The sequence below is a fragment of the Burkholderia multivorans ATCC BAA-247 genome, from assembly GCF_000959525.1.
In the GTDB taxonomy this organism is placed as follows: domain Bacteria; phylum Pseudomonadota; class Gammaproteobacteria; order Burkholderiales; family Burkholderiaceae; genus Burkholderia; species Burkholderia multivorans.
In genome coordinates, this window is sequence record NZ_CP009831.1 from 1,085,219 (window position 1) to 1,200,561 (window position 115,343).

Here is a 115,343-nt window from a genome sequence, read left to right on the forward strand (position 1 = left end):
TCGCCGGCATTCGCGAGGACGGACTGCTGATTCCGTCGGCGTCGGTCGGCAACAACAAGACGTGGCTCGAACAGGCGAAGCACGTGATTCTCGAGGTCAACGCACGTCAGCCGCTCGGCCTCGACGGGATGCACGACATCTATTACGGCACCGCGTTGCCGCCGAACCGCAAGCCGATTCCGCTGACGAAAAGCGACGACCGCATCGGCGAGCCGTATCTGCGCTGCCCGGCCGAGAAGATCGTCGCGATCGTCGAGACCGACGCGCCCGACCGCAGCAACGCGTTCTCCGCGCCGGACGACACGTCGAAGCAGATCGCCACGCGCCTGATCGACTTCCTGCGCCACGAAGTGAAGCGCGGGCGTCTGCCCGCGAATCTGCTGCCGCTGCAGTCCGGCGTCGGCAACATCACGAACGCGGTGCTCGCCGAACTGAGCTCGGCCGGCTTCTCCGATCTGACCGCGTACACGGAAGTGATCCAGGACGGCATGCTCGACCTGCTCGCCGACGGCACGCTGCGTTTCGCATCGGCGACCGCGCTATCGTTGAGCCCGCCCGCCGTGCAACGCTTCGCCGACCAGATCGCGATGTTCCGCGAGAAGATCCTGCTGCGGCCGCAGGAGATCAGCAACCATCCGGAGCTCGTGCGCCGGCTCGGCTGCATCGCGATGAACGGCATGATCGAGGCCGACATCTACGGCAACGTGAACTCGACGCACGTGATGGGCACGAAGATCCAGAACGGCATCGGCGGCTCGGGCGACTTCGCGCGCAACGGCTATCTGTCGTGCTTCATGTCGGCGAGCACCGCGAAGGGCGGCGCGATTTCGCGGATCGTGCCGATGGCAAGCCATGTCGACCATACCGAGCACGACGTCGCCGTGGTCGTCACCGAGCAGGGGCTCGCCGATCTGCGCGGGCTCTCGCCGAAGCAGCGCGCACGCAAGATCATCGCGACCTGCGCGCATCCGGATTACCGGCCGATGCTCGAGGACTACTTCGAGCGCGCGTCGCACGAGAGCTTCGGCAAGCACACGCCGCATCTGCTCGCCGAAGCGCTGTCGTGGCACGAGCGCTTCGTGCGTACCGGCACGATGAAGGCCTGATCGCGCCGCACCCGGCGCGCACGCGGCGTCAGTCCATCGCCGCGTGCGCGACGTCGACGTCCGCGCCCTTGCGCGGCGGGCGGATTGGCAGCAGCAACGGAATCATCGGCAGCGTCGCGACGAACATCAGCTTGAAATCGTTGAGGTACGCGATCATCGCGGCCTGCTGGTTGATCGTGCGGTCGAGCAGCGCTATGTCGAGGTCATGGCCTGCACGAGCGCGATACGCTGGTCCGGCTGCTCGGCCGTGTGCGGCACAACCTGATCGACTCCGGCGGCGACCGAGTGCCGTCCCCGACTTCCGCCTGCTAGGCGGCGAGCGCGAGCGCCGCGAGATAGAGCCCGACACCATACGACAGATGCGCGACGAGGCTGCGCCGCCGTGCGACGGCCGGCTGCGGCGTGCGTGATGCCGCGATGCCGAACCCGAGCGCCGGCTGCATCACGAGAAACGGTGCGGCGACGCTGACGAGTCCGGCCGCGAGTGCGGGCGCGAGCGTCGGCGTGTCGACCCAGTGCGGTCCGGCGAGCGCGATCGGCAATCCCGCGAACGCGATGCCGGTCGCGTAATGCGCGGCCCAGCCGAGCGCGCGCTCGCCGCGCAGCGGCGCGGCGGCCGCGATCGACGCGTGCCGGAAGCGTCCGTGCGCCATATGGCCGAGCCAGCGGCCGACCAGCGCGAGATCCAGCGACGGCACGCCGAACACGTGCCGACACAACAGCGCCCACAGATCCATCACCAGCGTCGCACCGACACCGATTGCCGCGATGTGCAGCAGCAGGGCGGGCGCGCTCATCGTGCATCTCGTCCGGATCGAGCGAGGCGGGCGGCGCGGCATCGCGCACGCGTCGGCGCGCAGTTGCGGCGCGCGGCAGGCAGCGGGCAGGCGGGCTTCATCGGTGGTCGGGCTTGTCGTCGTGGATCGCGGCGGCTATCTTGCAACTTCAAGCTCACTTGAGGTCAAGCATGGGACGACTGGATATCGCCGAGGTCGCGCGGCGCACGGGGCTGCCCGCGTCGACGCTGCGTTTTTACGAGGAAAAGGGGCTGATCGAGCCGACCGGGCGCGCCGGCCTACGGCGCCAGTACGACGAGTCGGTGCTCGAGCGGCTCGCATTGATCGCGCTCGGCCGCGAGGCCGGTTTTTCGCTCGACGAGATCGTCGCGATGTTCGGCGCGGACGGCCGCCCCGCGATCGACCGCGAGAAGCTCGAGGAGAAGGCCGATGCGATCGATCGGACGATCCGTCGGCTCGCGGCCGTGCGCGACGCATTGCGCTACGCGGCGTCGTGTCCGGCGCCGAGCCATCTCGAGTGTCCGTCGTTCCGGCAGTTGATGCGCGTCGCCGCGCACCGGCATCCTGCGCATCGCGCGAAGACCGAGCGCGCTTAGTGCGGGTGGGGCGTGTGGGCGTGTGCGGGTCAGCGCGTGTAATACGCGCGGCACTCCATCTCGCGTCCGCGCACGATGCGTTTGCCGACGAGCGCACCGAGCGTTTCGGTGACGACGATGCGCTGATGTTCGCGCTGCAGCGCGTCGTAGAAGTAGAGCGCGACCCAGTTGATCGTGCGGCCCGACGCGCATGCGGGCGCGCCGGACGCACAGAGCGCGGTGAAGTGCCAGCCGCCTTTCGTCATGTGCATCACCGGCGAGCGTACGTCGCTGTCCAGGTGCGCGCGCGTCGATGCGAGTGCCGGCAGCGTGCCGGCTGCCGCCTGACGGCGATACAGACGGTCGACGTACAGCAGCAATTCGACGGGTGGCTCCGCGCCGAGGCCGGCATCGTCGAGGCGGCCCTGCCAGCGGCGGCGGCGCGTGAGCACGTCGTCGAGCGCCGCGCGGATGCCGGCCGCCCGACGCGGGCCGACGCCCGCGATCGTTTCGAGCCGGCCGCTGCGCGCGGCGCTTTCGAGTGCCTCGAGCGTATCGATATGCAACACGTCGTGAATCCGCAGCGCGAGCGAGCGGCCGATGCCGGGCACCGCTTCGAACGCGGACGCGCGTTCCGGATCGCCGCGCAGGCGTTCGAGCTGACGCCAGCGTCCGGTGACGAGCCACTCCGCGATCGCCTGCGCGACGCCCGCGCCGATTTCGGGTATCGCGGCCAGCGCCTCGACGCCGCCCGCGTCGAACAGCGTGCGCGCACCGCCATCGAGCGCATCGACCGCGTCGGCCGCCGCACCATACGCGGCGACGCGGTACGGATTGGCCCCCTGATCGGCGAGCCGCAGCGCCGCCTCGCGCAGGCAAGCCGCGATCTGCCGGTTTTCGTCGTGCGTCGGGTTGCTGCGCGTCGACATCGCGAGTGACCTCGGAAGGCACCAACGGAGGCGGGCGCGCGGCCGCGCGCCCGGTCCTTCGACGATTGTCGCGGTGCGTGTCGAACGGCGATTGACGTGCATCAATGGCAAACGTTGCACGTTGCCGGACGCGCGCCGCGTACGACGATTATGCGTCCAGAAACGCGTGCGCGCCTTCGGCTTCGGCGGCCGTGCGCAGCGCGGCGAGCGCGCGCTTCTCGATCTGGCGCACGCGCTCGCGAGACATCCCGGCATCCTTCGCGATCGCGTCGTAGGTGTCCGGCTCGGTGCCGCCGAGACCGAAGCGCCGGCGCAGCACGTCGGCCTCGGCCGGCGTGACCGAACGCAGCAGCGATCGCACGCATTCGCGCATGCGCGCGCCGGCCAGCTGTTCGAACGGGCTCGCGGATGTTTCGTCCTCGATCAGGTCGACGAGGCCGGTGTCGGCGTCCGGCAGCGGCGTGTCGAGCGAGACCGGCTCGGCCGGCAGCGCGAGAATCGCGCGCAGCTTGTCCTCCGCCAGGCCGGTTTCGGCCGCGAGTTCGGCCGGCGTCGGCTGACGGCCCGTGCGCTGACGGAAGCGCAGCGCTTGCCGCCGCACGCGCTGATGCTGATCGCCGACGTGGACGGGCACGCGGATCGTCCGCGCGCGGTCCGCGACCGCACGTGCGATCGCCTGCCGGATCCACCAGGTCGCATACGTCGAAAACTTGAATCCGCGCCGGTATTCGAACTTCTCGATCGCGCGCATCAGCCCGATGCAGCCGTCCTGCACGAGGTCGGACAGATCGACGCCGCGGTTCAGGTACTTGCGCGCGATCGACAGCACGAGCCGCAGATTTGCCTCGAGCATCGCGCGCGTCGCGTCGCGCACCTTCTGCTGCCCGTCGTTCAGCGCCGCGACCAGTGCGCGGCGCGCAACGGCGTCGAAGCACGCGGCGTCCGCGCCGGCGATCGCGCGCGCCGCGTCGTCGCGCGACGCGGCCGCAAGCGCGCGTACGACGCGGCTTGCGTCGTCGACGGCCGATGTGACCCAGGTCAGCGCGCCGAGCTCGGCCGCGAGACGATCGCGGGCGTCGCGATAGGCGCTCGATCGGCAGCCGTGCGCATGCAGCGCGCGCCGCACGTCGGCGAGGGCATCGCGTACCGCGTCGAAGCGGGCGGCTGCCGGTGCGTCGGCGCTGTCGTTCGCGTCGTCGGCGTCGCCGTCGCTGCGGTCGGGCGCGCTCGCCGCCGTCGTGCCGATGCGCGCCAGCAGCGCGTCGACCGCCGGCGGACAACCGGCGAGCGCATGCAGCATCTGGTGGCGCCCGGTTTCGAGCTCGCGCGCAAGCGCGATTTCGTCTTCGCGCGTGAGCAGCGGCACTGCGTGCATGCGACGCATGTACAGCGCGAGCGGATCGGTCGACGCGCTCGCGCCGCGCGCGAGATCGCCGAGCAGCGCGCGACCCTCTTCGAGCGCGTCGCGATCGACGTCGACCGCGGGCGCGGCCGCGAACGGCGGCGGCGCGGCCGGCTCGTCGAGCACGGTGATCCCGATGTCCGCGAGCGCGGCGCGCACGACATCGAGCGCATCGGGGCTGTCGCTTTCGGGCGGCAGCGCGTCGACGAGATCGGCGTGCGTCAGATAACCCTGCTCGCTGGCCAGCGCGAGCAGCTGGATGATCGGATCGAGGGGCGTGTCCGCCCGGGACGTGGGGCGTGGCGTAGTCATGTCGATGGCGGCGCGGGCCGCGTTCCTTGTGAGGCGGACCGAGGCCCGCCGGTTGGGGGCCGCCGGGTGTTCGCGAACGCCTGTTCGTTCACGCCGGCCGGCCCGACTGTATTCAACGTGAGGGCATTCGCCTGGACTTCAACGTCGGCCCGGCACACGCGCGAGCACGCGCCGTACCCGCGGCGCGCGCTACTGCCGGCGACGGGGCGCAATCCGCGTGCGGCCGCGCCACGCGGGGCGCGCCGCGCGGCGCCGTGAAACAAACAGTAACGGATCATACCCGCGGAAATCTGCAGGGGACGTAAGCTAGAGTCAGGCGCGCCGCCGATGCGGCGCACGAATGGATGCCGGAGTACCCGATGAGTCGCCTTTCCGCCGCAAGGCCGGGCGTCGTCGCGCTGGTCGCGCTGACGCTCGGCGGCTGCTACTACACCAGTCCCTACGGCTATGCGCCGTATTACACGCCGGTGCCGGCCGTGGCATCGCAGCGCGAAGTGCCGGTTGCGCCGGCGGCTTCCGCTGCTGCTGCGCCGCCGCCCGCGTCGTCGTCCGATGCCGCGGGCGCCGCCACGTACGACACCGCTGTCGTGCCGGCACCCGTCTACGTCGCGCCGGCCTACGTGCCGTACCCGTATTACTACCCTGCGTACTATCCGGCCTGGTACGGGCCGCCGGTCGCGATCGGCTTCGGGTTCTGGGGACACTGGGGCGGCGGCCATTGGCGCGGCGGCGGCGGTCACTGGGGCCGCCCGTGGGGCGGCGGACACGGGGGCGGCCATCGGCACTGACGCGCGGCCGCGCCGCGGGAGAGCAACATGAAAAAGACGATTGTCGGCAGCCTGTCCGCCATTGCGTTTGCGCTGGCTGCCGTACCGGGCGTCGCGCATGCGCAGGGCGATGCCTATACGAACGCGCCGGCCGAGCTGTTCGCCGGGCCGGCGCCCGACTATCCGGTCGTCGCGGAGCTGCCGCCCGGCACCGCGCTCGACGTGTTCGGCTGTCTGAGCGACTACACGTGGTGCGACGTCGCGCTGCCGGGCGTCCGCGGATGGATCGACGCGCAACTGCTCGACTATCCGTACCAGGGCAGCTACGTGCCGATGCTCGAGTACGGCGCGATGATCGGCGTGCCGATTACGGGCTTCGCGATCGGCGCGTACTGGGATCGCTATTACCGCAACCGGCCGTGGTATCACGACCGCGATCGCTGGATGCATCGTCCGGAACCGAGGGTCGGCCCGGGCGGCTTCCCGCCCGCGCGCGGGCGCCCCGAGCCAGGCGGGCCCGTGTTGCAGCCGCCGGCGCCCGGCGCGGCGCCGCACGATGCGCGTCCGTCGGCGACGCGCGGCGGCTGGAACGGTGCGGTGCGTGGGCCGGCGCCTGCGCCTGCGCAGCATCAGGCTCCCGCGCAGGGGCTTCCGCCGGTTCTGCGTCCAGCGCCGGCACCCGCGCCTTCACCTGCACCGGCGCCCGCACCGAACATGTCAGGCAACGGCCGCGCACCGGGGTTGCCGCCCGTTCTTCGGCCGCCGGGCGCGCCGGGCGGCGGCGCACCCGCGATGCAGCCGCGTCAGGGCGGCGGTGGCGGTCATCAGCAGGGCGGCGGCGGGAACGCGGGCGGCGGTCGTGGCGGGGGCGGGGACGAGTTCCGTCATTGAGCGCGTGCGGCAGCGTGCGCGAATGGCCGAGGGCGGTGAAAAGCGGGGACGTCGGCGGATTACGTGGACACCGCTTGCTCGCTCGTTGCGGCGCGTCATCCCGAGGCAACATTTAAGCGTGCCTTGGACGGACAACACTCGCTCGCTTCCACAGATCCGAATGCTTCCCCTCCCGTCGGAAAGCGTGTCCTTCGATTGAAGCGGTGACAACAAGCGGTGCCCGGGGCGCCGCTTGCCCGCCCGCACACGGATCGCGCATCCGGCATCGCTGGGAGCCTAAAGCACACGCGACGCTCAAAGATCCCCGCGCACTTCACCGGTTCCCAGCGCATTGCGCTGTCGATTGACTTCCGCCCACAGCGCATCGCTGTCGTCGTTGCGCAGCACGATCATGCAGTCCAGCTGATCGTCGGTCACGCCGAAGTAGTCGAGGATTTCGCGGCGCATCGCATCGATGAACGCCGCGTATTCCGGCGTTGCCTGCGCTTGCGCGTGCAATGCGTCGTATTCCGCATCGTCCGCGCCGCCGCCGTGCTCGTCGATATAGCGCGAGATCCACTCGTCCCGCTCGCGGTCGTAATCGGCCTCGGCGCGCATCGCCTGCACGGCCGTGTAGAAATCCAGTTGCGCAAAAGCCGCGATCGCTGCCGTGGTCGCGTCGTCGAATGTCGTCGTCATGCCATCGATCAAGTGGGTCGTCGACCGTCGATTTTAGCGCGTGCGATCGCTTCGAGACGCTTTAGCGCTGCGGCGCATCGAACAGCTTGTCGAACGGATCGACCTGGGCCATCAGGCCTTCCTCGAGTCCGTCGATGGCATGTTGAAGATCGCTTCCCAGCGCGTCGACCGACGCGTAGCGGTAGGCGTCGTCGGACTGCTTCCAGTTGACGTGTTGGCTCAGAATCGCCTCGTAGGTGTCGCTCTTGAACATCACGATGTTGCCGATCGCTCTGCGCGTGTAGGCGTGATAGCGACCGGGCGATACGTAGCCTGTTCCGACGCGAACGAACAGAACCGCATCGCTTCCCTGATAGGGCGCGCCGCTTGCGTGCAACGAGAAATGCTCGTCCGGCTTGATCGTCGGGAGACCCGGCGCAGACGCATCGACTTCCCTGACGGTGAAGCCATGGTTGCGCAGGACCGTCTCGATGCGGTCGGTGAAGCGCCGGTTCAGCCCCGTATCGCCGAATCGGGCGGTGACCAGATCGTTCAGCAAGGTGGGCGAATGATCGTCGCTCTTGCCGAGTTCGGCGTTGACCGCGCCGGCCGCGGCGCCTGCTGCCAGCGCGCCGACCACGCCCGCACCCGGAAGCGGAATGGGGATGTGAACGGGGCCGGACGGCCCGAACGCGATATACACCGGCTTACCGGGATAGACGACCGTCACGGATTTGACGGCCGCCAGTTGTTCGCGATTGACCTCGGAGGTCGTATCGCTGGCATGGCTCGAGATCGAAATCACGAGCATCAACGCGGCGAAGCGCTGCTTGTTGAATAACATGTGCGTCCAATCTCCGTGCCTGTTCGTTGGCTGAAGGTTATGAGACGCACGCGTTAACGGATCGTCCGCGAAAAGCTTGAGCGCGTGCCGGCGGACGACGTGCGGGGGGCGCAGAAGCCTGTCGACGCCGAGCCGATCTTCACGGTGCTGCGACGGCGTTCCCTTGCTATCGGCGACGACGCAAAAAAGCCGCTCCGTGGAGCGGCTTCGCAGACCCGCGGGCAGACGCCCGCGAGCCGGCATCAGTCGTCGAGCAGCGAGAGGTCGCGCACGGCGCCCTTGTCGGCCGACATCACGAGCTTCGCGTACGCCTTCAGCGCCGCGGACACCTTGCGCGGCCGCGGCTTCGCCGGCTTCCAGCCCTTTGCGTTCTGCTCCTCGCGACGGCGCGCCAGTTCCTCGTCCGACACCAGCACGTCGATCGTGCGGTTCGGGATGTCGATGCGGATCTTGTCGCCGTCGCGCACGAGACCGATCGCGCCGCCGGCCGCCGCTTCGGGCGAGCAGTGGCCGATCGACAGACCGGACGTGCCACCCGAGAAGCGGCCGTCCGTCAGCAGCGCGCACGCCTTGCCGAGACCCTTCGACTTGATGTAGCTGGTCGGGTACAGCATTTCCTGCATCCCCGGGCCGCCCTTCGGGCCTTCGTAGCGGACGATCACGACGTCGCCGGCCTTCACCTTGTCGTTCAGGATGTGCTCGACCGCTTCGTCCTGCGATTCGGTCACGTGCGCGGTGCCTTCGAAGACGAGGATGCTCTCGTCGACGCCGGCCGTCTTCACCACGCAGCCGTCGAGCGCGATGTTGCCGGTCAGCACCGCGAGCCCGCCTTCCTTCGAGAACGCGTGCTCGTACGAGCGGATGCAACCTTCGGCGCGATCGAGGTCGAGGCTCGGCCAGCGCGTGTCCTGGCTGAACGCGACCTGCGTCGGGATGCCGGCCGGGCCGGCCAGATAGAACTTGCGGACCGCCTCGTCCTGCGTACGGACGATGTCCCACTGATCGAGCGCGTCCTTCAGCGTCGGTGCGTGCACGGTCGGCACGTCGGTGTGCAGCTTGCCGGCGCGATCGAGTTCGCCGAGGATCGCCATGATCCCGCCGGCGCGATGCACGTCTTCGATGTGGTACTTGTTCGTGTTCGGTGCGACCTTGCAAAGCTGCGGAACGACGCGCGACAGGCGATCGATGTCCTTCATCGTGAACGCGATCCCTGCTTCCTGCGCGACCGCGAGCAGGTGCAGGATCGTGTTGGTCGAGCCGCCCATCGCGATGTCGAGCGTCATCGCGTTCTCGAACGCCTTGAAGCCGACCGAGCGCGGCAGCACGCGCTCGTCGTCCTGCTCGTAGTACTGGCGCGTCAGTTCGACGATGCGGCGGCCGGCGCGCTTGAACAGCTGTTCGCGATCGGCGTGCGTCGCGACGACCGTGCCGTTGCCCGGCAGCGACAGGCCGAGTGCTTCGGTCAGGCAGTTCATCGAGTTCGCGGTGAACATCCCCGAGCACGAGCCGCAGGTCGGGCAGGCGGAGCGTTCGACTTCGGCGACGTCGGCATCGGAGTAGGACTGGTCGGCTGCGATCACCATCGCGTCGACGAGGTCGAGCTTCTTCAGCTCGACGGTCTTCGTGACGGGGTTCGCGAGGCGCGTCTTGCCGGCCTCCATCGGGCCGCCCGACACGAAGATCACCGGAATGTTCAGGCGCATCGCGGCCATCAGCATGCCCGGCGTGATCTTGTCGCAGTTCGAGATGCAGACCATCGCGTCCGCGCAGTGCGCGTTGACCATGTATTCGACCGAGTCGGCGATGATGTCGCGGCTCGGCAGCGAATAGAGCATCCCGTCGTGACCCATCGCGATGCCGTCGTCGACGGCGATCGTGTTGAATTCCTTCGCGACGCCGCCGGCGGCTTCGATCTCGCGCGCGACGAGCTGGCCGAGATCCTTCAGGTGCACGTGCCCGGGCACGAACTGCGTGAACGAGTTGACGACGGCGATGATCGGTTTCTGGAAATCGTCGTCTTTCATGCCGGTGGCGCGCCACAGCGAGCGCGCGCCCGCCATGTTGCGGCCGGCGGTGGAGGTTTTGGAACGGTATGTGGGCATTGTGGTTGCTGAAGAAAGATCGCGGAAAAGGGTGGGGGCACGGGATTGAGGCCCCTCGCGCGCCCGTGCGAACAACCTCTTGAGCTGCGCCCTGGGCAAACCCGGCGATTATCCCACAGGCGCCGCGCGGGTGGGGGCGGCGGCCCGCGCCAGCCCGCCCGCGCCGCCGCCAGCCGCCAGCCGTTCAGTCGAGCAGCGCGACGATTTCGTCGTACAGCGCGCGCGGGATGCGCACGCCGTTCGCGATGCTGCGTGCGCGCGCATCGAAGCGCCGCTGCGACGGCAGCCGCGCACCCTGCGCGACGATCGAGTCGAACATCCGCTCGCCGCGCGCGAGGCCGGCGTCGAGATCGTCGCCGAGGAACACCTTCGGATCGAACGCGATCACGAGCTCGCCATGGCACGGCGTCGCGCCGACGCCTTCGTCGAAGTCCATCGATTCGCGGCTCGTCAGGTCGCCGATCAACGCGCCGCCGAGCAGCTCGACCATCGCCGCGAGCGCCGATCCCTTGTGGCCGCCGAACGTGCGCATCGCGCCCTGCAGCGCGGCTCGCGGATCGGTGGTCGGCCGGCCTTGCGCGTCGATCGCCCATTCGGGCGGGATCGGCTTGCCTTGCTTCGCGTGCAGCTCGATGTCGCCGCGCGCGATCGCACTGGTCGCGAAATCGAACACGAACGGCATGCCGCTCGGCCGCGGCCACGCGAACGCGATCGGGTTCGTGCCGAATACCGGCTCCTTGCCGCCTTCCGGCGCGACCCAGCTGTGACTCGGATTCATCGCGATGCCGACGAGCCCTTCCGCCGCGATGGCCTCGACCTCAGGCCAGAGCGCGGAGAAGTGATAGCAGCGGTTGATCACCATCGCGGCGATCCCGTGCTGCTTCGTCATCTGGACGAGCACGGGCAGGCCCGTCTCGAAGCTCAGCAGCGAGAAGCCGCGATGGGCGTCGACGGCGACGATCGACGACGAGAGCCGCCGCAGCGTCGGCACCGCCTGCGGATCGACCTTGCCCTTGCGCAGCGAGCGCACGCAGACGAGCAGCCGGTAGACGCCGTGCGAGTGGCACTCGTCGCGCTGGCCTTGCGTGATGACGTTCGCGATCGCGCGCGCATGCGCGTCCGACAGCCCGTGATGCGTGAGCACGCGCAGCGCGAGCGCGTGCACTTCATCGAGCGACAGGACGACGGCGTCGATCGGCTCAGCCATTGCGCGCCTCGCGCGGCATCGGCACGCCATCGATGCGTTGCGGCACGTTCAGCGGATTCGCATCGCGGATCGCGTCGGGCAGCAGCGCGTCCGGCACGTCCTGGTACGAGACGGGGCGCAGAAAGCGCTCGATCGCGCGTGCGCCGACCGACGTCGTGCGCGTGTCGGACGTCGCCGGGAACGGACCGCCGTGCACCATCGCGTGCCCGACTTCGACGCCGGTGCCGAAACCGTTGACGAGTATGCGCCCGGCCTTGCGCTCGAGCGTCGCGCGCAGCGCGGCGAACAGCGGCGCGTCGCCGTCGGCGAGGTGCGCGGCGATCGTCAGCTGGCCTTCGAGCGACTTGAGCACGCGATGCAGCGTTTCGGCGTCCGGGCAGCGGACGATCAGCGACGCGGGGCCGAACACCTCGTCGCGCAGCGCGCGGTGTGCCATGAACGCGTCGGCCGACGTGGCGAACAATGCGGCGCGCGCCTGATGACGGCCGCCTTCGGCGCCTTGCGCGAGCGATTCGACCGCTTCGTGGTCGCTCAGCGCGGCGACGCCGCGCGCGTAGCTCGCGTGGATGTGCGGCGTCAGCATCGTCTGCGCGGCGGCCGCGCGAACGGCGCTCGCGGCGGCCGCTTCGAATGCCCGCAGCGCGGGGCCGTCGACCGCGAGCACGAGGCCCGGATTTGTGCAGAACTGACCGGCGCCGAGCGTCAGCGACGCGACGAACTGCTGCGCGATCGCATCGTGTCGCGCATCGAGCGCGGCCGGCAACAGCAGCACCGGATTGATCGAGCTCATTTCCGCGTAGACGGGGATCGGCTCGTGGCGCGCGGCCGCGATATGCATCAGCGCGACGCCGCCGCCGCGCGAGCCGGTGAAGCCGACGGCCTTGATGCGCGGATCGGCGACGAGCGCCTGACCGATTTCGCGCGACGCGTCGAACAGCAGCGAGAACACGCCGGCCGGCAGACCGCATTCCTGCACGGCTTGCTGGATCGCACGGCCGACCAGTTCCGACGTGCCGGGGTGCGCGGAGTGCGCCTTGACGATGACGGGGCAGCCGGCGGCCAGCGCCGATGCGGTATCGCCGCCGGCGACCGAAAACGCGAGCGGGAAGTTCGACGCGCCGAAGACTGCAACCGGCCCGATCGCGACATTGCGCAGGCGCAGATCGACGCGCGGCAGCGGCTTGCGATCGGGGCGCGCGGGATCGATGCGCGCGTCGAGAAAGCCGCCGTCGCGCACGAGCGACGCGAACAGCGCAAGCTGGCCGACCGTGCGGCCGCGTTCGCCCTCGACGCGTGCGCGCGGCAGCCCCGATTCGGCGACGCAGCGTTCGATCAGTGCATCGCCGAGCGCCATGATGTTGCGGCCGATCGCGTCGAGAAACGCGGCGCGCGCGTCGAGGCTCGTTTCGCGATAGAGGTCGAAGGCGTCGTCGGCGAGCGCGCAGGCCGTCTCGAGGTCCTGCAGGCTTGCGCCGCCGAACGCCGGTTCGAGCGGTTCGCCCGTTGCGGCGGCGATCGCGTGGAAGGTGCCGTTCTGTCCGGCGACGGCCGACCGGCCGATCAACAGCTGACCTGTGAGTTGCATGGTTCTCCTCGGAAAAATGCAGGGCCGGGCGCGATCGCCCGGCCGGCGGATGATGGGAAAGGCGCGCGCGTCAGCCTTCGTCGTCCTCGAGCTGCAGCTTCTCGGAACGGACGCCCGTATGCGCTCCCCAGTAGTAGATGACGAGCGCGACCGCGGCGACGACGACCGTGTCGTACGGATGCGCAAGCTGGCCGGTACCGCCGAAGCCGCCGAAATACGACAGCACGATCATGGCCGCGTAGAACGCGATCAGCCACGCAGACGAGCGCACCTGTTCGGCGAGGCTCAGATGCGCGGTGGGCACCCAGCGGCGGCACGCGAGATAGATCGCGAACATCGCGATCTGCAGGCCGAGCAGCCAGGACACCGTGTGCCAGCCCGACCAGTAGACGATCAGCGCGGCGATCACGAACGACGCCGGGCCGGTGATCGCGAACGCGCTCGCGCGGAACGGCCGCGGCAGATCGGGCGCCGTGCGGCGCAGCGCGGCGACCGACACCGGCGCGACCGCGTAGCTGAGCACGAGCGCCGCCGACACGATGTTGATCAGCGCTTCCCACGACGGGAACGGCATCGTCCAGAAGATCGAGAGGCCGAACGTGAGCCACAGGCCCGCGCGCGGAATGCCCGACGCCTCGTCGACGCGCGTGAAGACCTTGAAGAACGTGCCCGTCTTCGCCCAGCCGTACACGACGCGCGGCGTCGCGTTCATGTAGATGTTGCCGCAGCCGCTCGGCGAGATCATCGCGTCGGCGACGACCATCACCGCGAGCCAGCCGACGCCGAGAGCGAGCGCGATGTCGCGGTACGGCAGCGAAAAGGCCTTGCTGACGTCGTGCCAGCCGGCGGCGAGCATGTCGGTCGGAATGCTGCCGATGAACGCGAGCTGCAGCAGCACGTAGATCAGCGTCGACAGCAGGATCGAGAGGATCAGCGCGATCGGAATCGTGCGCTGCGGATTGCGCACTTCGCTCGCGACCGACACGATCGGCGTGAGGCCGAGATACGCGAAGATGATGCCGCCGGCGGACACGGCCATTTCGATGCCCGGCATGCCGAACGGCGCGAAGCCGTGCACGGTAAGGTTGGCGGGCTTGAAGAACGTGAACAGCACCGCGATCACCGCCAGCGGCACGATGAACTTGAAGATGCTGATGATGTTGTTCGCCTTCGCGAACGTCTTCACGCTCGAGTAGTTCAGATAAAAGAAGAAGCAGAGCAGGGCCGCCTGCACGAGCCAGCCGAGCGTCGTCGGATCGCTCGACCCTTCGACGGTGAGCCCCGGAAACCATGCGGCCGCATATTGCCGCGCGGCTACCACCTCGATCGCGATCAGGCTCGAGAACGCGATCAGCGTGATGAAGCCCATCAGATAGCCGAGCAGCGGGCCGTGCGAGAACACCGGATAGCGCACGACGCCGCCCGCGCGCGGCAGCGCGGCGCCGAGCTCGCAGTAGACGATGCCGAGCAGCAGCACCGCGAAGCCGCCGAGCAGCCACGAGAAGATGCCGGCCGGGCCGGCGATCGTCGACACGTGGCTCGCGGCGAACAGCCAGCCGGAACCGAAGATGGCGCCGAGACCGATGAAGGTCAGGTCGGTGAGCGACAGCTGTTTCTTGAATTTGCCGTGGCCCGCGTCGGGGTGCGCGGAACCGGAAAGCGGGACGGACGATTGAGCGTTGCCTTGGCCTGGCATGGGCGTGTCTCCTATGGGAATGTCGGCACAGGCTTCGTGTGCGCCGCGCTCCGACGGAGCAGCGGCGCACGCCTGCCGGTCGGCGTAATCCGGTTCGAGCGACCGGACGGCCCGCGGGCATTCGTGCAGCGCCGGCAGGCGCCGATACGAACGTCCCGCGGGCCTGGCCGGACCGAAGACGACGGCGCGAAGGGGGGAAGACCTGCATGCCGCCGTCGGGGGAACGGAAACCAGTATCGCCGCGCAAACCACTATCGCGCTTGAGCGGTTTACCGGAGCAGAATGACGAAATCGGCACAGCGCTTCGGGTCGCGTACAACGCGCTTGTGCGCTATGCCGATTTCGTCGCCGTCCTCATTGAAAACCCACAAGCGGCCGGACGCGCGACGGAGGAAGCTATGCCCCTTTCCCCACTTTCGGACGACGCATGATGAAGCGCATCCAGATCATCGATTCGCACACGGGCGGCGAACCCACGCGGCTCGTCGTGTCCGGCTTTCCGTCGCTCGGCACCGGCACGATGGCCGAGCGGCGCGACCTGCTCGCGCGCGAGTACGACCGCTATCGCACCGCGTGCATTCTCGAACCGCGCGGCAGCGACGTACTCGTCGGCGCGCTGCTGTGCGAGCCCGTGTCGCCCGACGCCGCGGCCGGCGTGATCTTCTTCAACAACAGCGGTTATCTCGGCATGTGCGGCCACGGCACGATCGGCGTCGTGCGCACGCTGCATCACATGGGCCGCATCGGGCCCGGCGTGCACCGGATCGAAACGCCGGTCGGCACCGTCGAGGCGACGCTGCACGACGATCTGTCGGTCAGCGTGCGCAACGTGCTCGCGTATCGCCACGCGAAGGACGTCGCGCTCGACGTGCCGGGCTACGGCCCGGTGCGCGGCGACATCGCGTGGGGCGGCAACTGGTTCTTCCTGATCAGCGATCACGGGCAGCGCGTCGCCGGCGACAACGTCGCGGCGCTGACGGCGTACGCGAGCGCGGTGCGCGAAGGGCTCGAACGCGCGGGCATCACGGGCGCGAACGGCGGCGAGATCGATCACATCGAACTGTTCGCGGACGATTCCGAACACGACAGCCGCAGCTTCGTGCTGTGCCCCGGTCTCGCCTACGATCGCTCGCCGTGCGGCACCGGCACCAGCGCGAAGCTCGCGTGCCTCGCGGCCGACGGCAAGCTCGCGCCGGGGGCGGTGTGGCGCCAGGCGAGCGTGATCGGCAGCGTGTTCCACGCGAGCTATGTGGAAGCCGACGGCGGCATCGTGCCGACGATTCGCGGCAGCGCGCATCTGAGCGCCGAAGCGACGCTGCTGATCGAGGACGACGATCCGTTCGGCTGGGGCATCGTGTCGTGAGCGAAGCGGCAACCGACGTCGTCGTGATCGGCGCGGGCATCGTCGGCGCCGCGTGCGCGCACGAGCTCGCGCAGCGCGGGCTGCGCGTGATCGTCGTCGACGATGCGAGCGGCGGCGCGACGGGGGCCGGCATGGGGCACCTGGTCGCGATGGACGACAACGCGGCCGAACTCGCGCTCAGCCATTATTCGATCGAACTGTGGCGCGCACTGAGCGGCGACATGCCGGACGGCTGCGCGTATCGCAACTGCGGCACGCTGTGGCTCGCCGCCGATGCGCACGAGATGGATCTCGCGCGCGCGAAGCAGGCGACGCTGGCCGCGCATGGTGTGGCCGGCGAACTGCTCGACGCGGCCGCGCTCGCGCGGCTCGAGCCGATGCTGCGGCCCGGCCTCGGCGGGGCGCTGAAGATTCCCGGCGACGGGATTCTCTACGCGCCGGTGACCGCGAACTGGCTGCTGCAGCGCGGGCCCGGCATCGTGCTGCGGCGCGACCGCGCGGTCGGCGTCGACGGCGCGCGCGTCACGCTGGCGAGCGGCGACGTGCTGCGCGCACAACGCGTCGTCGTCGCGAACGGCGTCGCCGCGCGTACGCTGCTGCCCGAGCTGCCGCTGCGCCCGAAGAAGGGACATCTGCTGATTACCGATCGTTATCCGGGGCGCGTCGCGCACCAGCTCGTCGAGCTCGGCTATGCGGCGAGCGCGCATGCGAGCGACGGCACGTCGGTCGCGTTCAACGTGCAGCCGCGGCCGACGGGCCAACTGCTGATCGGGTCGTCGCGCCAGTTCGACACCGAGGATCCGCGCATCGAGCCGCCGGTGCTCGCGCGGATGCTGCGCCGCGCGGCCGGCTACCTGCCCGATCTCGCCGAGCTGAACGCGATCCGCGCATGGACCGGTTTCCGTGCCGCGAGCCCGGACGGCCTGCCGCTGCTCGGCGAACATCCGGCGCGGCCCGGCGTATGGCTCGCCGTCGGCCACGAAGGGCTCGGCGTGACGACCGCGCCGGGCAGTGCGCGGCTGCTGGCCGCGCAGATGGCGGGCGAGCGGCCCGCGATCGACATCGAACCGTATTTGCCGGGACGTTTTCTGACGACGTCCCCCGTAGCCGGAGCGCTTTCATGATCATTCATCTCGACGGCCGCGCGCTGACGGTGGCGGACGGCGTGACCGTCGCGGCCGCCGTGGCGGCGAGCGGCGACGACACGACGCGCGTGTCGTGCACCGGCGCGCCGCGCGCGCCGTTTTGCGGAATGGGCGTCTGCCAGGAGTGCAGGATGACGATCGACGGCCGTCGGCGGCTCGCGTGCCAGACGCTGTGCCGCGACGGCATGCAGGTGGAGCGCACACGATGAAGCAGGAACGACTGAGCGTCGACATCGCGATCGTCGGCGCGGGCCCGGCCGGGCTGTCGGCCGCGCGCGCCGCGGCCCGCAGCGGCGTGACGATCGCCATCGTCGACGACAATCCGCGTGCAGGCGGCCAGATCTGGCGTCAGCCGGCGGCGGCGACGCCGGTACCGGCGGCCGCCGAGCGGCTTGCCGTGCTGCGGCTGCCGAACGTCAGGCATCTCGCGGCCACGCGCATCGTCGCGGAATCGCAGCCGCATACGCTGCTGCTCGAAGACGACGAACGCGCACTGCTGCTCGAATACCGGGCGCTGATTCTGTGCTGCGGCGCGCGCGAACTGCTGCTGCCGTTCCCCGGCTGGACGCTGCCCGGCGTGACAGGCGCCGGCGGGCTGCAGGCGCTGATCAAGTACGGCCTCGACGTGCGCGGCCGGCACATCGTGATCGCAGGCAGCGGCCCGCTGCTGCTCGCGAGCGCGGCCACCGCGCGCCAGGCCGGCGCGCAGGTGTCGCACGTGCTCGAGCAGGCCGCCTGGCGCGACGTGGCTGCGTTCGGCGCCGGATTGTGGCGCTGGCCGTCAAAGCTCGCGCAGGCCGCGCACCTGTTCACGGCGGCCTATCGGCCCGATGCGCACGTCGTCGCGGCGTTCGGCGACAAACGGCTCGAAGGCGTGCGGATTCGCCGCGGCGACCGCGAATTCGACGTCGAGTGCGACCGGCTCGCGTGCGGCTTCGGCCTCGTGCCGAACACCGTGCTGCCGAGTCATCTCGGATGCCGGGTCGAAAACGGCGCGGTGGCCGTCGACGCGCATCAGCGCACGAGCCGCGACGGACATTTCGCGGCCGGCGAGTGCACGGGCGTCGGCGGCAGCGAGCTCGCGATGGTCGAAGGCGAAATCGCGGGCTGCGCGGCGACCGGGCAGACCGATGTGCTGCCGGCGCTCGTCGCGCGCCGCGCGCAGTGGCAGGCGTTCGCCGACGCGGTGCGCACGCGCTTCGCGATTCGCGAGCCGATTCGCCGGCTCGCGAAGCCCGATACGCTGCTGTGCCGATGCGAGGACGTGCGTTTCGACGCGGTGGCCGCTGCGCCCGGCTGGACGGCCGCGAAGCTGCAGTCGCGCTGCGGAATGGGGGCGTGTCAGGGGCGCGTATGCGGTGCGGCCGCGCAAGCGCTGTTCGGCTGGACGCCGCCCGTGCCGCGCTCGCCGCTCGTGCCGGCCCGAGTCGGCACGTTGATGCTCGACGGCGCCGCCGCCGACGAATGCGCGTGACGCACGGTGGCGCACGCAGCGCGGCGCATGCTGCCTGCCTGCGCCGCCGCTAATCCGCCGTTTCCTTTTCCCATCCACCGATCTGCGGCGCGGCGCATGCGCGCAGGCATTCGATCGCGGCCGCGACGGCCGCGCGGTTCGCGCTGTCCGGGTGCCAGTACATCGCGACCGCGCCCTGGCCTTCGAGCCGCATCGGCAGGATCCGGATCGCATTCAGTTGCTCGAAACGTCGCGCGGCACGTTGCGACGCGACGCCGAGCAGGTCCGTATTGTTCAGCAGCGTCAGATTGAGGAGCGACGAGTTCGATTCGACGCAATGCGGCGGCTGCGTGCGGCCGGCCGCCGATAGCGCCGCCTGCAGCGCATTGTGCACCGGCGTGCCGGCCGGCCACACGATCCACGTGTACGACAGCACCTCGTCCCAGCCGACCGAAGCCGCGCCGGCGAGCGGGTGATCGGGCCGCGCGACGAACACGACCGGATCGACGTACAGCGTTTCGACCTGCAGCAGCGGATCGACCGACGCGGAGCCGGTGCGGCCGACGACGATGTCCAGTTCGCCGCGCGCGAGCTGTGGCATCAGCTGCACCAGCGTGCTTTCGTTGAGCCGCACCTGCGCGCGCGGCATCCGTTTCAGCAATTGCGACACCGCGAGCGGCACCGTGTCGGCGGCCGCGACGCCCGATGTGCCGATCGTCACGAGGCCGCTGCCGCCTTCGCGCAGTGCGGCCATGTCGTCGCGCGCGACGTCGAGTTGCGCCTCCACGCGGCGCGCGTGCTCGATCAGCGCGTCGCCGTACGGCGTCGGCCGCAACCCGCGCGCATGCCGCTCGAAGAGCGGCAGCCCGACGTCCTCTTCGAGTTCCTTCAGCCACTTCGACAACGCCGGCTGCGTGGTCGCGAGCGCCGCCGCCGACTGGCTCAGATTGCCGGTGCTCGCCAGACTCAGGAGCACCTGCAGATGCCGCAGCCGCAGACGGTAAGTCCAGTCCATTGCGTGCCTCGTATCGAGAGATATATCCAGAACCATATGGATTAGATGATTTGATCATTTTACGGGATATGTCTGGTCGCATATAAATCCGTCAACAGGCCGCATCGTGCGGCCGCCGCCCAGAACGAGCGCCGATGCCGCGATCGGCCGATACCAGGAGACACCATGACGACCCGACATCCGGACCCGTCGCGCGCCGCCTATTACGCGCGCATCGCCGAGCAGCGCCTGACGCCGCTGTGGGAGTCGCTGCACAGCCTCGTGCCGAAGACGCCGCAACCGGCCGCCCGGCCCGCGATCTGGAAGTACGCGCAGGTGCGCGATCTGGTGATGCAGGCTGGCGACGTGATCAGCGCCGAAGAGGCCGTGCGCCGCGTGCTGGTGCTGGAGAATCCGGGGCTGCCCGGCCGTTCGAGCATGACGCCGAACCTGTACGCGGGCCTGCAGCTGATCCTGCCCGGCGAGATCGCGCCGAGCCATCGCCATACGCAATCGGCGCTGCGCTTCATCGTCGAAGGGGGCGGCGCGTGGACCGCGGTGAACGGCGAGCGCACGACGATGCATCCGGGCGACTTCATCATCACGCCGTCGTGGACCTGGCACGACCACGGCAATCCGTCCGTGGAAGCGGGCGGCGAGCCGGTCGTGTGGCTCGACGGGCTCGACATCCCGCTCGTCGCGCATCTCGACGCGGGGTTCGCGGAGAACTACCCGGAAGCCGTGCAGCCCGTCAGCCGGCCCGAAGGCGACAGCTTCGCGCGCTACGGCCACAACATGGTGCCGGTGCGGCATCGCGCGACCGATCCGACCTCGCCGATCTTCAGCTACCCGTATGCGCGCAGCCGCGAGGCGCTCGACGCGCTGTACCGGAACGGCGAACTCGACGCTTGGGACGGCGTGAAGCTGCGCTACGTGAACCCGGCGACCGGCGGCTGGCCGATGCCGACGATCGCGACCTTCATGCAGTTCCTGCCGGCCGGCTTCGACGGCCGCACCTATCGCAGCACCGACGCGACGATCTACTGCGTCGTCGAAGGCAGCGGCACCGCGCATATCGGCGGCGACGCGTTCGCGTTCGAGCCGCACGACATCTTCGTCGCGCCGTCGTGGGCGCCGGTGCGGCTGTCGGCATCGTCCGACAGCGTGCTGTTCAGCTATTCCGACCGGCCCGTGCTGTCCGCGCTGAACCTGCTGCGCGAAGCGCGCGACTGACGCCGGCGGCTGTCCACGATCCGTTTTCCGCGCGCCGCCGAAGTCGCGGCGCGCGCCCCTTCATTCATGTCTACGCTGGAGCCGTTCATGACTTTCGTTTTCCCGCCCGAAGCCCCGGTCGCACTTCCTGTCGCCGGCAGCGATGCCCGTTTTCCGGTGCGCCGCGTCTACTGCGTCGGCCGCAACTATGCCGCCCATGCGCGCGAGATGGGCTTCGATCCCGATCGCGAGCCGCCGTTCTTCTTCTGCAAGCCGGCCGACGCCGTCGTGCCGGTCGCATACGGCGAAACGCTCGAACTCGCGTATCCGTCGCAGACGCAGAACTATCACTACGAAGCCGAACTGGTCGCGGTAATCGGCAAGGGCGGGGCCGACATTCCGCTCGACAGCGCGCTCGACCACGTGTGGGGCTATGCGGTCGGCCTCGACATGACGCGCCGCGACCTGCAGATGAAGATGCGCGAGATGGGCCGCCCGTGGGAAATCGGCAAGGCGTTCGACCGCTCGGCGCCGATCGGCCCGGTGCATCGGGCGAGCGCAGTCGGCCATTTCGAGCAGGGCGGCCTGTGGCTGACCGTCAACGGTGCGACGAAGCAGAAGAGCGACGTGTCGCACCTGATCTGGTCGGTCGCGGAGACGGTCGCGGACCTGTCGAAATTCTTCCGCCTCGAACCGGGCGACGTGATCTTTACCGGCACGCCGGAAGGCGTGGGCGCGGTCGTGCGCGGCGACGAGATGAAGGTCGGTGTCGAGCGGCTCGGCGAACTCACCGTGCGCGTCGTCTGACGCCCGTTTTCGAAAGGTCCCATCGTGCAACTGCATAGCTTCTTCAACAGTTCGACGTCCTACCGGGTGCGCATTGCGCTCGCGCTGAAAGGGCTGTCTTACGACACGCTGCCGGTGAACATCCGCATCGGCGCGCATCGCGACGCGCACTACGTCGACGACGTCAATCCCTCCGCGTCGGTGCCCGCGCTCGTCGACGGCGATTTCCGCCTCGGTCAGTCGCTCGCGATCATCGACTATCTCGACGCAACGCATCCGCAGCCGCGGCTGATTCCCGTCGATCCGCGACAGCGTGCGCGCGTGCTCGAGCTTGCGCTGCTGATCGCCTGCGACATCCATCCGGTGAACAACCTGCGCGTGCTGCGCTATCTCGACGGCGAACTCGACGTGACGCCGCAGCAGAAGAGCGCGTGGTACCGGCACTGGATCGCCGAAGGGATGGCGGGCGTCGAGCGCCTGCTCGCGCGCGCCGACACGGGGCCGTGGTGCTTCGGCGATGCGCCGACGCTGGCCGACGTGTGCCTCGTCCCGCAGGTCGCGAACGCGCTGCGGATGGACTGCGATCTGAGCGCGTATCCGCGCAGCCTCGCGGTGTACGAACATGCGCAGCGCGAGCCGGCCTTCTTGGCCGCCCAGCCGCAGCGGCAACCGGATTACGTCGCCTGAGGCGATCGGGGGAGACAGACATGAATCAGGCAGGAGACAAGGGTCGCCGCGTGCTCGTGATCGGCGGCGGCATCGGCGGGCTGGCGACGGCGCTCGCGCTCGCGCGGCAGGGCATCCGCGTGAAGCTGCTCGAGCAGGCCGCGCAGATCGGCGAGATCGGGGCGGGCATCCAGCTCGCCGCGAACGCGTTCAATGCGCTGGACGCGCTCGGCGTCGGCGAGGCGGCGCGCAGCCGCGCGGTGTTTACCGACCGGCTGCAGCTGATGGATGCGGTCGATGCGCACGAAGTCGCGCGCATCGATACCGGCGCCGCGTATCGCGCACGGTTCGGCAATCCGTATGCGGTGATTCATCGCGCGGACATCCATCTGTCGATCTACGAGGCGGTCAGGAATCATCCGCTGATCGAATTTCGCACCAGCACGCAGGTGTGCGGCTTTGAACAGGACGGCAACGGCGTGACCGTGGTCGATCAGCACGGCGAACGCTATCGCGCCGAGGCGGTGATCGGCTGCGACGGCGTGAAATCGGCGATCCGCCACGCGCTGATCGGCGACGCGCATCGCGTGACGGGGCACGTGGTCTACCGCGCGGTCGTCGACGTCGAGAACATGCCGGCCGATCTGCAGATCAATGCGCCCGTCGTATGGGCCGGCCCGCATTGCCATCTCGTCCACTATCCGCTGCGCGGCGGCCGCCAGTACAACCTCGTCGTCACGTTCCACAGCCGCGAGCAGGAAACCTGGGGCGTGCGCGACGGCAGCAAGGAGGAAGTGCTGTCGTATTTCGAGGGCATTCATGCGCTGCCCAGGCAGATGCTCGATCGGCCGACGTCGTGGAAGCGCTGGGCGACGGCCGACCGCGATCCGGTCGAGCGCTGGAGCGCGGGCCGCGCGACGGTGCTCGGCGACGCCGCGCATCCGATGACGCAGTACATCGCGCAGGGCGCCTGTCAGGCGCTCGAGGATGCGGTCACGCTCGGCGCGGCCGTCGCGCAGACCGATGGCGATTTCGAGGCCGCGTTCGCGCTGTACGAACGCGTGCGGATTCCGCGTACCGCGCGCGTGCTGTATTCGGCGCGCGAAATGGGGCGCATCTATCACGCGAAGGGCGTCGAGCGGCAGGTGCGCAATGCGCTGTGGGTCGGACGCACGCAGTCGCAGTTCTACGACGCGCTCGAGTGGCTGCATGGATGGCGCGCCGACGACTGCCTGAAGCCGGTCGCGTAACGCGCACGACGGCCCCCGCGCGCCGGCCGAGCCGCGCGCGTTCCTGGAGGAGACATCATCATGAATACCACGCTGTCCGTCGACGTCAGCGAATGGATCGACCGGCGTCGCGTGTCGCCGTTTCAGATCGCGATCGTCGTGCTGTGCTTTCTCATCGTCGCGATCGACGGGTTCGACACCGCGTCGATCGGATTCGTCGCGCCCGTGATCCGGGCGGAATGGCAACTGTCGCCTGCGCAGCTCGCGCCGGTGTTCGGCGCGGGGCTGGCCGGGCTGATGGCCGGCGCACTGGCGTTCGGGCCGTTCGGCGACCGGTTCGGGCGGAAGCGGCTGCTGCTCGCCTGCGTCGCATGCTTCGGCGTCGCGAGCGCCGCGTCCGCGAGTGCGGGCGGTGTCACGGAACTGATCGCGTGGCGCTTCGTGACAGGGCTCGGGCTTGGCGGTGCAATGCCGAACGCGATCACGCTGACGTCCGAACACTGTCCCGCGCGTCGCCGTTCGCTGCTCGTGACGACGATGTTCTGCGGCTTCACGATCGGCTCGGCGCTCGGCGGCCTCGTCGCCGCATCGCTGATCGAACGCGACGGCTGGCGCGCGGTGCTCGTCGTCGGCGGTGTCGCGCCGCTGCTGTTGCTGCCGGTGCTCGCATGGCGGCTGCCGGAATCGGTGCGCTATCTGGTGAACAGCGGCGCGGCGCGCGAGCGGATCGCGGCGCTGCTGAGCCGCATCGCGCCGGATCCGCATCTCGCGCACGCGTCGTTCGTCGCGCCGCGCGGCAAGCCGGCGGCGTCGCCGCTCGGCCGGCTGTTCGGGCCCGATCTGCTGCGCGGTACGCTGCTGCTGTGGCTCGCATTCTTCATGAGTCTGCTCGTGATCTACCTGCTGTCGAGCTGGCTGCCGACGCTGCTGCGCACGACCGGCGCGACGCTGCAGACCGCCGCGCGCGTGACCGCGATGTTTCAGATCGGCGGTACGCTCGGTGCGATCGTGCTCGGCTGGCTGATGGACCGCTTCGATCCGCATCGCGTGCTGGCCTGCAGCTACGTGGCGGCCGGCGTGTTCGTCGCGGCGATCGGCATCTGCGCGGCATCGCCGTGGGGCGCCGCGCTGGCCGTGTTCGCAGCCGGCTTCTGCGTGTCTGGCTCGCAGGTGGGGGCGAATGCGCTATCGGCGGCGTTCTATCCGACCGACTGCCGGACGACGGGCGTCAGCTGGGCCAACGGGATCGGGCGCGGCGGGTCGGTGGTCGGCTCGATGGCGGGCGGCGCAATGCTCGCGGCGGGGCTGCCGCTGCCGACCGCCTTTGCCGTCGTCGCGGTGCCGTGTGTGGTTGCGGGGCTTGCCGTTCTCGTGCTCGGCGCGGTGCGCGGCGGCACGCGGCGCGAGGCCGGCGCCGACGCGATCGCGGGCGAGAACGTGTGACCGGGCGTCGGGCGATCGCGAGACTGCGTCGACGCGGCGGGACGTTTCGGCATCGGTCGATGCCGGCGTCCCCGGTTATATCGGCGTCATGGCGCAGGCCGCGATCCGGCATAGGGCCAGCCCCGCGGACAGACGACGCACCGTAGCGTCACGACCGCTCGTGCGCGCGCGGCGATGCGGTGAGCCGGGCGGGCAGCCGACTCAACCACGCGTGCAGCCGGTCGCGCCAGCTGTATCGACCGGCGGGCGTGACGATTGTCACGCGTACGTCTGCGCCGGCACCGGCCGCGAGTGCAACGTGACCCGGCGCATCCATCGTCAGACATTCGCCTTCGGTCAGCACGCGACGGACCGTCAGAGGCGCGTCGGGCAGCCAGTCGAGCGTGCGGTCCCGCCACGTGACGGCAAGCGCGCCGTCCAGCACGATCAATCGACAGCCCTTGTCGAGCCACGCAAAGTGGCTTTGCCCGGCGTCGAGCCGGATGTCCTGCGTTTGCATCGCGAATCCTTTCCCGGTAACGCAGCCCCGCGACGGCGAGGCGACAGCGTGCACTCAGGTTAGGGAAACGGGCACAAGCGCAACAGATTCAGCCGACGAGAATCTGTTGCGGTGCAGGCCGCGATTTTTGCGGGCTGTATCGGTCGGTTTGCCTCGAATCTGTATCTGGCGTGCACTGCGCGCGGCCGGCACGATCGCTCGCATGACACCCTTTGCCGAGATCGCCCGAGAAGCCTTGCCGATGGACGGCGAGCCGTTGTACGAACGGCTCGCCGAGCATTACCGCCGCATCATCGCGGCCGGCACACTGTCGCCCGGCGACCGGATGCCGTCCGTGCGCACGTTCATGGCGCAGCACGGCGTGAGCCTGTCGACGGCGATCCAGACGTTCCGGCGGCTCGAGGATGCGGGCTGGTGCGAGGCAAGGCCGCGGTCCGGGTATTTCGTGCGCCGCCGCGCATCGCCGGTGCTCGACGCGCTGCCGGAAGGCGATGCGGCGCCGCTCGCCATCGCGCCGCCGTTCGCGGGGCTGCACGAACGCGTGTCGCGTGTGATCGACCGCGGCCACACGGCGACCGATGCGCTGAACCTCGGCGGCGCGTCCGCCGCCGCGTCGCTGTATCCGACAGAACGTCTGCAGGCGCTCGCGATCCGCCTGCTGCGGCGCAAGCCGACGCTGTTGACCGACGCGGGGCGCATCGACGCCCTGCCGGAGTTCCGCCACGCGATGGCGAAGCGCGCGCTGTCGTACGGCGTAACGGTATCGCCGGACGACGTGATGTCGACGAGCGGCGGCGTCGACGCAGTCAATCTCGCGCTGCGCGCAGTCGCGCAGCCCGGCGACACGATCGCGATCGAATCGCCGGCGTTCTTCGGGCTGCTTCAACTGCTCGAAAGCCTCGGGATGCGCGCGCTCGAAATTCCGGCGAGCCCGACGACGGGGCTGTCGATCGAGGCGCTCGAAGTCGCGCTGAACGCCTATCCGGACATTCGCGCCGTCGTGGTCGTGCCGAACCTGCAGAACCCGCTCGGCAGCGTAATGCCCGACGAACGCAAGGCGGCGCTCGTCGCGCTGTGCGCGAGCCGCGGCGTGGCCGTGATCGAGGACGAGCCGTACCGCGAACTCGTCGACGTGCCGCAGGCGGTGAAGCCCGTGAAGGCATGGGACCGGGACGGCACAGTCATCTATTGCCCGTCGTTCAACAAGGTGCTCGCGCCGGGAATGCGACTCGGCTGGATGAGCGGCGGGCGTTGGCACGCGCGCGTGAAGATGCTGAAGTTCGCGCACAGCCGTCACAACGCGGCGCTGCTCCAGGCAGTGGCAGCCGAATTCGTCGGTTCGGGCGCGTTCGACCGCCATCTGCGCCGATTCCGCGAGCAACTGCGCGTACAGCGCGACGCAACAGCGGATGCGATTGCGCGGCATTTCCCCGCCGGTACACGGATGAACCGGCCGCCGGGCGGAATGCTGCTCTGGATCGCGCTGCCCGACGGCGTCCATTCGGACGCATTGTTCGATGCCGCGCTCGCTCGAGGCATCAGGATCGCGCCCGGTTCGATCTTTTCGAACTCGAATCGCTTCGATGCCTATATCCGGATCGGCTGCACGCGGGCCTTCGACGCGGCACAGGAGGCGGCATTCGACACGCTGGGCCGGCTCGTGCGCGACGCGATCGCGGCGGGCTGAGCGGACGCGATCGCTCGCACGAACGGCGCGCGAGCGGGAGGGCGCGCACGATCAGCGGCCCGCGCTATGTGAGGCGAGGTGTTCGCGAATCAGGGACAGATAGCGATCGCCGACGGAAAAGTCGCGCGCCACGCGCGGCCGATGCGCATGCCGCAGCGTGGCCGGTGCACTCATCCCCAGATACCGGCATACCGCGGACGGGTAAGGCTTGCGCGTATGGCCGAGCTGACGGGCAGCGCGCTCGACGCGCGCATCGCCGACCTGCGCCCGCAGCCATGCCAATACCTGGCGGTCGGTGTCGTTGACGATACGGACCAGATGTTCCATCGCACACCTCCACTGTTCATTGATACAGTACTGTAAATATAAACAGTGTTTGAGGCGACTGCAAGCGAGCACGCACGCTCCTGGCCATCCGGCCAGGGTCAGCGCGCCGGCGCGGCGGCAGCGGCGCGCACGGCCGAGGCAGGCGCCTGCGCGCGCGCCACATTGGCCGCCGTTCCGCCACGCGCCGCAGCGAGCCCCGCATAGCGCGCATCGGTCAGCGTGCCGAGGAACGCGACGATGTCGTCGATTTCGGCGTCGGTCAGTGCGGGCACGGTGCCCGGCCGGCGGTTCATCGGCGTCGAATTGACGTTGATGTTGCCGCGATACGCGGCCGGCACGTCGTCGAACGTCGCCGCGCCGTGATACCAGCGGCGCGGATCGGTCGACCGCGTGTTGTAGAACGCGACCGCGTCGCGCAAGTTGGCGAACACGCCGTTGTGCATGAACGTCTGCTTCACCGCGACGTTGCGCAGCCCCGGCGTGCGCAGATAACCGCACCATTGCGTCGGCTCGGGCCAGCGCAGCCGGCGCGCGGTATCGCACAGCCCGTTGTCGAAGTGCCGCGGGTCGCGATTCGCCGGGAGCGCGCGATTGCGCGGCACCGCGATCGCGTCGTAGCCGAAGTCGGTGAACAGCGAGCGCTCCGGGCGGCTCGACGTTTCCGACAGCGTATGGCAGCTCATGCAGTTGCCCTTGTCGGGATTCCGAAACAGAGCGAGCCCGCGCATCTCGGCCGGCGCGAGGGGCGTGCGCGTGCGCAGATACGCGTCGAAGCGCGACGTGAACGGCGCCATTTCGTCGCTCTGCAAATACGCTTCGACGGCGGTCCCGAGCGCGCGTACGAGCTGCTCGGGGTCGCGCCGCACCGAGATGCCGAAGCGGGCGGCCAGATCGGCACCGAGATCGGTCGCGTCGACCTTGCGCAGCAGCGCGGCCGGCGAACGGTTGTTCATCTCGTTCGGATCGAACAGCGGGCCGCGGATCTGCTCGGCGAGCGTGTCGGCACGGCCGTCGCTGAACAGCCCGCCGAACGGCGACGGCGCGGGTGCATCGTCGTCTTGATAGAAGTGGCGGCGCGGCACATAGCGCACGTACAGCAGCGACGGCGCGTTGCGCGCGCTGAAGCGGCCGGGGCGGCTGCCTTGCGGCACGCCGGGCCCCGCGAGCGAAGCCGCCGACAGCGTCGGCGCGAACGCGCGGCCCGGATCGTGGCACCCCGCGCACGACATGCCGCGCGGCTCGGACAGCCGCGTGTCGAAGAAGATCCGGCGGCCGAGCGCGACGAGCATGGGCTCGGGCGCGAAGCGCGCGGTTGCCGCGTCGATCTTGCCGGCGACCTGCGGTGTGCCGTTGCCGACGACGCCGACCACGCGCGACGGCGGCGCACCGGGCAGCAGGACCGTTTCCGAAGGCGGCGCGGCGCTTGCCGTAAGCGCCAGCCCGGCAAGCGTCGCGACCGCACATGCGAGCAGCATGCGTTTTCGACGGGCGCGCGCGGGAACGGAAGTCGCGCCCGGCGCAGGCGCGGCGGCCCGGCCTGCCGAAGCGGCGGAAGCGGCCGAAGCGGCAGCCGGAGCGGACGTCTCGAACGGAACGGCGTCTGCCATCGCAGCGGAAACTCGCGCCGAATCCGTGAGCGACTTCGTCACGGCGGCGCAGCGATCGCGCAAATGCGCCGGACGACGCGCATATCGAACCTCGTCGATCACGGTGCAATGAATCCCGTCTTGTCGCATGCGAGCGTCGTCCCCGACTGATCGCATGACGCGAGCAGCTTGCCCGCCGCCGAATACGCGTGGAATACCCAGCCGGTCGCCGGCGCCGCGCGCCGCTCCATGATCAGAAAGCCGAAACTGTTGTTGTGCGACAGCCGCTGGATCACCGCGCCGGGCGCGGGCGTCAGGCCGGCCGGGAACGGATCGGGCAGCGCGACGTCGAGGTTGTCGCCGCCGTTGCCGGACACGATCGTCGCCGGATGGCCGGACGAGAAGTCGATCGCCTGGAAGTCGTGCACGTGGCCGTGCAGCGCGACGTGCACGCCGGGCGGATAGTACGCCTGCGCGTTGAGGCTCGACATCACCGACTGCAGCGCGAGGTTGCCGGGTGCGGGCGTGCTGCCTGCGATCGGCGCGAACGCGAGGATCGGATGATGGTTCGTGAAGATCGTCGTCGTCATGCCGGCCTTCGACGCGAGCGCGGCCACCGTCTGGAACTGCTTCTGGTAGATGCGGAACTGCGCGTCGGTCGGCTTCAGCGCGTTGCGGCCCACCTTCGCGCTATCGAACACGATGACCTGCGTACCGCCGCCGAGCGACACCGCGTAAGGCTCCGAATAGTTCGCGTCGTTGTCGTTCGCCGGATCGTCGCACGAGCGGGACGCCGAGTACGGGCGCGGATCGAGGAAGCGGAACCAGCCCTGACCGGCGCGCGCGCATTCCTCGTGGTTGCCGCGCACGACGACCCACGGCGCTTTCGCCATGAGCGGCGCCGCCGGCCGGAACAGATCGGCCTGCCAGGTATCCCAGCCGTAGCCCCACGGGCTGTCCTTGCAGCCCGCGATGTCGGGCGGGCACGCGTTTTCGCGGTAGTGATAGTCGCCGACGTGCAGCACGAGATCCGGCGACAGCTTCGCGACGCTGGCCGCGATCGTGTCGAACGGCCATACCGTCGGGTCGTTGCACGCCTGCCATGCGTTGTCGGCCTTTTTCATCCGGCAGCCGGTGTCGGCGATGATCGCGATGCGCTGCGGCTGCGCTTTCGGCAGCGGCAACGTGCGGCCCGCGACGCTGGCCGTCTGCGCGTCGGCCGGCAGCGTCGCTTCGCAGACGCTGACCGGAAAACTCGACGGCTTCGAATCGGCCGGGTCGCTCGCCGTCGGGCGTTGCGGCACCGTCGCGGCGCCCGCGCGCAGCGTCATCCGCGACAGCTTGCCGTCGACGATCAGCTGCGGACACAGCGGATCGTCGGACGACGCCGGCTGATAGGCCGTGATCGCGCGCGCGATCGCCTGGTTCGCATCGCCGATCTCGACCCACGCGGCCTGCACGTTGATGGCGGCGCTGGCCGGATCGGCGGGCGCATCGATGTGGTTCGAACACGCGGACAGTGACGCGAAGGCCGCAAGGGCCGCGCAGTGCGCGCGCAACGCGCGAGAGAGGAGTCGTCGCATGGGGAGCACCGTACGAAAGCCGCCAACGTTACGCAGCGCAAATGTAAGAAATATGAAAATAAGGCGCAACGCGGGCGTGTCGGGACGCGCCGCGACAGGGTTGACTTCAAGCCGCCTTGAGGCAGCACAGTGTGATGGACGATCGACGAAGCAGACAACGGGAGCCGCGAATGAAACAGAACCACGCCAACGAAGAACAGTCCGCGCTGTGGAACGGCCCGTCGGGACGCGCGTGGGTGGACATCCAGGCGTCGCTCGACCGGCTGTTCGAGCCGTTCGCGACACTGCTCGCGGATGCCGCAGCCGCATCGTCCGCGCGCGCCGTGCTGGATGTCGGCTGCGGGACGGGCGCGGTCACGCTCGACATCGCGCGGCGGCTCGGCGCGGACGCACAGTGCACGGGCGTCGATATTTCGGCGCGGATGATCGACGCGGCGCACGAGCGTGGGAAGCGCAGCGGCCTGCGCGTGCACTTCGTGTGCGCGGATGCGCAGACGCATGCGTTCGTGCCCGCCAGTGTCGATCTGATCGTGTCGCGTTTCGGCGTGATGTTTTTCGACGATCCGGTCCGCGCGTTCGCGAATCTGCGGCGTGCGGCGCGCACCGACGCGGCGTTGCGGTTCGTCGCGTGGCGCAGTGCGGCCGAGAATCCGTTCATGACGACCGCCGAGCGGGCCGCGGCGCCGCTGCTGCCGGACCTGCCGCCGCGACGGCCCGGCGCGCCCGGGCAGTTCGCGTTCGGCGACCGGCAGCGCATTGCAGCGGTGCTGTCCGACAGCGGCTGGGCCGACATCGCGATCGAGCCCGTCGATATCGCATGCGCGCTGCCGGAACCCGCGCTGAACGACTACATCGGGCGGCTGGGGCCGGTCGGCCTGGCGCTGCAGCAGGTGGACGATGCGACGCGGCGCCGCGTGGTCGAAACGATCCGCAACGCGTTCGAACCTTACGTGCAGGGCGCCGACGTGCGGTTCGAGGCGGCGTGCTGGCTGGTCACCGCACGCGCGCCATCGTCGGCCGCGTAAGGCGCGGCGCGGGCAGCCGCGCGCACCATGGGCGCGCCGTTCGTGCGCGATGCCGCGCCGCGCGACCGCGCATGCAGGTCAGCGACGCCGGGCGCGCAGCATCAGCCACGCGCAGCCCATCGCGACGAGCGCGAGTCCGAGCAGGCTCGCCTCGACGCCGAGCGCGAAGCCCGGCGGCATCTCGCCGCTGTTCGGCACGGGCGCGAGGTTGCCGGCGATCGCGACCGCGCCGCCGGCCAGCAGCGCCACGCAGACGATCCAGTAGAGCTTGCCGCGCGGCGCAGCGGCGCGGATGCGCCACAGCGCGACGCCGAAGCCGCCGAGATAGAGCAGGACGAGCGTGCCGAGCGCGACGAAGTCGGCAGTGCGATCGTGCAGGATGCCGCTCATCGCACGGATCCTGCATGCGTCGCGGGCGGGATGGGGCGCGCGTTCATTCCGACTCCGTCGCGTGTCCCGGCGCGCGGCTCAGCAGATGCGTGCGCTTGTCGGCCGCGAGCGACACGTAGCGCTCGTACTGGCGCAGCACGTCGGCGATCACTTCGTCGCCGCGCAGGTATTCGATGTCGTAACCGAGCCGCCCGTCCTCGAAGAACGTGATGATGCCGTACACGTGCGGGCGCGCCGACTGCGGCTCCGCCGCTTCGCGCATCAGGAATGCGGGCGCGGTTTTCGCGGTCACGCGCACGCCGTAGACAAAATCGCGCTGCTCGGCGGTCGGCACCGTGAGCCGCACCGCATCGTCGCCGTCGCGCTGCACGTGCGCCTCGACGCCGCCCGCGCGCAATTCGTCGGCGACCTTGCGCAGCGCGGGCATCACGGTGTCGGCGACGAACTGGCGCGCATCGGCCTCGGTCGTCTGGCGCAGGATGTGCGTCAGACGATGGCGCCAGTGCTGGCCGGTCCAGAAGCTCGTCGCGGGCGCGACGTCCTGCGAGTAGTGCGCGCGATCGGCGGCGAGCCCGCACCAGAGGCCGTAGCACAACGCGAGCATGATGATGGCCACCGGCAACGCGGCCATCAGCGTCATCGCCTGCAGCGCGCCGAGGCCGCCGGCGACGAGCAGCACGGCTGCCGTCACGCCGAGCAGCGCGGCCCAGAACAGCCGTTGCCAGACCGGCGAGCGCGCGGCGCCGCGCGTCGCGATCTGATCGATCACGAACGCGCCGGAATCGGCCGACGTGACGAAGAACACCGCGATCAGCAGGATCGCCACGATCGAAAGCAATTGCGACAGCGGCAGGAAATCGAAGAAGCGGAACAGCAGGGCGTCGACGTTGGTGGCCGTCTGCGCGAGCGCACCGGCCGCGCCGTGCGTGTCGAGCCAGATCGCGCTGTTGCCGAACACGGTCATCCAGACGAGGTTGAACGCGGTCGGCACGAGCAGCACGCCGATCACGAACTGACGGATCGTGCGGCCGCGCGAAATGCGCGCGATGAACATCCCGACGAACGGCGACCACGACACCCACCACGCCCAGTAGAGAATCGTCCAGCCGCCGAACCAGCCTTCGTCGCGCGGCGGCGCATACGCATACGTCCGGAACGACAGGTCGACGAGGCTCGACAGATACTGGCCGATGTTGTCGCTGAGCGCGCGCAACAGGAACGTGGTCGGCCCGGCGATCGCGACGAACGCGAGCAGCAGGAATGCCAGCAGCAGATTCAGCTCGGACAGGCGCCGCACGCCCTTGTCGAGGCCGCTCGCCGCCGACAGGCCCGCGAGGATCACGACCAGCGCGACGAGTCCGACGCGAAACGCGTTGCCGCCCGTATCCCAGCCTGCGACCGTATGCAGCCCGGCGCTGATCTGCATCACGCCGTAGCCGAGCGTCGTCGCAATGCCGGCGACCGTGCCGACCAGCGCGAACGCGTCGACCGCGTGGCCGATCCAGCCGTTCACGCGCTCGCGCAGCACCGGATACAGCCCCGAGCGCAGCGTGAGCGGCAGGTTGTAGCGAAAGCCGAAGTACGCGAGCACGAGGCCCATCAGCCCGTAGATCGCCCACGCATGAAAGCCCCAGTGAAAGAACGTCATCAGCATCGCTTCGCGCGCGGCGCCGGGCGAAGCGGGCTCGACGGTCGGCGGCTTCAGGAAGTGCTGCATCGGCTCGCCGACGCCGAAGTACATCAGGCCGATACCCATGCCGGCCGCGAACAGCATCGCCGTCCAGGACACGAAGCTGAATTCGGGCTCCGCATCGTCGGGGCCGAGCCGGATGTTGCCGAAATCGCTGGCCGCGATCAGCACGAGGAACACGAGAAACGCCGTGACGGCCAGCACATAGAACCAGTCGAAGCGCGCGACGACCCATTGCTGGCCGGCGCTGAACAGCGCGCCGGCCTCGTCGGGCAGCAACGCACAGACGACGAGCAGCGCGCCGATCAGCGCGAGCGACGGCAGTACGACCTGCGGCTTGAACGTGGTATGTGGCGAGGAACGGGAATCGGGCATGGCGGGCATCCAGTAGCGGGTGCAACGAAGCGCGACGCCGCCCCGGCCGCGCATCGCGCGCCGGACCCTGATGCGGCGTGCATCGAATGTACCCCGGTGTCGGGACTGCAGAAAGGGGCGTGCAGCAAAATCGAGCTGACGAATTGTAAGGTATTCGACGAATAAGGGAAAACCCGCATGACGCGCGCGCCGCGTGCGAAGGCGCACACCCGCGTGACAACCCTGATGAAAGTTTATTTTTTCCGCCTTGCGGATTGTGTAAATTGATTTACATCTTCGTTGCGGTCTTCCGTCCATGACGCTTTCCGTTCCTCCCGATGTCGGTGCCGACGAACCCGCGATCGCCGAGCGCATTGCGGCCGCGATGCCGTCGATGACGCCGATCCACCGGCGCATGGGCGAGTTTGTACTCGCGAATCCGTTTCGCGCGGCGACGATGCGGATCGACGAGCTCGCGCTCGCGGTGAACGCGTCGATCGCGACCGCGAACCGCTTCGCGAAGGCGCTCGGCTTCGACGGCTATCCGGCGATGCGCGCGGCGCTCGTGCGCGGTTTCGAGGCGACGCTCGCGCCGGTCGAACGGCTGCGCTCCGCGCAGGAGCAGGAGCCCGGCGTGCGCGGCAGCGCCTGGATCGATACGGTGTTCGATCAGGCGGTCGCGAATATCGAGAACACGCGCGCGCAGCTGAACGCCGCCGACGTCGAAGCCGCCGTCGAGGCGATCGTCGGCGCGCGGCGCGTGCTGATTCTCGGCGCCGGGTCGAGCGCGTTTCTCGCGGGGCTGATGGAGCACGGGCTCTCGGTGTGTCACGACAACGTGCAGTCGCTCGCGCTGCTCGGCGGCCCGTCGCATGCGGCGCGGCGCCTCTACACGGCCGATGCGCGCGACCTCGTGATCGCGCTCGCGTTTCCGCGCTACGTGAAGGACACGGTCGAGCTCGCCACGCGGGCGGCTGCGCGCGGCGCACGCGTGCTCGCGATCACCGACGGCCGTGAATCGCCGCTCGCGCCGATCGCCTCGCTGAGTCTGTACGTGAAGGCCGAGCGGCGCTTCGCGGCGACGTCCGAGGCGGCCGTGCTGGCGACGATCGAAGCGCTGATCGACGCGGTCGCGCTGCGCACGCACCGTTCCGCGAAATCCGCGGCCGAGATGACCGAATTCGTGCTGCCATGGCTCGTGCAGCCGCAAGCGGCCGTTCCCGCTCCGAACCTTTCCTTTCCCCGCCCGGACCCATCATGACTTCACCCGCGATCGTCGCGATTCACGGCGGCGCAGGCACGATCCTGCGCGATGCAATGGACACCGACACCGAACGGCAGTACCGCGCGGAGCTGACCGCGATCCTGCAGGCCGCGCAGGCAGTGCTGGCCGAGGGCGGCAGTGCGCTCGACGCGGTGACGGTCGCCGTGCGCATGCTCGAAGACTGTCCGCTGTTCAATGCCGGCCGCGGTGCGGTCTATACGGCCGAAGGCAAGCACGAACTCGATGCGGCGATCATGGACGGCGCGACGCGAGCGGCCGGTGCGATCTGCTGCGCGACGCGCGTGCGCAACCCGGTGCTCGCCGCGCGGCGCGTCATGGAGGCGAGCGAGCACGTGCTGTTTGCCGGCGCGGGCGCCGATGCGTTCGCGGCCGCGCAAGGGCTCGAACTCGTCGAGCCGGGCTACTTCGATACCGACGCGCGTCATGCGCAGTGGCTCAACGCACGCGCGGCGGCCGGCATGATGCTCGACCACGATGCGGCGACGTTTGCGTTCGGCGCGCCGCGCCGCGCGGAGCCGCTCGATCCGGACCGCAAGCACGGCACGGTCGGCGCGGTCGCGCGCGATCTGCAGGGGCACGTCGCCGCGGCGACCTCGACCGGCGGCATCACGAACAAGCAGCCGGGACGCGTCGGCGACTCGCCGATCATCGGCGCGGGCTGCTACGCGGACGACGCGACCTGCGCGGTGTCGGCCACGGGCACCGGCGAGATGTTCATCCGGCTCGCGGCCGCGCACGACGTGGCGGCGCAGATCGCCTATCGCGGCGCGACGCTCGCGCAGGCCGCCCACGACGTCGTGATGAACCAGCTGCCGCGGCTCGCGGGCCGCGGCGGCATCATCGCGGTCGATGCGTTCGGCAACGTCGCGATGCCGTTCAACACCGAAGGGATGTATCGCGGCCATGCGCGCGTCGGCGCCGCGCCGGTCGTCGGCATCTATCGCGACGACGATGCGAGCTGATGCCGCCGTGTTCGAGGAGACCCGCATGAAACCGAGTCCGTCCGGTCTGATGCTGCCCGAGCAGCGCGTCGTCGCCGTCGACGATCTGTCGGTGATGTTCCGCCGCGAACGCGCGACCTTCGATGCGGTGCGCCACGTGTCGTTTCACGTCGATCGCGGCGAGACGCTCGCGATCGTCGGCGAATCGGGTTCCGGCAAGTCGGTCACGTCGCTTGCGCTGATGCGGCTCGTCGAGCATGGCGGCGGCGAGATCACGAGCGGGCGGATCGCGCTGCGCCGCCGCGGCGGCGCAGTCGTCGATCTCGTGCAGGCGAGCGCCGCGACGATGCGCGGCATTCGCGGCGCGGACGTTGCGATGATCTTCCAGGAGCCGATGACGTCGCTGAACCCGGTCTTCACGGTCGGCGACCAGATCAGCGAGGCGATCGCGCTGCATCAGGCGAAGTCGCCTGCGCAGGCGCGCGCGGAAGCGTTGCGTCTGCTCGACCTCGTGCGCATTCCGGAAGCGCGCCGCGTGTTCGCGCGCTACCCGCATCAGCTTTCGGGCGGGATGCGGCAGCGCGTGATGATCGCGATGGCGCTGTCGTGCCGGCCGGCGCTGCTGATCGCCGACGAGCCGACGACCGCGCTCGACGTGACGATCCAGGCGCAGATCCTGCAATTGATTCGCGGGCTGCAGGACGAGATGAACATGGGCGTGATCTTCATCACGCACGACATGGGCGTGGTGGCCGAAGTGGCCGACCGCGTGCTCGTGATGTATCGCGGCGAAAAGGTCGAGGAGGGCGCGTCGGAGCGCATCTTCGCGACGCCCGCGCATCGCTACACGCGCGCGCTGCTCGCGGCCGTGCCGCGGCTCGGGTCGATGCACGGCACCGACGTGCCGGAGAAATTTCCGCTGCTGAACGCGGAGGCGACCGCGCCCGCTGCCGCATCCGCGACGGCGGCGCCCGCGGCGAACGACGATGCGGACGAGCCACGCGACGCGCGCGCCGGCGCGCCTGCCGACACGCAGCCGCGCGTCGATCCCGCGGCGGCGCCGATCCTGCGCGTGCGCGATCTCGTCACGCGCTTTCCCGTGAAGAGCGGGCTGTTCGGTCGCGTGTCGCAATACGTGCACGCGGTCGAGCGCGTGAGTTTCGAGCTGCGCGCGGGCGAAACGCTCGCGCTCGTCGGCGAATCGGGATGCGGCAAGTCGACGACCGGCCGTTCGCTGCTGCGTCTCGTCGAGTCGCAGAGCGGCGCGATCGAGTTCGACGGCCGCGACATCAGCGCGTTGACCGGGCACGACCTGCAGGCGCTGCGGCGCAACATCCAGTTCATCTTCCAGGACCCGTTCGCCTCGCTGAATCCGCGGCTGACCGTCGGCTTCTCGATCATGGAGCCGCTGCTCGTGCACGGCGTCGCGAGCGGCCGCGACGCGCAGGCGCGCGTCGACTGGCTGCTCGACAAGGTCGGGCTGCCGCGCGACGCCGCACGCCGCTATCCGCACGAATTCTCGGGCGGCCAGCGCCAGCGGATCGCGATCGCGCGGGCGCTCGCGCTGAATCCGAAGGTCGTGATCGCGGACGAGTCGGTGTCGGCGCTCGACGTGTCGGTGCAGGCGCAGATCGTCAATCTGATGCTCGACCTGCAGCGCGAGCTCGGCGTCGCGTATCTCTTCATCTCGCACGACATGGCCGTCGTCGAGCGCATCAGCCATCGCGTCGCGGTGATGTATCTCGGCCAGATCGTCGAGATCGGCCCGCGCCGCGCGGTGTTCGAAGCGCCGCAGCATCCGTATACGAAGAAGCTGATGAGTGCGGTGCCGATCGCCGATCCGGCGCGCCGGCACGCGCCGCGCCAGCTCGCCGCGGACGAGATTCCGAGCCCGATCCGCGCGGTCGGCGACGAGCCGGTCGTCGCGCCGCTCGTCGCCGTCGGGCCCGATCATTACGTCGCGACGCATCGCGTCGGCGGCGCGTACTGACGCCGCGTCGCGCGCGTCTGCGAGGCAGTGTGTTTGTCCGGCGCGGGGCAGTCGCTTCCGCGTCTTCCGTCACGCGTCACAGAACCATGCACAAGGAGCCAGCCCTTATGAACAAGTCGCTTTCGTTGCCGATGTTCCGTCCGCGCGCGCTGCTCGCCGCCGGCGCGAGCGTGTTCGCGCTGACGGCCGCGTTGCCCGCGTTCGCGCAGCAGACCGCGGTGATCGCAGTCGACCAGACGTTTACGACGATGGATCCGTACGACGCGAACGACACGGTGTCGCAGGCGGCCGCGAAGTCGTTCTACGAGGGCTTGTTCGGCTTCGACAAGGACATGAAGGTCGTCAACGTGCTCGCGACCGGCTACGACGCGTCGCCGGACGCGAAGGTCTACACGATCCATCTGCGCAAGGGCGTGAAGTTCCATGACGGCACCGACTTCAACGCGGACGCCGTGAAGGCGAACTTCGACCGCGTGACCGATCCGGCGAACAAGCTGAAGCGCTACAACCTGTTCCGCGTGATCGAGAAGACCGAAGTCGTCGATCCGTACACGGTGAAGCTTACGCTGCGCGAGCCGTTCTCCGCGATCATCAACACGCTCGCGCATCCGTCGGCGGTGATGATTTCGCCGGCCGCGCTGAAGAAGTGGGGGCGCGACGTCGCGCTGCATCCGGTCGGCACCGGGCCGTTCGAGTTCGTCGAATGGAAGCAGACGGACGACCTGAAGGTGAAGAAATTCGCCGGCTACTGGAAGAAGGGCTATCCGAAGATCGACGCGCTCGACTGGAAACCCGTGATCGACAACAACACGCGCGCCGCGCTGATGAAGGCCGGACAGGCCGACATGGCGTTCCGCATTCCGTACGAGCAGGTGCCCGACCTGAAGAGCAATCCGAAGCTCGACATCGTCGAGCGGCCGTCGATCGTCGCGCGCTACGTGTCGCTGAACATGCAGCAAAAGCCGTTCGACAACCTGAAGGTGCGCCAGGCGCTGAACTACGCGATCAACAAGGAGGCGCTCGTGAAGGTCGCGTTCTCGGGCTTCGCGACGCCGTCGACAGGCGTCGTGCCGCCCGGCGTCGAATTCTCGACGAAGACAGGCCCGTGGCCGTACGATCCGGCGAAGGCGCGCGCGCTGCTGAAGGAGGCCGGCTATCCGAACGGCTTCGAGACGGTGCTCTGGTCCGGCTACAACAACACGACGTCGCAGAAGGTGATCCAGTTCCTGCAGCAGCAGCTCGCGCAGGTCGGCGTGAAGGCGCAGGTGCAGGCGCTCGAATCGGGCGAGCGCGTGTCGAAGGTCGAGAGCGCGCCGGATCCCGCCACCGCGCCGGTGCGGATGTTCTATATCGGCTGGTCCGCGTCGACCGGCGAAGCGAACTGGGCGCTCACGCCGCTGCTGGCTTCGGCATCGATGCCGCCGAAGCTGTTCAATACGGCGTACTACCGGAACCCGGCCCTCGACGACGACCTTTCGAAGGCGCTGCAGACCGTCGATCGCGCGAAAAAGGCCGAGCTCTACGGCGATGCGCAGAAGCGGATCTGGGCCGACGCGCCGTGGATCTTCCTCGTGCAGGAGAACATCGTCTATGCGCGCAGCAAGCGGCTGCACGGCATCTACGTGATGCCGGACGGGTCGTTCAATATCGACGAGGTCTCGATGAACTGAGCGCGCTCGCGCGCATCGCGGCTTGCCGGCGCAGTGCGTCGATCGCGCCGGCAAGCGGCCCCTGTTCGGTGTCCCCATGCTGACTTTCATCATCAAACGGCTGTTCGGCCTGCTGCCCACGCTCGCGATCGTCGCGGTGCTCGTGTTCCTGTTCGTGCATCTGCTGCCGGGCGACCCGGCGCGGCTCGCGGCCGGCCCCGAAGCCGACGACGCGACGGTCGCGCTCGTGCGCGCCGATCTCGGCCTCGATCGGCCGCTGCCGACGCAGTTCGCGAATTTCTTCGTGAAGATCGCGCACGGCGATTTCGGCGTATCGACGCGCAGCAAGCGGCCGGTATCGACGGAAATCGGCGAGCGTTTCATGCCGACGCTGATGCTGACGATCGTCAGCATGGCGTGGGCGACGCTGTTCGGGATGGCGATCGGCATCGCGTCGGCCGTATGGCGCAACCGCTGGCCGGACCGCTTCGGCATGACGCTCGCGGTGTCCGGCATCTCGTTTCCGGCGTTCGCGCTCGGCATGCTGCTGATGGAAATCTTTTCGGTGAAGCTCGGCTGGCTGCCCGTCGTGCCGGACGGCACGTGGAAGAGCTACGTGCTGCCGTCGCTCACGCTCGGCGCGGCGGTCGCGGCCGTGATGGCGCGTTTCACGCGCGCGTCGTTCGTCGAGGTGATGAACGAGGACTTCGTGCGCACCGCGCGCGCGAAGGGCGTGCACGAGCCGAAGGTCGTGCTCAAGCACTGCCTGCGCAACGCGATGATTCCGGTCGTCACGATGATGGGGCTGCAGTTCGGCTTCCTGCTCGGCGGATCGATCGTCGTCGAGGCGGTGTTCAACTGGCCGGGGCTCGGCCGGCTGCTCGTCGATTCGGTGACGATGCGCGATTACCCCGTGATCCAGGCGATCGTGCTGCTGTTCTCGCTCGAATTCATCCTGATCAACCTGACCGTCGACGTGCTCTACGCGGTCATCAATCCGACCATCCGGTTCAAGTGAGGTGCGCATGAACGCAACCGTTCCGAGCCCGGCCGCGCCCGCCGAGACCGCGGTGCGCACGCCGTGGCGCGAATTCTGGCGCAAGTTCCGCAAGCAGACGGTCGCGCTCGTCGCCGGCGGATTCGTGCTGATGCTCGTCGTGCTCGCGTTCGTCGGCCCGCACGTCGTGCCGTTCGATCCGGAGAACTACTTCGACTACGACGCGCTGAACGCGGGCCCGTCGGCCGTGCACTGGTTCGGCGTCGATTCGCTCGGCCGCGACATCTTCAGCCGGATCGTCGCGGGCACGCGGATCTCGCTCGCGGCCGGCTTCTTCTCGGTCGCGCTCGGCGCGCTGATCGGCACGCTGTTCGGGCTGCTCGCCGGCTACTACGAAGGCTGGTGGGACCGCATCACGATGCGCATCGCCGACGTGCTGTTCGCGTTTCCCGGCATCCTGCTCGCGATCGGCGTCGTCGCGATTCTCGGCAACGGGATGGTCAACGTGATCTGCGCGGTCGCGATCTTCAGCATCCCGGCGTTCGCGCGGCTCGTGCGCGGCAACACGCTGATGCTCAAGCATATGACCTACGTCGAGGCCGCGCGCAGCATCGGCGCGTCCGACTGGACGATCATCATGCGGCACATCCTGCCGGGCACCGTGTCGTCGGTCGTCGTCTACTTCACGATGCGCATCGGCACCTCGATCATCACGGCCGCGAGCCTGTCGTTCCTCGGGCTCGGCGCGCAGCCGCCGACGCCCGAGTGGGGCGCGATGCTGAACGAAGCGCGTGCGGACATGGTCGCCGCGCCGCACGTCGCGATTTTTCCGAGCCTCGCGATCTTCCTGACCGTGCTCGCGTTCAATCTGCTCGGCGACGGCCTGCGCGACGCGCTCGACCCGAAACTGGAGCGTCGCTGATGCGCACCGTGCCGAGGTGGAACGGCGCGTTGCCCGCCGGCCCGCGCGACTCGATCGCCGACGTGCCGGGCGTGACGGTCGGCCATTGCACGCTCGACGACGGCGCGGTGCAGACGGGCGTCACGGTCGTCAAGCCGCACGCGGGCGATCTGTACCGCAGCAAGGTGCCGGCCGGCGCGGCCGTGATCAACGGCTTCGGCAAGAGCGTCGGGCTCGTGCAGGTCGACGAGCTCGGCACGCTCGACACGCCGATCGCGCTGACGAACACGTTCGGCGTCGGCACGGTCGCGCAGGCGCAGATCCGTGCGGCCGTCGCCGCGAATCCGCAGGTCGGCCGCGACTGGCCGACCGTGAACCCGCTCGTGTTCGAGTGCAACGACGGTTATCTGAACGACCTTCACGCGTTCGCGATCGCGCCCGCGCATTACGACGCCGCCTGCGCGGCCGCGTCGCGCGAGGTCGCGCGCGGCGCGGTCGGCGCGGGGCGCGGGATGTCGTGCTTCGATCTGAAGGGCGGCATCGGCTCCGCATCGCGCGTCGCGATCGCGGCCGAGCGGCCCTATACGGTCGGCGCGCTCGTGCTCGCGAATTTCGGCCGGCTGCCGATGCTGACGCTCGGCGGCGTGCCGGTCGGACGCATCGTCGCCGCGCGGCAGGCGGCGGGCGAGCCGGTCGCGCCGCCGGAGCAGGGCTCGATCATCATGCTCGTCGCGACCGATGCGCCGCTCGACGCACGGCAACTGTCGCGGCTCGCGCGCCGTGCGGCGGCCGGGCTCGCGCGCACCGGCTCGGTGTACGGGCACGGCAGCGGCGACATCGCGCTCGGGTTCTCGACCGCCTATACGATCGCGCACGATGCCGATTACGTCGCGCTGCCGGCGCTCGTCGCCGATGCCGCACTCGACCCGCTGTTCATGGCCGCGGCCGACAGCGTCGAGCACGCGATCGCCGACGCGTTGCTGCAGGCTGTCACGGTCGTCGGCCGCGACGGGCACGTGCGGCGCGCGCTGCGCGACGCGGTGCCCGACCTCGACCGCCTGCTCAACGAAGGACCGACCACCATTCAACGATGAAGATCCTGATCTCGACCGATATCGAAGGCGTCGCCGGCGTGTTTGCCGTCGAGCAGACGCGTGCCGGCAATCCCGAGTACGAACGGGCGCGGCGCTGGATGACCGCCGAAGCGAATGCGGCGATCGAAGGCGCGTTCGCGGGCGGCGCGCAGTCCGTGTGGGTCAACGACTCGCATGGCGGTTTTCGCAACCTGCTGCCGGACGCGCTCGACGCACGCGCGCGCGTCGTGCTCGGCAAGCCGCGCACGCTCGGGATGATGGCGGGCCTAGAACGGCAGCCGGACCTCGTGTTCATGATCGGCTATCACGCGAAGTCGCAGACGCGCGGCGTGCTCGCGCACACGATCAACACCTTCGCCTTTACGCAGGTCTGGCTGAACGGCGTCGAGCTCGGCGAGGCGGGGCTCTATGGCGCGCTCGCGCGCGAATACGGCGCGCACGTCGTGCTCGCGTCCGGCGACGACGTGTTCGCCGAAGAAACGCAGCCGCTGTTTCCCGATGCGCGTTTCGAGACCGTGAAGACGGCCGGCGGTGCATCGAGCGGCGACACGCTGACGCCGGCCGCCGCATGCGCGCGAATTGCGATCGCGGCGCGTGAAACGGTCGCGCGCGCGGTGGCGAGCGGATTGCGCGCCGGCGCGCATCGGCCGGTGCCGGCGCACTGCACGCTGCGTGTACAGACGCCCGCGATCGCCGATCTGTTCTGCGTGCTGCCGTCGCTCGAGCGCGTCGATGCGGTGACGCTGCGTTTCGACGGGCCGTCGGTCGAGCACGTGGTGCGCACGCTGAACAGCTTGTCGGCGATGTCGTTCATGCTGCGCTGAGGCGGCGCCGCCGCGGCGGCAGCGGACAAAAAAACGCGCGTCTGCCGGATTCTGCAGCCGCGCTCAAAGGCACTCGGTCGGCACAGACGCCGGGCGGCATGCGCCGGGCCGCCTGGTCTGCGGGTCACTCGTTCATTGTTTCCTAATACGATTCAATGACGTCGGGTTGCGGTCGATAAGACAGAATAGGATGCGGATCACGCAAGCGAAAACCCGTCGTGCCGATGACGCATGTGCGCGCGCAGCATGCGCGTCGTGTGCGCGGCGTCGCGCGCGCACGGCGGCCCGTCCGGGCACCGTTCCCGCCGCCGCCCGCGGTGCTTGCGCGACGCAGCATCGATTCATCGCGCAAACGATAACGCCGCGTGCCGCGACGCCGGATTCGGCATCGCGACACGCGGCGTCGTGACACGCGAGCCGGCGTCGGCCGGCGCGCGCGTTACACGTCGAAGAACACCGTTTCGTCCGGGCCCTGCATCCGGATGTCGAAGCGATAGACGACCGGCCGGCCCGGCTGTGCGTCGCGCTTCGCGACCAGCGTCGCACGGCGCTCGGCCGGCACCGCGTTCAGCACCGGGTCGTTCGCGTTCGCCGTCGCTTCGTCGTCGAAATACAGGCGTGTGAACGCGTGCGTGAGGATCCCGCGCATCATGACGGTCACGTTCACGTGCGGTGCGTCGTCCGCGCCGATGCGGCCGGGCTTGACCGTCTCGACGACATAGCGATGCTGCGGATCGGTGCCGGTGCCGACGCGTGCGAAGCCCGTGAAGCCGGACTTCGCGATGTCGTCGCGCGATGCCGGATAGCGGCCCGCGCCGTCCACCTGCGTGAACTCGAGGATCGCGTCGCTGACGACGTTGCCGTCGCCGTCGAACACCTGGCCGACCAGCAGCACGTGCTCGCCTTCGGCGTGCGGCGCGGCGAGCGTCGGCGTAAACAGGCTCTTCAGATCGTAGTCGTACTGCTGCGGACACAGGCCGTAGGCGAAGTACGGGCCGACCGTTTGCGAAGGGGTTTGCTTCAGCGTCGTCATGGTTCAGCGCTCCATCGGGGTGGCGTCGCGGCCGCGCAGCACGATGTCGAATTCGTAGCCGAGCGCATAGCCTTCTTCGGTAATGTCCATCGAAAAACGCGAGATCAGCCGCTCGCGCGCGGCTTCCGGCGTGCCCTGGAAGATCGGGTCGTATGCGAGCAGCGGATCGCCGGGGAAGTACATCTGCGTGACGAGACGCGAGCCGAAATAGTCGCCGAACAGCGAGAAGTGGATGTGATTCGGACGCCACGCGTTCGGATGGTTGCCCCACGGGTATGCGCCGGGCTTGATCGTCAGGAAGCGGTAGCGGCCTTCGTCGTCGGTCAGGCAGCGGCCGGCGCCGAGGAAGTTCGGATCGAGCGGCGCGTCGTGCTGATCGACCTTGTGCACGTAGCGGCCGGCCGCGTTCGCCTGCCACACTTCGACGAGCGTGTTGCGCACCGGCTTGCCGCCTTCGTCGAGCACGCGGCCCGTGACGACGATTCGCTCGCCGAGCGGCTCGCCGTTCTTCACGGCGTTTTTCGTCAGATCGTGATCGAGCGGGCCGAGATCCTCGGCGCCGTAGACGGGCGCGTACTGGTCGCGCAGCTTTTCCTTCAGCGGGATCAGCGGCCGCGTCGGGCCGCGTTTGACCGACGAGCGGTACTCGGGATGGACATACGCGGGATGCGACGGCCAGTCGCGCGGCGTGAGGATCGTGGGGGCATCCATCGGGCGTCTCCTGAAGATGTTTCGACAAGTGGATGGCAGGACTTTAGCCAATCCGGAAAGTTATGCAAAATGACCTTTTTTCGCGGATCGCATAACGGACGGTTATGCATTGGCCGAGCGTGCCGATTCGCGTCGTGCCGCGTGCCCGCGGGCGTCGGGCGGGCCGTGAGACACGCCTTCGGCGAGATCTTTCCGCCGCGCTGTCGACCCCGGACCTCGGCTCGCTTCGGTTTTGCCGAAAAGTTATGCAAAATGGCACTTTATCGCCCATCGCATAACGATCTGTTATGAATAATCGAATCGCGGACGGCCGCGTCAAGTTCCGGCATCTGCAGTGCTTTCTCGCGGTCGCGCAGCTGGGCGGCGTGCAGAAGGCCGCGGAAAGCCTGTCGATCACGCAGCCGGCCGTATCGAAGACGATCGCCGAGCTGGAGGGCATTCTCGGCGTGAAGCTGTTCGAGCGCGGCCGCCACGGCGCGCAGCCGACGCGCGAAGCGCAACTCTTCATGCCGCATGCCAACGCGTGCGTGCTCGCATTGCGGCAGGGCGTCGGCTTGCTCGCGCGCGAGGGCGGCGCGGCTGCCGCGACGCTCGAGATCGGCATGCTGCCGACCGTCGCCGCGTCGCTCGCGCCCGCACTGATGAAGGCGCTGGCCGCACGCTGGCCGCGCGTCGTCGTGCGGATCGCGACGGCGGCCAATACGGAACTGCTCGAACGGCTGAAGGCCGGCGCGATCGAATGCGCGATCGGGCGCTTGTCGGAGCCCGAGCGCATGGTCGGGCTTGCGTTCGAGCAGCTGTACAACGAGCCGCTCGTCGCCGTCGTGCGCGCCGGCCATCCGCTGCTCGCAAGCGCCGCGCCGGCCGCCGAGCTCGCGCGCTATCCGGTCGTGCTGCCGCCGTACGGTACGCTGATCCGCCAGTCGGCCGAGCAGCTGCTCGGCGCGTGCGGGGCGCCGCCGCTCGATGCGTTCATCGAGGTGCTGTCGGTGTCGGTTGCGCGTGCGCTCGCGCTCGAGAACGATGCGGTGTGGTTCGTGCCGCTGTATGCGGCCGAGTACGATCTGTCGGCCGGCGCGCTCGCGCGTCTGCCGCTGCCGGCCGCCGGCACCGACGAGCCGGTCGGACTGGTGCTGCGGACCGACGCGCAGCCGACGCCCGTCGCGCGCACGCTGATCGATGCGGTGCGCGATATTGCGCGTGCGCGCTTCGGCGACGCGCGGCCGCGCCGCGCGGCGCGCAAACCGGCGCGTCGCGGCGGCTGACGTGCGAGGGCGTCGCGGTCGAGGTTGAACGCGTGCGCGTCGTCGCGAGCCGCGAGCCGTAAGCCGCAAGCCGCAAGCCGCAGCTGCGAGCGCACGTCGCATCGCATCACCCGCGCCGCACCGTCATCCGCAGATAGAGCAGCGCGCCGCCGGCAAGCAGCAGCGGGCATACGACATACCATCCCGTCGTCACGAACAGCCCGGCGACCGCGATCAGCGAAATCCACGCGCAGCGATATGCGACGCTGCCGCGCGGCAGCAGTTGCAGCGCGGCCGCCGCGCCGAGCCCGTACACCATCACGAAGCAGCCCGACGTGACGAGCACGAGCGGCGTCGGCCCGACCCCCGCGAGCGTCGTCGCGGCGAGCGCGACCGCCGCGAGCAGCGCGATCGCAGCGAGGCTGCGGCGCGGCACGCCGCCGACCTGACTGCCTTGCGCGAGCCAGCCTGGCAGCGCGCCGTCGCGGCCGAGCGCCGCGCCGAGTTTCGCCGCGCCGGCGAAATAGGCGTTCATCGTGCCGAGCGTGAGCAGCAGCGCCGCGGCCGTCGCCAGCACCTGCGCATGGCCGCCGATACCGCCGGCGATCAGTTCGGCGAGCGGGGCGCCCGACGCGCCGGCCGACGGCCCGAGCACCATCACGCTCGCCGCCGCCACGGACAGATAGAGCAGGCCGACGACCACGACCGCAATGCCGGCCGAGCGCGGCATGTCGTGCGCGGGGCGTCGAAATTCGGCCGCCAGATGCGTGATGGCTTCCCATCCGGCGAAGCTCCAGACGAGCAGCGCGGCCGCCTGTCCGACCGCGAGCCAGCCGTGCGGCGCGAACGGATGCAGGTTCGTCGTGCGCGCATGCGGCGCGGACGCGAGCACGGCGGCGAGCAGCAGCGTCACGAGCAGCGCCGACAGCACGAGTTGCATGCGGCCCGACACCGTCACGCCGAACGCGTTCGCGGCCGACACGATCGCGATCAGCGCGGCCGCGGTCGCGATGACGGTCGTCTGTCCGCCGCCGGTCACGGCCGCGACGTACGCGCCGCCGAACATCGCCGCCGCCGGCGCACCGGCCGGCACCGCGAAATAGAAGCACCAGCCGACGACGGCCGCCGCCTTCGGCCCGAACGCGCGTCGCGCATACGTCGATACGCCGCCCGCGTCCGGGTAGCGGGCGCCGAGCGCCGCGAACGTCGCCGCGAGCGGCGCCGACAGCACGACGAGCGCGGCCCACGCAAGCAGCGACGCGGGGCCCGCGACGTCGGCGGCCAGCGCGGGCAACGCAATCACGCCGGTGCCGAGCACCGCGCCGATATACAGCGCGGCGCCCTGGAAAATCGTCAGCGAACCGCCGTGACGAGCGGCGGGCGAATCGGCGTGCGAGCGCATGGGTGACTGTCTCCGGACGGCTTGTCGTACGCGCGGCGTGCCGCGCGGCGAATAATCGTCCGATGCTACCCGAACGGCAGCGGCGCCGCGGCGCGGCGATCAGTAGTCGGCGATGCGCGCGATGTCAGCGGACGTCAGTAGCGGCGTGCGAGGCGAATGCGCGCGTCCTCGCGCTCGGCCGCCGTCAGGTCGGGCGCATAGCGGAATGCGCCGGACACGAGCGACGCGATCGGCACGCCGTCGCGAAACAGCACGCGATTGCCGGCGAGCGCCGGCACCTTGTCGCCGGGCAGCAGCGTGCCGACGAGGTTGAGCGGATCGACGCCGGTCACGCAGACGGTCTGCCCGTCGCCCGGCTGCCGCCGCATTTCGCGCAGGATCGGGATCGCTTCGGGCAACGCGAATTGCTCGCCCGCGAGGCCCGCGACGAAGCGGCCGCCGCGGATTTCGCCGCGCGCTTCGAGGCGCTGCAGCACGCGCACGAGCTCGCGCCAGCTCGGCAGCCAGTCGGCTTCGCGCTCGAGCAGCCGCCAGAACACGACGCCGTAGCGGCGCAGCAATGTCCACACGACGTGTTCGAGCGCGGCCGGATCGGTCGCGGGCGCGTGGCGCTTCGCTGCATCGGTTTGCGCACGCTCGGCCGGGCGCTGTACGAGCGCCCAGCGGCCCGCGTCGTCCATGCCGCCGATCAGTGCGCCGCCGCGCCGCGTGCGCGGCGCATAGGTCGCGCTGCGCTTGACGGCCGGCTTCAGCAGCGCGCGCAGCCCCGCGAAGCTGTCCGCGTTCGCAAGGCCGGCCGAGACGAGTTCGCCGAGCGCCTGTTCGAGTTCGACCGGCAGCATGTGCAGCTCGTCGAGCAGCGCGTCGAAGAACATCGCGCCGTGCGCGGCGAGCGCATCGCGCACCTGTGCGGCGCGCGCCGACAGCGTCGGCTGCGCGTCGGGATCGCGCAGCGCATGCCACGCCGCCAGATGACGGCGCGGCAGCAGCACGATCGGCGTGGTCTTCACGGGCGTGCCGGCCGCGCGCGCGGGCGCGCCGATCCGCGTCCAGACCAGCTTGCCGGAGCGGCACAGCTCGTCGAGTCCGCCCGCCGTGTAGTCGCTGAGCCGCGCCGGCAGCAGCGCGTCTTCCCATGCGCCGGCGGCGGCCTCGTAGCCTTCGAGCTGCTCGACGACGGCCGCGAGCGCGTCGCGGCCTGTGCCGCGTGTGTCGGGTGTCAGATGCTGCCAGTGGAACAGGAAGCGCATGAAGTCCGCACGCTCGACCGGCTCGATTTCGCGGCGCAGCCGCTTCACCGTATAGCGATGAATGCGCGCGAGCAGATGGCGTTCGCACCATTCGTCGACGGTCGTGCCCGGCGTGAAGCGGCCGCGCATCACGTAGCCTTCGCGTTCGAGGGCGGCGAGCGCCGCCGCGGCGGCGGCCGGCGGCAGGCCGAGCGGTCGCGCGATCGCGTCGAGCGGCAGCGGGCCGAAACCGGTCAGCCGCGCGCGGATGAGCTCGACGCATGCGGCGTCGGCTTCCCAGGGCTGCGCGCATGCGGCCGGCACCTTCAGCACCGGCGCCACGCGCGCGTCCGCGTGCACCGCGCGCAAGCAGACGAGCCGTTCGACCGGCACCCACAGCGCGGCGCCATCCGGCGTGACGAGCTTCGTCGCGCGGCGGCTGCCCGCAAGTTCGGCGAGCCACGCAGGCCAGCCTTCGTGTGCGTTCGCTTCGTCTTCGGTGATGCACGCGAGCGTCAGCAGCGCATCGTGCATTTCGTCCGCATCGCGCACGAGCGGCCACGCTTCGTCGCGCACCGCGGCGATCGCATCGGCGTCGAGCGCGCCGAGATCGTCGGCCGATTCCGGATCGCTCCAGCGGCGCGACAGCACCGCCTGCGTGCGGCGCTCCTCGATCGGCGCATCGTCGAGATACGCGTACGGCTTCGCGTTGAGGATCTCGGCGGCGAGCGGCGACGGCGCGGGCAGGTCGCGCGCGATCAGTTCGACCGCGCCGCTTTCGATCCGGCGCAGTAGCGCCAGCCAGCCGTCGGCGTCCATCGCGTCGTGCAGGCAGTCGTCGAGCGTCTGATCGACGAGCGGGTGATGCGGAATCTCGCGTTCGCCGACGACGTTCTCGAGGCACGCGGCCTGATCGGGAAACACGGTCGCGAGCAGATCGTCGCTTTTCATCCGCTGCAGTTGCGGTGCCGTGCGCCGGCCGCCCGTGAAGCGCGGCAGCGCGAGCGACGTCGTCGCGTTCCAGCGCCAGCGCACGCCGAACAGCGGCGCGTCGAGCAGCGCCTGGATCAGCACGTGCTCGGCGCTCGTCGAGCGCAGGTAGCGCCATACGTCCTCGAGCGCGAAGCTGTGCGCGAGCGACAGCGACAGGATGATCGCATCGTCGGTCGCCGCTGCCTGGAGTTCGAAGTTGAAACTGCGGCAGAAGCGCTTGCGCAGCGCGAGCCCCCACGCGCGGTTGATGCGGCTGCCGAACGGCGAGTGGATCACGAGCTGCGTGCCGCCCGATTCGTCGAAGAAGCGCTCCATCACGAGCGTGTCTTGCGTCGGCAGCGCGCCGAGCGCCGCGCGGGCGCGCGCGAGATAGTCGACGATCTGCCGGGCCGCTTCGTCGGACAGCCGCAGCTCGTCGACGAGCCAGCGCAGCGCCGGCGCAAGGCGGCTGTCTGCGAGCGCGACGCCGGTTGCGGGGCCGGCGCCCGTATCGGCATCGGCGTCGGCGCGCTTGCGCGATGCGGCGCGCGCCTGCGTCCGGCGATCGCCTTCGGCAAACAGCGCGTCGAGCTGCGCGCGCAGCCGGCCGACGGCCGCCGACAGCTCGTCGCTGCGTCCCGGCGCTTCGCCGAGCCAGAACGGAATGTTCGGCGACTGGCCTTGTGCATCCTCGACGCGCACGCGCCCCGTTTCGACGCGAATGATCCGGTACGACTGGTTGCCGAGCTGGAACACGTCGCCGGCGAGACTCTCGACCGCGAAGTCCTCGTTGACCGTGCCGACCTGGATGCCTTGCGGCTCGAGCAGCACCGCGTAGTCGGCCATGTCGGGAATCGTGCCGCCGGAGGTCGTCGCCGTCATCATCGCGTTGCGCCGGCCGCGCACGGTGCCGCCGACGACGTCGCGGTGCAGATACGCGCCGCGCACGCCGCGGCGGCTCGTGAAGCCTTCCGCGAGCATCTTCATCACGTCGTCGAAGCGCTCGCGCGACAGGCGCGCATACGGCGCGGCGCGCGTGAAGCTCGCGTACAGCGCGTCCTCGCGCCATTCCGCGCACGCGACTTCGGCGACGATCTGCTGCGCGAGCACGTCGAGCGGCGCTTCCGGAATCCGCAGCGTGTCGAGTTCGCCGCGGCGCACGCAGTCGAGCAGCGCCGCGCATTCGACGAGCTCGTCGCGCGACAGCGGAAACAGCCGGCCCTTCGGCACGCCGCCGACGTGGTGCCCGGAGCGGCCGACGCGCTGCAGGAACGGCGCGATCCCGCGCGGCGAACCGACCTGGCAGACGAGATCGACATCGCCGATGTCGATGCCGAGTTCGAGCGATGCGGTCGCGACGAGCAGCTTCAGTTCGCCGCGCTTGAGCCGCTGCTCCGCATCGAAGCGGTGCTCCTTCGCGAGACTGCCGTGATGTGCGGCGATCGCGTCCTTGCCGAGCCGCTCGGCGAGATGGCGCGCCATGCGCTCGGCCGTGCGCCGCGTGTTGACGAACACGAGCGTCGTGCGATGCGCGGCGGCGAGTGCCGCGATGCGGTCGTACAGCTGTTCCCACACGTCGTTCGCCATCACCGGTTCGAGCGGCACGTTCGGCAGTTCGAGCGCGAGATCGCGTTCGCGCGTGTGGCCCGTATCGACGATCGCGCATTCGCGCGGCGCGTCGGCCGGGCCGCCGACGAGAAAGCGCGCGACCGCATCGATCGGCTTTTGCGTGGCCGACAGCCCGATGCGCGGCAGCGCGCGGCCGACCAGCGCGTCGAGCCGTTCGAGCGACAGCGCGAGATGACTGCCGCGCTTCGACGACGCGAGCGCGTGGATTTCGTCGACGATCACCGATCGAACGGTCGACAGCATCTGCCGGCCCGAGGTCGACGACAGCAGCACGTACAGCGATTCGGGCGTCGTCACGAGGATGTGCGGCGCGCGCTTGCGCAGCGCGCTGCGCTCGGCCTGCGTCGTATCGCCGGTGCGTACCGCGGTGCGGATCGCCGGCACGGGCAGGCCGAGCTGCGCGAGCGATTCGGCGATGCCGGCAAGCGGCGCATCGAGATTCACGTGGATGTCGTTCGACAGCGCCTTCAGCGGCGATACGTAGACGACGAGCGTCGCGTCAGGCAGCGCGCCGTCGTGCGCGAGCGCGTCGCGCACGAGTTCGTCGAGCGCACACAGAAACGCGGTCAGCGTCTTGCCGGAACCGGTCGGCGCGGCGACGAGCGTCGAGCGGCCGGCCTTGATGTGCGGCCACGCGAGCGCCTGCGCGCCGGTCGGTGCGGCGAACGTGCGGCGAAACCATGCGGCGACGGCCGGATGAAACACATCCAGCGCGCGCGTGGCGGGGCGGGTAGCGGTGACGTCCATCGGTTCGGTGAATTGGGGTGCGAGCGCAGGCGCGGCCGTGCGCGCATCGCCAGTGTGCCAGACGTCGCGCGCGCGTGCCGTGCGTGACGGAACGGGGATCCGTCGTCACAGATGGGGGACGCCGCGCGACTTTCAACGTGCGAGCGCGCGTCGCCGCCATGCGCTACACGCGATGCAGCCAGCCGAGCCAGTGCTGCAGCAGCGGCGCGCGCGTCCACGCCGACTGCACGAGCCAGAGCGTGCCGCCCCACGCGGCCGCGACGACGATCAGATCGCAGTGGCCGCTGTTCCAGAGATTCAGCGAATGGCGCCGCCAGATCCATGGCACGCCGAGCGGGTTCGGCCAGTCGGCGAGCAGATGCATCAGGCCGCCGCACGCGAAGCCGAACAGCGGCGCGGCCCAAAGCGGATGCGGATGATGCGTGAGTCCGTGCCAGCCGAGCGCGAGCAGCGCGAGCCAGCCGATGCCCCAGTGCGTGACGGTGCGATGCGCGATCCACAGCCGCCGCTTGCGGCTCCACCACGCGAGTTCGAGCCAGTCGGGCGCCGTGCCGCCCGCGACGCCGGCGATGAATGCGGCGACGAGCGAGGTATGCCACGGCCCGGTGGCGCCCGTTTGCGCGACGAGGGCGGCGGCCGCGACGCCCGCCGCGAAGCCGGACGCATGATGCGCGTTGTGCGATGCCATATGAAACTGAAACGAAAGACGAAGAAGCCTGAACGAACGGGAACGGCGGCGCCGCGCCCGGAAAAGCGGGGCGCTATCTTCTCAGATGCGTGCACGCAGCGGGCGATCGGTTGCAGATTTTTTCGTTTCGGCGCGAGGAGGGAACGGCGCGTGCCGTTCATCGCAGAGCGGCTCGCCGCACACACGCCCATGACGATTCGCGGTGCGGCGCGTGTTCGACCCTTTTTGTCCCCCTATACTACGAAACCGGCATATGGCCGCCGGCGCGCCAGCGGCTATAAACGGATCGGGTGCTTTTCCAGCCTGAAGGAGATCCATATGGGGGACATGCAATGACTACGCTGAATCGCTTCAAATCATCCGCCGTCGTGTTCGCGACGGTGGCCGGCATCGGTTTCCTGCCGAACGCACCCGTCTACGCGAAGGGCCCGCAACCCGCGGTGCTGACGAGCTCGGCCGTCGCGGTCGCCGACAAGTACAGCGCGGATGCCGCCGAGCAGATCTTCAAGGAAGGCGGCAACGCGATCGACGCGGCCGTCGCCATCGCATTCACGCTCGCCGTCACGTATCCGGAGGCCGGCAACATCGGCGGCGGCGGCTTCATGACGATCTACAAGGACGGCAAGCCGTACTTCATCGACTACCGCGAACGCGCGCCGCTCGCGGCGACGAAGGACATGTACCTCGACAAGGACGGCAACGTCGTGAAGGGAATGAGCCTCTACGGTCCGCGCGCGGTCGGCGTGCCGGGCACGGTCGCCGGCATGTGGGAAGCGCAGAAGCGCTTCGGCAAGCTGAAGTGGAAGCAGGTGCTCGCGCCGGCGATCCACTACGCGCGCGATGGCTTCATCGTCGACGAGCAGCTCGCGCAGCGCGGCGTCGATGCATCGAAGGAGTTCGGCGGCAAGACGAACTTCGACAAGTACTTCTCGGGGCTGAAGGCCGGTGCGAACTTCAAGCAGCCCGATCTCGCCGCCGTGCTGACGCGCATCGCGAACCAGGGTGCGGAAGGCTTTTACAAGGGCAAGACGGCCGAACTGATCGCCGCATCGATGAAGAGCGGCGACGGCAACGGCCTGATCACGACCGAGGATCTCGCGCAATACCGCGCGGTGTGGCGCGAGCCCGTGCAGGCCAAGTGGAACGGCTACGACGTGATCACCGCGCCGCCGCCGAGCTCGGGCGGGATCGGCCTCGTGCAGCTGCTGAAGATGAAGGCCGATCTGAAGCAGGATTTCGAGGGCGTGACGCTGAATTCGCCGCAATACATCCATCTCGTCGCCGAAATCGAGAAGCGCGTGTTCGCCGATCGCGCGCAGTATCTCGGCGACCCGGACTTCTACAAGGTGCCGGTCGCGCAGCTGACCGACGACGCCTATATCGCGAAGCGCGCTGCCGAAGTCAACCCGAAGGAGCCGTCCGATACGAAGAGCGTGCAGCCGGGCCTCGGCACGACGATGCCGGAGAAGGCCGAGACGACGCACTTCTCCGTCGTCGACAAGTGGGGCAACGCGGTCTCGAACACGTACACGATCAACGGCTATTTCGGGTCGGGCGTGATTGCCGACGGCACGGGCATCGTGCTCAACGACGAGATGGACGACTTCTCCGCGAAGCCCGGCGTCGCGAACATGTTCGGCGTGGTCGGCAGCGACGCGAACGCGATCGAGCCGAAGAAGCGTCCGCTGTCGTCGATGTCGCCGACGATCCTGACGAAGGACGGCAAGGTGTCGCTCGTGATCGGCACGCCGGGCGGCTCGCGGATCTTCACGTCGATCTTCCAGGTGATCAACAACATCTACGACTTCAAGATGCCGTTGAAGGAGGCCGTCGGCGCGATGCGCTTCCATCACCAGCTGCTGCCGCCGAACACGATCTTCTGGGAGCCGTACCACCCGATCGAGGGTGAGCTCGCGAAGCAGCTCGAGGCGCGCGGCTATACGCTGAAGGGACAGGACTTCAGCGGCGATATCCAGGTGATCAAGGTCGACGGAAAGACGCCGGAAGCGGTGGCCGATCCGCGCGGACGCGGCGTGACGCGCATCATCCGGTAACGCACGCCGTCGCGCGGCCGTGCCGTTCGGCGGCCGCGCGGGCGATCGAGACGCCGGGTTCGCGCCCGGCGTTTTCCGTTGTGGACCGGCGCATGCGGCGCGCTGCCGTGCGTGTCGCGCGCGCCGTGCCGGCGCCGGCACGAAGCCGTTTTTCATCAATTTGACGCGCGACGCTGGGATAATGCGGGAGTTTGGCTGCGACCCGATCGAAGGAGGCCCGATGAACGACAACCGCACCGAAACCGACGACCGCTCCGACACGCAATCGCTCGACGCGCGCCGGCGCCGTTTCGAGGAGGATCTCGTCGACGCCTACGACGAAGAGCTCGAGATGGAGCTCGACGATCGCCGCTTCGACGACGGCGACGAGTTGCTGTTCTCGCAGGAGCGCCGCGAGGCACGCAAGCAGTATTTCCGCGAACTGTTCCGCCTGCAGGGCGAGCTCGTGAAGCTGCAGGACTGGGTCGTGAGCACCGGGCATCGGCTCGTCGTGATCTTCGAGGGCCGCGATGCGGCCGGCAAGGGTGGCGTGATCAAGCGCATCACGCAGCGGCTCAATCCGCGCGTCTGCCGCGTGGCCGCGCTGCCCGCCCCGAACAACCGCGAACGGACGCAATGGTATTTCCAGCGCTACGTCGCGCATCTGCCGGCCGGCGGCGAGATCGTGCTGTTCGACCGCAGCTGGTACAACCGCGCGGGCGTCGAACGCGTGATGAATTTCTGTACCGACGACGAATACGAGGAGTTCTTCCGGTCGGTGCCCGAGTTCGAGAAGATGCTCGTGCGCAGCGGCATCCAGATCGTCAAGTACTGGTTCTCGATCACCGACAGCGAGCAGGAACTGCGTTTCCAGAGCCGGATCGAGGATCCGCTGAAGCAGTGGAAGCTGAGCCCGATGGATCTCGAGAGCCGCCGTCGCTGGGAGGCCTACACGGCCGCGAAGGAGGAGATGCTGCAGCGTACGCATATTCCCGAGGCGCCGTGGTGGGTCGTGCAGGCCGTCGACAAGAAGCGCGCGCGGCTCAACTGCATCCATCATCTGCTGAGCCAGGTGCCGTACCACGAAGTGCCGCGGCCGACGATCGAATTGCCGCAGCGCGAGCATCACGAGGATTACATTCGCCGGCCGGTGCCGGACCACATGATCGTGCCGGAAATCTATTGAGCGGCACGGTGGAGCGGCGCGGGCGACCGGCGCGGGCGACCGGCGCGGGCGCGAGGCGTCGGCCGACCGCCATGCGCGGGCGGCGCGACGTATGCCGCATCACGCGGCAGGAAAGCCCGCGCGGCCTTGCGTCAGATCGAACAGCGCTGTCTTCGCGGCCGCTTCGACGGTCGCGGGCAGCCTGATCACGAGCCTGACGGTCATGCCGTACGTACTGTCTGCCAGTTCGTACCCCGCCTGTTCGATCCAGCGGCGCACGCGCGCTTCGTCGGGATAACCGATTTCGACCGTGAGCCGCGTGTGGCGAATCCGTGCGACGCGTTCCGCATCGAGCAGCGCCCCCGCGATCGCGTCCGTGTAGGCGCGCACGAGGCCGCCCGCACCGAGTTTTACGCCGCCGTAGTAGCGCACCACTGCGCCGAGTACGCCGTCGAGGTCGTGATGGCGCAGCACTTCAAGGATCGGCCTGCCCGCGGTGCCCGACGGTTCGCCGTCGTCCGACATCCCCGACTGGCCGCCCGCGAGCAGCGCCCAGCAGACGTGCGTGGCCGTCGGATGCGCGTCGCGCAGCTGCTGCAGCGCCCGCATGGCGGCCTCGCGGTCTTCGACGGGGATCGCGTGTGCGATGAAGCGGCTTTTGCGGATTTCGAGTTCCCGGGTGGTGGCGGCGGCGAGCGAGTAGGGCATGGTCCGGGCTGATGAAATGCGAGAGGAATCCAGAGGCTGAGGTACTGCCGCCGCGATCGATCGTTCGATGTTGATCGGCGTGCAAGCAAGATGGCGATTTTGCTTCGCGGTACCTGGATGGGTCGGAGCTGCGAGAAAACGAAATTCTACCGTGGTGCGTATCGAGGCATGCCGGCGTCCCGCCGGGAAGACGCGAACGAACTGCTGGATGCCGAGACTTCACGGCTTGCGGCCGCGCATGACATCAGCGTGCGCGTACTTGCTCGAATCGAGACGATTCCGGAAGACGACTCGAACGGCAAAGGGCATACGCCGCCAGTGCAGCTTCGCGCGAAGCCGCGAGGGCCACGGCCGATGCAGCGCTTTGGCGGCAGCCCTGACGGATCGGGCATGCGATCGATTGGCACGGATTTACTGTCGCAGCGCAGGCCTGTATCCGGTCGCGAGCGAATAACTGATTGTGATCGAAGGACAGACTGGCATTCCGCGGTGATTCGCATTGACCAGCGCATTTGCGCCCGGCATCGCCAAACCGTGCGAAACGCGGCTTTGCTCGATCGCCGACGAAGCGAGCACTTTTCGATATGTTGTCAACCGTTAAATATCGAAAGAGTGTTGTGTTACAGCGTTGATCTTTTGTAACAGCCCTGTTACAGTTCCGCCGCACCGAATTGCAGCCTATCCAGTCGCAGCGACTGATAATCCGGGCGCCGGCTTCGCATGGACGCGGATTGGAGCCTTTCCGAGAGACGATCGGAAGCGCGACAAATCGACGATGCGAGTCCGGCGATCAATGCGCGACGGGCAAATTTCATGGAAAGTGGAGCGCAACCGGCCGATATGCGGTGGCGCGATATAACAACACTGAAGAGCAACGATCCCAACGAGAACAACAATGGCCGATTTGCATTGGACCATGCCAATCGCCAGATGGACGTCGATTTCGACCGCAGGGGTACCGGGCGTCGAAGCGCTCGATCCGATGGTGCGACGCCGCTTGAGCAGGCTATCGCGTCTCGCGCTTCAGGCAGCCTACGACTGCGCCCGATCCGAAAATCCGCTGCGCATGGTGTTCGCATCGCGCCACGGCGAGCTGGCGCGCACCACCGGCATTCTGGCCGACATCGGCGCCGCGGAACCGGTGTCGCCGACGGCCTTCAGTCTTTCGGTCCTCAACGCCGTGACCGGCGTGTTCGGCATCGCGCGACGCGACCGCTCGGCCGCGACCGCGATTGCGGCCGGGCATGAAACGCTCGGCTACGCGCTGCTCGAAGCCTATTCCCAATACGAAACGTCGCCGGCCTCGCCGGTGCTGCTCGTCTACGCACACGAGCCGGCCGATGCCGTTTACGGCGATGTCGACGACGACGCGCAAAGCGTCGGACTCGCGATTCTGGTCGGCGCCGGCGAGCCGGACGGGCATCTGAGCTGCGAAATGACCGCGGACGTCGCCGCCGACGCACGGGCTGCCGACGACGCCGACACGCAAAGCGCCGCGGTGCTGCGTTGTCTGTCGGCGCACACGACGGCGTCGTGGCGCGGCGAACACGCGGCCTGGCGATGGAGTTGGCATGATCGCGCGGCTTGACTACGGCTGGCGCCTGTTCGCGACCGGCGCGAGTCTCGCTTTTTTCGCGCTGTGCGGATTCGGGTTCTCGTTGCTCGCGATCGTCGCCGCGGCGCTATGGCCGCATCGCCGCTCGCGCCAGCGCGGCGTGACGCTCGTCATCCATTATTTCTTTCGCGCGCTGGTCGCGCTGCTGCAGCGTATCGGCGTGATGAAGGTCGAGCTGACCGGCGTCGAGCGTCTTGCGCGCGGCGGCCCCGCAATCGTTGTCGCCAATCACCCGACCTGGCTCGACGTGATGGTGCTGCTGTCGCTGACGCCGAAGGCGTGCTGCGTCGTCAAGCGCGGCCATTGGGGCAACCCGTGCTTCTGGGGCATCGTGCGCGCCGCCGAATACGTGAGCAATGCCGATGCGGCCGATCTCGTCGAAGCCGGCGCGCGTCAGCTGGCGGCCGGCTACACGATGATCATCTTTCCGGAAGGCACGCGCAGCCCGGGCGGCAATCGCCTGCATGCGTTCTCGCGCGGCTTCGCGCATATGGCCCTGCAGTCGCGCAGCCGGATTCTGCCGGTATTGATCGATTGCGATCCGCCGGTATTCACCAAAACGTTGCGCTGGTATCACGTGCCGTCTCGTGCGTTTCGCATGCGCGTCAATGTACTCGAGCCGATGGATCTGAACCGGCTGGCGTCGAACGCGACGCCGCCGTCGATAGCCGCTCGCAGCATCGCGCGCGAAGTGGAAGTGCACATTACTCAAAGCCTGTTTCAGCATGGATACTTTAAAACTGCAAATTAAGCAGCTTCTGATCGACATGCTCGATCTGAGCGACATGACGGTCGACGACATCGACGACGACGCGCCGCTGTTCTCGACCGACGGCATCGGGCTGGATTCGGTGGATGCGCTCGAAGTCGGCATCATGCTGCGCAAGAAGTTTCACCTGACGATCGCGGCGAACGACGAGCGCACGAAAGCGCACTTCAGATCGGTCAATACGCTGGCGGCATTCATCGCCGAACAGCAGTCTCATCAGGCATCGCACGAAGCCGTGCTGGAAAAGGGGAGTCAATCGTGACGGACGCAGAAATCCTGGAGCGCATCCGCGCGATCTTTCATGAGAATTTCGGGATCGAGCCGGAGCAGGTGAAGCCGGACACGCACCTGTTCGAAGAGCTCGACCTGGACAGCATCGACGCGGTCGATCTGGCCATCAAGCTTCAGGAAATGACGGGCAAGCGGATCAAGCCCGAAGAGTTCAAGTCCGTGCGGACCGTCGGCGACGTCATCGCCGCGGTTCACGCGTTGCTCGCGCGCGCGTGACGATGGCAGCGGCCGGCATGCGGGCGGCGACGGGTGCGGCATGGCCGCGCCGCGCGGGCGTCGCGGCGAGGGTGGCGCTCGCCGTCGCCTATCCGCTCGTCATCCTGTTTGCGTGGCACGGCATGTCGCCGCGTTATGTTGGCTGCCTGCTGGTCGCGCTGCTGTGGCTGCAGCGCACGCTCGGCAAGGGCGCGCTGACGGCGGCGCTCAAACGGCTCACCACGCTCGACTGGTGCGTGGCCGGTGCATTGACCGCGTTGTCGGCCGCGATTGCCGTGACCGATAGCGAACGGCTGCTTCATTTCTATCCCGCCTGCGTCAGTGCCGGCTTGCTCGCTGCGTTCGGCGCGACGCTGCGGCGCGGCCCGACCATGATCGAAAAATTCGCACGGCTGGCCCATCCCGAGCCGGGCCCCGAGATCGTCCGGTATACGCGGCGCGTCACGCAGCTCTGGTGTGTGTTCTTCATCGCAAACGGCGGCTTTTCCGTCTATACGGCGCTGTACTGGAGCAGTGCGTCGTGGGCCCTTTACAACGGGTTGATCGCGTATCTGCTGATCGGCGCGCTGCTGGTCGGCGAGTGGCTGTGGCGAACCTTCGTCGTCGCGGCGATGCGGAAACGGGCGGGTCTCGCATGATCGCGCTGCACGAGATGCTGTGTGCCGACGCCGACAGCGGCGTGGCAGTCTGTCGTGACGGCAACGAGGTGCTGACGCTCGGCGATCTGCGCTTGTGCGCGGATGCCATCGCGCAGGCGGTGGAGGCGTATGGTGCACGACGCGTCGCGATCTGCACAGACGATCCGTACACGTTCGCCTGTGCGCTGTTCGGCGTCGCGGCGGCGCGCGCGGAGGTCGTGATCCCGGCCAGCCATGCGCCCGGTTATCTCGACGATCTGGCCCACGCATACGATCTGATGCTCGACGCGTCGACGCTCGCTACCTGCATGCGCGACGCGAAACCGGCGGCCGCTGCCGTTGCTCGCCCGATCGAGGCCGGCGCCGCTGTGACGCTTTACACGTCGGGCAGCAGCGGCACGGCGAAGCCCGTACGAAAGTCGCTCGCGCAGCTCGATGCCGAGGTGCGCACGCTGCAACGCGAATGGGCGGACAGCGTAGGGACGGCCGTGACGCTGTCGAGCGTCCCCCATCACCACATCTACGGGCTGCTCTTCAGGATTCTGTGGCCGCTCGCGGCCGGTCGCGCGTTCGACCGGATCTCGGTGCTCGAGCCGTTGCAGTTGCAGCAGCGGCTGGCCGCATACGGCGGCGGTATCGTCGTTTCCACGCCGTCGCAGTTGATGCGTTGGCCGTCGTTGCCCGGTTTTCCGATGCAGGCGCCCGCGCCTTGCGCGTTCTTCTCGTCGGGCGGCCCGCTGCCGGCCGACGCGGCGACGGCCTATTCGAAGGCGTTCGGCGCGGCGCCGCTCGAGATCTTCGGCAGCACCGAAACCGGCGGCATCGCCTGGCGGCGCCAGGACGGCTCGGCGGCATGGCAGCCGCTGACGGGCGTCGAGGTGCGCTGCGACGACGACGGCGCGTTGTGCGTTCGCTCCGCTCATCTCGGTCACGATTGCTGGCATCGCACCGACGACACCGCGCGATTCGACGCGCAGGGGCGCTTCGTGCTCGCGGGACGGCGCGATCGCGTCGTCAAGCTGGACGGCAAGCGCGTGTCGCTGCCGGAACTCGAGGCGCGCCTGCTGACGCACGCCTATGTCGCGCAGGCGGCGGCTGTCGTGATCGACGGTGCGACGCGCGCGCATGTGGGCATCGTCGCCGTATTGACGGCGGCGGGGCGCGACGCGCTCGCCGCAGAGGGACGGCTGGCCGTTGCGACGACCTTGCGCCACGCGCTCGGCGCCTATTTCGACGCGGCCGCGTTGCCGCGCCACTGGCGATTCCTGCATGCGATGCCGTTCGATGCGCGCGGCAAACTGCCGGCCGCCGCACTCGCGGCCGCGTTCAGGGCCGCGCCGGAGGGCTTCGAGCTGCTCGCGTCCTGGCAAGCCGACGACGCGTTGCATTACGAACTACGCGTGCCGGCCGCGCTCGCACATTTCGAAGGACACTTTCCGGGGCTGCCGATCCTGCCGGGCGTCGTGCAAATCGACTGGGCGGCGCGCCTTGCGGCTCGCGAGATGCCTGGCGTGCGCGAAGTGCGCGCCATCGAGCACCTGAAGTTCAAGGCGCCCGTGCTGCCGGGCGCCGTGCTCGCGCTGCGCATCGCGCACGATCCCGTACGCGGCCGCGTGCGTTTCGCGTTCCGCTGCGAGGGGCGCGAGTGCACGTCCGGCGCGCTCGTCTACGGTGCGGCTGCGCAATGAACGGCATCTGCATCGTCATTCCGATCTACAACCACCGCGACGCGATCGGTGGCACGTTGGCGCGCCTCGTCGTGCACGGTCTGCCGATCCTCGTGATCGACGACGGCAGCGACGCGCCGACGCAAGCGGTGCTCGCTGCGCTGGCGGCCCGCTACGCGAGCACCGTGACGGTGCTGCGGCTGCCCGTGAACGGGGGAAAGGGCGCGGCCGTCATGGCCGGGCTGCGTGCCGCCCGCGCGCGCGGTTATCGGCACGCGATCCAGATCGATGCCGATGGCCAGCACGATGCGGCGGACGTGACGAAATTCGTCGCGGCCGCGCAGGCCGAGCCCGACGCGGTGATTCTCGGCCGGCCGCGTTTCGACGACAGCGTGCCGAAGGCGCGCCTGTACGGCCGCTATCTCACGCACGTGTGGGTATGGATCGAAACGCTGTCGCTCGACATTCCCGATGCGATGTGCGGATTTCGCCTTTATCCGGTCGATGCCGTCTGCGACGTGATCGACACGGTGTCGATGCCGACGCGGATGGCGTTCGACAGCGAGATCCTGGTCCGTCTCCACTGGCGCGGCCTCGTGTTCAGGACGATCCCGACGCGCGTCGTCTACCCGGAAGACGGTGTATCGCATTTCGACGTCTGGCGCGACAACCTGCGCATCAGCGCAAGTCATACGCGGCTCGTCGCGGGCATGCTGGTACGCGCACCGATACTCGTTGCCCGTCGTCTCGCCGGGCAGCGCGGCGCGTCGCCGGCCGCACGCACGCGCGCGTGGTGGCGCATTCCCGAACGCGGCAGCCGCGTCGGCATGGCGCTGCTCGCGCTCAGCTGTCGCTGGTTCGGTAAAACCTTCACGTCGCTCTGGCTGCATCCGATCGTCGGCTATTTCGTGCTGACGAATCGCGCCGCGCGTACCGCATCGCATGCGTACATCGCGCGGCTTCGCGACGCAGGCGCGACCGCCGTGCCGAAGCCGGGATGGCGCACCGCGTACCGTCACATGCTCGCGTTCGCGCAGGCGGGGTTCGACAAGTTCGTCGCGTGGTCCGGCCGCCTCGACGAGCTCGACGTGCGTTTCGACGATTCGTCCGCATTCGATGCACTGGCGGCGAGCGGACGCGGTGCACTCGTGATCGGCGCGCATCTCGGCAATCTGGAAATGACGCGCGCGCTCGCGCTGCGCGATGCACACACGAAAGTCACGGCGATCGTCTACACCGAGCATGCGAAGCGCTTCACCGGCGTGCTGGCGGGCGCCAACAGCGACTTCGGCAAGCAGCTCGTCGAAGTGTCGGACTTCGGGCCCGATACGGCGATGATGATGCAGTCGCGTATCGACGCCGGCGAGTTGCTCGTCATCGTCGGCGACCGCGTGCCGCCGCACGATGCCGGCAAGACCGTCGATGCGCGCTTTCTCGATGCGACGGCGCCGTTCGCGCAGGGTCCGTACATCCTCGCTCATGCGCTCGGTTGTCCCGTCTACCTGTTCTTCTGCGTGAAGGAAGCGCGCGGCTACCGGCTCTATTTCGAGCCGTTCGCCGAGCGCATCGACTTGCCGCGCCGGGAACGCGCGACACACGTCGCGACATGGGCGCAGCGCTATGCCGCGCGGCTCGAACACTACTGCCGCAAGGCGCCGTACCAATGGTTCAATTTCTTCGATTTCTGGGCGCGGCCCGATGGAGGTCCGCGTGGCCGAACATGACATGAACGACGTCGCCGCAACCGCGGCCGGGAACGCGACGCGGCCGGCCGTCGTGATCGGCGGCCGGCATCTGACGATCGAGGACGTCGTGGCGATCGCTCGCGACGGTGCGCCGGTCGCGCTGAACGCGGACGGCGAATGGCGCGCGCGAATCGAGCGGGGCGCAGCGTGGCTGCGCGACTATCTCGCGAGCGGCGGCACCGTCTACGGCGTGACGACCGGGTACGGCGATGCGTGCGTGGTCGACGTGCCGCGCGCGCTCGTCGATGCGCTGCCGCTGCAACTGACGCGGTATCACGGCTGCGGGATGGGCGACTGGCTCGATGCGACGCAGACGCTGTCCGTCATCGTGGCGCGGCTCAACTCGCTCGCTTTCGGCTATTCGGCCGTGCGCTTCACGTTGCTGGAGCGGCTGGCCGATCTCGTGAACCATCGCATCCTGCCGCGCATTCCGTCGGAAGGGTCGGTCGGCGCGAGCGGCGACCTGACGCCGCTGTCGTATCTCGCCGCGGCGCTCGTGGGCGAGCGTACGGTCGTCTATGACGGCCGCGAGCGGAACGCGAGCGATGTCTGGCGCGCGCTCGATCGCGCGCCGCTGACGCTCGCGCCGAAGGAAGGGCTGGCGCTGATGAACGGCACCGCCGTCATGACCGGGCTGGCATGCCTCGCGTTCGCGCGCGCCGACTATTTGACGCGCGTGGCCGCGCGGCTGACCGCATTGACGACGGTTGCGCTCGACGGCCGCGCCGGGCACTTCGATGCGCGGCTGTTCGATGCGAAGCCGCACGCGGGGCAGGCCGAAGCGGCGGCGTGGATACGCGCCGATCTGGCCGAGCGCGACGAACTGCCCGGACGTCGTCTGCAGGATCGCTATTCGGTCCGATGCGCGCCGCACGTGATCGGCGTGGCGCGCGACGCGCTGTCGTGGATGCGCCGCGATATCGAGAACGAACTGAACAGCGCGAACGACAACCCGCTCGTCGATCCGGACGACGGTTGCGTGCTGCATGGCGGCAATTTCTACGGCGGCCACATCGCGTTCGCGATGGACGCGCTCAAAACCGCGGTGGCCAATCTCGCGGATCTCATGGACCGGCAACTCGCGCTGCTCGTCGACGACAAGTTCAACAACGGGCTGCCGCGCAACCTGACGGGCGCCGCACCCGAGCGCGCGGCGATCAACCACGGTTTCAAGGCGGTGCAGATCTCGTCGTCGGCGTGGACGGCGGAGGCATTGAAACTGACGATGCCGGCGAGCGTGTTCTCGCGCTCGACCGAGTCGCACAATCAGGACAAGGTCAGCATGGGTACGATCGCCGCACGCGACTGCCTGCGTGTGCTGGCGCTGACCGAGCAAGTGGCCGCGGCACACGTGCTCGCGAGCGTGCAGGCCGCGCGTCTGCGGTTGCGCGACGACCCGGATACACAGCTTTCGCCCGCGCTGCGTGCGTTCATCGACGACGTGAGCAGCCAATCGCCGCTCGTGATCGAGGACCGCCCGCTCGAGGCGGAGTTGCGTGCGTTGACCGCACGCATCGCGGCATGCGAGCCGATCGGCGCATCTCGGCGAGGGGGCGCGGCATGAACGCATCCCGTGCGCCGCTGAGCGCGACCGCGCGCGTCGAAGTGCTGTTCCACGATGTCGATGCGATGAACGTCTGCTGGCATGGCCATTACCTGAAGTACTTCGAAAGCAGCCGCGCCGCGCTGCTGCGGATGATCGACTACGACTATCCGGCGATGCTGGCGTCGGGCTACGTCTGGCCGGTCGTGGAGGCCCATCTGAAGTACGTCCGGTCCGCGCATTACGGCCAGCAGCTGGACGTGCGCGCGACGCTGCTCGAGTTCGAGAACCGGTTGAAGATCGGTTACGAAATCGTCGACGCGGCTTCCGGCGAGCGTTTGACGAAGGGCTATACGGTGCAACTGGCGGTCGATGCGGCGACGCGCGAACTGCAGTTCGTGTCGCCGCCGGCGCTGATCGAAAGGGTGCATGCGCAATGGAACTGAATCGGCGCCGCAGACGGTTTGCGACGACGCTGCTGGTCGCGTGCGCGATGTTGGCGGGCGGCGCGGCGACGGCCGCGCCGACGCCTGCACCGGCCACGGCATCGCGGCCCGCGACGACCGCGCTCGTCTCCGAGATCGCCGCGCGGCTCGCGCGGGTCGGCGCGCTTCGCGCGGACTTTCGGCAGACACAAACCTTGCCCGCGATGAAGCGGCCGCTCGTCAGTACGGGGTCGATGCTGTTCGATCGCCGGTCGGGCGTCGTCTGGCGAATCGACACGCCGTACAAGGCGACTTACGTCATCACCGATAGCGGCGTGCGCGAGGTCGGTGCGGACGGGCGTGTCGTCGCGCCCGGCAACGGCGGTCGCGGCGTCGCGCAGGTGTCGCGCATGATGCGTGACATGCTGGGCGGCGACCTGTCGGCGCTGTATTCGCAGTTCGACGTCGACGCGAGCGGCACGCCGGACCAGTGGCGGATGACGTTGCGGCCGAATCAGCCGCAACTGGCGCAGGCGCTGCGTACGCTCGAAATGCGTGGCGGCGCTTATCTCGACCGGCTCGACATGACGTTTAGCAACGGCAACGTGACCGTGCTCGAATTCGAGCGCGCGACGCCCGTCGCCGCGCCCGCCGCCGCCGAGCGCGCGTGGCTGGAGGCGCGGTAATGGACGTGACGCGCGACGTTGCCGGCACGGCGCGCGAACGCGCGCGGCGGCGCCTGCTGTGCGCCGCGTGGCTGCTCGTCACGCTGGCCGCGGTGCTGTACATCGTGTGGCGTTTCGTCAGCGGCCCTGTGCCGCTGCAGACGAACCTGCTCGCGCTGCTGCCGGCCACCGAAGCGAATCCGGTCGCGGAGCGCGCCGTCGACATGCTCGGCGAGGCGCTCGGCAATCGCACCGTCTACCTCGTGTCCGACGCGGACGCGGCGCGCGCGAAGGCCGCCGCGAAGCGGTTCGGCGAGCGGCTCGGCGCCAGCGCTGCGTTCCGTTCGGTGACGGTCGAGGTACCGCCGTTCGACCTGTCGCAGATCGCGGCCACCTACCTGCCGGCCCGCTTCGGTTTGTTGACGGACGCGGATCGCCGATCGCTCGAGCAGCGCGCTGCGCCGCTTGGCGAGCAGCTCGCGCGGCGGCTTTACGCGCCGCCCGGCGACGGCTTGCAGACCGCGGTGGCCGACGATCCATTCGGCTGGCTGCAGCACTGGCTCGGCAAGTTGCCGCTCGCCGCATCCGACCTGTCGCTCGAGGACGGCATGCTGGTGTCGCATCGCGGCGGCGCGACGGGCGTCCTCGTGATGGCGTCGCTGCCGGGCTCGGCGTACGAATCGAAGATTCAGCACGCGGTGCGGGCCGCGACGGCCGATGCGGAGCACGCGCTCGCTGTCGAATTTCGCGGCGTGCGCGTCGACCGTGCCGGCGCCGTGTTCTATGCGGAAGCCGCGCGTGCGAGTGCCGAGCGCGACGTGCACGTGATCGGCGCGGTGTCGCTCGTCGGCATCGCGCTGCTGATGATGAGCGTGTTCCGCTCGCCGCGGCTGCTGATGCTCGCGTTTGCGTCGACCGCATTCGGCATCGTCTGCGCGCTCGCGGCGACGTTGTTCATCTTCGGCAAGCTGCATCTGCTGACGCTGGTGTTCGGCGTGAGCCTGATCGGCGAGGCCGTCGACTATTCGATCCAGTACTTCGTCGCCTACTTGTCGGCGGGGCGGCAATGGGATGCGCGGCGCGGTGCGGCCGCGGTCCGGCCGGCGCTCGCGGTCGCGCTTGCGACGAGCCTGCTCGGTTACGCGATTCTCGCGTGGGTGCCGTTCCCCGCGCTCAAGCAGATCGCGTGCTTCGCGATCGTCGGGATTCTCGCTGCGTTCGCGGCCGTGACCGGCTTTCTGCCGCTCGTGCTCGTGCGCGGACCGCGCCGCGTGCCGTCGGCTATTTTCTCGCGCGCGGCGCGTCTGCTGGCCGGATGGCAATCGCTGCTGACGGGCCGGCGCGCGGCGATCGCGACGGTGCTGGTCGCGTTGATCGCGATCCCCGGCTGGGCCGCGTTGACGAGCGACGACGACGTTCATCTGCTGATCCAGCGCGATCCCGATCTCGCACGCCAGGAAAACGCGATTCGCGCGGCGATCGGGCTCGCGAATACCGCGCAGTTTTTCGTCGTCGAGGGCGCGTCGCAGGAGGCCGTGCTCCAACGCTCGGAGGCGCTGCTCGCCGCGCTCGATCGACACGAGGCCGGCCTCGTGCAATCGATCGCGACGTTCGTGCCGTCGGCTAAGCGCCAGGCGCTCGATCGGACCGTGCTCGGCACGCACGTATTCGCCGACGCCGCCGCGCTGCGTGCCGCGCTGACGCAAGCAGGGTTTCGCGACGATGTCGCCGATGCATGGATTCACGCGTTTTCGCGCGACGCGTCGACGAGGATGACGGTCGACGCGTGGCTGGGGGCACGCTGGTCGGCACCGTTCCGGCATTTGTGGCTCGGCCGCGTCGAAGGCAGCGGCGGTCCGGTCTTCGCGGCACTGGCGATTCCGGAGCGCGTCGACCCGGCGCGGGCGGCGACGTTCGCGACGCTCGCGCGCGAGCTGCCTGGCGTGTCATGGGTCGACAAGGCCGCGAGCGTGTCGAACCTGTTCGGTGCGTATCGCGTCGACAGCGGCCTCTGGCTGGCCGGCGCACTGGTCGTGATCCTCGCGTTGCTCGCGTGGCGCTATGGTCTGCGCGGCGGTATCGCAACGACGCTGCCGGTCGTGTTCGCGATCGCGCTGACGCTGGCGGCGTTCGGCTACGCGCGGGTGCCGCTTACGCTGTTCAACTGGCTCGCGCTGATGCTGGTGCTCGGCGTCGGCGCGAACTACGCCGTGTTCCTGCGCGAAGGATGCACGCGGGACAAGGCCGGCATCGGCGCGGTATGGACCGGCGTGCTGCTCTCGGCCGCGACGACGCTGTTGTCATTCGGCATGCTCGGCGCGAGCACGATGCCCGCGCTGCGCAGCTTCGGCACGACGCTCGCGCTGGGCATTGTTTTTTCGGTGCTGTTCGCACCGCTCGCTACGCCATCGATGAAGGAGCGCCGCGCATGAATTCGACGCGCACGCCGGTCTACCTGTCCGCGCCCGGCATGATCAACGCGCTCGGCGCAACGACCGAGGACATCGTCGCCGCATTGCGCGCCGGCACCGCGCCGGGCATGGGACCGCGCAGCGATGTCGCGGGCGGCGGCTGGGTCGGCCGCGCGGTTTCGACGCTCGACATCGCGCCGCCCGCAACGCTTGCGCACTTCGACTGCCGGAACAACCGGCTGCTGCTCGCGGCGCTCGCGCAGATCCGGCCCGGCATCGACGCCGCGATCGAGCGCTACGGCGCACGGCGGATCGGCGTCGTGATCGGCACGAGCACGTCCGGCATTCAGGCGGCCGAGCATGCGCTCGCGCAGCGCGCCGCGACCGGCGCGATGCCGCCCGGCTTCGACTATCGCCAGATGGAAATCGGCACGGCCGCGCCGTTCGTGCGCGCGGTGCTCGGCGTGACGGGACCTGCCTACACGCTGTCGACGGCCTGTACGTCGAGTGCGAAGGCCTTCGCGGCCGCGCGGCGGCTGTTGCGATTGAAGCTGTGCGACGCGGTCGTCGTCGGCGGCGCGGATTCGCTGTGCGAGCTGACGTTGCAGGGCTTCGCATCGCTCGAATCGGTCAGCCCGACGCGGACCAATCCGATGAGCCGCAACCGCAACGGCATCAATATCGGTGAGGGCGCCGCGCTGTTCCTGATGGGCCGCGACGAAACCGCGGTTCGTCTGGCCGGCGTCGGCGAATCGAGCGATGCGCATCATATCTCGGCGCCCGATCCGGCCGGCCACGGCGCAGAGGACGCGCTGCGCGCGGCGCTCGCCGACGCGGGCGTCGCGTCGTCCGCGATCGGCTACCTGAACCTGCACGCGACGGCGACGCGGCTGAACGACGAGATGGAAGCGAACGTGACGGCGCGCGTGTTCCCGCACGGCGTGCCGGCAAGCGGCACCAAGCCGCTGACGGGGCACATGCTGGGCGCGGCCGGCGCGACGGAGCTCGGCTTCGCGTGGCTCGTGCTGGCACGCGGCATCCCGCTGCCGCGGCACCACTGGGACGGCGAGCACGACGCGGCGTTGCCGGCGCTCGATCTCGTCGACGGCGATCGCCATTTGGGCGGCGATGCAACGGGACGCTACGCGATGAGCAATTCGTTCGCTTTCGGCGGCAGCAATGCCAGCCTGATTCTGGGGGCGTGAGATGCATGCCGGATCGTTGATCGAGGCGCTGCACGGCGGCGCGGACATCCCTGTCGCGGACGTGCGCGATGTATTGCCGCATCGCGGCACGATGCTGCTGCTCGATGCGATCGAGCGCTGCTCGGAAAACGGTATCGAGACACGCGCCGTCGCGCGCAGCGACGCATGGTATGCCGACGGCGACGGCGCGATGCCGGCCTGGATCGGCATCGAACTGATGGCGCAGGCGATCGCCGCACATGTCGGTCTGCTTGCCGCGCATGCGGGCGGTCGCGCGAAACCGGGCGTGCTGCTCGGTGCGAACCGCTATGTCGCGCATCGCGCGCGGTTCGACGCGCAAACGACGCTGCACATCGTCGCGCGAGAACTGCTGCGCGGCGACGCGGGGCACGGTGCGTATGAATGCGCGATTTATGCGGAAGGCGAGTGTTGCGCGGAAGCCGTCGTCAAGGTGTACCAGCCGGACGATTTTCAATCTTTTATCGAAGGGAGCTTCAATTCATGACTCGGCGAGTTCTCGTGACAGGCGCGAGCCGCGGGATCGGCCGCGCCGTGGCGCTGCGCATCGCATCCGACGGCTTCGCGGTGACGGTGCATTGTCGCAGCGCGCGCGACGAGGCGGACGCGGTCGCCGCGACGATTCGCGCCCAGGGCGGCACCGCGAGCGTGCTGCAGTTCGACGTGCGCGATCGCGCGGCATGCCGGCGTGAACTCGAGGCCGACGTCGAAGCGAACGGCGCGTATTACGGCATCGTCTGCAACGCGGGCGTGACGCGGGACGGCGCGTTTCCGGCGCTCTCGGAGGAGGACTGGGACGTCGTGATCGAAACCGGTCTGGACGGGTTCTACAACGTCGTTCATCCGCTGACGATGCCGATGGTGCGACTGCGCAACGGCGGCCGTATCGTCACGATCGCGTCCGTGTCGGGCGTGACGGGCAATCGCGGCCAGGTCAATTACAGCGCCGCGAAGGCCGGCCTGATCGGTGCAACGAAGGCGCTCGCGGTCGAACTGGCGTCGCGAAAGATCACGGTCAATTGCGTCGCGCCAGGCCTCGTCGATACGGGGATGCTCGACGCCGTGCCGCTCGACCATGCATTGAAGGCGGTGCCGATGGGCCGCGTCGGCGAGCCCGACGAGGTCGCGGCGGTGGTCGGTTTCCTGATGTCGGACGCGGCGAGCTACGTCACGCGGCAGGTGATCGGCGTCAACGGCGGGATGGTGTGATGAAGCGAGTCGTGGTGACGGGGATGGGCGGCGTGACCGCCTTCGGTCAGAGCTGGCCCGAAATCGAGGCGCGTCTGCGCGACGGGCGCAATGCCGTGCGGCGGATGCCGGAATGGGACTGCTACGAAGCGCTGCATACGCGGCTCGCGTGTCCGCTGCCGGGCTTCGAGCTGCCGCACGCGTATCCGCGCAAGAAGACGCGTTCGATGGGGCCGGTGTCGATGTATGCGGTCAGGGCGAGCGAGCTTGCGCTGACGGACGCCGGCTTGATCGACGATCCCTCGATCCGCGACGGGCGCATGGGCGTCGCGTACGGATCGTCGTCGGGCTCCGTCGAACCGATCCGCGCATTCGGCACGATGATCGAGACGGGCTCGATGCGCGACGTCACGTCGAACAGCTACGTGCAGATGATGCCGCATACGACGGCCGTCAACGTCAGCCTGTTCTGGGATCTGAAAGGGCGCATCGTGCCGACGTCGTCGGCGTGCGCGTCCGGCAGTCAGGCGATCGGCTACGCGTACGAAGCGATCGCGACGGGCAAGCAGGCGCTGATGCTCGCAGGCGGGGCGGAAGAGTTGTCGGGGCCCGCGGTGGCCGTGTTCGATACGTTGTACGCGACCAGCACGCGCAACGATACGCCGAATCTGACGCCGCGCCCGTTCGATGCCGATCGCGACGGTCTGGTCGTCGGCGAAGGGGCGGCGACGCTCGTGCTGGAAGACTACGACCACGCGATCGCACGCGGCGCGACGATTCATGCGGAGATCGTCGGCTTCGGCTGCAATTCGGATGGCGCGCACATCACGCAGCCGACCGCCGAAACGATGGCCGTCGCGATGCGCGTCGCACTGAACGACGCGCAGCTCGATGCCGATGCGATCGCGTACGTGAATGCGCACGGCACGTCGACCGATCGCGGCGACGTCGCGGAAAGTCATGCGACCGCGTCGGTGTTCGGCGAACGCATGCCGATCAGCTCGCTGAAGAGCTACGTGGGGCACACGCTCGGCGCATGCGGCGCGCTCGAAGCGTGGTGGACGATCGAGATGATGAAGCGCAACTGGTATGTGCCGACGCTCAATCTCGACACGGTCGATCCGGCGTGCGCGCCGCTCGACTATATCGTCGGCGATGCACGCCGCATCGACGCGGAATTCGTGATGAGCAACAACTTCGCGTTCGGCGGCATCAATACGTCGCTGATCTTCCGGCGGATGGCGGCGTGACGGCGTTCGGCAGCGAAGCGTCTCGCGTCGTCGTCACCGGGCTCGGCATCGTGTCGTGCCTCGGCAACACGCTCGACGACGTCGCGGCCGCGCTGCGCGCCGGGCGCTCGGGCGTGCGTCGTATCGAAACGTGGCGACAGCGCGGTTTTCGCAGCCAGGTCGCCGGTGCGGCGTCCGTCGAGGCGACCGAGCCGTTCTCGCGCAAGCACGAGCGCTTCATGGGCGACACCGCGCGCTTCGCGGCGCATGCGGCGGCGTTCGCGCTCGACGATGCGCGCCTCGATGCCGACGCGCTTCGTTCGCCGCGCGCGGGCGCGATCGTCGGCTCGGGCATCGGATCGATGGCCGAATACGACGACGCGATGGCGATCGCGACCCAGCGCGGCCTCGACAAGACGCCGCCCTATGTCGTTCCGAAGGCGATGAGCAGCACGGCGTCGGCGTGCATCGCGCAGCTGTTCGGCATCGGGGGCGTGTCGTATACGCCGGCTTCCGCTTGCACGAGCGGCGCACTCGCGATCGGCCATGCGGCGCAGTTGATTCGCGCCGGCTGTCAGGACGTCGTCCTTGCGGGCGGAAGCGAGGCACTGCACGACAACATGACGCTGATGTTCGACGCGATGGGCGCGTTGTCGAGCGCGTTCAACGACACGCCGGACTGCGCATCGCGGCCGTATGCGCGCGACCGCGACGGCTTCGTGATTGCTTCGGGCGCGGGCATCCTCGTACTCGAATCGCTCGCGCATGCGCGAGCCCGCGGTGCGCGCATCTACGCGGAGATCGCCGGGTTCGGACAGTGCACGGACGATGCCGGCATGGCGACGCCTCACGCGCCGGGCATTGCGCGCGCGATGCGCATCGCGCTCGATGGCGGCGGCCAACGGCCCGACTACGTCAACACGCACGCACCCTCGACGCCGCTCGGCGACGTCGAGGAACTGAAGGCGCTCGGCGACGTGTTCGGCAGCGACGTGCCGGCGTTTTCGTCGACGAAAGGCATGACCGGTCATCCGCTCGGCGCGAGCGGTGCGCACGAAGCGATCTATACGCTCCTGATGATGCGTGACGGTTTCATCGCCGGTACGGCTGTCGGAAGCGACGCCGATCCGGCCGTCGCCGGCATGCCGCTCGTGCGCGACACGCGCGACGGCACGATCGAACGTGCGCTGTCGATTTCGTTCGGATTCGGCGGCAGCTGTGCAAGTGTGTTGTTGGACGCCTGGAAGGGCGATTGAAGTGAACCGACTGAGCTGAGAGGACGATAACAATGAAACACAAACGACATCTGGCCGGGATGTTGGCTGCGGCAGCGCTGCTGACGGGGTGCGGTACCGTGGTCCGCTCGTTGCCGCTGCCCGCTGCGGCAACGGCGCCCGACGCGAGCGGCGTCGCGGTCTATTTCGGCGCGCAGCCGCATCCGGAGGTCAAGACGAGTATCGGGCCGCGCGCCGAGTCGGTGCGCGTCCAGCGCGGCACGCACGCGGAGCAGCAGACGTGCGAGCAGGCGCTGACCGAAGCGCTGAATCGCCTTCGCACGTATGCGAAGAATCATGGCGGCAATGCGGTCATCAACGTGACGACGCGGTTCCACAGCCAGCGTTCCGATTCGACGACCGAATACACCTGCGGCGTGAGCGGCGGCGCGGGCGCAATTGCCGTGTCGGGCGACGTCGTTCAACTGAACGCGCAATGACGGAGGAACGGATGAAATACGGTATGGCACTGGCGCTGGTCGGCGCGATCCTGACATCTTCGGCGGCCTATGCACGGGACACGATCGACAACTATCCGATCGAGTCCGCGCTGAAGAGCGACGAGGGCAAGCTCGACGATGGCGTCGCGCTCTATTTCGGCGATCAGCCGCACCCGCGTGTGCTCAAGTCGTACGGCACGTTTGCGACCAACAAGAAGACGAACGCGTTCGGCAAGAGCGACGAGGCGGCGTGCCGGCACGTGTTTCTGTCGGCCGTGCTCGAACTCCAGGCGCGTGCGCGCAAGGAGGGCGGCAATGCCGTCGTCGGCATCAAGAGCAACTACCGCAACGTGTTGCGCTCGAGCGAAACCGAATACACGTGCGGCGCCGGCGCCGTCATGGCCGGTGCGGCGCTGACCGGCGAGGTCGTGACGCTGAAACGCTGACCGGCAGCGCGCGGAAGGGGCCGCCGCACGGCGGCCTCGCCCATTCAGGCCGGCTTGCGCGCGGCGACGTTGACCAGCGTCTCGCGCCGCTTGCCGGGCTTCGGCGTATAGAGGCCGATGCGCTCGAGGAGCCCGAAGTCCTTCGCGCGGCTCCACCACAGGTACGGGAACGACACGTTGCGGGATTCGAACGCGAAGCCCGCATGACGCAGCATCGCCAGATAGCCGTCGGCGCTTTTCTGCACTTCCATCGGATGACGGAACAATAGCCTGATCACCCACGACTTGATGTACGCGTCGGTGGACTCCGCGAACAGCAGCAGTCCGCCCGGCTTCAGCACGCGGCGAAACTCGGCCAGCGCGCGGTCCTGATCGACGAGATGGTGGAAGGTCTGATGGCAGAACACGATGTCGACGCTCGAATCGGCGAGCGGAATGCGCGTGCAGTCCGCGTGATGCAGCTCGACCGGCGCAGCGCAACGATGCGCTTCCTGCGATGCATGCGCGAGCGAGTCGGCGTGGCAATCGATCCCGATGATTTTCCTGGGCGAGAACGCTTCGCTCAGCAGACGGAACGACTTGCCCTGACCGCAGCCGGCATCGAGGATCACCGCCGCGGGCGGAGGCGGCGCCGCGATCAGCTGCTTCAGATCGTCGATGGCGACCCTGAGCACATGATGCTCCCAGGTATGCGTGCGGAGAAACCAGACGCCGAAGCGGGTTTCGGGAACATAGGCGGGAGCGTGCGTGCGGTAGGACGTCATGGTCTCTCGTTGGAATGTTGGATTTGTTGAGCGCCTATTGTAGTTTGCAACGCCGGATCGTGGCGTCACAAACATAAGAACACCATCCATGGAAACGAATTGGCAAGCATGAACGAAATGAAATCGAACTCCGTCGACGTCGCGATCATCGGAGCGGGGCCGTCCGGTGCCGTCGCGGCGGCGCTGCTGCGCAAGCGCGGCCGGTCCGTACTGGTGCTCGAGCGCCAGCACTTTCCGCGCTTTTCGATCGGAGAAAGCCTGCTGCCGCAGAGCATGTGCTATCTCGAAGAGGCCGGCATGCTGCAGGCCGTCGTCGAGGCCGGCTTTCAGTTCAAGAACGGCGCGTATTTCGTTCATCGCGACCGGACGTCGTCGTTCGATTTCCGCGAGAAGTTTTCCGACGGCTGGGGTACCGCCTATCAGGTCGAACGCGCGACGTTCGACGATCTGCTGATCCGCTGTGCGGCGAGCCAGGGCGCGGACGTGCGATTCGGGCATACCGTGCGCGCGTTTGAGCCCGGGGACATGCCGCGGCTCGACGTTGTCGACGAAGCGGGAAGCGAATATGCCGTAGAGGCGTCGTTCGTCCTCGATGCGAGCGGGTTCGGCCGCGTGCTGCCGCGGCTGCTCGGACTCGAGGCGCCGACCGGGCTGCCGACGCGCGCGGCTATCTTTTCGCACGTGCAGGACAGCCTGCCGGCCGGATCGACCGATCGCGACAAGATCTGCATTGCCGTGCATCCGGAGCGGCGCGACGTGTGGTTCTGGATGATCCCGCTGACGAACGGCCGCTCGTCGGTCGGTTGCGTGGCTGATGCCGCGTTTCTGGACGTGCCGGAGGCGCAGCAGGAATCGTTGTTGCGCGAACTGCTGCAGAGCGAGCCGACGCTCGCGCGGCTCGTCGGCAGCAAGCCGTTCGTGATGCCCGTGCGCCGTATCGCGGGCTATGCGTCGAACGTCGCGTCGCTGCACGGCCGCGGCTATGCCTTGCTCGGCAACGCAGGCGAATTCCTCGATCCGATTTTCTCGTCGGGCGTGACGATCGCGATGCGTTCGGCCCATCTCGCCGTCGCCGCACTCGAACGGCAACTGCGCGGCGAGACGGTGGACTGGGCACGCGACTACGATCTCGCGTTGCGCAAGGGCATCGATACCTTCCGCGCGTTCGTCGAGCGCTGGTATTCAGGCGTGTTGCAGGACATCGTGTTTCATGAAGACAAGGCGTCCGACGTGAAGCGCATGGTGTGCTCGATTCTGGCCGGCTACGCGTGGGACGAAGCGAATCCGTTCGTGCGTGAACCGGCGCGCGGCCTCGATCTGCTGGCCGAGATCTGTCGTTCGAACGCGGCGCGCTGATTGCTGCGCGTGGTCGCGGTGCCCGTCGGCGGAAAGGGATGTCCTTTCCGCGCGTAGCAAGACGGGCGCCTCATCGCTGCCGTTCGACCGTTCGCTCGATCGCTCGATTACGCTGTCGCGCGGACCGTTGCACGTCGACAGACAACGCGCGCCCGCACCGTATCGAACGACCGCGCGACGCACCTACGGCCGCGCGGCGATTTCGTCGAGATGCCAGAGCAAATCCGCCGGGTCGTCATAGACGCGCAGCGCACCCGCGTCTTGCAGCTCCTCGGTGCCGTAGCCGCCCGAGCGCAGTCCGACGCCTAGCGCGCGACAGCGGCAGGCGGCGAGCATGTCCCAGATGCTGTCGCCGACGACGACCGTGTGCTCGATCGGCACGTTGAGCCGCCGCGCGGCTTCGACGAACAGATCGGGGTCGGGTTTCGCATACTTGACCTGGTCGCGCGTCACGACGACCGCCTTCGACGCGTCGACGCCGAGCGCGTCGAGGTTGACGCTCGCCGTCTCCATCCGGCCGCTGGTGGCGATCGCCCAGCGGATGCCGGCGGCGGAAAGCGAGTTCAGCAGTTCGGTCGCGCCGGGCAGCGGGCGGACCTGCGCGCGCAGCCGCTGGTAGGCGGCCGCATGCAGGCGCGCGAGCCGCTCGATGCGATCGGTGTCGATGTTTTCCGATGTTTCGCGCAGCAGCTGGTTCAGAAAGAGGCCGCCGCTCATGCCGATTTTCCGGTGGATGCGCCACACGGACAGCTCGAGACCTTCGGCATCCAGCGCTTCCTTCCACGCGAGCACGTGCTGATAGACGCTGTCGACCAGCGTACCGTCGAGATCGAACAGAAATGACGTTTCGATGCGCATCTGAATCTCCCTGTTTCGGTTTCGCGCAAGCAAGCCGCGAATGATGGGCCAGATGCCATTGTAGTCGTGCGTTCGGCGCGCCCGCGCGAGCACGCGGGCGCGATGCCGCGGCCGGCGTCGCCGCGCGTACGCGCGTCGCGCATCCGGCCACGAGACGAGGCTCAGCTTCCCTGCAGGCGGATATCGCGCGACGACGCCCCGACATAGACGGTGCCGCCCGGCACATAGCGCCAGCCGTTACGCGCGGTGTCCCACACGCTCTGCATCCGCGGCGACACGGTGATGCGAACGTGCCGCGTCTCGCCCGGATTCAGCCGGATCTTCTCCCAGCCGACCAGCCGTTTCGGCGGTTCGTCCTTGTACGGCACGCCGAGATATACCTGCGGCGTTTCCGCGCCGGCGACACGCCCGTCGTTGCGCACCGTGAAGGCGACGTTCAGCGAACCGTCACGCTGCTTCGACACCGAAAGCCCCGAATACGCGAAGTGCGTATAAGAGAGGCCGTAGCCGAATTCGAACATCGGCTTGATGTTGTGCGCGTCGTACCAGCGATAGCCCATGTTCAGCTTCTCGGCATAGACCGGATCGCTCTCGAACGCGCCGTTTTGCCCCCAGGTCGGCGTGTCCTGATCGCGGGCCGGGAACGTGACGGGCAGCTTGCCGGACGGATTGACCGCGCCGAACAGCACGTTCGCGATCGCCTTGCCGCCGCCTTCGCCCGGATACCATGCCTCGACGATCGCCGACACGCGATCCTTCCACGGCATCAGCACCGGATTGCCGCTCTGCACGACGACGATCGTGTGCGGATTCGCACGCGCGACCGCTTCGACGAGCGCGTCCTGATTCGACGGATTCGCGAGGCTCAGGCTCTGCAGATCGCCGAAGTCTTCGCCGGCCGGCTGCGCGACGACGACGATCGCGACGTCCGAGCGCGCAGCGAGCGCCGCGGCCTGGTCGATTTCCTGCTGCGTGTACGCGCGGAACGGCGATTGCTGATCGCTGTTGCCGGCGAACGTGACCTGTGCGGCCGGCGCGAGCGCGCGAATGGCCGCGACGATCGGCACATCGACCTTCAGCCAGGGATTGCGCCACCAGCTGCAGCCGGTCGACGTGCCGAACGCGAGGCCGCCGCAGCCGGCGAACGAACCGGTGACGGGATCGCGCGTATTGCCCGAGCCGCCGCCGGACATCACGGCAGCGTCGGCGTGTCCGCCGATCACCGCAATGCGCGACAGCGACGACGCGACGAGCGGCAGCTGGTTGCCGTCGTTCTTCAGCAGCACGATCGACTGCTCGGCGACGGATTGCGCGAAGCGGTTCGCGGCGGCGAAGTCGATCGCGCCGCCGGTTTTCGCCGGATCGTCCATCACGCCGACGCGGATCATCACCGCGAGCTTGCGGCGCACCATGTCGTCGAGGCGCGCGGTCGACACCGATCCGTTCGCGATCGCCTGCTTGACGGCAGCCGGCGTCAGATACACGCTCGGGCCGACGTCCTCTTCCTCGTCGAGCCCCGCATTGATCGCGGCGGCGGTGCTATGCGTCGCGCCCCAGTCGGACTGCACCTGGCCTTCGAAGCCCCATTCGTTCTTCAGCACGTCGTTGAGCAAATGGTTGTTCTCGCAAGCATAGGTGCCGTTCAGCCGGTTGTAGCTACACATCACGCTGCCGGGTCGCCCGCGCTTCGCCGCGATCTCGAACGGCAGCAGATAGAGCTCGCGCAGCGTGCGCTCGTCGATCTGGCTGTTGCCGCCCATCCGGCCATGCTCCTGCTCGTTGCCGGCGTAGTGCTTGATGGTCGCGATGACTTTCTGCCGCTGCGTCGCGAGCGTGCGCTCGGCGAGCAGGTCGCCCGCGAGCAGCGGATCCTCGCCGAGATACTCGAACAGGCGGCCGCCGCGCGGCTCGCGCGCGAGGTTCGTGCCGCCGCCGAGGCCCATGCCGAACCCTTGCGCGCGCAACTGAATCGCAACCTGCTTGCCGTAGTCGTACGAGAGGCGACGATCCCAGCTCGCGGCCACCGCGATCGTCGCGGGGAACGTCGTGCTGGCCTGCGACGTGCTGCCGGAACCGGTCGCCGAGTCGACCATGTTGAGATCGGGGATGCCGAGCCGCGGCACGCCCTGGATGTAGCCGGCACCGCCGCCAGGCACCTTCGACATTTCGTACTGGGAATGGATGAACTGCAGCTTCTCGTCGAGCGTCATCTTGCGCACGAGCAGATCGGCACGTCGCTGCGCGGCGCTCGACGCGAAGGCATCGGCGGCATCGGCCGCAGACGAAAAATCGTTCGTGCCCGCATGGACACCGGTGCAGAGGGCCGCCGCCAGGACGGCGGCCGGCCAGAGTTTGTCCCGCATGTTGCTCTCCATGATCGTATTGCGTGTTGTTCGGATGTATCTGGAGCTGCGCGCGTCCGGTGGATTCGCACCGAACGCATTCGGCTGGCGATGCGGGGTGAGGCGGGGCGGCATGCCAGCAGGCGGGGAATCGCGACGGCCGGATCGGCGCGTCCGACGTACGTCGACGAGCGTGTGCAAGCCGCACGACGCCGCGTAATCGGATGTAGCGATTCTCTGCAGCGCCTAATAGTAGGAATGTAGTTTGACTACAGCATCGGTGTTTCTACCGATACATCCGATCTTTGTTCGAGCGCGTTGCCGCACGGGTGAAAAACCGGTCATCGTTCCCGATTGCGGCTGTGCAGCGGAGTAAGAAGTGCCGGTGAAAACGCGGCTCGACGAGCGATGCGCGATGCATGCTGCGCACGATGGTGTAGGTGAGGGGCGGAGGACGGCGGTGTCGTGGCGATCGCGCGGCCAGGACGACGACGCGTTTGCGCCACGTAGATGCAGCGACGCGCGACGATGCGCCACGATGCGCGGACGCGAATGGGCCGGCATCGCCATGCCGGCCCTGCGGATACGAACGACTACTTGGTGACGAGTGCGCCGGTCAGTCCTGCGCTGATCGCCGGGATCAGCAGATTCAGCACGCGGCTTGCGCGGACGAGCCCGGTGTTGTCGACATAGACGACGTCCTTCGACGCGAGCGGGAACTGGTTCGCGAGCAGCATCGACACCGGCGATTTCAGGTCGAGGTGATAGATGACGGGCACGTTGTCGGCCTGCTTGCGCAGCACGAACACCTGTTTCGCATCGGACGTCTGCTGGTTGAGCTGACCGGCCTCGGACAGCGCTTCGCTCAGCGTGAGCGTGCCGTCGCGTTGCGGCGGCACCGAGGCCGGCTTGTTGACTTCGCCCATCACGAACACGGGATTGTCTTCGCGCGCAGCGACGTGCAACAGGTCGCCGGGTTGCAGCATGATCGTGGCCGGGTTCACGCCCGATTTCATCAGTTGTGCGACGTTCACGGGATAGGCCGTGCCGTTGCGCGTGATCGTCACGCGGCTCTGGTCCGCGGTCGGCGCAAAGCCGCCTGCGCGGTTGACCGCTTCGACGAGCGTCATCGGAATGTCGTTGATCGTCTGCGAGCCGGGCGCGCGCACTTCGCCGTCGACGTAGACCTGACCGGCGCGGAACGACGCGACGCGCACCGTGACCTGCGGTTTCACGAAGACCTTCTTCAGCTCGGCTTCGATCTCCTGCTGGACTTGCAACGGTGTCTTCCCGGCCGCGCGAATCGGTCGCGTGATGTACGGGAACTGCACGCTGCCGTCGCTTTCGATCACGAAGCCCGGTGCCGCGTCGGCGGACCGCGTGTTCTGCATGGGCTGGCCCGCGGCGGCCGCGAATTCAGGGTGATTCCACACGGTGATCTGCAGCACGTCGCCCGGACCGAGTTTGTAGCCGCCGGATCTGGCGAACAGGTCGGCCGGAACCGGTGCGGCGGTCACGCTTTTCTGTTCCGCGCGAATCTGATTGACGAGCGCGAGATCGATCTGCTTGACCGGCACCTTCATGTCGCTCGTCACGTCGCCGTTGTCGGACGTGGTGACCGGCAAGGCGGGCGGATCGGCCATGTGCTGGCCTGGTGCAATTCCGCACGCGGACAGCAGCGCACAAATGGCGACGGAGAACGCGGCGCACACGCGACGCACCGCGGGGCGGTTGTTGATCGGCACGGACGTGTCGAATGGCTGGTGGCTGTTCATGTCGTTATTCAGCATCGTTAAACAAAAATATTTCTGTGAAGAACGGGCAGGTTCGCAGCCTTCGGGGCGACCGCGTACCGGCTTCGCCACCGCTGGCTCGCGCGATCCTGGCGCGTCGCGGCCCGCGGCCACTCCACTACGCACACCCGTTGCGCTTATGCCAATCGACGTTGCCGGCCGAAGCGCGCGTCGAATTCACGCTCGCGTTCTCGTCGATGATCCGCGTCCGTTCGAGGGGCCTCGATCGTTTCCGATCGACGGTTTCGCCATGACGGCTCGTGCGTCATGCAACGGTGCGCTAAACGTAGCACGAGATGGATCGGCAAACCCAGTGCTTCGCGTCATCGCTGCTTCTTAATGTAAGGCATCGCACTTAGCATGCCGCCCGTTTATCGCATAGTGGGCTCGGCAAACAGAATCGATTGTCCTGGGGTCAATCATTCGGTGGCGTGCGCATCCAACGACGTCACCGAATGCAGGGCGCGTGCCGGAGCGAAAGGTGCGGCACGAGTGGCGCGACATGCGTGACCAAACGCACGCACTGCAGCGATGAACCTGTCAGGGTGGCACTTTTGGAGCATACGCATGGCACTGGGTAGACCTTCATCGAACGGGTATCGAGACGGGTCGGCAACTGTTTCTCACGATACGTTCAGGTTGACGATGAGCGAATCGCTGCGGAACGTGCTCGATCATCGCCGTCTCTTTCTCGCCGTTTTCCTCGGCTGCCTGTTGTTGGCGACGATCTACGCGATCACGGCAACACCGGTCTATTCGGTCGATACGCTGATCAAGGTCGAGGAAAACAAACACAGCGCGCTCGGCTCGCTTTCCGAGATTTCCAACGCACTCGATATTCAAAGTTCGAGCGTCGTCGGCGAGATCGATATTGCACGTTCGCGCACCGTCGTCACGCGCGCGATGGACGAGACGCTCGCACAAGTCGACGTGTCGGTGCGCAACCCGATTCCGCTGATCGGCGGCTTCGTCGCTTCGCTCCTGCGCAAGGACCGCAACGGTCTCGTCGTGCCGCTGTTCAACACGCCGTTCTGGGCATGGGGCGGAGAACGCGTCGAGTTCAGGAAATTCGACATTCCCGATGCGCAGATCGGCAAGAAGCTCGAGCTCGACTATCTGCCCGGCAACCGCTTCGTGCTGAGGGACAGCCATGGCGACGAAGTGCTGCGCGGCGTGGTGGGCAAGCCGAGCGTCGCGAACGGCTACAACGTCGACGTGGCGCGGATCGTCGCGCGCCCCGGCACCGAGTTTCGCGTACGCCGCGAGTCGACGCAGGTGCGGCTCGATTCGATCCTGACGAAACTGAGCGGCGCGGAGACGAAGCGTCAATCGGGCATCATGCAGCTGAGCCTCGAGGATCACGATCCGGTGTTTGCCGCACGGCTGCTCAACGCGATCGCGGCCGCGTATCTCGACGCGAACGCACGGCGCCGTGCCGAAGACGCCGAGCGCAGCCTGGCATTCCTCGATCGGCAGCTGCCGGTCGTGAAGGCGCGCCTTGAGCAGGCCGAGGAAGCGCTGAACACGTTCCGCAACGCGCAGGGATCGATCGATCCGCAGGGCGACGTGAAGCTGCTGATCGATCAACTGTCGCTCGTCGACAAGGCGCGGCTCGAAGCGAAGCTCGAGTATCAGGATCTGTCGTCGAAGTACGTCGCGGGACAACCGGAGCTCGCCGCGGTCGCGAGCAAGCTGAAGACGCTCGATCAGCAGTCGGCCGATCTGAAGAACAAGGTCGCGCACCTGCCGTCGCAACAGCAGACGTATTTGCGTCTCGCTCGCGAAGTCGAGGTCAACAGCCAGCTCTACGTCGGCCTGCTGAACAACTCGCAGCAGCTGCAGATCGCGAAGGCCGGCACGGTCGGCAATGCGTCGATCATCGACAAGGCCGATGTCAGCGACAAGCCGATCCGGCCGAAGCGCGTGCTCGTGATCGCACTGGGCGCCGCGTTGGGGCTGATTCTCGGTCTCGCCGCGACGCAGGCCAGCGCGTTGTTCTCGCGACGCGTTCGCGATCCGAAGCATCTGGAAGCGGTGGTCGGCGTGCCGATGCTCGGCGTGCTGCCTGCCGCGCCGCGTGCGCTGCAGACCGGCGCAGGCGACCGGCCGCCGTTCGTCGTGGCGCGCGAACACCGCGATACGCCGCTCGGCGAAGCGCTGGAAAATCTCGCGCTGCTGCTCCACTATCGGTTGACTGCGCAGCACGAAAACTCGAAGGCGGTGCTGATGACGTCGCCGGAACCGGGGCAGGGCACGTCGACGATCGCGGCCAATCTCGCCTACCTGTTCGCCGAGAGCGGCTTCAAGACGCTGCTGCTGCGCGCCGATGCGGGCGACGTCGGCACCGGGCGCACGTTGCCGATGAAGTACGAGAAGGGCCTGTCGGATCTGCTGAAAGGCACGCTCGAACTGAAGCGCGCGATCTCCCCGATCAACGATCACCTCGACGTGCTGTCGGCAGGCAAGGGTGTCGAGCCGCTGCGCAACCTGTTCCGTACGGAGCGGCTCGAGGCGCTGATCGCGTCGCTGCGCGACGAATACGACATGATCGTCGTCGATGCACCGTCCGCGCGTGCCGTCGCGAATGTCGCGATGTTGTCGCGGTTCGTCGACGTCACGTTGATGACGGCCCGGCAGGGCGCGGTGACCTACGTCGCCGTCGCGGAAGCGGTCGAGAACCTGAGCAAGGTCGGTGCGCAAGTCGACGGTCTCGTGTTCAACGGCTTCGAATCGCCGTCGCTGAGTCGCGACTCCTACGCGAGCGCGCATCGATCGACGAAGGACAGCCCGCCGCGCGAGGATGCCGGCGAAGCCGGCCCGGGCACGCTGCTGGCACGAACCGGCAGCGATTGAGAACAGCGCCGCTCGGCATGTGCCGGGCGGCGTATGACATGAGCAGCCGGGGCCTCGTCGCGCACCTGCACGGTGTCGACGCGGACGCCGCCGCAGGCAGCGGCGCCCGACTGCAGGATGCGCCGGCTCGCACGGTGCATGACCGATGGACGAATCTCGGGTTGCAGCATGACAGGTAAGACGACGGGGACGATGCGGGTCGACGGCGGATCGATGTCCGCGACGGGCCTGATGATATCGACGCTGTTCGCGATCGCGTTGCTGATCAATGCGGCGATGCCGGCGCTCGGCATGAAAGAGTCGAGCGCGGCATGCACGCTGGTGCTGGCGATGCTGGGCGTCGTCGCGCTCGTTCGAGCGCGTCCGGTGTTCTCGATCTCGATGCTCTACGTGCTCGCGATCGGATTGACTGCGTTCCTCGCAGGCGTCGGACTCGAGAACGGCGGCTATCTGCGCGAAACCGACATCACCGGCGAAGCGACCGGCGCGTTCAGCCGGCTCCTGACGTTCTATCTGATCTTCGTCGCCTGTGCGTTCGTCGCGTTCGAGCGGTTTCTGGACGAGCGCCCGGGGCGCGAGACGATCGTCGCGCGCCTTTCACGGCAGCCGGTCAGCGTGATCGTCGGCTTCGGGCTCGCGTTCGCGGTGATCGTCGTCGGCGTGCTCGCGGGTCTGACGTCCGGCTTCTCGATGTTTACCGGCATCAACCGGTACGCGCTGCGCAACGACGCGTCGAACGGCGCGATGTTCAACCTGTTCCTGAACAACCAGACCTTCGTCGGCCTGCTGCTCGGCACGATCGCGACGAATACCGACAAGCGCATTCGATGGCTGGCGATCGTCACGATGGCGGTCGACCTCGCGCTGAACGTGCTGCATGGCGAGCAGTTCATGGCCGTACTCCACATCGGTCTCTGCACGCTGACGCCGTTCATCGCGCTGCATGCGATGAACGGCAAGCCGGTCGTGCGCTATCTGGGCATCGGCGCGGGACTCGCGCTGCTGCTCGGCACCGTGTCGATCATCTACGCATACCGCGGGCAGGGGCTCGAAGTCGCCGACGTGATCTCGTCGCGCTTCCTGCTGCAGGGCCAGCCGTGGTACGTCGTGGACAGCGATGCCGGGATGTTCTCGCCGCCGATGTACGGCGGTATCGACGCATTCTGGCGTTTCGTGCATTCGCTCGGCTCGTGGACGATGCCGACGTTTTTCAGCGACGCGGAACCGAGCGGCCTGCGCGATCTGATGATGTCGTATACCGAGCCCAAACTGCTGAAGGCATACATCTTCGACGACGTCACGTTCACGATGGGGAACATGGCCATCCCGGTGTACTGGTTCGGCTATGTCGGCGGCGCGCTCTTCGTCGCGATGACGGGCCTCGTCTATGGCGCACTCGGTGCGTTGCAGATCCAGGTCGCGATGCGCGGCGGCGTCGTGATGCTGTGGCTGATGTCGAAGGTGTTTTCGTATGCGACGTTCGCCGTCCAGCAAGGCGAGTACTGGATGATGTTCGGCTCGCGCACCCTCTTTTACGCGGTGCTCGCGCTCCTCTGGTGGTATTGCGTCGACAAGCGAACGGCGAGCTGACTCGACGCATGCACGCGCGCGACGTCGAGCGCGTGCCGGCTACCGTTTTCGTTGTATCGGCCGGAATCGAAGCGCCCCGGATCCGCAGGGACGGCGGATGAAACAAGAGGGACGCGCAGGTGTTTGAAGGCATGGATTTGACTGTATTCGATGGGATTGTCGGCGGCTGCTGCAGCGTCGCCTACCTTCGCGGGTGGGCATCGTCGCGGCGGTTGCGTCCGGGCACTCTGATCCATCTCGCGCGCACGCGGCAGGCACATCGCCTCGCGCGGCGCGTCACCATACAGTCATGTCGAAAACAAACAGCTCCGAACATTTCTACCATGTCGATGCGATGCGCGCCGTTGCCGTGATACTCGTCATATGGACCCACTACGCCGAGCGGTTTGCGTCGCTGGCAGGCTCGCAGCACGCGCTCGATACGCTGCAGCGTTCGCTGAATTTCGGACGAGTGGGTGTCGTGATCTTCTTCGCGATCAGCGGGATGCTGATCCCGACGAGCCTGCACGGGCCCGTGCGCGCCGGCACGAAACGGTTTCTCGTGCGTCGGTTCTTTCGACTCTATCCCGCGTACTGGTTCGCGCTGCCTGCAGGCTATGTCGTCCATTGGTATCTGTTCGGCAGGCAAATGGACATCCGCGGGTTCCTCGCGAACCTGACGATGATGCCAGCCGCGTTCGGCGAAAGCCTGATCCTGCCGCACGGCTGGACACTCGAAACGGAACTGTATTTTTACGGCGCGTGCCTCGTGCTGTTCTGGTGCGGCGCGCTTCATCGGATGCGCGCGCTGTGTCTGGTCAGCATCGGACTGTGTCTGCTGTTCGTCGCGGCGCTGAAGCTGCAACTGATCCCGGCCGACGTGCTGAGCCAGTACAAGACGCTGCCGTACCACCTCGCGATCATGTTCTGGGGCGCGTGCTTTCGGCAGGCGTACGACACGCCGTCGAGATTGCTGCCTATCCGCCTGGCGAAGCGCGGCCCGCTCGCCGATCTGTCGATCACGTATCGCGCAGCAGCGGCGTGGGTGGCCGTGCCGATTGCCGTCATTGCGGTGATGGGGGCCGTCAACGACTGGCATCGCAATCTCGAACATCTGCCGACGTCGCTCGCCTACCTGGCGGGCATCGCGATATTCGCCGCATTGGCGACCGTGCTGAAGCTGCGTATCCGGCTGCTTGCATGGCTCGGCGAGATCAGCTACTCGATCTATCTGCTGCACAGCCTGCCGCTATTCGTCGCGTTCTGGCTGTGTCAGCGCTTTCATATCGTCGGATGGCCGTTGGGGCTGTACATGGTCGTGCCGCTCGTGCCACTGGTCCCGCTCGCGTGGGCAGGCTATCGCGTCTGTGAAGTGCCTTGCGTTCAACTGGCGCGCACCGTGACGGCGCGGCGCAGAAGCGGCGCGCTCGCGTCGGGCGACGCCGACGGCTAAACGGCGAACGTCGACTCGGCTTTCGACAGCAGTAGCCGACGCAGTCGGCAGCAGACGTGCGACCGGTGCCAGTCGCGCGGCCCGCGCCGGCGGCGCGTACCCCGATGCGACGGGTCGGGCGCCGCAGCGTCGGCCGGCGGAGGCGCCACGCCGCGACGCAAATGAGAGGGCCGCCTTGCGCGGCGCGCATCGCCGAGCCGGTTGAGTCACGCGACGACGCACCATCGAGCTCGGTAATCGCGACCACACAAGGATCCGCGGCCAGCATGGATGATTGAGCATCGATGGGCAGTAATCTCTCAGTAATCTCGCAGTAAGTGAAACTACAAAGAGGTTGATCGAGGCGGCGGCGCGTTGGCCGCTCCCAAAACCCGGATTGTTAGCGCAAGGAACCAAACATGACACCGATCCAGTTTGATGGATGCATCGGCTGGTTGCACGAAGGCACGCGCACGCACGGCATCGTGATGTGCGAGCCGTTGGGGCACGAAGCCCTGTGGCTTCACAAGCTCGTCCGCTCGCTCGCCGAGCATCTTTCGGATCGCGGCTTCCCCGTGCTGCGCTTTCACTATCGGGCGAGCGGCGACTCGCTCGGCGACGAACGCGATGAGGGGCGCTTCGACGAGATGATCGACAGCACGCGGCGCGCCGTCCAGGCGCTGCGCGAACGCGTCGCGGTCGACAGCGTGGCGCTCGTCGGCGTGCGCGCGGGCGCCGCCGTCGCGCTGCTCGCGGCGGACGCGATGCCCGAGGTTACGCGGTTCGTCGCGCTGGCGCCCGTCGTGCGTGGGCGCGGCTATCTGCGCGAGCTGTCGGCCGTCGCGCAGCACTGGCTCGAAAACATGCCGCCCGTCGTGCGCAACACGATGCGCGACGAGAAGCCGATGAATGTCCTCGGACATGCCTATCCCGACGATCTCGTCGCGACGCTGCGGCATCTCGATCTGTCGAAGGCGGTCGGCGAATTGGGCACGCTGCCGGCGCGTGCGCTGCTCGTCGACGCACCGTACGGCGACGCCGCGATGCTCGCGGGCGCGTTGCAGGCGCGCGGCGTCGCCGCGCAAGTCCAGCCGTGTGCGGACTGGCCCGTCGCGATGCGCGAGCCTTTGTGGTCGCGATTCCCGGCTGGATTGTTCGATACGGTCGCGGACTGGATCGACGTTGAGGCCGGCGCCGACGCAATCGGTCGCGTATCGCCTCAGTGGCCGGACGCCGACGTCGTGCTCCGGGGCGAAGGCAGTGTCGAACGCGTGATCCGCATCGGCCCCGACAACCTGGTCGGCGTGCTGTGCGAGCCCGACGAGCAGACGATGCGCGCGGCCGCGCCGACGCTGCTGATCACCAATACGGCCGCGAACCCGCGCACCGCGGACGGGCGGCTCGCCGTGCGGCTCGCGCGAGCACTGGCCGCGCGCGGCATCTGCACGCTGCGGTTCGATTCGACCGGCACCGGCGACAGCAGCGAGCGTGCGCGCGACATTCAATCCGACATCCCGTATTCGGACCAGTTGATCGACGACGTGCTGAACGCCGCCAACTGGTTGAAGGCCGAGGGCCATCACAAGATCGTCGCATTCGGGATCTGCTCGGGTGCCTATACGTCGCTGCATGCCGCGGCGACGGGGCAGCTCGCCGGCGCGATCGCGGTCAATCTTCCCGTATTCGTGTGGCCGCGCGGCCAGACGCTCGAGAACGCCGTCAAGAATCAGACGAACTCGATGCGCGGCTATTTCGCGTCGGTCCGCAGTGCGGGCAAGTGGCGACGGCTGTTCGCGCGACGTCGCGATCTGCGACCGGTGCTGCGCGCGCTATGGCGTTTCTCCGCGGATGCGATGTCGGTGCCCTTGATGCGCGTCGCGGAGCGGCTCGGGCGCGGCCCGGGCAAGGACACGCCGCGCGGGTTGCTGCGCGACATGTCGGCGCGCGGCATCCGCACCCATTTGATCTACGGCACCTACGATCCCGGCGTCGATGCGGTCGTGCGCCATTTCGGGCCCGTCTCGCGCGCGTTCGCGCACTTGCCGAACGTTTCGGTCGACGTGCAGGAAACGGTCGACCATTCGCTGCACGGCGAACGCGCCGCGCAATACGTCATCGAGCGCTGTGCGGCGCTGCTCGCATGCTGGTGGGCGCCGGCTGAGCGTACGGCGCTGCTGCCGAAGGCAAGACGCACGATGTCGTGGCATTTGCGCAAGCATCGCACCGAATCGACGCACTGACGCGCAATCGTTGTCGGGGGCGGGACGTGGCGGCACGCATGCCGCCGCGTCGGCCGCGCTTTGCAAATGCCGGCCTAAGTGACCGTGCGTACAGTTTCGCCGTGCCGGACGCCTTATCGTCGCAGTGTCGTCGGGGACCGGCCGCTTCGTGGAAGCGGCGCGGTGTGGCGACGCCGTTCCGAAGGTCGACGAAACGAAATTGCACGCCATGCAAAGATTGAGCCTACTTGATTGCCGACAGGCGGCGCGCGGCATCGTCCGCGGCGCGTCGCGCGACAGCGGCGCGCAGCGCGGCCGCGCGAGGATCGCGGCCACGTCCGGATGCGGCGTCGATATGTCGACGGTCCGCTACATCACGGATCGAGGTCCGTCGTGATGCGCGTGCTGGTCATCAACGACTTCGTCCGCAAGGGCGGCGCGGAAGAGGTCTACCGCGTGTCGGTCGATGTGCTGCGCGCGCGCAACGACGTCGTCGTCGAAACCTTCGACGAAGAGGCGCTGCGCGGCGTCGAGAACAAGCGCAGCACACGTGCATGGTCGCCGGCGGCCGCGCGTGCGCTGGTCGCGCTGCTGGAGCGTTTCCGGCCGCAACGGATTCTCGTCCACAACTATCACAACCTGCTGTCGTGCGCGATCCTGCCGGTACTCGCGCGCTACAAGCGACGCTCGGGATGCGGCCTGTATCTGACCGCGCACGATTATCACCTCGTTTTTTACAATCCGAGCCTGCAGGTCTATTCGGGCGGGCGCGCGCAGCCGTTGTCGCTCGACCGGTTGCGCGGACACCGGCGCTTCGTGTCGGTTGCCAGCCCGCACGGGATCGTGCACGACGTCGTGAAGAAGGTGCATTGGCACGTCGTCAATGCGCTTTTCCATCCGCTCGGCCTGTTCGACGAAATCCTGTGCCCGAGCCCGTTCATGCGCGACCTGATCGCGCGCTTCGCGCGCACGCGCACCACGCTGCTGTCGAATCCGATCGATACGACGCTGATGCCGCGTGCGCCGAAGCCCGCGCAGGGCGAGCGGCTCGATCTCGCCTTTGTCGGCCGCATGCATCCGGACAAAGGGCTCGCGGAGTTTCTCGCGCTGATGGCCGGGCCGGCGGGCGAGGCGATCGCGTCGTTCACGATTTACGGCGACGGGTCCGAGCGCGACGCGCTCGAAACGCGCTATGCGAGCCTCGTCGAAGCGGGCAGGCTGCGCTTCGCGGGCCGGCTCGACCATGCGGCGCTGTTCGCCGCGCTGCCGCAGCACGACGCGCTCGTGCTGCCGTCGATCTGGGTGGAAAATGCGCCGCTCGTGATCGTCGAAGCGGCGATGCTCGGCCTGCCGGTGCTGGTCCACGACATCGGGAGCCTGTCGACGTTCGGCAACGAGATCGGCAACAAGATTCTCTACCGGAACACGCCCGACGACTTTTCGCGCGCGATCGGCGCGCTGCGCGCACACCTCGGCGACGCGAATCGCCGTTACGATTGGTCGCGCTACTCGATCGACTGCTACGCCTCGTCGCTGTACGCGGTACTCGGCATCGACGCATCGGCGCCGCATCCGCACGCCCATTGACAGTCGGCGCACGTTCACTCTCAGCCCAGAAGGCACGATGACCGCCATTCGCAAAAATTTCGCGATGCTGTTCGCGTTGCAAATCTCGACGTATGTCGTGCCGCTCGTCACGCTGCCGCTGCTTACGCGCGCGCTCGGCCCGCAGCAGTATGGACGGCTGTCGTTCGTGCTCGCGGTGACGACGTACTTCATCAATCTGGTCAACTACAGCTTCGACCTGACGGCCACGCCGCGCGTCGCGCTCGCGCGCGACAAGCTCGAGCGTTCGCGAATCTTCTGGACGACCGTCACCGCGCAGTGGCTGATCGCGATCGCGGGGCTCGGCGTGCTGGTCGCGCTGACGCTGGCGATTCCACACTTCGCGGCGGAGCGCACGCCGCTGCTGATCGGGTTCGGCATGGCCGTGGGCGCCGCGCTCACGCCGGGCTGGTATTTTCAGGGGATCCAGAAGCTCAGCGTCTACAGCATGACGGTCGTCGTGTATCGCGCGCTGAGCGTCGTCGCGTTCTTCCTCTGGGTCCACACGCCGGACGACATTCTCCCCGCGATCGCGATCAACGCGGCTGTGCCGCTGCTCTGCGGCGTGACGCTGCTCGCCTATCTGTTCGTCTGCCGCGAGGTCGCGCGCGTGCGCGTGCGGCTCGCCGACATCGTCACCGCCGTGAAAGGCGGCACGCAGGTCTTTCTCGCATCGACGTCGATTTCGTTCTACGCGTCGACCAACACCGTGCTGCTGAGCATGGTGGCCGGCAACGTCGCGGCAGGCTACTTTGCCGCCGGCGACAAGCTGATCCGCGCGGCCGTCGGCATGCTGCAGCCGCTGCGGGCGACGACCTATCCGCACATCACGAACCTGATGCATCACGCGCGCGACGAGGCGTTCGCGTTCCTGCGCAAGCTGATCGTCTGGCAGGGCGTGCTCGTGCTCGCGATGTCGGCGACGATCTACGCATTCGCGCCGATGGCGGTCCGGATTCTTTATGGCGCCTCGTTCGAGCCGACCGTCGCGGTGCTGCGCTGTCTCGCGCTGGTGCCGTTCATGGCCTGCATGACCGACCTGTTCGGCGTTCAGACGATGCTGCCGCTCGGGATGAAGCGCGCATTCAGCACGATCCTGATCTCGTCGGGGCTGCTGAACGTGACGATCCTGCCGCCACTCGCGGCGCTATTCGCGGAACGCGGGGCGGCCATCGCCGTGCTGCTGGTCGAGACGGCCGTGGTGGGGGCGCTCGTGTACGTGCTGTACCGCGAACGCGTCGGCCTGATCGATATGCCGGCGCGCTCACGGTAACGCGATTCGCTGGTCGGCGGTCGTTGCGATCGACGAATCCGCGGGCATGCGAGTCGATGTCTTCGGTGTTGCTTGCGCGGCTTCTGCAAGCGGACGCAACGCCGATATGACACGCGCGCGAATCCTGTCGATCCGCGCGCGAAGACTGCGAGTGGGGAGCAAGAAAGGGCGGCGGCGCGCGTCCTACAGCCGCTCGAATATGGCCTTCATCATTTCGGCGCTGCGGCTCCAGCGATATTTTTCCGCATGCGCGATACCGCGACGTTTGAACTCGTCCCGAAGCTCAGCCGAGTCGAGCAGGCTGCGCAGCTTCGCCGCGATGTCGCCCTCCGAATACGGATCGCAGTACAGCGCGGCGTCGGCGCAGACTTCCGGCAGTGCTGCCGAGTTCCCGACGACGACCGGGCAGCCGTAGCGCATCGCCTCGAGCGGCGGGATGCCAAACCCTTCGTAGATGGACGGATAGAGGAAGCACGCGGCGTTCTGATAGAGCGCCTTCAATTGCGCGTCGCTGATGTAGCCGACGTACTTGATGTTCGGTTCGTCGGCCGTCACGTGATCCTGCTTGCCGAACACCGTCTTGTTCTGCATCCCGACGATCACGAGATCGACCGACGGATCGTCGAGCTGTCGGAATGCCGCGATCAGACGGCCGAAGTTCTTCGTCGGATTCATGCTGCTGACCGCGAGCACGAAGCGGCCCGGCTTGATCGCATGGCGCTCGAGCACGCTCGCGTCGGGCTGCACGGCATCGAGATGGTCGGCGCCGAGCGGCACGACGCGGATCTTGTCGGCCGACACGCGGCAGTGATGCGCGAGCCGGTCGCGCGAGAAATACGAGTTCGTCAGCACGCAGGCGGACGTACGCGCGAGGATCCAGAACATGATCCGATACCAGACGCGAAACGCACGGGAAAAATGCGCCGGCGTGTCGAACACGGCCGCGTCGTGCATGTAGATGACCTGATTGCCGAGAAAGATCGACGCCGAGTTGCTGAGATTGACGATGCGGCCGCGGCGCGCGAACAGCGGAAGAACGAGCTGTTCCCACACGACACCCTTGCCGAAGCCGATCCTCACCGTGTTCGCGCCGCTGACGGCGTCGCTCGGTTGCGGCGGTACCAGCACGGTGACCGGATCGCGCGGATGGATATCGATCAGTGCCGCGATCAGCTCGCGTGCGACGCGCTGCACACCGGTCGTCTTCTGCGTGGTGAAGCGGCCGTTGTAGACGAGAGGTTTCGGATTCTTCAATGTGCTCATGTCGCTTGTCGTCGTTCGAGATCAGGCTTTGACATGATCGGCCGCAACGGGCTCGAAACCGCGCGTATCGACGCGCACGCCGTCGGTCTTGTCGGTGTCCAGGCCGTAGAGCGCATGCCATTGCCGGAATATCTCGCTCATCGAAAAACGCTGCATCGCTAGCGTGCGTGCCGCGGTTCCCATTTGCTCGCGAAGCTGACGATCGTCGCGCAGCTTCGCGACATACGCCGCCATGTCGTCTTCGCTCGACGCGACGTAACCGGTCACGCCGTGAATGACGACGTCGCGATTGCCGATCACGTCGGTCACGACGGCCGGTATGCCGGCGATCTGCGCTTCGATGAGCGCGACCGGCATGCCTTCCCAGCGCGACGTCTGCACGTAGATGCTCATGCCGGACGCGAGATCCAGCGCACGCGCGCGCGTCACCCAGCCGCTGCAGACGACGGCGCGTCGCTCGGCAGGATCGGGAATTTCAGCGGCATTGCCGCCGATCCACAGAAACTCGACGTCGGCGTGCTGCAGCTTCTGCGCGAGCCGCGCGAACGCTTCATGATTTTTCTGGAACGACGCACGGCCGCTCATCCCGACGACGATCTTGCCGTCGTCGCGCGGTCGGCGCTGCGGGATCGCGGTCACGTCGACGCCGTTTTCGACGAGCACGGCCGAACGCGCACGCACGCGCTGCTTGATCTCGCCTAGTTCGCTGGCCGAGCATGCGACGACGGTGCCGCCGATGCGCGCTGCGATCTGCTCGAAGCCGAGATACGCGTACTGCTTCATACGCGACACGTCGCGGCGCAGATACGACAGGCCGTGCGGCGAATAGAACACGGCCGCATGCGGCGTCGCGATGCGCGCGGCAACGCGGCCGAGCACGCCGGCCTTCGACGAATGCAGATGAATCACCTTCGGGTCGTAGCGGCGCAGGTGCGCGACGAGCGCGCGCAAGCTGCGCAGGTCGTGCTTGACGTCGACCTCGCGTGCCATGTCGACGTAGACGAGCTTCACGTCGGGTCTGAACAAGGTCGGAAAGTCGGACGGCGTTTCCGCGCGGATCGCGTGCAGCACGGTCACCTCGATGCCGGCCGCAGCCGCATGGTTGGCAAGCTGGGTCAGCATCGACAGCACGCCGCCACCGAACGCTTCGGCAATGTGAACGATCTTTTCTTGAGTCATCTTCGGGGTCTATCGATTCGATCGTTCGCTGTGTCACGCACGGTGACGGCAGCGGCCGGCGAATCGTCAAATCGACATCGGGCCGCACGTCTCGCAACGCGTCGTTGAACGAATTACGTATTCCTGATTTACCGATGCATGTCCGTCGCGTTCAGCGCATCCGTACTCCGGTTCTCGGTGTCGCGGCCTGTGCGCACGGTTCGGTTTCCGTGCGAGACGCGCGAATCCTGAGGTCCGGATCATTGTGTGCCGCCCATTTGTCGCGCTGGGTGCGATGGCTTACCGATCAGGCGATTCGGCGCAGAAAGTCCGCGCACGGCGACGTTTATTGAACGATGATTCGTTGTTTGGCCGAATTGCGAACGCGCGCGAAAGATTGCCGGCAACAAGCGGCGCCGTCGCGATGCGAAGCGCATGCGATCGGCCAACCGGTCGGTCCGGCAACGCACCGAGAGACGCCGGTTTCGAATGATTCAATCGCACGTATCGCGCGCCGCATCGACGATTCGCCGCGCGCGCACGACGGAAAAGGATTCGATATGCATCGCTCACAACGGCTGCTCGTCAGCTACACCGCCATCGTCGGCATGCTGGCGGCCGGCGGACTGTCATGGCCGCAATACGCGATCGCGGCGACCGGCACGTCGGCAGCGGCCGACGTTCGTCCGAACGTGCCGGACGCGCACGTTCGCCCGGCCGCCGACGGATCGGACCAGGCGGCCGAACTGCAACGCGCGTTCGACATGCTGCGGCCTGGCCAGCGACTGGTGTTCGCGCCGGGCCGCTATGTCGTCGGCCGCTCGCTCACCGTGCGACAGCCGCACGTCGTGCTGCAGGGCAACGGTGCGACGCTCGTCGCGACCTCGCCGAACGACCAGACGCTCGAATTGCGCGGCGACGGTACGGCGCTCGTCGGGTTCCGGTTCAAGGGGACCGGAACGACGCGCCTCGGATCGCGCGAGTCGACGAAGATCCAGGTGACGGGCCACGACGTGCAGGTGCTCGGCAACGTGATCGACGGCGGCGCGAGTGCCGGCATCTTCGTGTTCGGCGGCAGCGCCGTCGCGATTGTCGGCAACGAAGTGCGCGCGACGCTCGCGGACGGCATCCACATCACGCACGGCGCGCGCGACGTGCTGGTTCAGCGCAACGTCGTCGGCGACACCGGCGACGACATGATCGCGGTCGTGAGCTATCAGCAGGACGGCGCGCTGAGCCGCAACGTACTGATTACCGGCAACTCGCTGGAAGGCAATGCGTGGGGCCGCGGCATCACGGTCGTCGGCGGCGCCGACGTGACGATCGCGAACAACGTCGTGCGCAACGTCCAGGTGAGTTCGGGGATTCTCGTCGGGCAGGAAGACAGTTGGCACACGTACGGCGCATCGAACGTGCGCATCGAGAACAACGTGATCTCGGACATTCAGACGAAAGCTGACCGCACCGATCCGCGCCCGGTCACGCAGCAGGGAGCGATCGAAGTCAGCACGTGGTCCGGCAAGATCTCGCGCGTGACGGTGATCGGCAATCGCGTGTCGAATACGCGGTTCGACGCCATTCGTCTGTGGGGCAACGTGTCCGACGTACGGCTCGCGGACAATCAGCTCGCTGGGATCGGCGCGCAACCGGTGCGGGTCGGTTCGTCGAACGGTTGCGCGGCTGGGCGGTTGCCCGGCGTGTCGGCGGCGTCCGCGATGATCGGCACGCTATGCGGCGGTGCGACTCAGGCAATGTCGGCCGCGGCCGATGCCGCGGGGGCCGATCCGTCGTCGCTGCCGCGCGTGCGCGAAGCGCTTCGGCAGACGCGCTGATCGCGATGCGCGATGCTCGGCCGAGCAATCGGTCGATCGCGCATCGCGGGCCGCGACGGCCGGCGTTCGAATGCAACGCGCGGGCGACGGGGTGCCAGGCATGGCTGCGCGGCGGCACGCAACCTCTGCGCATGCGCCGCCGCGAATCGCGCGACTTATCGAACGATGTCGCGCTCGGTCGTTGCCTCGGCCGGTGCCGGCTCGGCCCGCTCGGCAGGTTCGGGCGGCATGATCGAAGCCGGCCGGCGCGGCGCGCCGGCGTCGACCACCGCGCGTCCGTACTGATCGTCGAAGCGCACGATGTCGTCCTCGCCGAGATAGTCGCCCGACTGCACCTCGATGATCTCGAGCGGGATGCGCCCGGGATTCTCGAGCCGGTGAACCTCGCCGACCGCGATATACGTCGATTCGTTCTCGCTGAGCAGGAACGTATCGCTGCCGCGCGTGACGCGCGCGGTGCCGCGCACGACGATCCAGTGCTCGGCGCGGTGATAGTGCATCTGCAGCGACAGCTGCTTGCCGGGTTCGACGACGATCCGCTTCACCTGGAAGCGCTCGCCGAGATCGATCGAATCGTAATGCCCCCACGGCCGCTGCACCTTGCGGTGTTCGCTCACTTGCGGGCGCCGATCCATCTTCAGCCGCGCGACGATGTTCTTCACGCGCTGCCCGTCGTGCTTGTTCGCGACCAGCACCGCATCGGGCGTTTCGATCACGACGACGTCCTTCATGCCGACGCACGCGACGAGGCGTCCTTCGGAGCGCACGAGACTGTCGTGCGTATCCTCGAATACGACCGTGCCGCGCGCGACGTTGCCGTGCGCGTCCTTCGGCATGATTTCCCAGATCGCATCCCACGTGCCGACGTCGGACCAGCCGGCCGCGAGCGGCACCACGATGCCGTCGATGCCGAGCGTCGGGCTGTCCGCGAGACGCTCCATGACCGCGTAGTCGATCGAGTCGGACGGACACGCGTCGAACGCCGCCGCATCGATGCGGAAGAACGGATCGTCGGCGACGCCGGCGCGCCACGCGGCTTCGCACGCCGCATGAATCTCCGGTGCGAGCGCCTCGATCGCCTTCAGCCATACCGACGCGCGCGTGACGAAGATGCCGCTGTTCCACCAGTAGTCGCCCGATTGCAGATAGCGTTCGGCGAGCGTCGCATCGGGCTTCTCGACGAAGCGTCCGATCGCATAGCCGCCCTGACCGCCAAGGCGGCCCGCACGCGGCTCGCCGACCTGGATGTAGCCGTAGCCGGTTTCGGCCCGGCGCGGCAGCACGCCGAGCGTGACGATCGCGCCGTCCTGCGCGTAGCGTGCGGCGCGGCCGACTGCGTCCTGGAAAGCGGCGACGTCGACGATCACATGGTCGGCCGGCATCACGGCCAGCACCGGATCGTCAGCGTCCGCGCATGCGTCGAGCGCGGCGAGCGTCAGCGCCGGCGCAGTGTTGCGTGCGCTCGGCTCGAGCAGGATGCGCGCGGTACCCGCGCCGCGGCCGACGACCTGTGCGGCGCTCATGAAGCGATGCTGCTCGCCGCAGACGAGCAGCAGCCGATCGTCGAGCGATGCGTTGGCGATCCCGTTCAGCCGGCGCGCGGTGGCCGACAGCGGCGACTCGTCCGAGACCAGCTCGATCAGCTGCTTCGGATGCTGTTCGCGCGACAGCGGCCAGAGCCGCGTGCCCGAACCGCCGGCGAGAATGACGGGAAGAATGCGCGGCAGATCGGGCTGCGGCACCGGGCGGAGCGTGCGCGTCATCGATTTGCTCCCGTGTCGGCCGGCAGGCGTTGCGGCGCGCGGCTGCCCGTGCGCGTATCGTCGTCGCCCGGCGTGGCTGCCGACACGACGCGCGACAGCAGCGTGCGCAGCGCGCCCGAGGCGCGGTCGGCCGGCCGCACCATGCCGATGAACGGCGCGCCCTGTTCGAGATACGGGCCGTATGCCTTGCGAAAGCCGAAGCGTTTGTAGAACGCCTGGCGTGCCGCCGGCACGTGGATGCGGATCGCGGTGTCGGGCCACGCGACGTGCGCGGCCGCGAGCGCGCGCTCGACGAGCCGCTCGAGCGTGTCGTCGTCGCGGCACGCTTCGCTCGTCAGTACCTTGTCGATCACGACGTCGGGATCGATGTCGTCGCCGGGCAGGATGCGCGCGTATGCGGCGACTTCGACGCCGTCCTGCGCCGGCACACGCGCATAGACGTGCAGCGCGGCCGTGTCCTTGCCGTCGATGTCGAGATGCGTATGCGCGTCCTCGACGACGAGCACGGCGTTGCGCGCGCGCAGGATCGCATAGAGATCGACGGCGCCCAGGTGTTCGAATTCACAACAATGCCATTCCATGATGCAGTCCTCGCGTGATGCCTTGCGCATGTCGCGGCACGAACGTGCGTCCGTTGCGGCGCGACGATACTGATGATGGGCATGCAATGTCGCGAGGTCTGTTCGAAAGCATACTGACGCAGGCGTTGCGCGCGATTGCCGACGCACCGTCGGCGCGATGCTATGTGCGATAGCACACATCGGCCGTACCGACGCTTTTCGATAATGAACGCATTCAGACGCGCTCGTCGAAGACGCGAGCCGTCGATTTCCAATACGAATTCCACATACCGGGGAAGTCCTTGATGATTGCGATCGTTCAGCGTGAACCGGGCGCGCACGCCGACGCCGTCCGTGCACCGGCGAGTGCGATCGACTGCATGGCGCAGCCGATCGCGTTTCGCGCCGCACGCTTCATCGAACGCACCGCGCGCGTCGGCGACGTCGATCGCCGGCATGCGCATCCCGCCGTCGCGGCGCGACCGTCGCCGCCTGAGCAGAACGCGCCGAACGCAGCTATAGTCGCCCATGCTCCGGACGCGCCGCGGCGCCGTCCGCCTGCGCCTGGCGCATCGCAACGAGGCGCGGCCTCGGCCGCCGCCGCGATGGCCGACGTGCAAGCGGCGGCCGACGGGCGGGCGCGCAGGTCGGCGGCGCCCGCGATGGGTGTGAATGGGAATCGATTCGCTCCGCCGCGTGCGCGCCGGATGCTGCGACGTGACGCGCGGGGCCGGGCGCAGCGAGTTCCGTTCCCGGCGAGCCGCGGACGTTACGACGTTGTAACGGCCGGCCGGTGCACGGCGTGCGTCGGGCGGCAGCGGCGCCCGGACGCCGGCACGATTGTTCGACGATACGAACGGCCGGCGCAACGGCGGCGCGATTCCGGCAACAATCGTCGGCAATCCGCGACGCCGATCGTGGGGAAAAGTAGTATTTGCCACCGATTGACGCGAATGGTCATAGATAATCAAATCTCAGTCGCTAAAGGGCCGTTTCGGCGGGGGACGCGGCGGCGTAATCGAATGATTCGATGTTTAGCGTTTGGTAACAAGACCATCTTGGAACGGGGTGTAAATTCAGGAGCGAACGAAAGGGGGCGGCCATCCCGAAAGCGGGTTGGCTGCCGTCCGGTTCAGCATCGGGCGCGGCTGTCGTGTACGACGCGACGCAAATGCGGACGGAAATCCCGTTTGCCGACGTGCTTGCCTGACGGCACGTCGCATCAAAGCCGGAACATCGTGACGCAAGAGGTCACGCGTTCCCTTCGAGTACGATAACGGGACCGGGAAACATCCGGCTCGACCTCCGGGGGCTCTCGCCGTGCGTGGTTTCGATCTTCGCCAAAGCTGCGGAAACGCAGCGCGGACAGGCGCTCATGCGCCCTCCGCAACGCACGCGAACGGTTTCGGGAGTGGAGAAAGTGACGGTTTGTTATGAATATGCCAATAACGCGCGATAAGAACGCCGGCGGGGAGAGAGACGCGGGGCAGCGCCCGCTGATCTACTGGACGCAAGCGCCATCCGTCATGCTGCGCAAGGAACTGGCGCGCCGCGACTGGAAGGTCTCGATCGTCACGCATGCGAACGAGCTGCGCGACACCGCCGGCGAGATCACCTGCGGCATCCTCGATCTCAGCGGCGGCCACGCCGACGCGATCGGCAGCATCGCATCGACCTGTGCCTCGATGCGCGACGTCGTGTGGGTCGCGCTCGTCGACGCCGGGCAGACGGCCTCGCCGAACGTTCGTGCGTTATTGCGCGATTATTGTTTCGACTACGTCACGCTGCCGGCCTCGCATCAGCGCATCGCCGATACGGTCGGCCACGCGTACGGCATGGAATGCCTGTTCGCGCGCGATCGCGAACGGCTCGAATCCGACGAGCACGGCATCGTCGGCACCTGCAGCGCGATGCTGCGGCTGTTCGATACCGTGCGGCGTTTCGCGCGCACCGACGCGCCCGTGTTCGTGTTCGGTGAAACGGGAACGGGCAAGGAGCTGACGGCCGTCGCGATTCACCGTCATTCGGAACGCCGCAACGGGCCGTTCGTCGCGGTCAACTGCGGCGCGATTCCGCCGCATCTGCTGCAGTCGGAACTGTTCGGCTACGAGCGCGGTGCGTTTACCGGCGCGAACGCGCGCAAGATCGGCTATGTCGAGGCCGCGAACGGCGGCACGCTGCTGCTCGACGAAATCGGCGATCTGCCGCACGAGAGTCAGGCGAGCCTGCTGCGATTCCTGCAGGAGCGCGCGATTCACCGGCTCGGCGGTAGCGATCCGGTGCCGGTCGACGTGCGGATCGTGTCGGCGACGCACGTCGATCTGCGCGACGCGATGGAAGAAGGGCGCTTCCGCGCTGACTTGTTCCATCGGCTCTGCGTGATGCGGATCGACCAGCCGCCGCTGCGGGCGCGTGGCAAGGACATCGAACTGCTCGCGCATCACATGCTCGAACGTTTCCGCGGCGACGCGCGTCATCGCGTGCGCGGCTTCTCGACCGATGCCATCACGGCGCTGTACAAGCACGACTGGCCCGGCAACGTTCGCGAGCTGATCAATCGCGTGCGTCGCGCGGTCGTGATGACCGAAGGGCGCCTGATCACCGCGCGCGATCTCGAGCTCGAATACTGTCTCGATGCCGCATCGCCGTCGGTCGCCGACATGCGCAAGTCGATCGAGCGCGAGGCGATCGAAACCGCGCTGCTGCGCACGCGCGGCCGCGTCGCGGCTTCCGCGCGCGAACTCGGCGTGTCTCGCGCGACGCTGTATCGGTGGATGGAAGCCTACGGTATCGAGCGGCCGCGCGGTACCGGATCGTCCGACTGACCGACCGCCTTCGCCCGCGGCTTGCGCCGCGGACCTTCATCGAACCGATTCGATATGCGCGGCGCAGCGGTGCACCGGTATGCCGGTATGCCGCTGCGCACGCTGCGCGTGCGTCAGCCGGCCTGCGTCGCGCGCACGGTGCGCGCGGCATTCATCGCACGGATCTCGACGACCGGCGCCGTATCGGCCGCCGCGCGTGCCGGATCGCCCTCGAGCGGCACGAGCGCGACGCGCGCGGGTGTGTCGGGCGCGAGATGGAACCAGTCGTCGCGCGGCACGAAGCCGGGCGCGTCGATCTGCACGTGGCGCGCGACGTGGCGCGTGTCGATGTCGACATGCCAGACGTCCCCGGTGCGCGACACGCAGGCCTCGAGGCCGAGCTCGCGACGCGCGAACACGACCGGATGCGTGCGCGACGGGAAGTAGAACGCTTGCGACAGCAGGGTGCCGTCGTCCGCGCGCAGCGTCGCGACCGCGGTGTCGTGCTCGCACGGGCCGAAGCGGTACGCGTAAGTCCAGTCGAAAAACCGGCCGAGCAATTCGGCCGAGCCGAACCGCAGCGTATCGTGCGCGGCGATGCGCACCGGGCAGCCGGCACGCGCGACCGGCGTGCGGCCGTCGCGCAGCGCGACCAGCTCGACGGTCCCGGACAGCGGCGCCGGGCGCTCGTTGAGCACGTGCACGTCCAGGCCGTTCAGCCCTTCGTCGACGAGCAGCACCTGCACCGGCTGCAGCACCTGGCGCAACGCATACCATGCCGATTTCGGCCGATGCGAGGCGTCGATCACGCCCCAGCCGGCGCCCGGCATCACGTCCTGAAACTGCCAGACGAGCGCGCCGGCGCAGCGCGACCCGTTGCGGCGCCATTCGGAATAGGTGTCGCGCATCACGTCGGCGATCACCGCGCGCGACAGCTCGAAGTAGCGTGCCGGATCCTCGCGCCGCAGGCGATCGGGCGTCACGTCGTACAGCGTGCGCAAATAGTGGTCACGCACATCGTCGAAATCCCACGACGTGCCGGGGTCGCGCGGCACCGCCGCCTTCCAGCGCGGCTCGTGCACGCCCGGCCAGCCGAGCTCGTCGAGCATCGCGTTGGACGGCACGTTCGCGAACGCGAGACATTCGCTCGCGAAGCGCACGTCGGCCCGGCGCGCGTCCTCGAGCGGACGCAGATACGCGCCGACGCCGTAGTAGTGCGACACGCGCTCGCGCGGCACGAACGGCAGCACGCCGCCGTCGGGCGAGTCGGAGACGTACACGACGTCCGGCCGCCGCGCGGCCGCGTGGGCGGCCAGCCGCTCGGCCGTCAGCTCGAGAAAGCGCTGTTTCGTGCCGAGCCCCGACATCGCGGCCTGCTGCGCGATCTCGCTGCCGCCGCACAGCACCGCGAGCGACGGGGACGCACGATGACGCAGCAGGAACTGATCGGCTTCGCGATCGACGACCTCGGCGAACGCCGGATCGTCGAGCGCATAGTCGAAGTTTGCAAACATGAAGTCCTGCCAGACGAGCAGCCCGAGCCGGTCGCACCATGCATGGAACGCATCGGCTTCGTAGGTCATCGTGCCGCCGACGCGAATCATGTTGAAGCCGGCGTCGCGCGCATAGCCGAGCAGACGCCGGTAGGTCGCGTCGTCCGCATGCAAGGCGAGCGGCGCGGCGCTGCTCCAGCACGCGCCGCGCGCAAACACCGGCACGCCGTTGACGCGCAGCGCAAAGCCCTTGCCGTCCGCGCCGGCGTCGGCTTCGATCGTACGAAAACCGGTCGTGCCGAGCGGGCGGCGTTCGCCGCCGAGATGCAGCTCGACGTCGTACAGCGCGGGTTCGCCGTGCGTATGCGGCCACCAGCGCCTGACGTTCGGTATGGCGACGCTCCCGCGTACGCGGTCGGGCGCGACGCGTTCGAGCGTCGCGACGTGCTCGCCGCACGCGAGCCGCACGGCATCGTCGTCGGGCAGCGGCGATGCGAAACCGAGCTCCGCGTCGAGCCAGCCGGTGTCGCCGTCGACGCGTGCCTGCAGGTCGCGATGCACGATCACCGGGCCGAGCGTCGGATCGAGCACGTCGACCGGCCGCCACGGGCCGGTCGGCACGTAGGGCGGAAACCAGCCGGGCATGTGCCCGAGCAGCGACGTGCGCACCGCGCGCAGGCCGGCCGGTTCGGCGAGCCGCGTGCGCCAGCGTGCGCGCCGCGCCGCGCGTACCTCGCGCAGATGCGGCGCCAGCGCGCGGAAGCGGACGAAGAGCCGGTGCGCGCCGTCGAGCGAGACGGGAACATCGTGCGAGACGAACATGCTGTACGACTGCAGGATCGGCGTGTCGTCGAGCCATACGTCGGCGAGCGTCGCGAGGCCGTGAAAGCGCAGCACGCGCGGCCCGTGACCGTGCAGTTCCGTCCGGTACCAGTGATCGCGCTCGGCGAGCGACGCGATCTCGTCGGTACGGCCCGCCAGCGCGAGCGCCTGCGCGACCGTACCGGGCACCGGTGCGTCGATCCAGCCTCGTTCGGCCGGCAGTTCGCGCGGTTCGTCCGCGGCGCCCGCGTCGGTCGTCAGCATCGACCACGCGGGCGCGGCGCCGGACCGCGTCATCGGCCGAGCGGCATCGCCGCCGCGTCGTGGCGTATCGGTGCGCGATGCAGCAGCGGCGGCGCGATCTGCCGCGCGCACGCGATCAGATCGTGATACGCGGCTTCGATCGCGTCGAGCGTCGCGTCGCCGCGCTCTTCCTTGCCGCGCGAACAGGCGCGCGCGAGCCGGAACTCGAGCACCATCGCTTCGGACGCGATGCGCTCGCAGGCACTGCGGATGTCGGCGAACGGACCGATGCAGCCGTTCGCCTGCAGCCAGCGCGCGTAATGACCGAACAGCTCGAAGTTCGCGCCGAGCTGCCGGACCGAGTTGAACGAATACGCGTGAAAGCGTTCGATCGGCGCGTCGGCGAGACGCTTCGCTTCGTCGCGCAGCTGATACCGGAACGCCGCGATCGGATCGACGACCGGCAGCCGCCGCAGATGGCGCTGCAGCAGCGCGAGCGACGCTTCGCACAGCGCGCGTTCGTCGAGCGGGGGGAAGCGCCGCTTCGCACACTCGACGTACGGCGGCAGCGTCATCGGCGATGCGTCGCCGACGAGCCCGTCGTAATCGTCGCCCTCGGCCACGTAATAGCCGCTGTTGTGGAAGTAGCCGAGCTGGCGGCGCTCGCGGTCGATCGCATCGATGCCGATCGTCGTCTTCGTGTGCTGCGCGCGATAGCTGATGCCGCGCGTATCGGGCAGGAACCACGCGTCGACTTCGACGATCATCAGATGGCCGCGCGCGACCTGCGTCTCGATGTGGCGGTCGAGCGGCTCGTAGATCGAATGCTCCTGCACGACGATGCCGTACAGCCGTTCGAGTTCGTCGAGCGGAAACTTGAAGAACGTGAACTGATCGCCCTCGAAATCGAGCGCGATCGTAAACGGCAGCGCCGCATACGGGTTCAAGCCCCACCACCGGAGCACCTCGAGCCACATGTCGACGTAGCAGTTGGTCTGCTTCCAGACCATCTCCTGGCCATGCAGCGGATGCGGCAGATAGTGGCGCGCGCGGTGGCGCACCGCGTCGAACGACGCATCCTCGCCGTCGCGGGACACGAATGTCATGGCGTTCCCCACAGTACGTTGCGCACGTCGGCCGGCCATGCTTCGATGTCGAAGCCGTGGTGGCGGAACAGCGCGAGCGTCAGGCGTTCGAGCCCGAAGCCGACGCAGCCGGTGTGCGCGACGTCGTCGGTCGCGGTGCGGATGTTCCACAGCAGGCCGAAGTGGTCCATGTGGTAGTTGAAGCTCAGGCAGGCGGTCTGCCGGCCGTCGTGTTCGATCGGGATCAGCAGCTCGAACTTGAGGTTCTGCTCGCGCTGGCTGTCGGCGACGATCTTGCCGCCGCGTCCGAAGAACGGATCGTTCGCGAGATCGATCCCGTTCGGCAGGCCCAGCGAGTCGATCATCTGCGTGCCGCGTTCGATCCACGTCTGGCGGAACGCGAGAATCTGCTCGGGCGTGCCGATCCGCACGTACTCGCGCATCCGGAACAGCTGCATGCGCGTCGGATCGAGCGACGGCTCGTGACGGAAGCAGTACGAGAACACGTCGAAGATCCGGCCGTCCGGCGGCAGCGCACCTGCACGCGCGACGACCGGGTAAATCGGGTAGCACGCGGCCGGCGTCATCACGACGTAGGTCGGCTTCTGGTTCTCGGTCCAGTCCTCGCCGCGCTCGAGGCATTGCAGCAGCCGCTGATGCTGGTGTTCGTTGCCGCCGAACGAATGCACGCTGCCCGCGAGCTGCGGAAAGCTCTTCATGTATTCGCTGCGCTCGAACTCGAGGCGGCTCATCGCGGGCGGGAAGCGCAGCACTTCCGCATGCTGGTCCGCGCCGAGGCGCGAGACGTACGCGTCGAGCGCTTCGACGACGCGCTCGAACGCTTCGCTGCGGCCGAACAGGCCCTGGATGCCGGTCGAGACCAGCAGGCCGGCATCGATCATTTCGTCGCGCAGCGGGTTCACGCCCGCGCGGTCGAGCGGCGCATCCGCGGGAACGGACGGGGCGGCGGGGGCTACGGAGAGGCGATCGTTCACGTGTGTTTCTCCAGCGTCGCGGGACGCAGCGCGAGCAGCAGGCTCGAAGTGTTGGTGGCGATGCGGTCGTTGTTGATCATCAGCGGCGCCGCATGCAGGTCTCGAATATGACGGCCGACGCTGAAGGGCGTGCCGTGCTTGTAGCCGGCCATCCCGCAGATCATCATCGCTTCGTGTGCGACCTGAAGCGCGGTCGTCGATACGTAGGTCTTCAGCGTGTTGATCTCGGCGGCCCATGCCATGCCGCCCGACCACGAGCGCGGCGCGCCGCTCTCGTACAGGCGCAGCACGTTGTCGACGCGCGCCTGCATTGCCTGCAGCAGCGCGAGCGATTCGGCGAGACGCCGCGACGCGGGCGACGAGGCGCCGTCGGTCTGACGCGCCTGCGCGCGGAAGAACTGGTGCGCGCGGTGGAACGCGTCGCCGGCGACGCCGATCCACACGGCGGCCCAGAGGATGTGCGACACGGGCACCATCGTCTGTTCGGCGATCTGCGCGAACGGCACGGGCAGGCATTGCACGGTCGCGCCGTGCGCATCGAGCATGAAGCCGTTGCTGCAGGTGCCGCGCATGCCGAGCGTGTCCCAGTCGCCGCGGCGCGCGAGCGTATAGCCGTCGCGCAGCAGCGTGACGAGCACCTGCTCCGACGCGGGCGCGTTGGCGTCGCGGCGTGCGGTGGCCAGAATGCCGTCCGCATATTCGCCGTACGAGATCGTCGGCGCGGCCTTGTGCAGCCGGAATTCGCCGCCGTCCGCTTCGAGCGCGCACTGGCTCGCGCGCAGGTTGCCGCCGACGCCGTCTTCCGACGTGGCCGACGCGAGCAGCCACTGATGGCGCACGAGCTGCTGCAGAAACAGCTTGTGCCAGCCGTGGTCGACCGCATGGTCGACGACGCACGCGACCTGGATCTGATGCATCGCGAAGACCATCGCCGACGATGCACATGCGCGACCGAGGATCGTACACGCCGATGCGACCTCCGCGAGCGAGGCGCCGATACCGCCGAGCCGCGTCGGCACGAGCGCGCTCAGCAGGCGGCGCGAGCGCATCGCCTCGATCGCTTCGACGGGACAGCGCGCATCGCGATCGACGGCGTCCGCGTGCTGCGCGGCGATGCGGGCGACGGCGTGCGCGGCTTCGTCGAGCCGGCCCGCGGTGTCGTCCGCTTCGAGTTCGGGAAGGATCGCGTTCATGCCGATTGCTCGGTGCGTTGGAGCGTACCGATCGCGTCGGCCAACGAGTCGATGCTGCGGAACAGATTGCGGTTCAGCATCTCGTCGGGGATTTCGACGTTGAACTGTCGCTCGAGCGCGAGCATCAGCTGGATCGTGTCGAGCGACGACAGGCCCGCTTCGTAAAGATCGTCGGCGTCGCCGATCGAATCGATGGCGGCTTCGAGATGGGCGACTTGCTTGAGAACGGCTCTGATTTCGTTTTTCACGTGCAACTCCGGCGTGCGTGGTGTCGTCCGCACGGGAAGAAGCGGCGCAGCGCGCTGACTCCCCCCCGGCAGTCCTGCGTCAGTAGACCATCCGGGGTCGCCGTGTTCTGTTCGCCAACCTACAGTCGGCAGGCCCGATGTGCGTTCGAGTACCGACGCATGACAACGGTCAAACGCGTGCCGCAGCCGGTACGCCGCTGTCGGCCGACAGGATCCGCTTCATCTCGTCGCGCACGATGGCGCGACAGCCGCACGACATCTTCTCGAGACCCTGCAGATCGGCGAGCACGATCGAGCTGCGGTATTGCCGGATCAGGCCGAGCTTCTGAATCTCGCCGGCCGCATCGGTGACGGTCTCGCGGCGCACGCCGAGCATCTGCGCGAGCATGCTGTGCGTGACCTGAATCTCGATGCTGCGCGAGCGGTCATAGGCCAGCATGAACCATCTGCATAACTGATGTTTCAGCACGTGATGGCGGCTGCAGAACGTGATTTGCGACACCTGCGCCATCAGCAGGCGCACGCTGACGAACACCAGATGACGAATCACCGGCGATGCGTCGAACGCCGCGGCGAATGCCTGCCGGTCGAGCCGGTAGACGAAGCCGTCGCGGCAGGCGACCGCGCGGCACGGCATCGTGCCGCTGCCGCCGATCACGTCGTCGCAGACGATGCTTTCGCTGCCGATCTCGGCGACCTCGAGCGTCATGCCGCCCGACGACACGTACTGCAGCGAGATCGCGGTCGTGACGGGCAGGTAGACGGCGGCCAGCCTGGCGCCGGGCTCGCACAGCACTTGCCCCGATTTCAGATGGACCAGTTGAAGCTGAGGAATCAGCGCTGCGCGTTCGTCGCGGTCGAGCGCGGCGAGAAACCGGTTTGCGTCGAAGCTGTGGGACAGTTCGATCATGCCGCTCGTGCGAGCGGCGCCATCACGGGCCAGATGGGTCACGGGCATCCTCGATATAAGTGGGCGCACGACGTCGCGGCGGATCTCGCGCAAAGCACGTCGTGTTCGTTTAAATGGATAGGCGGATAGCGCACGAAGGCTAGCACGGCACTCAATTCCGCTAAACGCACATTACGTCATTTCACAAACTTTGACGATCCAAAAAGAATGAGAACGTTATATGAAATTCGATCTTGCCTTATTTAAGAATTAATCATCCGGAAATGGAATCGACCGATGTAAACGTATTCTCCTATCACCGGTTGCCAATCGCCAGACATGAAGCATTGTGCCTCGAAAACAGAAAGACAACATCAAACACTATTTGACATTTAATTGGGGAAGGAGATCTTTCCCATTCGAATCAGGGGTTTGCGACGCATTTGTGGGATGGCTAACAAAAGCCCTGATTAGAGCGCCGATTCAAAGATGAGACAGTTCGAAACTGTCGCGCGGGACCGCGTGCGGACGCGCTGAGACAGCGGCCGACGTCGCGGAAACGATTGAAAAACAACTGTAAGTATTTGAACGACAAGCCCGGAGCGCCATTCTGCGCGGGCTTCCGCGGTGCCCGCCTATTGATCAGTCGAATAGCCGCGAGTGTCTAGCGAATGCCCGAGTGTCCGGAAATGAGACGGTTTTCGATCGTTCCGGAGGCCTCCATTCGGGCGTTCTAAACGGTCGTCATTCATATATTAAGGACGGACGGCGATTGGCACGCAAATCGCTTATTACGACTCGCGTGTCGAACGGGGTGATTGACCGACATCGGCGGCGATAAGCCGCCAATGTCCGATCCGTGGTTGTAGGCCGCAACCGCCGATGGCGCCCGACACGCTTGACGAAAACGAATTCCGCCGACCGTCTGCATGCGGCGCGGACAATAAGAGGGATACAGACATGCTTCATCTTCAATCGAGCTATTCGGCGAATGCCATTCTGGACGCACTGCCGGAGGAGAGCATTCGGGCGATCGCACCGCATCTCGAACTGGTCCGGGTCAAGCCCGGCATGCTGGACCGGGTCGGCGAACCGATGCGTCACGTGCATTTCCCGACGACGGCGATGATGTCGGTGCAGCACTTGATGGAAGACGGCGCGATGGTCGAGGTGGCGGTCGTCGGCCGGGAAGGTGTGGTCGGGCTCGCGACGATGGTCGGCGGGGCGGCGGTGTCTAACCGCGTCGAGGTGCGTATCGGCGGGATGGCGTACCGCGTGCCGACCTGCGTGATGCGCACGGAATTCGAACGTTCGCCGGCGACGTACCGGCTGCTCCTCAACTATTGTCAGGCGACGATGGCGCAGATCTCACGCAGTGCACTCTGCAATCGCCATCATTCGGTCAGCGAGCAACTGAGCCGCTGGTTGCTGCTCGCGCACGACCGGATCGAAGGCGACGAGCTCGCCGTCACGCAGCAGACGATCGCAAACATGCTCGGCGTGCGGCGCGAAGGCGTGACGGAAGCGGCCGGCAGCCTGCAGGAGGCCGGACTGATCCGGCAGCGCCGCGGACGCATCACGGTGCTCGATCGCGGCGGTCTCGAGCGTCACGCATGCGAGTGCTACGACATGATCCGCGCCGATTATGATCGGCTGCTCGGCTCGCGCAGCGGCGCGCGCCCGATGTCGGTACGTCCGCGTCTGACGGAGGTGCGCTGCGGCGCGGCGGCACACAGCGCGTGAGGGCGGCGGAGATGAGAGGAACGGGTGTGGCGCGCCGCGCCGGGATCGCGGCGGCCGACGTCGTGCTCGTGCTCGCCGGCGCGCTGGCTGCGCAGGCCGCGGCCGGGCTCGCATGGAGCGATCTGTCCGACGCGCGCCGCGGCGCGATCGTGTTGCTCTGCGTGCTGAGCGTCGCGCTGCTGCCGCGCGCGCTGCGCGAGACGGGCGACGGCGCAAGCGCGCGCGAACGCGAGCAGGCATTGAGCGGCACGATTGCCGCGATCGTGTGCGCGAGCGTACTGACGATCGCGACGGGCGTCTGGATCATGAATCGCGGCGGCACGATCACGATGCAGTGGATCGTCGAAACCGTGCTGGCCGCCGACGCGGCATTGCTGCTCGGCAGGGTCGCGCTGCTCGCGGTCGCGGCCAGGCGTCCCGAGGCACGCGCGCATCGGCGCCGCGTCGCGGTGGTCGGCGCGACCGGATACGGCCGCGTCGCGATCGAGCGCATGCGGCTCGCGACGCAGGGGCCGTACGTGCCCGCGTACGTGTTCGACGACGATGCGCCCGGTGCGGCCGCCGATATCGGCGGCGTGCCGGTGATCGGCGACTGGCACACGCTGCGGCAGCGAATCCACGACGGCGAAATCGACGAGGTGTGGCTCACGCTGCCGATGTCGCACGAATGGCGGATTCAGCGGATCGTCCGCGAACTGCGCGACGAGTTCGTGCAATTGCGCCTGCTGCCCGACGTGCGTCATATGTCGATCGTCGACCGTTCCGCGACCGACGTGCTCGGCATGCCGGCGATCAATCTCGCGACGACGCCGCGCTCCGCGCCGGAGATGTGGGCGAAGTTCGCGTTCGACCGGCTGTTCGCCGCCGCGGTGCTGGTACCGCTGATGCCGCTGATGGCGGCGCTCGCGATCGCCGTCAAGCTGTCGTCGCCGGGTCCGGTGCTGTTCCGGCAGCGCCGCAAGGGGATCGACGGCCGCGAGTTCCATATCCTGAAGTTCAGGACGATGCGCGTGCATCGCGAGCAGCCCGGCGTGCTGCGGCAGGCCTCGCGCAATGACTCGCGCGTGACGCCGGTCGGCGCGTTTCTGCGCCGCACGTCGCTCGACGAGCTGCCGCAATTCTTCAACGTGCTGTTCGGCCAGATGTCGGTCGTCGGCCCGCGGCCGCATGCGATCGAGCACGACGATTTATACCGGCAGCTGATCGACTGCTACATGTACCGCTATCGCGTGCGGCCCGGCATCACCGGATGGGCGCAGGTGAACGGCTATCGCGGCGAGACGCGCAAGGTCGAGGCGATGGCCGCGCGCGTAAAGTTCGACCTGTTCTACATGCAGAACTGGAGCTTCTGGTTCGACATGAAGATCATCCTGATGACGATCGTGCGCGGCTTCATCGGCCGCAATGCGTTCTGATCGATTCATGAAGGGCACGGTCGAGCGCATTGCGTGGAACGTTGCATGCGCAACCAGATTGCGCAACGCGTGCGGTTTGACATCCGGCAATGCGTCGAGCCGCACGATGCCGATGGAGGTCGAAGCAGGGCCGTCCGCCGCGCGTTTCGGCATGCGTGCGCGCTGCGTTTTCGCGTCCGTCCCCGGTTTTTGCGCCGCCCCTGCTCGGGCGGCGCGCGCAGCCCGTTCGGATCAACACGTGCCGCCCGGTTGGGTTTATGCTGCATCGAATGCGCGCGGCGTGCCCTGCACGCGCGGCAGCATCCGATCGCAGCGGCGCGCGTCGTTCGCGTTGGCCGCCGCGCCTCGGCGCGTGCGCGGCAGGCGCACGCGAAATCCGGAACAGGAGACGACGATGGCGCTCGACGAACGGCAACGGCACGCACTGCTGCAGCGGCTCAACGAATGCGAGCAGGCATTGCGCGCGGAGCTTCGCGCGAGCGAAGACCAGCGCGCATCGGAATCGTATGCGGAGCTGGCCGGCGCATCGCCGGACGAAGGCGACGAAGCGAACGCGGATCTTTTCGTCGACGTCGATCACGCGCTGATCGGCATGAAGCTGGCCGAGCTGCGCGCGATTCGGCGTGCGCAGCAGCGCATGGTCGACGGCAGCTACGGCGAGTGCATCGATTGCGACGGCCCGGTCGGCTACGCGCGGCTGCGGGCGCGGCCGACGGCCGAACGATGCACGCAGTGCCAGGCGTTGTACGAACGGCGATACGCGACGGCGCCGCGCGCGTCGCTGTAACGCGGCGTCGCGGTCGGACGACGCGGCACACATCGCGCGGCGGGCGTACGATGGAAGCGCGGGCCCGACGCCGGGCGGCGTCATCTACGTGGAAGGGGGGCCACGCCGATCATGCGGATTCACAATGCCGAATGTGCGGCCGTCTTCGCCGAAATCGCGGACATGCTCGAGATTCAGGGCGCGAATCCGTTCCGGGTCCGCGCGTATCGCAACGCCGCACGCACGATTGCCGACTACGGCCGTGACATTCCGTCGATGCTCGCCGACGGCGGCCAGCTCGTGCGGATTCCGTCGATCGGCCCGGATCTCGCGTCGAAGCTGCGCGAGATTGCGCAGACGGGCACCTGCGATTTGCAGCAGACGCTGCGCCGCGCGCTGCCCGGCGCGATCGTTCAGCTGCTCGACGTGCCGGGGCTCGGTGCGAAACGCGTGAAGGCGCTGCACGATGCCTTGCGAATCGAAACGCTCGAACAGCTGCGCGTCGAAACCAAGAACGGGCACGTGCGTGCGCTGCCCGGTTTCGGCGCGAAAACCGAAGCGCAGCTGCTCGACGCGCTCGACGAACGCTTGCGCCGTACGCCGCGGCGCTGTCTGCTACCGGCCGCGACCGGCGTACTCGCGCCGCTGCTCGAACGGCTGCGCGCGCTGCCGGGCGTAATCGAGGCGGTGGCAGCCGGCAGCGTGCGGCGGCGTCGCGAGACGGTCGGCGATCTCGACATTCTGGTATCGGCGCGCGACGCGGCCGCCGTCGCCGATGCCTTCACGCGCGGCGACGCGGTCGAACGCGTGCTCGCGAAGGGCAAGACGCGCTCGAGCATCGTGCTGGCGTGCGGGCTGCAGGTCGACCTGCGCGTCGTCGATGCGGATGCTTTCGGCGCGGCGCTCGTCTACTTCACCGGTTCGAAAGCGCACAACATCGCGCTGCGCCGGATCGCCCAGGCGGCCGGGCTGAAGATCAACGAGTACGGCGTGTTTCGCGGCGAAGAGCGGATCGCCGGTGCGACGGAAGCGTCGGTCTACGACGCGATCGGCCTGCAGTGGGTGCCGCCCGAGCTGCGCGAAGGGCGCGGCGAGATCGACGCGGCGCGCGCCGGCACGCTGCCGACGCTCGTCGAGCGCAGCGATCTTCATGGCGACTTCCACGTGCATACCGACGCATCCGGCGGTCGCGACAGCCTGCACGCGATCGCTCGGGCCGCGCGTTCGCGCGGGCTCGGCTATCTTGCCGTGACCGATCGCGCACCCGATGCGGGCCGCGGCCGTACGGCGGATTTCACGTGGCTGCTCCGGCAGCTCGACGAGATCGATCGGCTCAACGCATCGTTCGACGACTTCGTGCTGCTGAAAGGCGTCGAGGCCGGCATACGCGACGACGGCAGCCTCGACGTGCCGGCCGATGTGCTCGACCGGCTCGAGATCGTCGTCGGTGCGGTGCGCGACGGCTTCGATCTGCCGCGCGACGCACAGACCGCGCGGATGCTGCGCGCGATCGACGATCCGCATCTGACGATCGTCGCGCATCCTGCCGGCCGCTTGCTCGGCGAGCGCGACGGATGCGACGTCGATCTGCCGCGCGTGATCGCGCACGCGGCGGCGCGCGGCTGCAGCGTCGAACTCGATGCGCAGCCGCAGCGGCTCGACTTGCCGGACGTCTGGT

94 protein-coding genes and 1 pseudogene (2 of these 95 running past the window's edge) are annotated in these 115,343 nt (G+C 68.2%); 58 read left to right on the top strand and 37 right to left on the bottom strand.

Features of this window, described 5'->3' with window-relative positions:
* Window positions 1-1,106, top strand: the 3' portion of a protein-coding gene (locus NP80_RS07110) for a succinyl-CoA:acetate CoA-transferase ScpC (protein WP_006410897.1). Its footprint begins 409 nt before the window's first position; only the last 1,106 of its 1,515 coding nucleotides appear in the window; its start codon lies off the left edge, out of view; the stop codon is at window positions 1,104-1,106.
* Window positions 1,107-1,134: 28 nt separating this feature from the next.
* Here the strand turns inward: NP80_RS07110 and NP80_RS07115 are convergent.
* Both NP80_RS07115 and NP80_RS07120 read right to left on the bottom strand, forming a co-directional pair.
* Window positions 1,135-1,338 (bottom strand): annotated as a pseudogene (locus tag NP80_RS07115) (EmrB/QacA family drug resistance transporter); the annotation flags it as partial.
* A 76-nt stretch (window positions 1,339-1,414) separates the two neighbouring features.
* Entirely contained in the window at window positions 1,415-1,903 is a 489-nt protein-coding gene (locus tag NP80_RS07120) for a DUF2938 domain-containing protein (protein ID WP_006410895.1), read from the bottom strand.
* A 170-nt stretch (window positions 1,904-2,073) separates the two neighbouring features.
* On the opposite strand from NP80_RS07120, the gene NP80_RS07125 reads away from it, so the two are divergent.
* Window positions 2,074-2,499 (top strand): helix-turn-helix domain-containing protein, encoded by a 426-nt coding sequence (locus NP80_RS07125; protein ID WP_006410905.1) that lies wholly within the window; start codon window positions 2,074-2,076, stop codon window positions 2,497-2,499.
* A gap of 29 nt (window positions 2,500-2,528) precedes the next feature.
* Here NP80_RS07125 and NP80_RS07130 read toward each other — a convergent pair whose 3' ends face one another.
* Entirely contained in the window at window positions 2,529-3,407 is an 879-nt protein-coding gene (locus NP80_RS07130; protein WP_006410900.1) for a helix-hairpin-helix domain-containing protein, read from the bottom strand.
* Window positions 3,408-3,555: 148 nt separating this feature from the next.
* Window positions 3,556-5,121 carry a sigma-70 family RNA polymerase sigma factor gene (locus NP80_RS07135; RefSeq protein WP_006410903.1) on the bottom strand — a complete coding sequence of 522 codons (1,566 nt, stop codon included), beginning with the start codon at window positions 5,119-5,121 and terminating at the stop codon, window positions 3,556-3,558.
* A 359-nt stretch (window positions 5,122-5,480) separates the two neighbouring features.
* Between NP80_RS07135 and NP80_RS07140 the strand changes: the two genes are divergently transcribed.
* Together NP80_RS07140 and NP80_RS07145 are read left to right on the top strand one after the other, a co-directional pair.
* A complete protein-coding gene (locus NP80_RS07140) occupies window positions 5,481-5,909 on the top strand; it encodes a hypothetical protein (RefSeq protein ID WP_172488732.1) in 429 nt (142 codons plus the stop codon).
* A gap of 27 nt (window positions 5,910-5,936) precedes the next feature.
* Window positions 5,937-6,779: an SH3 domain-containing protein gene (locus tag NP80_RS07145; RefSeq protein ID WP_045593293.1), complete on the top strand. Its 843-nt coding sequence runs from the start codon at window positions 5,937-5,939 to the stop codon at window positions 6,777-6,779.
* A gap of 294 nt (window positions 6,780-7,073) precedes the next feature.
* Here NP80_RS07145 and NP80_RS07150 read toward each other — a convergent pair whose 3' ends face one another.
* The 6 genes from NP80_RS07150 to NP80_RS07175 all read right to left on the bottom strand — a co-directional run bounded on the left by NP80_RS07150 (window position 7,074) and on the right by NP80_RS07175 (window position 14,870).
* Window positions 7,074-7,457, bottom strand: coding sequence for a hypothetical protein (locus NP80_RS07150; protein ID WP_006399852.1), 384 nt, complete (start codon window positions 7,455-7,457; stop codon window positions 7,074-7,076).
* A gap of 61 nt (window positions 7,458-7,518) precedes the next feature.
* Entirely contained in the window at window positions 7,519-8,280 is a 762-nt protein-coding gene (locus NP80_RS07155) for a hypothetical protein (protein ID WP_006410833.1), read from the bottom strand.
* Window positions 8,281-8,522: 242 nt separating this feature from the next.
* Entirely contained in the window at window positions 8,523-10,382 is a 1,860-nt protein-coding gene (gene ilvD / locus NP80_RS07160) for a dihydroxy-acid dehydratase (protein ID WP_035487788.1), read from the bottom strand.
* A 184-nt stretch (window positions 10,383-10,566) separates the two neighbouring features.
* Window positions 10,567-11,589 carry an Ldh family oxidoreductase gene (locus tag NP80_RS07165; protein ID WP_035948190.1) on the bottom strand — a complete coding sequence of 341 codons (1,023 nt, stop codon included), beginning with the start codon at window positions 11,587-11,589 and terminating at the stop codon, window positions 10,567-10,569.
* A complete protein-coding gene (locus NP80_RS07170) occupies window positions 11,582-13,174 on the bottom strand; it encodes an aldehyde dehydrogenase (NADP(+)) (RefSeq protein ID WP_006411785.1) in 1,593 nt (530 codons plus the stop codon). The genes NP80_RS07165 and NP80_RS07170 overlap by 8 nt, the downstream gene beginning before the upstream one ends.
* A 70-nt stretch (window positions 13,175-13,244) precedes the next feature.
* Complete coding sequence (locus NP80_RS07175; RefSeq protein ID WP_006411781.1) at window positions 13,245-14,870, bottom strand: APC family permease; 1,626 nt, start codon at window positions 14,868-14,870, stop codon at window positions 13,245-13,247.
* Between the two features lie 430 nt (window positions 14,871-15,300).
* Here NP80_RS07175 and NP80_RS07180 point away from each other — a divergent pair, with 430 nt between their 5' ends.
* The 4 genes from NP80_RS07180 to NP80_RS07195 are packed head-to-tail and all read left to right on the top strand — an operon-like array spanning window position 15,301 to window position 18,852.
* Window positions 15,301-16,233, top strand: a complete 933-nt coding sequence (locus NP80_RS07180; RefSeq protein WP_035948195.1) for a 4-hydroxyproline epimerase — start codon at window positions 15,301-15,303, stop codon at window positions 16,231-16,233.
* Entirely contained in the window at window positions 16,230-17,357 is a 1,128-nt protein-coding gene (locus tag NP80_RS07185) for an NAD(P)/FAD-dependent oxidoreductase (protein ID WP_045593294.1), read from the top strand. The genes NP80_RS07180 and NP80_RS07185 overlap by 4 nt, the downstream gene beginning before the upstream one ends.
* On the top strand, window positions 17,354-17,587 hold the full coding sequence (locus NP80_RS07190; RefSeq protein ID WP_006399860.1) for a 2Fe-2S iron-sulfur cluster-binding protein: 234 nt from the start codon (window positions 17,354-17,356) through the stop codon (window positions 17,585-17,587). The genes NP80_RS07185 and NP80_RS07190 overlap by 4 nt, the downstream gene beginning before the upstream one ends.
* Complete coding sequence (locus tag NP80_RS07195; protein WP_006411787.1) at window positions 17,584-18,852, top strand: NAD(P)/FAD-dependent oxidoreductase; 1,269 nt, start codon at window positions 17,584-17,586, stop codon at window positions 18,850-18,852. Before NP80_RS07190 ends, NP80_RS07195 begins: the two co-directional genes overlap by 4 nt.
* Before the next feature lie 49 nt (window positions 18,853-18,901).
* Here NP80_RS07195 and NP80_RS07200 read toward each other — a convergent pair whose 3' ends face one another.
* Window positions 18,902-19,846, bottom strand: coding sequence for a LysR substrate-binding domain-containing protein (locus NP80_RS07200; RefSeq protein WP_006411780.1), 945 nt, complete (start codon window positions 19,844-19,846; stop codon window positions 18,902-18,904).
* A 165-nt stretch (window positions 19,847-20,011) separates the two neighbouring features.
* Between NP80_RS07200 and gtdA the strand changes: the two genes are divergently transcribed.
* From gtdA to NP80_RS07225, 5 genes are all read left to right on the top strand, one after another.
* Window positions 20,012-21,058, top strand: a complete 1,047-nt coding sequence (gene gtdA, locus NP80_RS07205; RefSeq protein WP_006411779.1) for a gentisate 1,2-dioxygenase — start codon at window positions 20,012-20,014, stop codon at window positions 21,056-21,058.
* 87 nt (window positions 21,059-21,145) lie between these two features.
* On the top strand, window positions 21,146-21,844 hold the full coding sequence (locus NP80_RS07210; protein WP_006411788.1) for a fumarylacetoacetate hydrolase family protein: 699 nt from the start codon (window positions 21,146-21,148) through the stop codon (window positions 21,842-21,844).
* A 24-nt stretch (window positions 21,845-21,868) separates the two neighbouring features.
* Window positions 21,869-22,510: a maleylacetoacetate isomerase gene (gene maiA / locus NP80_RS07215; protein ID WP_006411789.1), complete on the top strand. Its 642-nt coding sequence runs from the start codon at window positions 21,869-21,871 to the stop codon at window positions 22,508-22,510.
* 20 nt (window positions 22,511-22,530) lie between these two features.
* Window positions 22,531-23,739, top strand: coding sequence for a 3-hydroxybenzoate 6-monooxygenase (locus NP80_RS07220; RefSeq protein WP_006411790.1), 1,209 nt, complete (start codon window positions 22,531-22,533; stop codon window positions 23,737-23,739).
* 60 nt (window positions 23,740-23,799) lie between these two features.
* Window positions 23,800-25,161: an MFS transporter gene (locus NP80_RS07225; RefSeq protein WP_006411783.1), complete on the top strand. Its 1,362-nt coding sequence runs from the start codon at window positions 23,800-23,802 to the stop codon at window positions 25,159-25,161.
* A gap of 148 nt (window positions 25,162-25,309) precedes the next feature.
* Here the strand turns inward: NP80_RS07225 and NP80_RS07230 are convergent, their stop codons facing one another.
* Window positions 25,310-25,660, bottom strand: a complete 351-nt coding sequence (locus NP80_RS07230; RefSeq protein ID WP_035948193.1) for a hypothetical protein — start codon at window positions 25,658-25,660, stop codon at window positions 25,310-25,312.
* A 202-nt stretch (window positions 25,661-25,862) separates the two neighbouring features.
* Between NP80_RS07230 and NP80_RS07235 the strand changes: the two genes are divergently transcribed.
* Entirely contained in the window at window positions 25,863-27,347 is a 1,485-nt protein-coding gene (locus tag NP80_RS07235; RefSeq protein WP_170933580.1) for an aminotransferase-like domain-containing protein, read from the top strand.
* Between the two features lie 51 nt (window positions 27,348-27,398).
* Here NP80_RS07235 and NP80_RS07240 read toward each other — a convergent pair whose 3' ends face one another.
* The 3 genes from NP80_RS07240 to NP80_RS07250 form a co-directional block, all read right to left on the bottom strand.
* Window positions 27,399-27,674 (bottom strand): CppA family protein, encoded by a 276-nt coding sequence (locus NP80_RS07240; protein ID WP_006403772.1) that lies wholly within the window; start codon window positions 27,672-27,674, stop codon window positions 27,399-27,401.
* Window positions 27,675-27,772: 98 nt separating this feature from the next.
* Complete coding sequence (locus NP80_RS07245) at window positions 27,773-29,149, bottom strand: cytochrome-c peroxidase (RefSeq protein ID WP_045593297.1); 1,377 nt, start codon at window positions 29,147-29,149, stop codon at window positions 27,773-27,775.
* Window positions 29,150-29,379: 230 nt separating this feature from the next.
* A complete protein-coding gene (locus tag NP80_RS07250) occupies window positions 29,380-30,843 on the bottom strand; it encodes a metallophosphoesterase family protein (RefSeq protein WP_035946577.1) in 1,464 nt (487 codons plus the stop codon).
* A gap of 170 nt (window positions 30,844-31,013) precedes the next feature.
* Between NP80_RS07250 and NP80_RS07255 the strand changes: the two genes are divergently transcribed.
* Window positions 31,014-31,868, top strand: coding sequence for a class I SAM-dependent methyltransferase (locus NP80_RS07255; RefSeq protein WP_035946576.1), 855 nt, complete (start codon window positions 31,014-31,016; stop codon window positions 31,866-31,868).
* Between the two features lie 78 nt (window positions 31,869-31,946).
* Here NP80_RS07255 and NP80_RS07260 read toward each other — a convergent pair whose 3' ends face one another.
* Both NP80_RS07260 and NP80_RS07265 read right to left on the bottom strand, forming a co-directional pair.
* Entirely contained in the window at window positions 31,947-32,258 is a 312-nt protein-coding gene (locus tag NP80_RS07260; RefSeq protein WP_006411548.1) for a hypothetical protein, read from the bottom strand.
* Window positions 32,259-32,301: 43 nt separating this feature from the next.
* A complete protein-coding gene (locus NP80_RS07265) occupies window positions 32,302-34,323 on the bottom strand; it encodes a BCCT family transporter (protein WP_035948010.1) in 2,022 nt (673 codons plus the stop codon).
* A 295-nt stretch (window positions 34,324-34,618) separates the two neighbouring features.
* Between NP80_RS07265 and NP80_RS07270 the strand changes: the two genes are divergently transcribed.
* The 8 genes from NP80_RS07270 (at window position 34,619) to NP80_RS07305 (ending at window position 43,983) form a co-directional block, all read left to right on the top strand.
* On the top strand, window positions 34,619-35,563 hold the full coding sequence (locus tag NP80_RS07270) for a MurR/RpiR family transcriptional regulator (RefSeq protein WP_006403766.1): 945 nt from the start codon (window positions 34,619-34,621) through the stop codon (window positions 35,561-35,563).
* Window positions 35,560-36,549: an isoaspartyl peptidase/L-asparaginase family protein gene (locus NP80_RS07275; RefSeq protein ID WP_006403765.1), complete on the top strand. Its 990-nt coding sequence runs from the start codon at window positions 35,560-35,562 to the stop codon at window positions 36,547-36,549. The genes NP80_RS07270 and NP80_RS07275 overlap by 4 nt, the downstream gene beginning before the upstream one ends.
* Window positions 36,550-36,574: 25 nt before the next feature.
* Complete coding sequence (locus NP80_RS07280) at window positions 36,575-38,518, top strand: dipeptide ABC transporter ATP-binding protein (protein WP_006411549.1); 1,944 nt, start codon at window positions 36,575-36,577, stop codon at window positions 38,516-38,518.
* Between the two features lie 107 nt (window positions 38,519-38,625).
* Entirely contained in the window at window positions 38,626-40,188 is a 1,563-nt protein-coding gene (gene gsiB / locus NP80_RS07285) for a glutathione ABC transporter substrate-binding protein GsiB (RefSeq protein WP_006411550.1), read from the top strand.
* A gap of 76 nt (window positions 40,189-40,264) precedes the next feature.
* Complete coding sequence (gsiC, locus tag NP80_RS07290) at window positions 40,265-41,185, top strand: glutathione ABC transporter permease GsiC (RefSeq protein ID WP_006403762.1); 921 nt, start codon at window positions 40,265-40,267, stop codon at window positions 41,183-41,185.
* 7 nt (window positions 41,186-41,192) lie between these two features.
* Entirely contained in the window at window positions 41,193-42,086 is an 894-nt protein-coding gene (gene gsiD / locus NP80_RS07295; RefSeq protein WP_006411554.1) for a glutathione ABC transporter permease GsiD, read from the top strand.
* A complete protein-coding gene (locus NP80_RS07300; RefSeq protein ID WP_006411556.1) occupies window positions 42,086-43,159 on the top strand; it encodes a DmpA family aminopeptidase in 1,074 nt (357 codons plus the stop codon). The genes gsiD and NP80_RS07300 overlap by 1 nt, the downstream gene beginning before the upstream one ends.
* Window positions 43,156-43,983: a M55 family metallopeptidase gene (locus NP80_RS07305; RefSeq protein WP_006411546.1), complete on the top strand. Its 828-nt coding sequence runs from the start codon at window positions 43,156-43,158 to the stop codon at window positions 43,981-43,983. Before NP80_RS07300 ends, NP80_RS07305 begins: the two co-directional genes overlap by 4 nt.
* 439 nt (window positions 43,984-44,422) lie before the next feature.
* On the opposite strand, the gene pcaG is transcribed toward NP80_RS07305, so the two are convergent.
* A complete protein-coding gene (gene pcaG / locus NP80_RS07310) occupies window positions 44,423-45,016 on the bottom strand; it encodes a protocatechuate 3,4-dioxygenase subunit alpha (protein WP_035948007.1) in 594 nt (197 codons plus the stop codon).
* Between the two features lie 3 nt (window positions 45,017-45,019).
* Window positions 45,020-45,727, bottom strand: a complete 708-nt coding sequence (pcaH, locus tag NP80_RS07315) for a protocatechuate 3,4-dioxygenase subunit beta (protein ID WP_006399888.1) — start codon at window positions 45,725-45,727, stop codon at window positions 45,020-45,022.
* A 287-nt stretch (window positions 45,728-46,014) separates the two neighbouring features.
* Between pcaH and pcaQ the strand changes: the two genes are divergently transcribed.
* Window positions 46,015-46,992, top strand: a complete 978-nt coding sequence (pcaQ, locus tag NP80_RS07320) for a pca operon transcription factor PcaQ (RefSeq protein ID WP_006399889.1) — start codon at window positions 46,015-46,017, stop codon at window positions 46,990-46,992.
* 106 nt (window positions 46,993-47,098) lie between these two features.
* Here pcaQ and NP80_RS07325 read toward each other — a convergent pair whose 3' ends face one another.
* The 3 genes from NP80_RS07325 to NP80_RS07335 all read right to left on the bottom strand — a co-directional run bounded on the left by NP80_RS07325 (window position 47,099) and on the right by NP80_RS07335 (window position 53,638).
* A complete protein-coding gene (locus NP80_RS07325; RefSeq protein ID WP_045593300.1) occupies window positions 47,099-48,373 on the bottom strand; it encodes an APC family permease in 1,275 nt (424 codons plus the stop codon).
* Window positions 48,374-48,507: 134 nt separating this feature from the next.
* Window positions 48,508-52,950 carry a DEAD/DEAH box helicase gene (locus NP80_RS07330; protein WP_035945705.1) on the bottom strand — a complete coding sequence of 1,481 codons (4,443 nt, stop codon included), beginning with the start codon at window positions 52,948-52,950 and terminating at the stop codon, window positions 48,508-48,510.
* A 163-nt stretch (window positions 52,951-53,113) separates the two neighbouring features.
* Window positions 53,114-53,638, bottom strand: a complete 525-nt coding sequence (locus NP80_RS07335) for a metal-dependent hydrolase (protein WP_006403751.1) — start codon at window positions 53,636-53,638, stop codon at window positions 53,114-53,116.
* Between NP80_RS07335 and NP80_RS30700 the strand changes: the two genes are divergently transcribed.
* The 3 genes from NP80_RS30700 to ppk2 all read left to right on the top strand — a co-directional run bounded on the left by NP80_RS30700 (window position 53,639) and on the right by ppk2 (window position 56,857).
* Window positions 53,639-53,974, top strand: a complete 336-nt coding sequence (locus NP80_RS30700; RefSeq protein ID WP_140401779.1) for a hypothetical protein — start codon at window positions 53,639-53,641, stop codon at window positions 53,972-53,974.
* Window positions 53,971-55,692, top strand: a complete 1,722-nt coding sequence (gene ggt, locus NP80_RS07340; protein ID WP_006403750.1) for a gamma-glutamyltransferase — start codon at window positions 53,971-53,973, stop codon at window positions 55,690-55,692. The genes NP80_RS30700 and ggt overlap by 4 nt, the downstream gene beginning before the upstream one ends.
* A 220-nt stretch (window positions 55,693-55,912) precedes the next feature.
* Window positions 55,913-56,857 (top strand): polyphosphate kinase 2, encoded by a 945-nt coding sequence (ppk2, locus tag NP80_RS07345; protein ID WP_006402457.1) that lies wholly within the window; start codon window positions 55,913-55,915, stop codon window positions 56,855-56,857.
* A 99-nt stretch (window positions 56,858-56,956) separates the two neighbouring features.
* On the opposite strand, the gene NP80_RS07350 is transcribed toward ppk2, so the two are convergent.
* Entirely contained in the window at window positions 56,957-57,544 is a 588-nt protein-coding gene (locus tag NP80_RS07350; protein ID WP_006410246.1) for an IMPACT family protein, read from the bottom strand.
* A gap of 895 nt (window positions 57,545-58,439) precedes the next feature.
* Here NP80_RS07350 and NP80_RS07355 point away from each other — a divergent pair.
* The 18 genes from NP80_RS07355 to NP80_RS07440 are packed head-to-tail and all read left to right on the top strand — an operon-like array spanning window position 58,440 to window position 75,329.
* Window positions 58,440-59,132 carry a beta-ketoacyl synthase chain length factor gene (locus NP80_RS07355; protein ID WP_006403747.1) on the top strand — a complete coding sequence of 231 codons (693 nt, stop codon included), beginning with the start codon at window positions 58,440-58,442 and terminating at the stop codon, window positions 59,130-59,132.
* Entirely contained in the window at window positions 59,116-59,910 is a 795-nt protein-coding gene (locus tag NP80_RS07360; RefSeq protein ID WP_006402451.1) for a lysophospholipid acyltransferase family protein, read from the top strand. The genes NP80_RS07355 and NP80_RS07360 overlap by 17 nt, the downstream gene beginning before the upstream one ends.
* Window positions 59,885-60,190, top strand: coding sequence for a phosphopantetheine-binding protein (locus tag NP80_RS07365; protein WP_006402450.1), 306 nt, complete (start codon window positions 59,885-59,887; stop codon window positions 60,188-60,190). The genes NP80_RS07360 and NP80_RS07365 overlap by 26 nt, the downstream gene beginning before the upstream one ends.
* A complete protein-coding gene (locus NP80_RS07370) occupies window positions 60,187-60,435 on the top strand; it encodes an acyl carrier protein (protein ID WP_006402449.1) in 249 nt (82 codons plus the stop codon). The genes NP80_RS07365 and NP80_RS07370 overlap by 4 nt, the downstream gene beginning before the upstream one ends.
* Window positions 60,436-60,437: 2 nt before the next feature.
* On the top strand, window positions 60,438-61,073 hold the full coding sequence (locus NP80_RS07375) for a COG4648 family protein (RefSeq protein WP_006403745.1): 636 nt from the start codon (window positions 60,438-60,440) through the stop codon (window positions 61,071-61,073).
* On the top strand, window positions 61,070-62,761 hold the full coding sequence (locus NP80_RS07380; RefSeq protein WP_006410245.1) for an ApeI family dehydratase: 1,692 nt from the start codon (window positions 61,070-61,072) through the stop codon (window positions 62,759-62,761). The genes NP80_RS07375 and NP80_RS07380 overlap by 4 nt, the downstream gene beginning before the upstream one ends.
* Window positions 62,758-64,464: a glycosyltransferase family 2 protein gene (locus tag NP80_RS07385; RefSeq protein ID WP_006410248.1), complete on the top strand. Its 1,707-nt coding sequence runs from the start codon at window positions 62,758-62,760 to the stop codon at window positions 64,462-64,464. The genes NP80_RS07380 and NP80_RS07385 overlap by 4 nt, the downstream gene beginning before the upstream one ends.
* Complete coding sequence (locus NP80_RS07390) at window positions 64,451-66,049, top strand: HAL/PAL/TAL family ammonia-lyase (RefSeq protein WP_035946905.1); 1,599 nt, start codon at window positions 64,451-64,453, stop codon at window positions 66,047-66,049. Before NP80_RS07385 ends, NP80_RS07390 begins: the two co-directional genes overlap by 14 nt.
* The gene (locus tag NP80_RS07395; RefSeq protein ID WP_006403741.1) at window positions 66,046-66,474 is read left to right on the top strand and encodes an acyl-CoA thioesterase; all 429 of its coding nucleotides are present in this window, start codon (window positions 66,046-66,048) and stop codon (window positions 66,472-66,474) included. The genes NP80_RS07390 and NP80_RS07395 overlap by 4 nt, the downstream gene beginning before the upstream one ends.
* Window positions 66,465-67,139: an outer membrane lipoprotein carrier protein LolA gene (locus NP80_RS07400; RefSeq protein ID WP_006403740.1), complete on the top strand. Its 675-nt coding sequence runs from the start codon at window positions 66,465-66,467 to the stop codon at window positions 67,137-67,139. The genes NP80_RS07395 and NP80_RS07400 overlap by 10 nt, the downstream gene beginning before the upstream one ends.
* Window positions 67,139-69,550, top strand: a complete 2,412-nt coding sequence (locus NP80_RS07405) for an MMPL family transporter (protein ID WP_045593308.1) — start codon at window positions 67,139-67,141, stop codon at window positions 69,548-69,550. Before NP80_RS07400 ends, NP80_RS07405 begins: the two co-directional genes overlap by 1 nt.
* Window positions 69,547-70,734, top strand: coding sequence for a beta-ketoacyl-[acyl-carrier-protein] synthase family protein (locus tag NP80_RS07410; RefSeq protein WP_006403738.1), 1,188 nt, complete (start codon window positions 69,547-69,549; stop codon window positions 70,732-70,734). Before NP80_RS07405 ends, NP80_RS07410 begins: the two co-directional genes overlap by 4 nt.
* A 1-nt stretch (window position 70,735) precedes the next feature.
* Complete coding sequence (locus NP80_RS07415) at window positions 70,736-71,239, top strand: hotdog family protein (RefSeq protein ID WP_035946987.1); 504 nt, start codon at window positions 70,736-70,738, stop codon at window positions 71,237-71,239.
* Window positions 71,236-71,961 (top strand): 3-ketoacyl-ACP reductase FabG2, encoded by a 726-nt coding sequence (locus NP80_RS07420; protein WP_006403736.1) that lies wholly within the window; start codon window positions 71,236-71,238, stop codon window positions 71,959-71,961. Before NP80_RS07415 ends, NP80_RS07420 begins: the two co-directional genes overlap by 4 nt.
* Window positions 71,961-73,190 (top strand): beta-ketoacyl-ACP synthase, encoded by a 1,230-nt coding sequence (locus tag NP80_RS07425; protein WP_035946989.1) that lies wholly within the window; start codon window positions 71,961-71,963, stop codon window positions 73,188-73,190. The genes NP80_RS07420 and NP80_RS07425 overlap by 1 nt, the downstream gene beginning before the upstream one ends.
* On the top strand, window positions 73,187-74,425 hold the full coding sequence (locus NP80_RS07430; RefSeq protein WP_006403734.1) for a beta-ketoacyl synthase N-terminal-like domain-containing protein: 1,239 nt from the start codon (window positions 73,187-73,189) through the stop codon (window positions 74,423-74,425). Before NP80_RS07425 ends, NP80_RS07430 begins: the two co-directional genes overlap by 4 nt.
* A gap of 32 nt (window positions 74,426-74,457) precedes the next feature.
* Window positions 74,458-74,883 carry a YbjQ family protein gene (locus NP80_RS07435; RefSeq protein WP_006410315.1) on the top strand — a complete coding sequence of 142 codons (426 nt, stop codon included), beginning with the start codon at window positions 74,458-74,460 and terminating at the stop codon, window positions 74,881-74,883.
* 11 nt (window positions 74,884-74,894) lie between these two features.
* Window positions 74,895-75,329, top strand: coding sequence for an excinuclease ABC subunit A (locus NP80_RS07440; protein WP_035947002.1), 435 nt, complete (start codon window positions 74,895-74,897; stop codon window positions 75,327-75,329).
* Between the two features lie 44 nt (window positions 75,330-75,373).
* Here NP80_RS07440 and NP80_RS07445 read toward each other — a convergent pair whose 3' ends face one another.
* A complete protein-coding gene (locus NP80_RS07445; protein WP_006403731.1) occupies window positions 75,374-76,093 on the bottom strand; it encodes a class I SAM-dependent methyltransferase in 720 nt (239 codons plus the stop codon).
* Window positions 76,094-76,201: 108 nt separating this feature from the next.
* On the opposite strand from NP80_RS07445, the gene NP80_RS07450 reads away from it, so the two are divergent.
* On the top strand, window positions 76,202-77,449 hold the full coding sequence (locus NP80_RS07450) for an NAD(P)/FAD-dependent oxidoreductase (protein WP_006410321.1): 1,248 nt from the start codon (window positions 76,202-76,204) through the stop codon (window positions 77,447-77,449).
* Window positions 77,450-77,632: 183 nt separating this feature from the next.
* On the opposite strand, the gene NP80_RS07455 is transcribed toward NP80_RS07450, so the two are convergent.
* The 3 genes from NP80_RS07455 to NP80_RS07465 form a co-directional block, all read right to left on the bottom strand.
* Window positions 77,633-78,307 (bottom strand): HAD family hydrolase, encoded by a 675-nt coding sequence (locus NP80_RS07455; RefSeq protein WP_006410330.1) that lies wholly within the window; start codon window positions 78,305-78,307, stop codon window positions 77,633-77,635.
* A 161-nt stretch (window positions 78,308-78,468) separates the two neighbouring features.
* The gene (locus tag NP80_RS07460) at window positions 78,469-80,670 is read right to left on the bottom strand and encodes a glycoside hydrolase family 3 C-terminal domain-containing protein (protein WP_035488157.1); all 2,202 of its coding nucleotides are present in this window, start codon (window positions 80,668-80,670) and stop codon (window positions 78,469-78,471) included.
* Between the two features lie 572 nt (window positions 80,671-81,242).
* Window positions 81,243-82,424: a polysaccharide biosynthesis/export family protein gene (locus NP80_RS07465; protein ID WP_193019405.1), complete on the bottom strand. Its 1,182-nt coding sequence runs from the start codon at window positions 82,422-82,424 to the stop codon at window positions 81,243-81,245.
* 585 nt (window positions 82,425-83,009) lie between these two features.
* Between NP80_RS07465 and NP80_RS07470 the strand changes: the two genes are divergently transcribed.
* The 6 genes from NP80_RS07470 (at window position 83,010) to NP80_RS07500 (ending at window position 93,393) form a co-directional block, all read left to right on the top strand.
* Entirely contained in the window at window positions 83,010-85,295 is a 2,286-nt protein-coding gene (locus NP80_RS07470; protein WP_035946993.1) for a GNVR domain-containing protein, read from the top strand.
* A 192-nt stretch (window positions 85,296-85,487) separates the two neighbouring features.
* Window positions 85,488-86,885: a DUF6418 domain-containing protein gene (locus NP80_RS07475; RefSeq protein WP_006410316.1), complete on the top strand. Its 1,398-nt coding sequence runs from the start codon at window positions 85,488-85,490 to the stop codon at window positions 86,883-86,885.
* A 289-nt stretch (window positions 86,886-87,174) separates the two neighbouring features.
* A complete protein-coding gene (locus tag NP80_RS07480) occupies window positions 87,175-88,317 on the top strand; it encodes an acyltransferase family protein (protein ID WP_006403721.1) in 1,143 nt (380 codons plus the stop codon).
* Window positions 88,318-88,715: 398 nt separating this feature from the next.
* Window positions 88,716-90,536 carry an alpha/beta fold hydrolase gene (locus NP80_RS07485; protein ID WP_006410328.1) on the top strand — a complete coding sequence of 607 codons (1,821 nt, stop codon included), beginning with the start codon at window positions 88,716-88,718 and terminating at the stop codon, window positions 90,534-90,536.
* A gap of 375 nt (window positions 90,537-90,911) precedes the next feature.
* Window positions 90,912-92,102 carry a glycosyltransferase family 4 protein gene (locus NP80_RS07495; protein WP_006410323.1) on the top strand — a complete coding sequence of 397 codons (1,191 nt, stop codon included), beginning with the start codon at window positions 90,912-90,914 and terminating at the stop codon, window positions 92,100-92,102.
* A gap of 37 nt (window positions 92,103-92,139) precedes the next feature.
* A complete protein-coding gene (locus NP80_RS07500) occupies window positions 92,140-93,393 on the top strand; it encodes a flippase (protein WP_006402418.1) in 1,254 nt (417 codons plus the stop codon).
* Window positions 93,394-93,576: 183 nt separating this feature from the next.
* Here the strand turns inward: NP80_RS07500 and NP80_RS07505 are convergent, their stop codons facing one another.
* Together NP80_RS07505 and NP80_RS07510 are read right to left on the bottom strand one after the other, a co-directional pair.
* Complete coding sequence (locus NP80_RS07505) at window positions 93,577-94,656, bottom strand: glycosyltransferase family 4 protein (RefSeq protein ID WP_035946999.1); 1,080 nt, start codon at window positions 94,654-94,656, stop codon at window positions 93,577-93,579.
* A gap of 21 nt (window positions 94,657-94,677) precedes the next feature.
* Complete coding sequence (locus NP80_RS07510; protein ID WP_006410326.1) at window positions 94,678-95,835, bottom strand: glycosyltransferase; 1,158 nt, start codon at window positions 95,833-95,835, stop codon at window positions 94,678-94,680.
* A gap of 539 nt (window positions 95,836-96,374) precedes the next feature.
* Here NP80_RS07510 and NP80_RS07515 point away from each other — a divergent pair.
* The gene (locus NP80_RS07515; RefSeq protein WP_035947004.1) at window positions 96,375-97,646 is read left to right on the top strand and encodes a right-handed parallel beta-helix repeat-containing protein; all 1,272 of its coding nucleotides are present in this window, start codon (window positions 96,375-96,377) and stop codon (window positions 97,644-97,646) included.
* A gap of 155 nt (window positions 97,647-97,801) precedes the next feature.
* Here NP80_RS07515 and NP80_RS07520 read toward each other — a convergent pair whose 3' ends face one another.
* Window positions 97,802-99,409 (bottom strand): mannose-1-phosphate guanylyltransferase/mannose-6-phosphate isomerase, encoded by a 1,608-nt coding sequence (locus NP80_RS07520; RefSeq protein WP_006410322.1) that lies wholly within the window; start codon window positions 99,407-99,409, stop codon window positions 97,802-97,804.
* Window positions 99,406-99,990: a GNAT family protein gene (locus NP80_RS07525; protein WP_006403710.1), complete on the bottom strand. Its 585-nt coding sequence runs from the start codon at window positions 99,988-99,990 to the stop codon at window positions 99,406-99,408. Before NP80_RS07525 ends, NP80_RS07520 begins: the two co-directional genes overlap by 4 nt.
* 1,412 nt (window positions 99,991-101,402) lie before the next feature.
* On the opposite strand from NP80_RS07525, the gene NP80_RS07530 reads away from it, so the two are divergent.
* On the top strand, window positions 101,403-102,794 hold the full coding sequence (locus tag NP80_RS07530; RefSeq protein ID WP_035487738.1) for a sigma-54 dependent transcriptional regulator: 1,392 nt from the start codon (window positions 101,403-101,405) through the stop codon (window positions 102,792-102,794).
* Between the two features lie 113 nt (window positions 102,795-102,907).
* Here NP80_RS07530 and NP80_RS07535 read toward each other — a convergent pair whose 3' ends face one another.
* The 6 genes from NP80_RS07535 to NP80_RS07560 form a co-directional block, all read right to left on the bottom strand.
* Window positions 102,908-105,385: a glycoside hydrolase family 2 protein gene (locus NP80_RS07535; RefSeq protein WP_045593532.1), complete on the bottom strand. Its 2,478-nt coding sequence runs from the start codon at window positions 105,383-105,385 to the stop codon at window positions 102,908-102,910.
* Complete coding sequence (locus tag NP80_RS07540) at window positions 105,382-106,437, bottom strand: DUF1839 family protein (RefSeq protein WP_006403706.1); 1,056 nt, start codon at window positions 106,435-106,437, stop codon at window positions 105,382-105,384. The genes NP80_RS07535 and NP80_RS07540 overlap by 4 nt, the downstream gene beginning before the upstream one ends.
* The gene (locus NP80_RS07545) at window positions 106,434-107,411 is read right to left on the bottom strand and encodes an amino acid--[acyl-carrier-protein] ligase (RefSeq protein ID WP_006403705.1); all 978 of its coding nucleotides are present in this window, start codon (window positions 107,409-107,411) and stop codon (window positions 106,434-106,436) included. Before NP80_RS07545 ends, NP80_RS07540 begins: the two co-directional genes overlap by 4 nt.
* Window positions 107,408-108,604: an acyl-CoA dehydrogenase family protein gene (locus NP80_RS07550; RefSeq protein ID WP_006403704.1), complete on the bottom strand. Its 1,197-nt coding sequence runs from the start codon at window positions 108,602-108,604 to the stop codon at window positions 107,408-107,410. The genes NP80_RS07545 and NP80_RS07550 overlap by 4 nt, the downstream gene beginning before the upstream one ends.
* Window positions 108,601-108,852: an acyl carrier protein gene (locus NP80_RS07555; RefSeq protein WP_006403703.1), complete on the bottom strand. Its 252-nt coding sequence runs from the start codon at window positions 108,850-108,852 to the stop codon at window positions 108,601-108,603. The genes NP80_RS07550 and NP80_RS07555 overlap by 4 nt, the downstream gene beginning before the upstream one ends.
* A 169-nt stretch (window positions 108,853-109,021) precedes the next feature.
* Window positions 109,022-109,762 (bottom strand): Crp/Fnr family transcriptional regulator, encoded by a 741-nt coding sequence (locus NP80_RS07560; protein WP_006402403.1) that lies wholly within the window; start codon window positions 109,760-109,762, stop codon window positions 109,022-109,024.
* Window positions 109,763-110,701: 939 nt separating this feature from the next.
* On the opposite strand from NP80_RS07560, the gene NP80_RS07565 reads away from it, so the two are divergent.
* The 4 genes from NP80_RS07565 to polX all read left to right on the top strand — a co-directional run.
* The gene (locus NP80_RS07565) at window positions 110,702-111,484 is read left to right on the top strand and encodes a Crp/Fnr family transcriptional regulator (protein ID WP_006410425.1); all 783 of its coding nucleotides are present in this window, start codon (window positions 110,702-110,704) and stop codon (window positions 111,482-111,484) included.
* 11 nt (window positions 111,485-111,495) lie between these two features.
* Window positions 111,496-112,899, top strand: coding sequence for an undecaprenyl-phosphate glucose phosphotransferase (locus NP80_RS07570; protein WP_035947109.1), 1,404 nt, complete (start codon window positions 111,496-111,498; stop codon window positions 112,897-112,899).
* A 394-nt stretch (window positions 112,900-113,293) separates the two neighbouring features.
* Window positions 113,294-113,686, top strand: coding sequence for a TraR/DksA family transcriptional regulator (locus NP80_RS07575; protein ID WP_006410426.1), 393 nt, complete (start codon window positions 113,294-113,296; stop codon window positions 113,684-113,686).
* 111 nt (window positions 113,687-113,797) lie between these two features.
* Window positions 113,798-115,343: the 5' portion of a DNA polymerase/3'-5' exonuclease PolX gene (gene polX / locus NP80_RS07580; protein ID WP_006410422.1), read on the top strand. The gene runs 218 nt beyond the window's last position; the window shows 1,546 of its 1,764 coding nt (coding positions 1-1,546); the start codon lies at window positions 113,798-113,800; the stop codon falls past the right edge of the window.

What these genes read in the sequence shown, in the direction of transcription:
- NP80_RS07420 (WP_006403736.1), top strand. Translation starts at nt 71,236, where the DNA reads ATGACTCGGCGAGTTCTCGTGACAGGCGCGAGCCGCGGGATCGGCCGC.
- NP80_RS07360 (WP_006402451.1), top strand. Translation starts at nt 59,116, where the DNA reads ATGATCGCGCGGCTTGACTACGGCTGGCGCCTGTTCGCGACCGGCGCG.
- NP80_RS07305 (WP_006411546.1), top strand. Translation starts at nt 43,156, where the DNA reads ATGAAGATCCTGATCTCGACCGATATCGAAGGCGTCGCCGGCGTGTTT.
- NP80_RS07485 (WP_006410328.1), top strand. Translation starts at nt 88,716, where the DNA reads ATGACACCGATCCAGTTTGATGGATGCATCGGCTGGTTGCACGAAGGC.
- NP80_RS07530 (WP_035487738.1), top strand. Translation starts at nt 101,403, where the DNA reads ATGAATATGCCAATAACGCGCGATAAGAACGCCGGCGGGGAGAGAGAC.
- NP80_RS07145 (WP_045593293.1), top strand. Translation starts at nt 5,937, where the DNA reads ATGAAAAAGACGATTGTCGGCAGCCTGTCCGCCATTGCGTTTGCGCTG.
- gsiB (WP_006411550.1), top strand. Translation starts at nt 38,626, where the DNA reads ATGAACAAGTCGCTTTCGTTGCCGATGTTCCGTCCGCGCGCGCTGCTC.
- NP80_RS07425 (WP_035946989.1), top strand. Translation starts at nt 71,961, where the DNA reads ATGAAGCGAGTCGTGGTGACGGGGATGGGCGGCGTGACCGCCTTCGGT.
- NP80_RS07125 (WP_006410905.1), top strand. Translation starts at nt 2,074, where the DNA reads ATGGGACGACTGGATATCGCCGAGGTCGCGCGGCGCACGGGGCTGCCC.
- ppk2 (WP_006402457.1), top strand. Translation starts at nt 55,913, where the DNA reads ATGAACGACAACCGCACCGAAACCGACGACCGCTCCGACACGCAATCG.
- NP80_RS07210 (WP_006411788.1), top strand. Translation starts at nt 21,146, where the DNA reads ATGACTTTCGTTTTCCCGCCCGAAGCCCCGGTCGCACTTCCTGTCGCC.
- NP80_RS07350 (WP_006410246.1), bottom strand. Translation starts at nt 57,544, where the DNA reads ATGCCCTACTCGCTCGCCGCCGCCACCACCCGGGAACTCGAAATCCGC.
- NP80_RS07190 (WP_006399860.1), top strand. Translation starts at nt 17,354, where the DNA reads ATGATCATTCATCTCGACGGCCGCGCGCTGACGGTGGCGGACGGCGTG.
- NP80_RS07505 (WP_035946999.1), bottom strand. Translation starts at nt 94,656, where the DNA reads ATGAGCACATTGAAGAATCCGAAACCTCTCGTCTACAACGGCCGCTTC.
- NP80_RS07570 (WP_035947109.1), top strand. Translation starts at nt 111,496, where the DNA reads ATGAGAGGAACGGGTGTGGCGCGCCGCGCCGGGATCGCGGCGGCCGAC.
- NP80_RS07540 (WP_006403706.1), bottom strand. Translation starts at nt 106,437, where the DNA reads ATGACATTCGTGTCCCGCGACGGCGAGGATGCGTCGTTCGACGCGGTG.
- NP80_RS07375 (WP_006403745.1), top strand. Translation starts at nt 60,438, where the DNA reads ATGGCAGCGGCCGGCATGCGGGCGGCGACGGGTGCGGCATGGCCGCGC.
- NP80_RS07385 (WP_006410248.1), top strand. Translation starts at nt 62,758, where the DNA reads ATGAACGGCATCTGCATCGTCATTCCGATCTACAACCACCGCGACGCG.
- NP80_RS07470 (WP_035946993.1), top strand. Translation starts at nt 83,010, where the DNA reads ATGGCACTGGGTAGACCTTCATCGAACGGGTATCGAGACGGGTCGGCA.
- gsiC (WP_006403762.1), top strand. Translation starts at nt 40,265, where the DNA reads ATGCTGACTTTCATCATCAAACGGCTGTTCGGCCTGCTGCCCACGCTC.
- NP80_RS07575 (WP_006410426.1), top strand. Translation starts at nt 113,294, where the DNA reads ATGGCGCTCGACGAACGGCAACGGCACGCACTGCTGCAGCGGCTCAAC.
- NP80_RS07365 (WP_006402450.1), top strand. Translation starts at nt 59,885, where the DNA reads ATGGATACTTTAAAACTGCAAATTAAGCAGCTTCTGATCGACATGCTC.
- NP80_RS07515 (WP_035947004.1), top strand. Translation starts at nt 96,375, where the DNA reads ATGCATCGCTCACAACGGCTGCTCGTCAGCTACACCGCCATCGTCGGC.
- NP80_RS07200 (WP_006411780.1), bottom strand. Translation starts at nt 19,846, where the DNA reads ATGGACTGGACTTACCGTCTGCGGCTGCGGCATCTGCAGGTGCTCCTG.
- NP80_RS07245 (WP_045593297.1), bottom strand. Translation starts at nt 29,149, where the DNA reads ATGCTGCTCGCATGTGCGGTCGCGACGCTTGCCGGGCTGGCGCTTACG.
- NP80_RS07165 (WP_035948190.1), bottom strand. Translation starts at nt 11,589, where the DNA reads ATGGCTGAGCCGATCGACGCCGTCGTCCTGTCGCTCGATGAAGTGCAC.
- NP80_RS07135 (WP_006410903.1), bottom strand. Translation starts at nt 5,121, where the DNA reads ATGACTACGCCACGCCCCACGTCCCGGGCGGACACGCCCCTCGATCCG.
- NP80_RS07120 (WP_006410895.1), bottom strand. Translation starts at nt 1,903, where the DNA reads ATGAGCGCGCCCGCCCTGCTGCTGCACATCGCGGCAATCGGTGTCGGT.
- NP80_RS07400 (WP_006403740.1), top strand. Translation starts at nt 66,465, where the DNA reads ATGGAACTGAATCGGCGCCGCAGACGGTTTGCGACGACGCTGCTGGTC.
- NP80_RS07225 (WP_006411783.1), top strand. Translation starts at nt 23,800, where the DNA reads ATGAATACCACGCTGTCCGTCGACGTCAGCGAATGGATCGACCGGCGT.
- NP80_RS07525 (WP_006403710.1), bottom strand. Translation starts at nt 99,990, where the DNA reads ATGGAATGGCATTGTTGTGAATTCGAACACCTGGGCGCCGTCGATCTC.
- NP80_RS07565 (WP_006410425.1), top strand. Translation starts at nt 110,702, where the DNA reads ATGCTTCATCTTCAATCGAGCTATTCGGCGAATGCCATTCTGGACGCA.
- NP80_RS07440 (WP_035947002.1), top strand. Translation starts at nt 74,895, where the DNA reads ATGAAATACGGTATGGCACTGGCGCTGGTCGGCGCGATCCTGACATCT.
- NP80_RS07510 (WP_006410326.1), bottom strand. Translation starts at nt 95,835, where the DNA reads ATGACTCAAGAAAAGATCGTTCACATTGCCGAAGCGTTCGGTGGCGGC.
- NP80_RS07230 (WP_035948193.1), bottom strand. Translation starts at nt 25,660, where the DNA reads ATGCAAACGCAGGACATCCGGCTCGACGCCGGGCAAAGCCACTTTGCG.
- NP80_RS07260 (WP_006411548.1), bottom strand. Translation starts at nt 32,258, where the DNA reads ATGAGCGGCATCCTGCACGATCGCACTGCCGACTTCGTCGCGCTCGGC.
- NP80_RS07300 (WP_006411556.1), top strand. Translation starts at nt 42,086, where the DNA reads ATGCGCACCGTGCCGAGGTGGAACGGCGCGTTGCCCGCCGGCCCGCGC.
- NP80_RS07195 (WP_006411787.1), top strand. Translation starts at nt 17,584, where the DNA reads ATGAAGCAGGAACGACTGAGCGTCGACATCGCGATCGTCGGCGCGGGC.
- NP80_RS07445 (WP_006403731.1), bottom strand. Translation starts at nt 76,093, where the DNA reads ATGACGTCCTACCGCACGCACGCTCCCGCCTATGTTCCCGAAACCCGC.
- NP80_RS07140 (WP_172488732.1), top strand. Translation starts at nt 5,481, where the DNA reads ATGAGTCGCCTTTCCGCCGCAAGGCCGGGCGTCGTCGCGCTGGTCGCG.
- NP80_RS07220 (WP_006411790.1), top strand. Translation starts at nt 22,531, where the DNA reads ATGAATCAGGCAGGAGACAAGGGTCGCCGCGTGCTCGTGATCGGCGGC.
- NP80_RS07480 (WP_006403721.1), top strand. Translation starts at nt 87,175, where the DNA reads ATGTCGAAAACAAACAGCTCCGAACATTTCTACCATGTCGATGCGATG.
- gtdA (WP_006411779.1), top strand. Translation starts at nt 20,012, where the DNA reads ATGACGACCCGACATCCGGACCCGTCGCGCGCCGCCTATTACGCGCGC.
- NP80_RS07130 (WP_006410900.1), bottom strand. Translation starts at nt 3,407, where the DNA reads ATGTCGACGCGCAGCAACCCGACGCACGACGAAAACCGGCAGATCGCG.
- NP80_RS07380 (WP_006410245.1), top strand. Translation starts at nt 61,070, where the DNA reads ATGATCGCGCTGCACGAGATGCTGTGTGCCGACGCCGACAGCGGCGTG.
- NP80_RS07235 (WP_170933580.1), top strand. Translation starts at nt 25,863, where the DNA reads ATGACACCCTTTGCCGAGATCGCCCGAGAAGCCTTGCCGATGGACGGC.
- NP80_RS07335 (WP_006403751.1), bottom strand. Translation starts at nt 53,638, where the DNA reads ATGGCATCGCACAACGCGCATCATGCGTCCGGCTTCGCGGCGGGCGTC.
- gsiD (WP_006411554.1), top strand. Translation starts at nt 41,193, where the DNA reads ATGAACGCAACCGTTCCGAGCCCGGCCGCGCCCGCCGAGACCGCGGTG.
- NP80_RS07455 (WP_006410330.1), bottom strand. Translation starts at nt 78,307, where the DNA reads ATGCGCATCGAAACGTCATTTCTGTTCGATCTCGACGGTACGCTGGTC.
- NP80_RS07155 (WP_006410833.1), bottom strand. Translation starts at nt 8,280, where the DNA reads ATGTTATTCAACAAGCAGCGCTTCGCCGCGTTGATGCTCGTGATTTCG.
- NP80_RS07435 (WP_006410315.1), top strand. Translation starts at nt 74,458, where the DNA reads ATGAAACACAAACGACATCTGGCCGGGATGTTGGCTGCGGCAGCGCTG.
- NP80_RS07405 (WP_045593308.1), top strand. Translation starts at nt 67,139, where the DNA reads ATGGACGTGACGCGCGACGTTGCCGGCACGGCGCGCGAACGCGCGCGG.
- NP80_RS07180 (WP_035948195.1), top strand. Translation starts at nt 15,301, where the DNA reads ATGAAGCGCATCCAGATCATCGATTCGCACACGGGCGGCGAACCCACG.
- NP80_RS30700 (WP_140401779.1), top strand. Translation starts at nt 53,639, where the DNA reads ATGAAACTGAAACGAAAGACGAAGAAGCCTGAACGAACGGGAACGGCG.
- ilvD (WP_035487788.1), bottom strand. Translation starts at nt 10,382, where the DNA reads ATGCCCACATACCGTTCCAAAACCTCCACCGCCGGCCGCAACATGGCG.
- NP80_RS07450 (WP_006410321.1), top strand. Translation starts at nt 76,202, where the DNA reads ATGAACGAAATGAAATCGAACTCCGTCGACGTCGCGATCATCGGAGCG.
- NP80_RS07240 (WP_006403772.1), bottom strand. Translation starts at nt 27,674, where the DNA reads ATGGAACATCTGGTCCGTATCGTCAACGACACCGACCGCCAGGTATTG.
- NP80_RS07330 (WP_035945705.1), bottom strand. Translation starts at nt 52,950, where the DNA reads ATGGACGTCACCGCTACCCGCCCCGCCACGCGCGCGCTGGATGTGTTT.
- NP80_RS07280 (WP_006411549.1), top strand. Translation starts at nt 36,575, where the DNA reads ATGAAACCGAGTCCGTCCGGTCTGATGCTGCCCGAGCAGCGCGTCGTC.
- NP80_RS07265 (WP_035948010.1), bottom strand. Translation starts at nt 34,323, where the DNA reads ATGCCCGATTCCCGTTCCTCGCCACATACCACGTTCAAGCCGCAGGTC.
- ggt (WP_006403750.1), top strand. Translation starts at nt 53,971, where the DNA reads ATGACTACGCTGAATCGCTTCAAATCATCCGCCGTCGTGTTCGCGACG.
- pcaH (WP_006399888.1), bottom strand. Translation starts at nt 45,727, where the DNA reads ATGGATGCCCCCACGATCCTCACGCCGCGCGACTGGCCGTCGCATCCC.
- NP80_RS07255 (WP_035946576.1), top strand. Translation starts at nt 31,014, where the DNA reads ATGAAACAGAACCACGCCAACGAAGAACAGTCCGCGCTGTGGAACGGC.
- NP80_RS07175 (WP_006411781.1), bottom strand. Translation starts at nt 14,870, where the DNA reads ATGCCAGGCCAAGGCAACGCTCAATCGTCCGTCCCGCTTTCCGGTTCC.
- NP80_RS07475 (WP_006410316.1), top strand. Translation starts at nt 85,488, where the DNA reads ATGCGGGTCGACGGCGGATCGATGTCCGCGACGGGCCTGATGATATCG.
- NP80_RS07460 (WP_035488157.1), bottom strand. Translation starts at nt 80,670, where the DNA reads ATGCGGGACAAACTCTGGCCGGCCGCCGTCCTGGCGGCGGCCCTCTGC.
- NP80_RS07150 (WP_006399852.1), bottom strand. Translation starts at nt 7,457, where the DNA reads ATGACGACGACATTCGACGACGCGACCACGGCAGCGATCGCGGCTTTT.
- NP80_RS07395 (WP_006403741.1), top strand. Translation starts at nt 66,046, where the DNA reads ATGAACGCATCCCGTGCGCCGCTGAGCGCGACCGCGCGCGTCGAAGTG.
- NP80_RS07520 (WP_006410322.1), bottom strand. Translation starts at nt 99,409, where the DNA reads ATGACGCGCACGCTCCGCCCGGTGCCGCAGCCCGATCTGCCGCGCATT.
- NP80_RS07535 (WP_045593532.1), bottom strand. Translation starts at nt 105,385, where the DNA reads ATGACGCGGTCCGGCGCCGCGCCCGCGTGGTCGATGCTGACGACCGAC.
- NP80_RS07500 (WP_006402418.1), top strand. Translation starts at nt 92,140, where the DNA reads ATGACCGCCATTCGCAAAAATTTCGCGATGCTGTTCGCGTTGCAAATC.
- NP80_RS07495 (WP_006410323.1), top strand. Translation starts at nt 90,912, where the DNA reads ATGCGCGTGCTGGTCATCAACGACTTCGTCCGCAAGGGCGGCGCGGAA.
- NP80_RS07275 (WP_006403765.1), top strand. Translation starts at nt 35,560, where the DNA reads ATGACTTCACCCGCGATCGTCGCGATTCACGGCGGCGCAGGCACGATC.
- NP80_RS07415 (WP_035946987.1), top strand. Translation starts at nt 70,736, where the DNA reads ATGCATGCCGGATCGTTGATCGAGGCGCTGCACGGCGGCGCGGACATC.
- NP80_RS07250 (WP_035946577.1), bottom strand. Translation starts at nt 30,843, where the DNA reads ATGCGACGACTCCTCTCTCGCGCGTTGCGCGCGCACTGCGCGGCCCTT.
- NP80_RS07465 (WP_193019405.1), bottom strand. Translation starts at nt 82,424, where the DNA reads ATGAACAGCCACCAGCCATTCGACACGTCCGTGCCGATCAACAACCGC.
- NP80_RS07325 (WP_045593300.1), bottom strand. Translation starts at nt 48,373, where the DNA reads ATGCGCTCGCACGCCGATTCGCCCGCCGCTCGTCACGGCGGTTCGCTG.
- NP80_RS07550 (WP_006403704.1), bottom strand. Translation starts at nt 108,604, where the DNA reads ATGAACGCGATCCTTCCCGAACTCGAAGCGGACGACACCGCGGGCCGG.
- NP80_RS07560 (WP_006402403.1), bottom strand. Translation starts at nt 109,762, where the DNA reads ATGATCGAACTGTCCCACAGCTTCGACGCAAACCGGTTTCTCGCCGCG.
- NP80_RS07355 (WP_006403747.1), top strand. Translation starts at nt 58,440, where the DNA reads ATGGCCGATTTGCATTGGACCATGCCAATCGCCAGATGGACGTCGATT.
- NP80_RS07270 (WP_006403766.1), top strand. Translation starts at nt 34,619, where the DNA reads ATGACGCTTTCCGTTCCTCCCGATGTCGGTGCCGACGAACCCGCGATC.
- NP80_RS07170 (WP_006411785.1), bottom strand. Translation starts at nt 13,174, where the DNA reads ATGCAACTCACAGGTCAGCTGTTGATCGGCCGGTCGGCCGTCGCCGGA.
- NP80_RS07410 (WP_006403738.1), top strand. Translation starts at nt 69,547, where the DNA reads ATGAATTCGACGCGCACGCCGGTCTACCTGTCCGCGCCCGGCATGATC.
- pcaG (WP_035948007.1), bottom strand. Translation starts at nt 45,016, where the DNA reads ATGACGACGCTGAAGCAAACCCCTTCGCAAACGGTCGGCCCGTACTTC.
- pcaQ (WP_006399889.1), top strand. Translation starts at nt 46,015, where the DNA reads ATGAATAATCGAATCGCGGACGGCCGCGTCAAGTTCCGGCATCTGCAG.